This is a genomic window from Roseofilum reptotaenium CS-1145 (assembly GCF_028330985.1).
GTDB lineage: Bacteria > Cyanobacteriota > Cyanobacteriia > Cyanobacteriales > Desertifilaceae > Roseofilum > Roseofilum reptotaenium.
In genome coordinates this window covers 1-115,343 of sequence record NZ_JAQMUE010000079.1, presented here as the reverse complement: position 1 = coordinate 115,343, position 115,343 = coordinate 1, and the positions used below count along the sequence as shown (strand labels likewise).

Here is a 115,343-nt window from a genome sequence, read left to right as displayed (position 1 = left end):
TTCTAAGACCAGCACAAGCAGTGGTACAGTGCAACGGAAGACAGATAAGTGGAAAGATAAGAAAAATAAGCTGATTGTGGAAGATGATTCGGTCAGTAATGAGTTTGTTCTCAAAGCCAAATTGATGGATGAATCGGATGTTTTACCCAATTTGGGTCGGGACTTGGAGAAAAGGGCCCGTAAAGATAAAGACCCGGACAAAATCAGGCCAGTTTTACCCAAGTTGAAACAACAGTATGATTTAACCTCAATTGAATTGAATAATAAAACGGGGATTTTCGATCGCCTCGCCCGTGAGGTAGAGTATGAAATTGTCGCCCAGGTGCCCAAGGAAGAAACGGAAGCGAGTCGCAAAGCTGCCCCCGGAAAACTCCTCAATGCGCCCATTCAGGGGAATCTGGAACAGGCCATTCAGCGATCGCAAGGTCGGGGCGAACCCTTGAGCGAACCCGTGCGCCAACCCATGGAACACGCCTTTGGGGTAGACTTTAGTGGAGTCAGAATTCACCGCAACAGTGAAGGAGATCGACTCAGTCGCTCCCTCAACGCCCAAGCCTTCACCACTGGAAAAGACATCTATTTCCGTAAAAACACGTATCGTCCCGACACCCCCTCTGGAGGTCATTTACTCGCCCACGAACTCACCCACGTCGTTCAACAGTCGGGTGATAAACCCCAAGTCCAGCGTACTCCCTTCTTCCCCGACCGCCTCGTACAGCGCCAAGGAGACGGGCCACCCCCCAAACCCCTAGCCAGTCATGGGAATAACTTCACCCTTATCCAGCGCAAAAAAGATGATAGTGATGAGAGTGAAGAAGGCAGCTCGGACTTTCAACGCACAGCCACCGCTGTTGGAGTGGTTGCCGTCGGTACAGCCATAAAGCTCCACGAAGCTCGCTCTCGCACTAAAACTGATGTTGATGTTTACAAAGACATTGACAAAAAGAAAGGTCGCCTAGAAGTATTTGTGAGAGTCAAACGCACTACAATAAAAGCTAAAAAACAGAAAATGCAAGCCGTTGCAGCAGGCGAGGAACCGGGCATTCCCGAATTTACCCGCACCCTGATTGCCAAACATATCGAAACCATTGTCCGTCAAGACCCCAGCCCCGAAGTGGTGCAGAAAAAACTGGCCGAAGTGACCCTCAAATTTGACCTCGATCTGGTCAAAGTTGTTGGCTTCGCTGCCGTTGGTCAAAGCTTTGAATATAAAGTCCTGGCCCAAGGAAATCCTAGAGCCGTTGCCCAGAAAAAAATCGAAGACATGCTCAAAAAAATGGCTAAAATGAGCGGCCCCAAACAACAGCAAGAAACGGTTACTGAACAAGACACCCCCACAGAAATTCCCACAGAAACCCCAGCCCCAGATCCCACCCCTGACAAGACAAAAACCAAGAAAAAATCCTCTCAAGAGACTCAAGAAGGTCCCTCAGGAACGACCTCAGAGAGACCCCCAACGACCACTGCACCCGTAAAATCGCAAAAAGCTAAAACGACCAAAATGAAAGGCTCTGGGCAAGAAACCGATGAGGGTGGCCCCCAACAAACCTTGAGTGCTAAAACTCAAATCAAACCTGGAGGCGATCCTAAAACCCTCTTTGTCACGGTTCGCGTCGATCCCGAAGACAAAAAATAGGATACTTTCTATTGCCTATTGCCTATTCCCTATTACCCATTACAGCGCTTGGCGCTGTAATGGATTGGCATTGGGGACAAAAATGACTCGATCGCCCCCCCAACTTCACTCGCTCAATTACCGTGTCACAACGGCGACATAGCTGTCCCCTGCGACCATAGACCCACGCCACCCCAGCATAATTGCCATTCACCCCCTGCACATTGAGAAAATGGCTAAATGTCGTTCCCCCCTTCTGTAAGCTATCTTCGAGCACTTGAACCACCGCGCTCTTTAAGCTCTCCCATTGGGAAACCGACAGATCGCAACAGCGCGTTTCCGGATGCACCCCACAGAGAAACAACGCCTCATCCGCATAAATATTACCCAGTCCAGCAATAAAACTCTGATCCAGAAGAGCCGTTTTAATCGGTCGTTTTCGACGCTCTAAGGTGCGGCGCAAATATTCCACCGAAAACTCCTCAGACAGCGGCTCTGGCCCCAATTTCCCCAATCCCGTGATAATCTTCTCTGGAGCCACATCAGGCGGAACCCACCAAACCCGACCAAACCGCCGCTGATCGACAAAACGCAACTCTTTCTGGGATCTAAACTCCAATCTTATCCTCGTATGTTTCGCCAGAGGTTCCCCAGGAGCAACCCATAACAACTGTCCCGTCATCCGCAAATGTACCCCCAACCATCCAGCAGAGTTTCGTTTCCTGATCAGCTCTGCTAACAAATACTTTCCGCGACGGTGCCACTGCCTAATCTTCGCTCCTTGCACCGCCTGCAAAAACCGATCCACAGAAGGAGGGTGGGCAATGCTGTGACTCCAACCTGACGGCCGGCGATCGCACAACACTTCCCCACCCTCAATCTCCTGCTCTAGCGTCAGTTGATTGAGTCCTTTCCGGACAGTCTCAACCTCTGGTAGTTCAGGCACAACTCTTACTCATCCCAATAAGCTTTGCCAAGAAACGATTACACTTCTTCAAGTTCGCTTTCTGCAAAGTTATTGGTATTGACTCCAGAAGCGCTACCGCTGAAACCGGTATAGTTGACTTTGTCAAAGCGAACAATAACGGGGTATTTGATTCCGCTTTTGTCTACACTCGCTACCGTACCAACGTCGTTGTACCAATAGGACTCTTTGCGTTTAATACGGACTTTAGAACCACGCTTAACCATGATGACTGTTTCCTTTGAGTATTTGTTAACGGGCATTGTCTCTCAGGGTACTACTCAACGGTTCTCATCTGCACGCTTAGTTTTTTAAGTTTTGTTACTAATCCTGCCATCGGACGCGCACAAAATGGGCGGGTTTACCCCACATATCTTGACTTTCCTCAATTCTGACGATTTCCAGGTTAAAGGGAATAGCTGTAGTCACGTAGCGTTGAGCAATCGGCCCTAAATCAGGGGCCAACTGGGAAGCACTCATCGCAGCAACTCCCACCCCCAACAATTGTCCGAGGGGATCTTTGGGCATCAGCCAATTCACACCCAGGGTAAAACCAGCCGTGAGTAGCAACGCTACAGAAAGATTGGTTCCGCATCGAGGATGAACCGCTAGGTTCCATTCTCCGCTGGTAATACGGTTTAGGGCGCTATAAACGGCTTGCTGTAAGGTTTGAGGGTTAACGCTACCATACAGGTAAAATCCCTGTTCTGTAGACATGCCACCCAACAGTTCGCCCCTGCGATCGGACTCCGTCAAAACCCAGACGGTTGCATGTTCTAAGGCATGAACTTGGCGCACCATTAAGAATTCTTTGACACCAGGCAGAAAGCCCAATTGTTCTAGGATTTCTCGATCTTGAGTGGCTTGAGGCACAAAGTCAAAAGAAGAGGCTGTTTGTGTCATGGTTACCGGTTGCATGGATAAGATCTATTTAGAATGGTAGCGCGTTGGGCTAGAGGGAGGAGGTGATCACCTCAGCCATTCCCTATTCCCTAGCGCGAAGCACTATATCATGTGAAATCAAAAAATTGGGAATTGCTTTGCATCCACCCGCAATTGTGCAATTCCCAAACTACTCCCAAATCTGTAATCGTGAGGGTAAATACCCCCATCAAACTTATTTCCCTTTCATTTGTTTCGCTTGTTCCAGGGCAATTTCTTTGAGCGCCTCAGAAGATTTAAGATTTGAGGCTCCTTCAATGGCTTTGACAGCTAAATCTTGTACCTGTTTCAAGGCGGAATCCAATTGTTGGGAGAGATTTTGAATCCGGTTTTCTTGATTCTGAATGGTTTCGGATAAGCCTTGTAAGCGCAACTCATAGATTTTCTTCTGGCTTTCCATTTCTTGAGTGCGCAGATCGGCTTTAATTTTGACTTGATAGTGACCAATATTGCGACCGTTGTCCTTACCGCGTTTGGTGTTCTCTTGTAATTCTTCCGGAAAGGCTTCTACTTTGGCTTTTGCTTCAGTATAGGCTTTTTCCCGTTCGGCGATCGCCTTCTCTCGCTCTTGCCAGGTTTGCTCTTGGGTTTCCCGCAACTCCAAAAGCTCTTGCTCTAGCTGCTCTCGCGTTTGCTGATAGGTTTCTGTATTCAACTTGCGTTGGAGTTGCAAATTATAGTCATAGGTTTGTCCATCCCGGTCTTGGTGTGTCTGACTGGCGCGATCGCGCTCTTCAATGTCCCGTTGATGGGTTTGGCGTGCTTTGTCCCAAGCTTGTTGGGCTTCCGCTAAACTTTGCTCTAGGGTTTCTCGTTGCTCTTCCCATTCGAGTTCAAAGGTTTTTGCCTGGGTTTGATATTGTTCAATCAATTCGTCTAAGGTAGTTTCAGCCACTTCTAAATCATGTAACTGTTGCAATTGTTCTTGTTCTAAACGCACCTGTTCCTCAACTTCTTCGAGTTCACTCGCTTCTTTTAAAAGTTGATCGGAAAGCTCATTTAAGGCTCCGCCAAAGGTGGCTTGAATTTGTTCTAAATCTTGCAAGACTTTTTTCATAGGTTCTGTCACTCGGTGTACTGAGTTCTGGGCGCTGGGATGTTCAATCACGGGAGTCGGTTTTACCAAAGGTTGTGCTTGTTTTGGCTCGGCGGTTTGGGCGATTTTGTTTTCTAGATCTTTTTTCTCTTGCAGCAATTCTTGATAAGAGGCAAGAATTTCTGATTTTGTATTGCGACTTGTCGGTTTTTTAGCCATGGTTAAAATTCATCAATCGTGGGGACAGAGAAATTAATTATTATTGCCGGAACTAGAAAAGGCTCGCATCGCCAGTTCTTTAGCTTGATTAACGGCAGCTTGTAGTTGTTCAGAAAGAGCGGTGATTTGTTCCGTTTGCCGTTCAATGGTTGTTTCTAGGGATTGAACTTGCAATTCGTATCCCTGTTGAATGCCTGTCCATTCTTTTTCTAAAAGATCGGACTTGACTTTGCCTTCACGGTTGGCCTCTTGAATGGCTTCTTCTTTGGCTGTAGTGTAAGCTTGTTTGAGTTCTTCTTCGTAACCGGCAATTGTTTGACAAGATTTGGTGTATTCTGCTTCTTGATCGTTGAGGACTTTTTCGCGCTGTTGCCAGTCTTTATCGAGTTGTTGTTGACGCTGACGAAGTTCGTGTTCGAGTTGCCGTTTGCGCTCTTCATAGTCGTCTGATTCCATTTGCCGCAAGCGCTCTAATTCATATTGAAAATCGGTTTCTTCATGCTGGCGATCGCGGTTAATCTGTTCAGTTTTTTCCGAGAGAACACCCTCATATTCTTGTTGCTCTTTTGACCAGAATTTACGCACTGATTCCTGTTGCTTTTGTAAGGCTTCTTGCTGACTGGTAATTTGAGCCTCGAATGTATTCAGTTTGGCATTATGTTCTTGAGTCAAAAGATGCAGAGCATCGGCAACAATACGGACATTTTTGAGATCTTGTAATTGTTCCTGTTTAACGGCGATCGCTTGATTGATTTCCTTGAGCTTATCGGTTTCTGTGGATAACTTCTCGGTTAACTGCTCAATGGTATTGCCTAAATCTAAGTGGAGAGTGGCGAGTCCCGTAATCAGGCGATCGCGGCTATAACTCGAAACCTTAGCCAACACCTGCTGATTCTGTTCTCGTTGCGCTTCTTGTTCCTTCGTTTCTACCCGCGCATTCGGGGATTTCCTCTCATTGACAATCTTCTCAAACGCTTGCATTAAGTGACTTTTACTCGATGGTGTAGGGGTCATTACATCTGGCCTCACAGACTTGATATTTTCATCAACACCATCACTATAACCAGGATTGAATTTTAAGTCAACCCCATTTTGATAGATTATGAGGACACTGGGAATAGCTCGATCTGATGGAATGAACCTTCTGGCTCAGAACGTATTCCTTATAAGATTGTAGAGATCGCCTCTTCCAGGTCTGCTTGAGATAAAGTCGTTACAATAAACACCTCCTGCACCGTCTTCCCTTGGCGAGCAATCAGCTTAAACCCTCCCCGAATAGGAACCGAAACCTTTAACTTCATATGGGGCATATGGCTTTTCACCCGACCAATAACCCCTGGCGTAATCGTAGAAATGCCTTCATAGGTCGTCAACTTCTCCAAAATTGGAATCAACCCCTCCAAATGAGTTGAATGATTCCACACCAAACGACCCGATGATTCAGTAGACTTTGATGGAGCCTCAGAGCATTCTGACTTCTTTTTCTTCTTCTTGCCCATGCTCGTTGCTCCCTACCCCTTAAGCCTTTTCCAGGGGAGCCATCGTTAAACCCGCCCGACTTAACTGTTGATGATATAGTTCAGCCGGCTCTTGGGGGCCAACCCAAACCGTGGCTTGTCCTTCATAGTGAACTTGATTGGTTAACTCCCAAGCCAGATCGGTTGTCATGCCAGGAATATACTTCACCAGGCAATCATGAACATGCTGGAACGTATTGAAATCATCATTAAGAACAATGACTTTGTAATTCGGATAAGGCTTACGGATAACTTGGCCCGACTTTTCAGGGGCCTGGGTAGGAGCGGCTGCCATATTGCGAATCGGAGGCGAAAGTACCGGATGCATAAACCCTAATTTGCCAACTGATCGACAAAAGAGATCAAAATTTCTTGCACTATTTTATTATAGCAATTATAGGGTATCCAGGGCAAGAGTTGTAGAAGCAAATCCGATGTCCCTTCTCTTGTCCACCCTCACCCCTAACTCTTCCCTATTCCCCATTCTCTCACATGAAACCCTCCTCCTTTTTAATCAGTTTATTGGTCGTGATGACCGTTATTTTAGGCCTACTCTCATTGCCCAGTTTCGGACAGTCCGATCCACCCGAACCCCTTAATCGAGATATCCGTCCTAGTGAGGTACAAATATTGTCTCAAGAACTGCGTCTGCTCGATCAACAAGTCCGTCAGCTAGAATCCAAGGTACGATCTTTAGACTCGAAGGTGCGGTCTTTAGAATTTTCCATCCGTTAAAATTCTGATTTGCGATTATGAATACGCCCAGCCACGCCATTTTAAACTTGACTGCTTTGGGAAAATCGAATTTCCCAGAGTACAATCTCTTAATCCTGTTGTCTGGAATTGTGCCAGATGTGCCAATTTTCCTATTTTACGGTTGGGCAAAACTGATCCAAAAGCTCCCTGAAGCTACCATTTGGTCAGAAGCTTATTATGCTCAAGGGTGGCAAACGGCGATCGCCCTTTTCCATTCCATCCCCTTAGCAGCAATTCTTCTTCTCATAGGCTATTGGCTCAATTGGCAACCCTTAGAAATCTTTGCCCTCGGTTTAATCGGTCATTCTCTCCTCGATTTACCCGTCCATCATGACGATGCCCATCGTCATTTCTTCCCCTTCAGCAATTATCGCTTCATTAGTCCCTTTTCCTATTGGAATCCTACCCATTATGGAGTTTGGGTTTCAGCTCTAGAAATACTTTTAGTGATGGGAGGAACCGTGTATTGCTGGTCTTTTGTCCAATCGTGGCTCGGTAAAATCCTGATGGTTTTAGTTAATAGTGCCTATGTGATTTTGTGGTTTTTATTTTATTTTAGGTTAATTATTTTCTCGTAAACCTCTTATTATTGCAACGTTTGAGTTAAATGTGCCAAGCGATCGCCCGAATTGCTATCTTGTACAGCAACCCCCAAAGCGGTAGACTAAAATGAGGTTTTCCCGATTGCTAGAATGCCTATTGCCTTCCTCTAGCGCACAGCACTGTACTATGATGAGAGCCATGGTCACGCAAGGAAGAGAGAAGTTGCTATTTACTTGGTTAAAACAATCGCAGCGTTTCGGTCAATTTTTGGCGATCGCGCTAGTTTGTTGTTTCATAGCGATCGCCTGCAATCCCCAGTCGAATAATACCCAAACTCCGAAGGGAGAAAATGAACCAGTAATTCTAGGCACTACACTCAAACTCCGTACCCTCGATCCAGCCGATGCCTATGAAATTCCATCTCTCAACGTTCTCTACAATATCGGCGATCGCCTTTATACTTACCAGGATGGCACGTCAGACTTAAACCCACAGTTGGCAACCGAATTACCGATTATAGGCGGCGATCGGCTCACCTACACGATTCCCTTGCGTCAAGGAGTCATATTCCACGATGGCACACCCTTCAATGCTGAAGCCATGGTATTTTCCCTCAAGCGGTTTATGGAAAACCAGGGCAGACCCTCTTTTTTACTCTCCGATATCGTGGAATCCACTGAAGCGACTGGAGAATATGAAATCGCTATCAAACTCAACCAACCCTTTGCGGGCTTTACCTCTCTTCTAGCATTTGCAGGACTTTGCCCCATTTCACCCCAATCCTATCAGATCGGTAGTGGTCAATTTCAGCCCGATACCTTTGTGGGAACCGGCCCTTATAAAGTAGCTGAAGTCACTCCCGATGTCCTCCGATTAGAACCCTTTGCTGACTATTGGGGAGATGTAGCACAAAATGAAGGCATTGACATTCAAGTATTTTCTTCTCCCGCCAACTTATTTAACGCCTTTCGTACGGGAGCGATTGACGTAAGTCTCGGTGCATTAGACAGCAATCAAATTGATAGTTTAGAGAAAGAAATGGATAAAGAAGGATGGCAAGAAATTGCTGCTGAAGGGAACACATTGAACTATATTATTGTTAATGTTCAATCCGATCCGCTCAATCAACTTCCCGTTCGCCAAGCCTTAGCCGCAATCACCGATCGCCCCACCATTAACAATCGCGTTTTGCAAGGGCAAGCAGAAATTGCGTATACCTTAATACCCAAAACCTTTGCCGCTTCAGAACCGGTTTTTAAAACTCTCTATGGCGATGGAAACGTGGAACTGGCGAAAAAACTGTTAACCGAAGCCGGTTATTCCGTCGATAAACCGGCAGTTGTGGAGATTTGGTATCCCTCCAGCTCCACCAAACGGGGATTAATTGCGAGTACCCTGAAGGCGATCGCCGATACTCAACTGGAAGGGCTTTTAGATATACAACCCAACTCCGTCGAATCCGCCACCGCATTCCAAAACCTAGATAAAGGCGTTTATCCCACATTTATGCTCGATTGGTACGCCGATTTCCTCGATCCAGATAACTATATACAACCCTTTCTCGAATGTACTGAAGGCTCAGAAACCGATGGCTGTAAAGCTGGCGCAAGTCAATATCACGGCTCCTTTTACTATAATCCCCGCGTCAATGACTTAATTGCCCAACAACGGCAAGAACAAGATCCAGAAAAACGTCGCTTGCTCCTCGTCGAAATTCAAGAGCGATTAGCAGAAGAAGTCCCCTATATTCCCCTCTGGTTTGATAAAGATTATATATTCGCCCAGAAAAACATTGGAGGCGTGATTATTGAAGCCAATCAATCCATTCCCTATGGGAAAATTACGCGAGTTAAAAGTTAGAGCATATTTATAGCGCTTCGCGCTAGGGAATAGGGAATAAGGAATAGGATTGTCGTACAGGGCTTTGAGGATTCAACACTGTACTCCATAACATCGCCAAGCGCTGTATAAAGGATCAGAAACCCTAATTCTCAGTACAGTTTTTTTGTCCTGTACTGAGAATTAGGGCAGGAAAAGGGCGTTTCTAGTGTTAAAATAAATCCATTTTTAAGGTTTGGTGTTGAATAAAATTGGCTAAACAACGACTCGATATTTTACTGGTAGAACAGTCTCTGTGTGACTCTCGACAACTAGCCCAACGCTTGATCCGTGCGGGTGAGGTGATGGTGGATCGGGTGGTGATGGATAAACCCGGGACGTTGGTTTCTACGGAGGCAACCCTAACGGTTAAGGAGCGATCGCCCTTTGTCTCTAGAGGAGGAGAAAAGTTAGCCCATGCTCTTCACTATTTTCACTTAAATGTTGCTGGACGAATTGCCCTCGATGGCGGCATTTCCACCGGAGGGTTTACGGACTGTTTACTGCAAAATGGCGTAAAACAGGTTTACGGGGTGGATGTGGGATATGGCCAAGTAGATTGGCGTATTCGCACCGATCCGAGGGTGATTTTGAAAGAGAGAACCAATTTACGCTATTTGAGTCCCGAAGAGTTATATAGTGGGGAAGACCCCGCAACCCTATTAGTAGTTGATGTGTCTTTTATTTCTTTAACAAAAGTGTTACCGGCCTTATGGGCATTGTTAGCTCCTCCCAGGGAGTTAGTTGCATTGGTCAAACCCCAGTTTGAAGTTGGGCGATCGCGGGTTGGTAAAAAGGGAGTCGTCCGCGATCCCAAAGACCATAGTCAGGCGATCGCCACAGTTTACCAAAGCGCGTGTAGTCTGGGATGGTCCTATCGAGGCTTAACTCATTCTCCCATCACCGGGCCAGCGGGAAACATTGAATATCTGCTCTGGTTACACATGGCTTCAGAAGATCCCGATAGCTGTGGGGGACTAGATTTGTCTATGATTGATCAATGCACCCTAGCAGCAAAAAATGCTTTCTGAATCTTGAACTCCTTACCCCCACTCCCATGGATCGGTTAAAACTTCTTTTCCGAATTGTCCTTTATATCCTGATCGTTCCTTTAGTGATCAGTTTAGTCGTCTTAAGTAAATTACTGTTTATTTTTCTGGCCGATCAGCATATCTATTCCCTACCGATCATTGGCGATATTTTTCGCATGTTAGACTTGAGCGAACTGTCTAACTTGATTTCCTTTGCCATTTTAGGCTTGGGTTTTGGACTCTCCACCATTTTTTTACCCCCTCGTATTCGCAAACAAGTGAGTCTAGTCTTACTCATTCCCACTATTCCCTTTATTCTCAGCATTCCCACAGTAGTTCGCTATAACAACTGGCTCAATGATATTGCCGAAAATACCCAGTTATCGTCTGGGGAAATTGTGCAAAAAACGGATGCGTTTCTGGAAGAGAAAACTGGAAAAACAGGGATGTTAGGCTTTTATCTCTATACGGCTAAATTTCCCATTCTACCCACCCAAATCGATCGCCTTAACCAATTAGAAGCCGAAGATAGCCGCTTAAAGTCGCTTTTAGCCGGTTTCCTCGGCGATCGCGCCCAATGGCTCGATTGGGTCTTTGCCGTTCAAGGATGGTTGTTGCGCGGGGTTTATGGGGCGATCGCGATCGTGACGACCCTGATCCATTTCCAAGAAGGATCTCAGCAATTACAGCGGTTTTCTAGTCGTAATAAGCCCAAAAAAGGGAGTGGGGAGTAGGGAGCAGACGTTATTTATTCTGAAGAATTCATTTAAAACGACAACAGCACCCGGATGACTTACTTCCTGAGTGACTTCCCTGTATTATTTGAGCCTATTTGGAGTCCAACTTTCTTCACTAAAAGGGGCGTGAATACCGGTTGATTTCCCTCCCTGCTACTTCAGTTTAGGAAGTTTCAAGTTTTAGTGGGGGTGCTGCCGTACTCTCTTGAGACAGATAACAGTTAGTCAGCGATTTACCTCTTAACTTCTAATTGGGTTGTGTACAAAATGGCTGTTAATCTGCCAGCGAAGCTTTACTTGCTTCATGCTTTTACTATAAAGACTTCTTCAACTCAGATCAAGTGATTGTAACTAAACTTTACTCAATAAATTCCCGTTCAAAACTATTTCCTTTAAAACGACAACAGCACCCGGATGACTTACTTCCTGAGTAACTTCCTTTCATTATTTGAGCCTATCTGGAGTTCAACTCTCTTCACCAAAATGGGCGTGAATACCGGTTGATTTTTCTCCCTGCTATTTCAGTTTAGGAAGTTTCAAGTTTCAGTAGGGGTGCTGCCGTGCTATCTTGAGACAGACAACAGTTAATCAGCGATTTACCTCTTAACTTTTAATTGGGTTGTGTACAAAATGGCTGTTAATCTGCCAGCGAAGCTTTACTTGCTTCATGTTTTTACTATAAACATTTGTTGGGGTCAGATCAAGCTATTGCAACTAAACTTTACGCAAGAAAAAGTATCTGATTACAAATATAATGATTTACTGTTACATCAACCTCAATCTGAGGGCAACCGTTTATGGCTAAATTCACTGATATTACAAACCATTGGGCCCAAGCGGTCATTGAACAACTGGCGGATCAAAAGATTTTTAGCGGCTATCTCAATGGTCAATTTAAGCCCGATGCACCCATGAACCGGGCAGAATTTGCGGCTGTACTCTCCCGCGCCTTTCCCCATCATCCGAAAACGGGACAAACTGGAGTTGAATTCAGGGATGTACCTCCTTCCTATTGGGCATATGGGGTAATTCGCCGTGCCTATGCATCGGGATTTCTGCGCGGTTTTCCCAATCAACGCTTTCAGCCAACGGATCGGCTCTCCCGTCTGCAAGCCTTACTGGCTTTAAGTAATGGCTTAAACTATGAACCACAAAACTTGGTGGAGATGACCTTAAACGAAACCTTTGAGGATGCCGATCGCATTCCCGAATATGCTAGATTGGCGATCGCCGCTGCTGCGGAACATGAATTGGTCATCAACTATCCGGATGTGAACCAACTGCGTCCCGATGAGATCGCCACCCGCGCCGAAATTGCCGCTATGATTGCCCAAGCCCTACAAACGGGGAATAGTGTCTCTCCAGTTCCCGATCAATATATTGCTAAAGTCAACCTTGCGCCCCCAGTTCAGCTTACCGGAGAACTGCGGGGACTTTGGTTAACCCAACTGAGTCCCAACTCGCACTTCTTTCCCAACAATACGGAAACGGCGATCGACTATTTATCCCAATTTAATTTCAATACTTTCTATCCCAGTCTATGGAATCAGGGTCAAACGCCCTACCCCAGCCCCCTGCTGCAACAGCTTACAAGAGTTGCTCAACCCTCTGACGATCCCCTAACAGAATTACTCAAAGCCTCTGGGCGCAACCGGATCAGCATCATTGGCTGGTGGCAAGGAGGGCTGAAACTTCCCGCGAACTCTCCCTTACTCGAAAACCGTCGCCATTGGATCGCTACCCGTCAAGATGGAGTCCAATTTGGCACAGGAGAATCCAGTTATGTTTGGCTTAACCCCTTCCATCCCGAAGTACAAGCCTTTATCCTCAATTTAGTGGGAGAAATGGTCAGTCAGTATGAAATTGAAGGCATTCAACTCGACTCCTCCTTCTGTCCGCCCGTTGAATTAGGCTATGATGCCGTTACCAAGCAACTCTATCAGCAAGACCATTCCGGAAAACAGCCCCCTTCTAACCCCCAAGATCCAGCCTGGGTGAAATGGAGACGCGATTGCCTCACAGACTTCCTCAAACAGATTTCTGTCCGCATCAAAGCGCAAAAACCCTACTGTATTCTCAGCTTTGTCGCCGATCTTCACCGTACCGATACGCTCCAAGATCCCCAACTTTGGGCAACCGATAAGGTTATTGAAGAACTCATTGTTTACTCAGACTCTAAACCTTCCTTAGAGCATCCGGCGATCGCCCTAGCGAAACATAAAATTCCCGTCAGTCTCGGTCTATCGACTCAGAATACATCTCTACTGCAAATTAAACAGGAAGCTCAAGAAGTGCGCGATCGCAACTTAGCCGGAATCTGTTTCTTTTCCTATACCACTCTCATGACCTTACTCGCTCAAAAGCAAGCCGAACAAGAATTTAGCGCCCTCTTTCCTGAATTAGTCGAACGAGCGCAAATCATTCCTTCTCCATCATTATCATTTAATTAATCCCATACTCTGTTTTTTTACCGGAAATGCTAATTTAAGCGATCGCGTAAAGATTCTCAATATCAGAAGCCGATCTGTATCGCAAGTGCTTGGGAGATAACCATTAAACAAAGTCAGCAAAAATTGACATTGCCTATGACTGCTGCTGATTATATTCAGGAGAAAATTCAATGGGCGGATTTTGGTTTTAGCGAAACAAAAAAGGAAAAACTGACGAACAATAAATGAATAGAATAATTACAGAACAAAGTGCTGTTATGAAACACAAGCTTGAATCCTCTCTCTCCATGTACCACAATCCTATTCCCTATTCCCTATTCCCTAGCACAAAGCGCTATATTAATTATTTCGCCCGATCGCATCGGCCAAAGTATCCAAACCTTCCTCCTCCAACTTGTCCAACAACCCCTGTAAAATCCGCTTCACCATCCAGGGCCCTTCATAAACCCAACCCGTATAGACTTGAATTAAACTCGCGCCAGCGGTGATTTTCTCCCAAGCATCCTCTGGAGTGAAAATCCCTCCTACGCCAATAATGGGTAATTGACCTTGGGTGTGTTGCCAAATTAAGCGGATCACTTCCGTAGATCGATCGCCCAAGGGAACCCCACTAATTCCCCCCTGCTCTTCCTCCATCAGAGCGCCAGTTTTGGGATTCACTTTAGTTTTCAGGGAGCGTTTGTTAATCGTAGTATTAGTGGCAATAATCCCAGATAACTGGTAGGTCTGTGCCAAATTCACCACATCAGCGATCGCCCCATCCTCCAGATCCGGAGCAATTTTCACCAAGAGGGGTTTGTGCCCTTGGTTTTCCTGTTGAATAGCCTCTAAAATAATACTCAGTTGGCTGGCATCTTGGAGCGATCGCAAGCCAGGAGTATTGGGTGAAGAGACATTGACCACAAAATAATCTCCCCAATCCCTGAGTATACGGAAGCTCTGGCCATAATCGGCCGCCGCATTTTCTAGGGGTGTTATCTTTGACTTACCCAAATTAATTCCAATCGGAATTCGATGGGGGGTAGGGCAATGCTGGCCATCTTTCAACCGTTCTGCCATAGCTTCAGCGCCCTCGTTATTAAATCCCATACGGTTTAAAACCGCTCGATCTTGAGTTAAGCGAAATAAACGGGGACGGGGATTACCGGGTTGCGGATAGAAGGTGACTGTACCGAGTTCCACTGCTCCAAAGCCTAAACGATCCCACATGCCCACCGCCAGGCCATCTTTATCATATCCGGCAGCTAATCCCACTGGATTGGGGAAGGTTAATCCCCAGAGAGTTTGTCCGAGGCGATCGTCCGTTAATCCTAACGTCCGATCGATAAAGGTGGCATAGCTGACGATCCGTTGGTGACTTAACCAGCCTAAAGCGCCCATAACCCAGTGATGGAGATCTTCTGGATCGACTTTAAGTCCTGCAAAGATAAATTGCTCAAGCATGGGGAACAGTTCCAATTGAACGGGTGAATAATGGATATTTAATCGGTGTTTGTCCAGATTCAAGTTACCCATTATTCCCGATCGACACTAAGCTTGTCTATTATTGATTCGTCATTCGCCCTTATTTATTATCCCTAGAAGCCTCGGTCTATGCCTCAGCAGTCAATACCGAAACAAAGCGAAAAACAACTGGTTACCCTAGGTCGGACTCTTCAAACCTTACGAGAAGAGGAAAGCCTAGATGTGTTGGTTGACACGACTATTGAATATATTGAAACGGAATTTGAATATGATTTAATCTGGATCGGTTTGTATGACCGGCGAGAACATCGCTTATTTGGCAAAGGGGGGATTCTACCTTCGGGAGGCGATCGCTCCATCCTCAAACAGACGTTTGCCTTGAGTCCTGGAGATTTGTTCGAGCAAGTGGTGATTCAGCAAAAACCGGCAGGGGTTCCCGACTTGCGGGAAGAGCGACGAGCTGGGGAATGGCGGAAGTTAGCCGTAAAATTGAATATTCAAGGCACAATTGTATTTCCCCTGCGCTATCGGGCCCTGTGTTTTGGGGTGGTGATTTTGGGATCGAAATTGTGGGGAATTTCGCCCCGCTCGGATGAAAAGGCTCGTCTATCGATGATTTTTGGCGAATTGGCGGCCAGTTTAAATGAGATGGAAGCCAATTGGCGCAGGAATTTGGAGAAACGGCCGGATAAGCCGTTATTAGATATTTTGGATCGGTTGCGATCGCTCTCCGATTTTCGCCAGCGGTTAGATGCAGTCGTGGCCAAAACCCATGAGTTTTTAGGCCCGGATCGCACCAATATTTATTGGTTTGAGCGGGAGAGGCGCTATTTTTGGCGCAGAACGACCAATCTTCAGAAAACCCCCGCTCAAGGGGTGGGAAACCAAGCCTCCTCTGGCATTACGGTGCAGGAGGTGATTGGCTTTTATAAAGCCCTGGTGGCCGATCAGGTGGTGTCTGTGGGAGAAGCTCGCAGTTCCCTAAAAGCCGATACCACCAGTCGCCTCATGCAGCAAATTAAGGCTCGTTCCCTGTTAGCCGCTCCGATTATCTATCAAAATGAGTTACTGGGCTTTTTGGCGATTGAGGGGAATGGACCGCGCATTTGGGAGGATGCAGAACGGAAGTATGTGCGGGGTGTAGCTCAGTTAATTGCCATGATGGCTCCCCTAGAAGAGATGGAGGAAGCGGTGGAGCGCACCAAAAAAGACCAGGCATTGACGGCTGATTTGGTGCGATCGATCTATTCTGAGGATGATTGGCGACAGACCTTAGATCATTGTGCCCATTTGGTGTGCGATCGCCTAGGGGTAGAGCGGTTTTTGGTCTTACTCTACGATCGCGATAAGAATCATTTTGAGGTAGTTTGTCAAAGTCAACCCGCGAATCGCCGTCCCCTTCCTTCCCTCCTACCGGTTCCTGCGGATGACGAATGGCAGCAGCTTGAACAGTCGAGAGCGGCAATCCCGATTGAAAATTGGGAGCAAGATCAGGAACTAACCAGTTGGCGCTCCCTATTTACTCAGGTGGGAATTAAGAGTGTTTTACTCTGTAATACGGCAATTGGCCATGAGATGGAAGGGCTGCTCATGGTTGCCCATGATGTGGCTCGCACTTGGGAGGGTACGGAATTAGAATTGGTACGGGTAGTGGCGCAACAGTTGGGGTTAATTCTCCACCAATGGCAACTGCATAGCCAGCAACAACAACAGGAAAAGCTCCAATCTTTGATTCAATGGGGACAAACGGCCATTCAATCGGCGATCAACAATTCGGACATCCTAGAAGAGGAAACCCTCAAGCAAATTGTCCAGGTATTTAAGGTTCCTTTAGCGTTGAACATCAGTTGGTCTTTGGAGAAACCAGAGGTCGGTTATATTACCAGTGCCCAGGTCACTAGCCCTGAGTTTAATATACAGACGAAAGGCAAGATTGATGTGGCCCACGATCCCTTGATAGAAGGGGTTTTGGCTAGCTCAGGGGTTTATCAGCTCTCGAGCGAACACCTTTCTCCACTGACGCGCCAATGGTTGACTGGATCTGGAATTGGGGAAATTGTGGCGATCGCCTTTCGGGCCGATGAACAGGCAACGGCGACGGGAATCATTGTCTTAGCCGATGCTCCAGGACGGTTATGGGCCGATCCGTACCTGACGGCTTTAGGAATTATGGTTCGACAACTGGCTTGGTCTGAGCGGATGACGAAGGTGCAAAGTTACTTTGAACTCCAGCAGGATCGGGCGCAAAAGTTGAATTGGTATAAGCAACGTCGGAGTGAGATGGCCTATCGTAAGCTGACAATGGAACTGAAAAAATTGAGTAATTTGGGGACTCCCAAGGATGCTCTGACGGTTACCCGTTATCAGCAAGGATTGCGATCGATGAATTCTACCTTGGGTCATCTGGCGCAAATGCTCAAAGATGAGCAATGGGAATTGCAATGGTATCAGATGCACTTGCCTTTAGTCAGTTTAATTAAACGGGCGATCGAACGGGTGGATGTATTGGTGAAAAAGCGAGAACTCTTTATCCGTGTCCAAGGACAACCGGGAGCTATGAATTTGGTGGGTGATGTGATGAAGTTGGAGCTGATTTTCCATGAAATTTTAGGCATTGCCTGTAAGATGGCCCAGTCGAAAGCACAAGTGGATATTTGGTGTAATGGCCTCTCGAAAACAGAACTCCCCCCTGCTCAGGAGAAACTTGCCCAGTGCTTGCGCCAGAACCCCAATCCGTCGAGTCAATTTGAGCCTCTTTTATTATTTGATGTCTCCATTGTTTGTGCCACGTTATTAGAACCGAGTTTAATCATTGAACTCCAGCAAGGGCGATCGCCCGATCTCCTTGCTCCATCTTTGCTGGATAAACCCCCCGGTTTACATTTGCTCATTTGCCAATCTCTGATTCAAAGTGTTGGGGGATATTTTAATACTTACTCTCTGGAAAATAATCAGATTATGTTCCAGTTATTGTTACCCGTTGAATCGAGTCAAGATTAATCCTTCCGCGACTGAGGCCGATATTTCCAGAGCAAACGTAGCAGGCGAAAAGGATAATAAAAGAAAAACAACCCGGAGGGTAAGGGGAGTATTTCCCACTCTAGAGGGGTAGGGGTTGCTACATAGTCAAACCAATACCAGAGGCGATCGCGCCATGAATCCATAGTTTGCACATAAATCTGTCCCATTAACTTGAAACTATCTGTATCAGATCTGAGGTTAAACCATTGTTCCTCTACTAATCTGGCTATGTCCTGAATCTTGCGATTATTGGCTAAGTGAGTCCTCCACTGTTCAGGAATTGGAGCATCTAAATAGTGGTAGGCTAACCATAAGCCTAGCTCTAACATGGTTTGAGTACCCAAATGACCCATTTGGCGATCGATCCACTGCCAATCTAAATCCCGATATCGATTTAAGAGTTCCGCAATATCACAAACCCAAGATAAATGAGACCAATCATGTTTAGCCCCATGAACACATAAAAATAACAATAAGGCTTCTGGAGAGAGGGTAAGAAGGGTTTGATTCGCCAATTGCACTCGATCTTGATAGTTTTCATCTTCCCAAATCAATTGGGGATTTTCATGAAATGAGAGCGCCGAAGAGATCAAAGACCAATGCAAATCCAGATGCACCTCTTTTTGGGGGGAATAGAAATTATGCTCTGGGCGAATTTGGGTATACTGATGTTCTTGCCATCCCTTAAACTCAAATTGGGGTAAATACCCCTGTTTAATCAGGGTTTGTGAGGCTTGAGCTACCGCCTCTTCAGGAATTAGAATATCCAAATCCAAAAACTGCCTCAATCCCAAATTTTGATAAGCAATTTCAGCCAAAACCGGCCCCTTAAACGCCAAAACTGGGATATTTTGTCTCTCAAAAAGTCGAATGATTTTAATCAGTTCTTGTGTTAGGGATAAGTTGCGGCAGGCATTTTGCTTAAACTCGCTATGGATGACTTCAAAAAAAGCAATATCAACTCGATCTTTAAACTCTTTAATCGTCCAGTAAAATAGAGGGATTAATCCATGATAGCTAACTAAATAGAGAATATCATCCCAATTTAAATTCCTTGACAGTAGCTCTAGAATTTTCTCTTGATTTTCGCCAGAATGATACGTGCGAGCGCAGTTCAAGATGAGTTCATGTTCAAGACGCATGTTTAGGAAGAAGAAGCGTTATCGATAATAGTGAGCTTGAGTATTAAAAAGTGTTGCATAAATCCCAGATTTTTCCATTAATTGCCTGTGATTTCCTGTCTCCACAATTTTACCCTCTTTTAAAACTAGAATTCGGTCAGCAAATTTTACGGTTGAGAGACGATGACTAATGATAATAGACGTTCGTTTTTGCGTCAATTGATTCAACTGTTCTAAGATTTCTGCTTCTGCTTGCGGATCTAAGGCGCTAGTGGGTTCATCTAAGATTAAAATGGGGTGATTTTGACGCAGGAAAGACCGCGCGATCGCCACTTTCTGCCATTCACCAATACTCAGTTCTTCTCCATTAATCAATTGCTTGCCTAAAATCGTATCATATCCTTGGGGCAATTGCATAATAACATCCTGAATCTTAGCTAATTCAGCCGCTCGCTTAATTAGGGCTAAATTATCCCAGTGCTGAATATCTCCAACACCAATATTCTCTTGCACCGTTAAATGGTAATGGGCATAATCTTGAAAGACAATACTAATCTGCTTTCTTACCTGTGTGGGGGATAAATCGCGCAGATCAACCCCATCTAAGCGAATTGTGCCAGCAGTCGGATCGTACAGGCGACACAACAGTTTAATCAGCGTGGTTTTTCCTGCCCCATTTTCCCCCACAATAGCGATCGTTTCTCCGGGTTCAATCGTAAAGTGAACATCTTCTAGAACGGAGCGTTGACTCCGGGGATAGGAAAAACTGACCTGCTCAAATTCTATTTTGCCTTCAATCATAGCCGGCAGTCGAACGGGATGAGATGGCTCTCTAATAGTTGTTGTTAAGTCAAGAAATTGATAAAACGTGGAGAGAAATAGACTATTCTCATACAAAGAAGCTAAATAACTTAAGCTCTCCCTCAGTAAGGTTTGTCCTCGCTGAAACGCTTGATAGTACATTACTAAAGAGCCAATGGTAATTGCACCCGTTAATGCCCGATCTGCCATCAGGGCAAAGGCGGTAAAAACGGCTAGGGTTGCACTACTTTGGGTGATACTTTCGGCAAATGAACGACGCGCAGATAGGGAAATACGTTGCTGACGAATGCCTTGACGGAGCGTGTTAAAACGTCGTTGAAATAGTTTTCCTAAGTCAAATAAGCGAAGTTCTTTGGCATGATCGACTTGGGTGATTAGTGTACTATAATAATACGCCATGCGTTCTTGGGGAGTCCATTGTTGCCATTGATAATAAAGCTGTTGGGAAAATTTTAGCCGAACCAGAAAAACGGGGATAGCAGCTATTACGAGGATAAGGGCGATCGCCCAATCCAAAGAAAACAGTAGAATGCCGATACCTACCAGAGATAAACTACTATTGCCTAATTGGATGAGTCGGTTTAAAATTAAAGGTGGACGGTAAGATGCCTCGGTCTGTGCCTGATGAAGTACATCATAATATTGGGCATTTTCGTAGTATTCCAAATCTACTTCAATGGACTTGGCATGAAGCAGATTCTGCACGTAGTCAGTAACGATTTGAGATTGCGCTTCACTTACCCATCCGGCTAAGGATCTCAGTCCGTCAGCAAGAATCGCCACCAATGCAGCAATGGCAATTAGCACAAATACCGGTTTTAGCGAGGTTTGGGGAGTGGAAATGCCTTCGGTGATGCGATCGATAATTAGTTTGGTGAGGTATAGGGAAATGAGGGGTAAAACGGATTGGAGACCAACTAAGGCGATATTCGTTAGTGTTAACTTGGGAGTACTCTCCCAAACCAACTGTACCGCTTTTCTGAGATAGAGTAACCGTTGAAAGCGGGAGGCGATCGCAGCGATAATCGCCATTATTCTATTCACTGTACACTGTTGATAATTGCCCTACCCGCGTTAGAGCCTCTTTCGGCGTAGAAAATGCTCCTGGAAACTGCTCCATTAACATTTGTGCAATCTCGCTCACCGATTTTCCTTGCCCCATAGACTCTAAAACCAATTGCACTATCTTACCCTCTTGATTCAACTGGGGGACAAAAGTCCCTGCCTGCTTCCGTAACTGCTGAGGAGAAAGGGATTGGGCAAAAAAGGTAGATTGCTTAAACTGAGCCTTACACTGGCTTTCCTTTCCTTGTTCCCATACCTGGGTATCCCAACGGAAGATATAGCTATTGTTTACTAAATTGGCTTGTAAATTAACGGAAATTGTATCGCCTAAACGAATTTCAACCGGCTCTAAAAATGGGAAAAACCCTGTCCCATAAATCAATTCTGGCATTCCTGGAGCCGTCGAAAATCCAACTCCCTCAATCAACGTTGCATCAAACCATACACTCAATCCGTGGGCTGTCCCACTCCGAGAGGGTTCAAAAATCATTTGATTGCCCACATTAGGATTTTCAATGGTTCTATAATCTAACGTTGCCCAAAGTTGCGGTTGTACCAATAATTGAGAAGGCATAACCCAGCCTTTCCCCCAAATATTATTGACGTTTTTTTTCGCTGCATCCATGTTGAAACTATAACAATATTTATCCCAAGGATCGTTAATTGTGTTCCACCAATTGGGTGCTTCTACCACACTCACCCAAATGTTATCCTGTTGGGGAATTAACACACCTCCGGGACGCAACAACCGCGTTCTCGCATCAGCTAATGAGCCAATATGTTGCTGAAATAAAGGTAAAACTCCCCGCAAGTCAGAGATAATGACATCAGCTAATTCGGGTAATTTAACGTTAGTCGATAGGTCTTGGATGAACTCAATTTTATCCCTATAGCCATTAGCAACTGCGGCCTGTTTGCCGACTTCAATTGCTGGATTCGTTTCAATGGCGTAAACTTTTTTTGCGCCTAGCTGACACGCAAGGAGGGCAAAGATTCCGGTTCCCGTTCCTATATCGAGAACTACTGAATCCGGAGTAACCGATTGTTTCATAGCTCGATTATAAGCTTCCATGCGAGTGCGATCGCCAATCATGGAGCCATAACTCGATATACTATACATGGGATAAGTTCTCTAAAATCACAGGTGGAATGTTGAATAAATGCTCAGAATTAGGGTGAGCATTCAGTTGATACACGGGGATTTGATTAACCGTATGGCTGAGAAAGTGAAACTCCTGTTCGCGCATGGTCTTATCAAGGAGTAAGTTAGCATAGGTATTGGCAATCAGATCAATTAGAGCTTTATTTTTGGGGAGTTGTGTTAACTCAGGCATGGGAGAAGAACTGGTGCGATCGCCTAATATATAAATACCAACGAGAGGTAGAGGAGTATCTTGGAACTTGTACTGGTCTTGATTGAGGTCTAAATAGGTTTTATCCCAACTGGGGTTAGTGGGAACAAGGCGAGGAAGTGCATCAGGATTGTTATAGAGAATTTCTACAGAAGAGGGCCAAAGTCTGAGTCGGGGATAAGCTGGCTGAACTAGAATCTGATGGTCTTGGTCTACTAAAGCTACGATATCGTCAGAAAGGATAGGATATCCAAGTTCGGCAAATGCTGCTGCAGTGGTGGATTTTCCTGCACCAGAACGACCGACCAGTGCGATCGCGCAATTACCGACGGCGATCGCACTGGCATGAAGACAGGTTACTCCCCGCAAACGCAAAATCAATCCCATCACTGGGCCGAGCAAATAGGTCGCTGTATCCTCCAATGTTAACTCGTCCGGCCAAGTTCCCCATACCTCTGTACCCTTGCAGTCTAGGATAAACTGAGTGCGATCGGCATAGACCAATCTTAAGTAAGAACCATTAAGAAGCTGCTGAACTGTCCACAAGGGTTCTCCCGTATTAGTGGCGATCGAACTCACACTTTGAGTTGATGAAACGTTGAGTAAGGCTTGGCTTAACCATAGGGGTTCGATTCCCAGCCTTACTTCTACGTCACAACTTTTTGCTGGGGAAGGTAAAGGAACTAAACCAGATATGGGACAGTTACAGTTTAGTAAAAGACCAAATGCAGAAGAACAAAATGCCACAAGTCGGGATTTTTTTAGTCTTGATCGATCCATTCAGTTAGCAAGAGGAGAGTCTTGCCAACTGAATCTAAAATCCAGTTTTATTGTTTGGGGCCGCCGGCATACCAGTATAGTTGTCTAAAACATTGGAGTTAATACTTGAGGCCTTGGTTAACTGACTGACATCACCGTACCTGATCAGATTTGGACTGTGATAGTTTCTTTTGATAGTTTTCTTATTTTCCGAGTACATAGCGAGCCTCCTGAGTTGATTTTGAATCAATTTTAATTGATGATAGCTGATGCAGCCAGTAGTTCAAGCTTATTGGACGAAGGTCGATCAGAGCTTCACCGTTCTGAGCTGTCATTCCGCAAAGGCGTGGGATAACCGCCTTATTTACATAGTTAGACAGTCGAGGAGTTTCATCAAACTCATCAACCCATTGGTCCTCTAATTGTTGGAGTCTTAGTTTAATAGAATTACCCATTGCAGGAGCTTTTGGACGACACCTTACAGGTTCCGGTAGTTTTCCCACCATAGACACCCTTAATATTTCTTTGAACAAAATCCATGAAATCACTGGGATCGAAAATAAAAACTCTATTAATCGTAGATCAAAATATGGATATCTAACTTCAGTGGGGAACCCTGTCACACTTGAGTCATAACTCTCAAATAGATAAGAGCCAAATGGCTCTACTAACATGGCATAGGCTTCAGGACGAAAACTAACTATGGGCTTAAGTTTTCCTTGATGGTAAACATTTTTCCATCTTGCTTTTAAGTTTAGCTGTTTCTCTAGACTTGGATTCAGCCATGCCGGATAGGAAGGGGTCCATGATGATATTCCTAAAGCCTCTTTCAATCGAGCGCGTATACCGGGCTGAGGAATATGTTTATGAGATTGCCAATATTTCCATATCTCTAGTATCAGTGTTCCGATTTTCCCCTTTCTAATCATAGATACGCCATAATAATAAGACCCTTCTGAGTGAAATACTCCATCTCCACCTTCACCACTGAGAGTCACCCTACTATGGGAGGTCATTGCTTGGTAGTATTCTTTATTGCTTTTTACTAAAGGAATTAAGGTCGGTTCTGGCGCACATCCTTCTATATCTTCCCATCCTTTACACAACTCTAGGTCATCAGCGACTTGGTAGTGGATGGGAATATCCAGATGTTCGGCAACTAAACCGGAGTAGTAGCGCTCTTCGTCGGGGAGGAGACGATCGAAGACGGTGGTGTATGCTCTGAGGTCGTAGGAGGGGTAAGTTTGAGAGAGGAGTTCTTTGGCGATCGCCACTGCACTGGTAGAATCTAATCCTCCACTCATATAAACTGCAACTTTATTGGTTCTCAGTCGATCGCCAACTGCCAACCGCATTAAGTCCAAAAACTGCTCTACATACTCTTCGTCTCGTTTATACCGGATATAGCCATCGGTTGGCAATGTCCAGTATCTCTCAACTTTAAAGTTCTCTGGAGTCCAGATTAACCGATGAGCGGCAGGTAGCCGTTGGATATCCGCAAAGGCGCTGGTATCGATTTCTTGGTTGTACCCAGATAGGAGAAAATCGGCGATCGCCAAATCATTAAGCTTTTCCGATACAGACGGATACAGTCTCACACAATTGAGCGTATTGCTAAACACAAATTCTTTGCCCAAATGAGCGTAGAAAAACGGTTTTACCCCAAAATGATCTCTGGCGCAAAACAAACGCTGTTCTCGGCTATCCCAGATAGCGAAGGCAAAATCCCCAGTCAGGCGATCCAAACAATCTATACCCCAAATCTGATAGGCATGGAGGATTAGATTGGGATCGGGAGTATCTAAGTTAACCGATTCTCCTCGGTCTTGAAGACTTCGGATCAACTCTCTGCGACCATCCACCCGTGCATCCGCTACAATCCATACCCGCTGATCCACTGTTAGAGGCTGGGTTTCATTCGCAGATTCGTCAGTTGTCCTCAGCAGGGTATGCCCAAAACCGACAGAACCCTCTGCCCAGATTCTCTGGACATCCGGCCCCCGGAAGGTCATATATCCTGTCATCTGTGCCAATTGCTCCCGGTCAACGGGAGACTGATCGGCATTGACGATTCCTACGATTCCGCTCACTCTCTTCACCTCTATATGGTGTTTAGATGGAGTAATTAGCTGATTTTTAAATCAGTCTGGCCACTTAAAATGAGCTGATTATACTCCACCTATGCCTGAACTGTAAACCGATCTGCCTTGATTTTTCCAGAGTGTACTATAGCACAACTGAAGGATTTTCCGGAATTCTTCTTATGACACATTGAAAAGAAATTGGCGATCGCCCCCGATCCCTGAAGCCACTTTTACGCTGGACTCACAGTAACCAGGTCATGATCGACCATATTTTCAATCAGTTCAATTAAATCTTGGTGTAGTTTTTCCGGCTCTACCTCATACTCTTCCAATAGGCGATCGCTCGCTTCTTGAATTGAAGTAGAATCCGTCAACAGGGATAACATCCGTGAACCCACCTCATCCAAGCCGAAGTATTCCTCACTGTTTAGGTTTAGTAATACTGATTCTCCAGAGAGTTCCTGAACTAGGACATCTGGAGCTAGAGTAATGTTTTGTTGATTAGAAATAGAGATTTCCACCTTAGTTTTGGGTTAATTAATGAGTGATGGTTTAATTGAGCTATCGTGCGAATTGGATTCAGCTCATAGTATAGCGATTCCGTAAAACTTAGCAAGGCCTATTTATCTCGGCTTATGTATCTTGCCTTTAAGGGTTACACTGAAAGCATACACTCAAATTAATCCGATCTCCACACTTGCCCTCCATGCCAACGCTGACTGCTAGAACCGTTTCCCTAAGTGAACTCGAAGATCGTTTTCAACTGCACTTGACCGATGACCCTGATGCTTTCTCAGAATGGCACACAGCGCTACCTGAGTTGACCGATACAGAGAAAGATCGCTGCGATCGCATTAAAACCAGCTATACTTATCTCCTGCGCTATCCTCCACTGCTGGAAAACACGGTAAAAATGGTCGTTCTTTCTCCTCTGTTCGATATGGCAGGTTTCTTTTTACCTCCCTTCCGCATTCGCTCGGAAGTCTCTACAGAAATCACTGACCAAGATGGAGAATTGAAAGTTACGGGCAACTTAGATGTATTGGTTTTGGGTGAGAAGTTTTGGGTATTGGCGATCGAGTCTAAGCAAGCGGCTTTTTCCCTAGAAGTCGGCAGATCTCAACTACTTTCTTATCTCCTTGCTAGTCCTCATGCAGCCACATCTGCCACCTATGGACTCCTCACCAATGGAGCTAATTTTACCTTTGTGAAACTTATACCTGATGTGAACGGGTTTATTTATGATCTCTCAGATGAGTTCAATCTTCGTAACCGCCAGAATGGTTTATATCCCGTGCTGCAAATTCTCAAGCATCTGGCTAGTGTATTCACCCAAAGGGTCTAAAATTGCTGGGAGGTTCCGTGGGGGTTAAGTGCTGTTAACCCCTACAGGATTGTTCTGAATTATAATTCTCAAGGACAAAGGGAAAACCTGGTTTTCCCTATTGCCTGTTGCCCATTGCCTCCCTCTTTAATAATGGTTGCCCACCTTTCGATGGTGAACAGCGGTTAGAGCATCTACATTACTCACTCGTCCAGTATCAATGGTGGAATAGACTAACCAATGATCGGAAAGCTCCATCCGACTAGCCACTTCACATTCCAGATAAGCAAGAGCATCTGTCAAAATGGGGCTGCCATTGGCGGCTGTTTGGGTTTTTACCCCTTCAAAGCGGTCTGCACCAGGGCCAAAGCGCTTGAGGAAGTGGCGCATTAAGCCTTGATAGTTATCTTCACTGAGGATATTGAGAACAAAAGTATCGCCTACATGCATCAGGGATTCGATCGCCCGATCTTTGGCTACAGCAATGGTAATCCCTAGGGGCTTAAAACTTGCTTGAGTGACCCAAGACGCGAGCATAGCGCTTTTGAGTTCACCTTTTTGGGCGGTAATGATATAAAGTCCGCCACTTAAGCGACCCAAGGCTCGGTCTAGATCATTATCCAGGGACTTCATCTGTTTAATGGCATCTTTGAGTCCCAAAAGTTGCCCCATATCGGTTCCCGCTTCTTCACAGACTTGATAGGTGGCTTCTGTGGGAGCTTCTTTGATCAAAATAGCGGGAAAGGCTTCTTTAAGTCCCAGTTCTTGGAATTGGTTCCGCAGGGGATATATGGAGAGATCGTCCCCTCCACCAGACTCAAACAGACCGATCGCCTGTTTATCGTTGGCAGCGACTAAAATGGTACTCAAGGCCGCTTCTGCTTCTTTGCCGACATCTCCGGACTGGGGAGTCGCTCCAATGACGAGGGCTGATGCCATTTCCACCAGTTCCCGGACTTCCTGGGGATCGGACGCTCGCAAGTCCATCATTTCTACAGCGATCCCGGTTTTGGTGATTCCGTGGGAAATTGCTTGCGAGAGGCGATCGCTATAGCCATAATCTGAAGTATAGAAAACGGCAACGGTTTTTTCAGCTTTGGTTTTCTCCTTACTCCAGCGATCGTAACGGCCCGTGAGTTCCTCTAAGTTATGCCACAATAGGGGGCCATGGCCGGTGGCAATCAGGTTAATCTCTTGGAGTTTGGCCATCCGTTTCATGGCGTTAACAACAGAGCGGGCATTGGGAGCCATTAAGCATTCATAGTAAAAGCGAAAGTCTGCTTCGATATCGCTTAAGTTTTCATCATAGGTGCGATCGGAGCAATAGTGCATTCCGAAGGCATCGCAGGTATACAGAACAGAAGTTTTATGGTCGTAGGTAAAGATGGTATCGGGCCAATGGAGATTCGGAGCGCTAACGAATTCTAAAATATGGCCTTGACCCAAATCTAGGGTATCGCCATTTTTCACCAATTGGCTTTCAAAGGGTTTATGAATTAGGTTTTGGAGAAATTGAACGGCAATTTTAGCCCCAACCACGACTGCATGAGGCGCGAGTTCGAGGACATCTTTGACCAAGGCACTATGATCGGGTTCTGTATGACTGATAATAATGTAGTCAATGGTGGCGGGGTCGATTTGTCCTTTGAGGGTGTCGAGATAGAGTTGCTCAAATTTACGATGGGACGTATCGACCAGAGCGGTTTTTTCACCTTGGATAATGAAGGAGTTGTAGGTGGTGCCATTTTGTAGTCCGAACTCGATGTCAAAGCGATCGCGATCCCAGTCGAGGGAGCGGATCGTTGTTGTATTTTCGGCGATCGAAGCGGTTTCTATTGTTAGTCTTTTTTGAGGGCGATCGGTCAGTGCTACCATAGTTTTCTGTCCTGTATGGGAGGTGAGGGACGACGGCGATCGTCGTTATCTATATTGTTACAAAATCCTGGGATTTCGGGAAGGTCAGTGCAGTAAGAAGAATTAATCAAACGGGTTAATTACGGATATACCCCATGGAGAGCAGGTTTTTATCATGTCTGCCGACTCCCCACTCCCTGATAAACTGTAAACAGAATGTTAACCGTGTTTCTGCTATGCATACCCAATCTTCATCTCTGAGCGCCGAGCAACACCAGAAAAAAATGAAACGTCGCCAAGAGGTGCAAAAAGAGCGCGTTAGCAAAGCCGATAAGGAAAAGGGTTTGATTATTGTCCATACGGGAAATGGGAAAGGCAAAACTACAGCCGCGTTAGGGATAGTATTGCGATCGCTCGGTCAGGGCTATAAAGTGGCGATCGTGCAATTTATCAAAGGCGCATGGGAACCAGCAGAGAAAGCCGTTTTACAACCTTGGGTTCCCCAACAACTGGAATTTAAGGCTATGGGAGAAGGCTTTACTTGGGATACTCAAGATCGCGATCGCGACATCGCCAAAGCCACAGAAGCTTGGCAACAGGGATTAGCCTATTTGCAAAACCCGGAATTTCGCCTCGTATTACTCGATGAAATTAATGTGGCGCTTAAATTGGGATATTTGCAGGTTGAAGACATTATTGCCGGTTTAAGCACAAAACCCCAAGATTCCCACGTCATCCTCACGGGCAGAGGTGCGCCAGAAGCCCTAATTGAAGCGGCAGATTTGGTTACTGAAATGAAGTTACTTAAACATCCTTTCCGCGAGCAAGGAGTCAAAGCACAACCCGGAATTGAGTATTAGTATTCATTAGTAGACTTCTGGTAGACGTTAGAGAATAGGGAATAGGGAATAGGGAATAGGATTGTGGTACATGGCTTTGGGGATTCAATAGTGTACTCCGTAACAGCACAAAGTACTGTATGCAAGAGGTCTAATAATTAGACTTCTTCTGTCACTTTCTCAAAAAGTAGGAAGTAGACAGTCGAGAAAACTCGGTTTTCTCTATTACCTGTTGCCTATTGCCTATTGCCTTCCCTAATTGTTTTTCTCTGCAACTCTAGGTAAACGATCGCCTAAAAAACTCCATTGAGCGATTGCCTCATTGGTCCATAACCAATCGTCTTTTCCTAGAGATAGAGGTTGAAACGCCAAGGGAGCGCGATCCATTACAGCCTCATAAAATTCAAAGGCTTTTTGCTCTTGATTTTCCTGGGCAAAAACTAAGGCTAATCCAGCATAAGCCGTTAATAATTCTGGGGAAGTCTCACTCTCAGTATGCTGAGTTGCCAGCTCAAAATTCTTCTTGGCTTGATCTAAATCCTTGTAGGAATAATAAGCAAATCCTAAAGCATTGTAATATTTTGCTTGTTGAAACCCTTTTTTTATCGGAATTCCCCAATAGCGGATGGCATCATCCACACTATAATTGCGATTTCCCTGTTGTAGAGCTTGCCAAACTAAGCGTCCCCAAATATAACTCAACTCTGGCTCATTGTTCAACTCACGGGGAGCGGTTTCTAAGGCTTGCTTTGCATAGGAAATAACTCCACTGTCAAGCAAATCTTCTACATGGATAATTCCTTGCTCCACATTACCTTGATTAAACTCAGCGATCGCCTGAATGACCAAATTCTGATTGGCATTTTCTGTATTGGGCTGATCTGTAGGCAGAGGAGAAGGACGCACGACAACAGAATCTTCCCAAGGATTGACAAACGTAATATATCCCTGGGAAATACTAAATATTAATAGAACAACTCCCCCCAAAAGACTCGTCCCTATCATCCCAAAACGCCTAAGATCTAAGGGAAAAGACGAGAGTTTCACCCATCGCTTAGGCGATCGCCTCTTGTCCGGTAATGCCTTGTCTTCGCGTCTCTCTACAGGTAAAGAGGAAATCGCTTGAGTGTGCGCCAAAGCTTGATTCAAGGCGATATTCCCTTGGGGATGTTCTGGATCGAGATCGAGCAATTGACGATAGAGATCAATGGCTTCTTGGACTCGGCCTTGTTCATATAAAATACAGCCTAAATGGTAATAAGCGTCGGTATAATGGGCATCAGTTAATAAAGCCATCTGATGGGCAGAAATAGCATCTTCAATTTGACCTTCTTGATAAAAAATGACTCCTAAGCGATCGTAGGCTTCTACATCCTGGGCATTTTCTTGAATCCGTTGCTGATAGTAGGTTTTATCCTTCTTGATAGAAAGCTGAGGAACTTGTGGAGACGCAACAGCAGGCACAGGACGAGAGACAGAATGGGGGCGCTTCTCTGGAGGCAAAAATTGCTCAAATCCAGGTTGTAAATAGAGAATGGGCAAGGCAAAATAGAGAGCATCGGAACCATAGGCAGCAATCAGACCTTGACGAGTCCGATTTAAGCTTAAATCAATGGCATATTCTCGCTTCAGGTTGCGATAGAATAATTGACTAAAGGTGATGGCTACTTGATCGGGGATGCGATCGCCCATTGCCAAAACACTAGGAATCCCTCGTTTGAGCAAACTTTCGGCTAAACTGGTATCTCCGGTTCCGGCACTGGAACAGGAATTAAACAGGGCCATTAAAATCCCATTATTGACTAATAAACCGGCTAAATCTTCTCCATGAAGTTGTTCAGTTAAGCCCGTGTGTCGATTTTTGAGATAGATTTCGCCTCCCAAGGCATTGGCTTGACTGTGACCGGAATAATGGAAAATGTGATATTGTCCTTGTTCTAGGGTTCGGGTTAATTGTTCGCGATCGGGAAAGGTGAGAATATCCAGATGGACATCTAAACCTCTGCTTTCGTGATTTTGCAGTTCCCCTTGTAAGCGATACATTTCTTGATCGAGAGCTAATCCTTGTTGATCGCTGGGCGCTGAAAGCACCATCAAGATGTTCAACGGTTCTACAATTGGATCGGAGTTTAAAGGTCGGACTCTGGGATTGAGATGGTAGCGAGAAAAGAGAATTTCCGTATTTGTGGTGAGAGGGCGATCTCCAGCATGAAGAATCTCCCAAGGAAGTTGGGCGACTAGGGGATCTTTCAAGTGTAAGCGCAACCGTAGGGGTTCGGTGCGGTTATGGGCAATTCCTTGGGCAGTATGCCAACTTTGGGCGATCATTCCTTGAAAGAGGGAGCTATACAAGCTTTTGCCAAAACTGACTAAATCTACAGATTCGGAGGAAAGGGGAGTCGGAAATAGAGGATCGCCGATCAGATATTCTGTTAATTCTAGCCAATCGGCGATCGGCCATTCCACCTGTTCTTCCGCTAGAGGAACTCCAGGAGCGACTAATTCGGTTCGCACTAAGTAAGTTTTACGCAAGGGGAGATTCCCACTGGCACTTTCCCTGACATAACCCACTGGCGTGACGGACAAATGAAATTCTTGAGTCACCGCTTCACCTGCACCTTTTCCCGATTCGGACAAAAAGCCCTGCTGACTACTTGGCTCTGACTTTCTTTACAGGAGTTAGAGCCTCAAGTCAGGGAAGTTTCTAGATTGGGGAAGTCGGGAGTGGGAAGTTGAAAGAGAATCAAAACAATCAGAAATAATTGGCGATCGCCTTGTATCCTCTCTGCAATTGTTTTAAAATGAGGTTGCGGAAGGTAAGCTTTGTATACTAAAATACTTTTATATAAAATAGCTAAAAATGCTAAAACGATTGGGTTGGGTAAAAGAGGCTCAATCCAAGATCCCGATCGCAGCATCGCAGCACTGCAACAATGAAACCCTAAGAAACGGTAAGGGCACTCTAAGTTGAAGCACCACGGAACTTTAAGTTAACGTTAGATTATAACTATCTCCGATCAAAATTTATTTCTTATTTCTCAAGTCTGCTCAACTTAACTTATCCCTATCATCCAAAATCCGTGAGGCCAAACCTATGAAACTTAAGAAACACGCTATACAAGCAGCAAGCTTGTCTCTAGTGACGATCGTGACGCTCTCGATAGAAATAGAAACGGTTCAAGCTGCTATGTTTATCCCTCCTTCAGATAATAGTGCGCCCAGTCAATCCACAGGAGGAGCATCGAGGAGCAGTTTTCTACCTCCTTCAGACAATAGCGCACCCAATCAATCAACCGGAGGAGCATCAAGGAGCCATTTCTTACCTCCTTCAGACAATAGCGCGCCCAGTCAATCCACAGGAGGAGCATCGAGGAGTAGTTTTTTACCTCCTTCAGACAATAGCGCACCCAGTCAATCCACGGGAGGAGCATCAAGGAGTAGTTTCTTACCTCCTTCAGACAATAGCGCACCCAGTCAATCCACGGGAGGAGCATCTCGCCAGAGCTTTACTCCTCCTTCAGATAATAGCGCTCCAAGCCAGGCAGCAGGGGGTGCATCAAGAGGTAGTTTTATTCCTCCTTCAGATAATAGTTCTCCCAGTCAAGCAGCAGGGGGCGCAGCTCGCAGTGAGCAGAACTATCTTGAGCAATCAGCTATGGTGGCCGTGTTACCCGAGAATTTCTACGGTACGACTCTATCAAGCCATCCTATGATTTTGGTTTATGTGCCTGAGTCCCCAGGAGGAGAAGGAATCTTTTCTCTCAAAGATGAGGACAAAACTCTTCTGTACACTACGTCAATTCCGGTCTCTGGAAAAGGTGGAATTCTTGCCATTCAACTTCCTGAAGATGCACCTGGATTGGAAGTGGGTAAACTCTATCAGTGGTATTTTGCCCTTAAGTTGGAGCCAGGATTATCTCCCAACACTCCGTTTGTTGATGGTTTGGTGAAAAGAATTGCTCCAAGTTCTCAGTTGGCGCGATCGCTCGAAGGCAAAACCCGTTTACAGCAGTCCTCAATCCTCGCAGAGAATGGAGTCTGGTATGACTGTGCTGCTATCCTCGCAGCTTTACAAGTGGTTGATCCCACGAATCCTGAATTGGTGGCAGAATGGACAGAGTTGTTAGACTCAGTAAACTTATCCAAACTAACTAAAGCCTCTCTGATTCCAACAGCTTACTAAATCTAAATGCCCAGATTCAGGAGTTACAGTAAGAAGATTACGCCAGATCTGAATGCTCCTAAACCCTGAATAAAGAGCAAGACTCAAGCGACAGTTTGAGAAATATTTTCTTGTCTATAACACCACAATTAAATATTTACAGCAGCAAGAAAAAAGCGCATTAGTTGGCAATCAAAGGAGAAATCCTCAGAGGAAAGTGCCGACTAAAGGAAGCACTGTCCAAAAAATCAGTGAGGGTCAGGTAACCTTTGCTTAATTAATAATGAATTGAACTATGTTGCCAAGATTCCAAGCATCAATCAGACCTTACCTTTGCCTGATCATCATTGCTTCTAGTGTATCGGCGAGTGCGATCGCGATTAATCTCTTAGGCATGTTCAATCTGTTGGAATGGGGCATACGGGATCTGTTTTTTCGCTTGCGGCCGCAGGAATCTATGGAGGAGACTATTATTATTGTCACCATTGATGAAGAAGATATTAAATTTGCGGGCAACTGGCCGATTCCCGATCGCCTGTTAGCCCAAGCCATCCAACAAATTAGCTCCCAGGAACCGGCGATGATTGGGTTGGATATCTATCGCAATATTCCCGAAGAACCAGGACATGCGGAACTCAAAGAGGTTTTTGGTAGCACTCCCAACCTCATCGGAGTGGAAAAAATTATTGGAGATCGCGTCGAACCCCCTCCAATTTTACAAGCCCTAGATCGAGTTGCCCTTGCCGATCTGATGTTGGATGGAGATGGAAACATCCGCCGTGCGTTACTCTCTACAACTGATAACCAAGAAGAAGGGGCAATTAAAGATGGGTTGGCTGCCAATATTGCGATCCAATATCTGGAGCAACGGGACATTACCTTAAATATGCTTAATCCAGAACAGCTCAAATTCCAACTGGGTTTTACCACCTTTACTCCCCTGCAAAATCGAGAGGCCGGCTATTCCAAAAAAGCCCTCGGTGGCTATCAGATTTTACTCAATTGGCGAGGACCAACGACCATGTTTCCGACGATCACCTTGCGGGATGTGGTCCAAGGTCAGATGGCACCTGACTTAATGCACGATCGCATTGTTCTCATTGGATCAACCGCTCCAAGTACCAATGATTTCTTTGCTACGCCCTATAGTACCAGTTGGTTAGAAACCAAAGAACTGACTCCAGGCGTGGTGGTTCATGCCAATATTATCAGTCAAATCATTCGCAGCGCCTTAGAGGGTCGTCCCTCGATTAAGGGATGGACAGGGAGTATGCAAGCACTTTGGATCGGACTTTGGGCCTCGTTGGGAAGTGCGGGACTCTGGTTGGTGATCGTTTGGGGTGAGCAGAAAAACCGGACTCTTCCTGGAGGGAATGTCTTGTGGAGTGTCATTCTGTGGAGTGCAGGGTTGTTGGTGGGAGCCTATGGGGCCTTCTTGGTCGGCATCCTGATTCCGGTGATGCCTCCCCTGGCCGCTTTTGTACTCAGTTCAATCATAACGACGAATACTTATAAGCAGCAAAAACTGGCGATCGCTAATCAACAGCTCTTCATTGCCAACCAACATCTCTCCGACTACTCGAAAAACCTAGAAGCTAAAGTAGAGAAGCGCACTCAACAATTAGTACAGGCTAAAGAAGCGGCCGATGTTGCCAATCAAGCCAAAAGTGAATTCCTCGCCAACATGAGTCACGAGTTGCGAACTCCCCTCAATGGCATCTTGGGGTATGCCCAAATTCTCAAGCGCTCTGCGACTGTCCACTCCTTCGATAAAAAAAGTGTCTCTGTTATTCAACAAAGTGGAGAACACTTACTGAAATTAATTAATGATATTCTTGACCTTTCCAAAATTGAGGCTCGAAAACTCGACTTATTCCCCGAACCGATTCATTTTTCCACCCTACTCTTTGGGGTTACCGAAATTTGCCAGATCAAAGCCACAGAAAAGAATTTACCGTTTAAATGGAATTTCTCCAACGATCTCCCAGAAGAAGTTGTGGTTGATGAAAAGCGATTGCGCCAAGTTTTGCTCAATCTGCTCAATAATGCCATTAAGTTTACCGATCGCGGCTCTGTTACCCTGTCCGTCCAAAAGCAAGCAGAAAGCCACACTCAAAATAACGCTCAATCTGAGTCAACAGCAACTATCCGCTTTGAAGTAATCGATACGGGTGCAGGAATGACCCCTGAACAAATGGAAAAGATTTTCCAACCCTTTGAGCAAGTTGGAGAAGCGAAACGAAAGGCAAAAGGAACCGGACTAGGATTGGCTATTTCTCAACAATTAGTAGAGATGATGGGGTCTCAATTGCAAGTCGTATCGGTATATGGGGAAGGAAGTACATTCTGCTTTGACCTAGATCTGCTTTTAGGAGAAGGAGAAGGAACTGTACTCACGCCAAAAACCTCGGCTGACCACATTACTGGCTATTCTAATCACCAACCCGTGAGTATTTTGGTTGTTGACGATCACTTGGATAATCTGGATATTTTTACGAAATTGCTCGAACCTTTGGGCTTTAAGATCTTTGCAGCTCAACAGGGTGAAACAGCTCTGAGAAAAGCCCGTGAGCTACATCCTGATGTGATGATTGTTGACTTAATGATGCCGATTCTAGATGGATGGGCGGTCATTTCCCAGTTGCGACAAAACCCCGAGTTTCAAGAGATGATCGTGATTGCTACTTCAGCTAATGTATATGAGCAAAATCGCGATCGCGCAATGAAACTCGGCAGTAATGATTTTCTACCCCAACCGATTCAATTACCCCAGTTGTTGGAACAACTACAGCATCATTTGCAACTGGAGTGGGTGTATCAAGGGACAACAGAGCGAAAAAAATCTGAAGATGAGGAAATGATCTTTCCTACTTCAGAGGAGTTACAAGGGATCTTGAAAGCAGCAAGGATTGGTGATATTGAAGTAGTGGAACGAAAAGCAAAGCATTTAATGGAACGGCATCCTACATACAAGGTGTTTGCCGAAAAAGTTTTGACTCTCGCTGAGGAGTTTAATGATTTGGCGATCGTAAAACTGATTAAGTCGGGCAAGGAGAGTCAGGAGGAAAATAACGAATCATAAAGAATCATTCATTATCAAGGGAATAGGGCGTGGGCAATGGGCACTCAGGGACTACTGGTATAGCACTCTGCGCTCATGTGCTGGAAAAACCTGTAGGGGCGAACAGCCGTCCACCTCTACATGCCCCATTCATCCAAATGTAATGCCTAAACTCTCAGCCGTACTACGGCGTGTAAAAGGGTTCCAAGTACCTAATTCTTGAGCTTGTCGTCCACGCAGAAGGCTCTGAGCTTGTTCGGTTAAACCTTTGACCTGACTAAAGTCGGCTCCGGCAATATTCTGTACTTGGTCAAAACTGGCTCCCGTGAGATCGGCGCAGCGAAAGTCTACCCCTTGCAATTCTGTATTATTCAAGCGAGCGTTACGCAAATTAGCGCCGGTTAAAAAGGCTTTTTGTAAATTGGCTCCACTCAAGGCTGCATCTTCTAAATTGGCTTCGGTTAGGTCTGTTCCACTCAGATAAGCACCGCGCAAATTAGCACCCTGTAGATCGGCTCCTCGAAGATTAGCGGTATTTAGAAATACTCCAGCTAAACTTGCTTTTGGTCCGACTGCTCCTGATTTCCGATAGTCGAAACCTTCTGGCCAAAGGGTTTCACTGTTGTAGAGAGACAGTTTTAGCCTAGTCTCTTCTAAAACTGCGGCGGTTAAATTGGCACTTTGCAGTTGGGATCGATTTAAGTATGCTCCTTTGAGGTTCGCCCCCTGTAAGTTGGCTCCTCGTAGATCTGCCCCTCGTAGATCTGCCCCTTCTAGGTTGACTCCATTCAAGGAAGCTCTGCTCAGGTTTGTGCCAATCAAGTTAGCGGTGGCTAAATTAGCTTGATTTAAGTCTATGCCGGATAAATCCATTTGCATAGCGTCTATTCCAGGTCGATCTGCTCCGGGATGCAGTCCAAGTTGCTCTGGAGTGCGATCGCCATTTTCTGTATACACCATGTTGAATGAACGAATATGAACCAATTTGATTTATCCTAAAATTTTAGGGCACATGACTTAGAGTTTTGTTAACTTTTCTTAATTAAAAACCACATCTGCCGATTGATCTGACAACAGAAGGTTTGACTATTCATGTTACTTCAGCATCCTATGACGATGATGGACTTCTTTCGCAAAAGTGAAGGAGTTTGGTATTCGGAGCGCACTGTCCATCATTTTGACTCTACGATTAATGAGTCTGGACTTTCTAATCTCATTGTCCAAGTTTTTGGCCCCAATGATCCCAAAGTGGTAGAGCTTTGTGAGATCAATAAGACCGATCCGGCTACAGCGTCTGGGGGAGCAAGTTTTATGTGGCAAGACAACTTAGATACTGACCAAGAACCTAATCCCAATTATGCTGCGGTTTTGGTGGATATTCCTAATTCAGATAATCCTCGCCAAGGCTATTTTTTGCGAAATCGAGGGTATGTTGAGGGTATCCCGGTGATTGGACGATACCATTTTGCGACGGATGGGGTATTAACCATTGAGACGGAGTATGAGCGCAATCAAGGACAAGAAAGGGCTTGGTTTATTACGGATAATTTCCGCGTGCGTGTGAGTACCGTGAAAATGCTCAATGGGGTCAATTTAATGAGTTATGCCTCAGAACGCCGGTGTGTCCTTCCAACCCAGTTGGAAGAGATGGACAAGAAATATCAAGCGATCATTTAGCAGAATAGGGGCGAAAAATTTTTCGCCCCTACTGGCTTAAAAGCTATGAGTGCGCCACCGGTTTAGGTGATATTCACCGATCGCCGAAACTTGTTGCAAGCGATGTACTTTTTCCTCTAAGGATTGGATCGTTTCCTGCTGGAGATGCAATTGCGATCGCAATTGACTTTCCTTTGCATGGGGCGTTTTCACACTTTGTAATTGTGCCTGTAGACTCTCCACAATCTGGTACTGTTGTTGCAGTTTATATTCTAGAGCTTCATACTCTTGGTCGGAGATAGACTGATTCTGACTCTGATGGTCTTGCTGTTGTTGAGCTTCTAATAACTGGGCTTGAATCGCTTCGTAATGCTCTTTGGGAACCGTAGTATTTTTCAGGACATCATGGGTTTGCTGAAGTTGGTTAACTTGAGCTTGTAACTGCGCAATCGTTTGTCCTTGTTCAGTTATTTTTTGCTGCCAAGCGGCGATCGCTTCTTGATTTTCCTCTTCACTCCTGCTTTGATGAGCCTCCTGATCCTGAAGCTGTTTCACTTGAGCTTGCAATTCAGAAATCTGGTATTCTTTTTCAGCAATAGTTTGCTTGAGTACGGACTCCGTAGATTTGTGTTTCTGATAAGCGGTCAGCTTTTCCTGTAGGGTCGCAATGTTTTGCTCTTTTTCTGCCAAAGCTTGGTTCAGTTCGGCAACTTCGGCTGAAGTTGGAGGCGCTTCTGCTGATGAAACTTGACTAACGGCAATATTTTTCAGTGCCGGAAACTTGGACTCGTTTTTTGAACCATTGGCATCCCCTGATTTAGTCTCAAAGTCTAAAGTTAGAATCGTATTCGTCAGCTCACTTTTAATGCTGATATACCCCCTAGAAAGCCGCTCTACCAATTCCGAACGGGATAGTTTCGTGGTTTTAGCCATCTCGCTCAGTAGCTCTTTTCCAGTGGGGGTAATAGAAATTCCTAACTTCATTTTTGACTCTGAATATTGGGTACGATTGTTTGATGTATCTTTAGCCATTTTAGCAAATTTTGGATTAAGGTTTATTTTTTGTTACACTCGTTTATCCTTCATCATTTTCAAGAGGTTTACAGTCCTAAATTTTCGGTGGGGACTTCTTGGGCAAAACTGGTTATCTTTTCAAATTCCAAGGCTCCCTCTGTTGACCCCCAAATCTGTTCATGGGTCTTGACATCCATCCCCCGATCCAGACTTTTCCACGTGTTTTCTGTCAGTTCTACTTCACTAACCAAGTAGGTTTGGTGTCCCTTGCGATGAATGAGACATTGATTTCCGGGTTCTACCGATCCCCGATAGCACGTTCCATCCCATTGGAAAACCATGGAGCAGTTATAGCGCCGTTGGATGACCTGGGGGGTAATGGTCTGGAGAATGCTTAATTCTCGTGCTGAACCCGCATAAAGGATGGAGTCTTGTAAGCTATAGTTTTCGATATAAATGCGATCGCCTTGATCGACTAACCGATGTACGCCTTGACGGTATGGACTCCAGAGATCATAGTCATAGACTTGCTCCGAATAAAACCCAATACCTTGAAAAAATTCCCAGGGCAGGGGTCGCCACAAGACATGAATATGGGCATATAATGTGGGGTGGTTATAGGCTTGCTGATGATTGCTAAAATCTCCAGCTAACCAATGAGCGAATCTAATCAGTTCCTGAGAAGAGGATACAGATACACTAGAGGTCATGGAACAGTTTGCTATTCTAGGGGTTGGGGACAATTAGCCAGGGACAGAAATTGTGATTGGCTAGGGGTATACCTGGCAATTGATGACCATAACAAGTTTTTTACGATCCCCAAATTATATCTTAAATTGTGGTTTTTATCTATATGGGGATCGCGGATAAATTGACAGTTTGCGCAACAGTCTCAAGCTTTAGGAGGATAGAGACCGGATTTCAGAAGAAAAAGAAGCAGTGGTTACGCCTTGGCCATCACGGGTTTTAATTTGGGAAACCCGAAAACGTAAATTAGGGGTAGCAAACCAAATCCGCTCTTCGGCTGCTGCCCGATCGTATTCAGTGATTAAGGTAAAGATACCTTCAGTATTGAGAGAATAGTGACCGATCGCTGGAATGGTTTCGGCATAACCGCGATCGCGCAGGAGTTGGCCATTCTGGGGAGACTCCGGGTCAGGAATGGGGACTAAAATACACGATCCCTTGAGTTCCTGTTCTTCTTCTTCTTCCTCTTCTTTATCCCAATCATCTTCATCCCAATCCGATTCTCCTTCCCAAGTCATCCTAAATGGGGATTCCATGCTGGCTGGATCGATCTTATATAATTCACACACCTCTAGGACTCCCGGATCTTGGGGGTCTAGGGCCATAATGTCTATGGTCGATCGCACTTTTTCAAAATGGGCGAAGGCTAAATGATGGGCACTGCGTTGCGATCTCCATCGCCCAATTGACTGTTTTACAAATTGTTTCAGATCCATAATCTCAACTTAAAATATCACCCTTACCGTCACCGCCGTCTTTTCAAAGGTTGACAGCGGAAAAATCGCCGTCTTTGCTTTCCTGGAGATAAGGTTCGGTATAGCTGTTTACGCTTTAGAGAATTTTTCATGCGCTGACGACGCACAGGGGGTATCCTCGACCGGTCAACTTTTCGCTGCGGAAATAAGGAATAATAAATGGGAGAGAAAGGTTTCGGCTCTGCAACTGCACGTGCTTGAGGGTTAAAGGTTTGAGCGATTGGAGGATCGAGTTCGACTTCCACAGGTTCAGGATTTTGGGATGCTTCGCGATCTAAAATCCGATCTGTCTGGTCGCTTAATGATGCTTCTGTCCTCACGGACTCGAAAGATTGTGAGATCGCCTGATGCTCAGTTGTGGTCTCAGCCTTCTCTAGCTTTTGAGTGACCCGTTGAACCTCTAGGATTTTACCTCCTGAACGGTGAATCCGCTGTATCGCCTGAGATAATTGACTTTGGCGCACAGTTAACCCAGACCGGACGCGACGCTGATGGGGGGAGTTACCTCCCTCAATTTGCAGGCGCACCATTGGTTCATGTAAGGCTTTTCCCTCTAGTCCCATAAGATCCAATTATTTTTTCGTTTTTTAGGCGATCGCCCTATTGTCCCTATCTACTACCCTTGCACATTGTCGAAAGCATTTTCGTTGCCTAGGCTACTCCATAGAAAGCCGGCAGTAGAACGGTCTCTGTCCTACTGCCACCTATCGATCACACAAAGACAGGATTAATTGACAGCACTAATGCTGGCAATCTTACCTCCTTGTTTGTGGATTTGCTGATAGGTCTTAGAGAGTTCATCAAAGGAAACCAAGAACACTTTGTTGCTGCGACGGAATTTAGACACCCGATTAACTGCTCCTGGGGAACCATAACCCGTGACTTCAATCCGGTAAACTTTTCCACCTTCAGTCGCGCCTACTCCCAGACGAGTCCGAGCGCTAGAAGTAGAATCTTGGAAAGACCAACCTCCAACACCACCCGAAGGAGGAACAACGGCGGTTGGTGTTCCTTGAATCACCAGTTTATTCAACCGAGGACGATTGCCAGCCAAGCTACCTTTGAAGTCGCTGCTGCTGGGCCCGCGCATCAGTTGGAACATATGGGTAAAGCCCACCATGTTTTTACCGGTTTGGGTTTTGTAGCCCCGCACATAGGGGACAATATTTTCCCCAAATGTATCTTGATATTCGTCACTATCAATGTAGGAATCAATATCTGCTTCAAAACCTTCGCGATCCAAAATATCACTATGAGCTTTCATTTCTTCATAGCTATTAGGAGCGCGGCCTAAAAGATGTTTGAAGTTTAACTCCGTTGCACGATAGCGAGGGCAAGACTCGAAGAAACGAGTGCGATATAAGGCAGATTTTGCCACTTGACGTACGAATTCACGAACGCTGAGTTCTCCCCGCTTGAATTGAGATTCAGCGATACTCAAGCGTTCGCTCTCCATGACATAGGCATTGCCTAAGACTTGGCGGTAGACTGCGCAAATGACGGCTTCTACTTCCTCATCCGATCGTCCTGGCCAGACTTCAATGGGATCGGTTTCTTCGTATAAAGAAACTCCTAATTCCGACGCGGGTCCAAAAGGCATTTATTCTAATCTCCTTTCAAAAGAGGGTCTACAAAAGGGTGAATTCCTGGGAAGGACGTTTAAAAACGCTAAGAAACTTAACATTTCTGTGCAGAAAACGCTTACTCCTCGGACTAAGCTGATGTTCTGACTTTATGCCAATTTCTTCCAGTTTCTTTCCGGTTTCCATCTCCTCATTTATATCCTGAGGGTCGGCCCGGAAACTATGAAGAATTGTAAAGTTTCAGCCCCTTAATGTGACTAATCTGTTTGATTTTCTCAGAATATGAGTCATTTGACTATCCTATTCGGAGGACACTATTTTTTTTGTTCTACTCCAAACCCTACAAGAGCCAATTGATCGAGGGGGTGTCCTTCTGCCGGGCGATGGTAATTAAAAATGCGCCGAATTCTGAGAGTGGGGTTAATTAGGGCGATCGAATCTACGGAAATTATACGCGTATAATTTGTGGTCATTAATAATTCCAAGGTTTGGGGATCAAAGCGGAATTGGGCGACCTTGGGTGCGGCTTCTTCATAGGCGCGATCGCGCAAATAATCCCCTGTCAACACTCCAGAGGTCTCTTCCTGGGGAACAAACAGCATATTAAGTTTCTGGGAAACCCGTTCCCCTTTTTCCGAGACCGTATCAAATCCTAAATGAAACCCACATAAAGATTCGATATTATCCAGTTCTGGACGTTGATTATCTTTGAGAACTTGGGTTTTAGCTGCGGTTGATAGGGGAGCGATCGCGAATTCTGTGTGCGATCGTTCCACCTCCTGAACCGTTAAATAGTGATAGGTCCGCTCTGTCACCCATTCTCCCACACAACAATCAAAGAAATACCGAAATCGATCCATGGACACTGCCTTTCCTCCTTTACTTCCTATAACCATCAAATCCTTTAAGCCGATCGATCAAATGATCGAAATAGGGCAACAACTCAGTCTTCTTATCCCCACCACACTGTTCAATGCCAATTTGTTTCATCGATTCCAAACCCATCACCATGGCATCTAAAGGAACTGCTAACTCCTGATACAATAAATCCATATAGTGCAATCCCTCTGGATTAGTATACTGGGGCGATTGGCCAGCGATTCCATAATGAATACAGCGCAAAAAATGCCAAAAATCCCGCCAGCAATTTTCCGCCCGCTTTTCCGGATATAATGCCCCTCCTGGTTCCGTAATCTGGGGAAACTGCTCTAAAACCTCAGATCTAGCCCGATCGATAATCTCTGGTGCGCGATCGCGCAATTCCTTGGCTATATCCAACCATTCTCCCTTTTCCCCTGCTTGACTGGCTAAATACTTTAACTGATCGTCCGTTAAATATTGGCGCTCTTGATTAGCCTGTTCAAACACCTGAATCACATCCGGCTTTTCGGCCGAGATCCAACTCTCAAAACTAACAATTTGGGCTTTAGTAATTAATTCTTGAACAGCAGGACTTAACATGATCTCTTTCTGACAATTAAACGGGCAAACACTAAAGAGGGGAGTTTCGTTATTTATCCCCTCTAAATTCGATTAATTTTGATTCCCACGCAATTCCTGAAGTGCCCGATCGATTTTAAGGATTTCCTGATGATTAGCCAAATCGTCTAAAGCTTGCTTTTTAGAGAACTTAGCCTTGCGAGAAGCGCCCAAGAAATCATTGACCAGACGTTCACGATATTGCTCTAATTCACGAATCACTTCTTCAATTTCTTGAGGAGAGGCTTGAGTAGAGTTTGATTCAGACATAGGGATTCAATTAGGGTATTAACACTCAATTTGGCATTTTGTAACACCTATCATCTTCCCAAATATTGGAGTCTGTGGTTAAAATTTTAAGAAACGTAACACAAGACCTCGCCAACCCCCATGGAACTGCATCAAATCCAAACTGCCCTCAACAGCTCCAATTCCCAAGACCGACTCAAAGCCGTCACCGCCCTCAAAGACTATAGCAGTGAAGATGCAGTCCCCTTGCTGATGAGTAAAATCAACGACCCCGATTTTCTCGTCCGTTCCTTTGTTGCCATGGGACTAGGGCGCAAACAATCCCCCGACTCTTTTCCTGCCCTGCTGGAACTGCTCAAACGAGACCCAGACCCCAATGTGCGATCGGAAGCTGCCAACTCTCTCTCCTACGCCGGTCAAGTCGCCATCTCCCATTTGGTGATCGCCTTTCATCAAGATAACCATTGGTTGCTCCGTCGCAGCATCATTGCTGCTCTTGCTGACCTCGGTCATCCAGAAGCCTTATTAGAAGTTTGTCTGTGTGGCTTAGACGGCGAAGATATTACGGTTATTGAAGCTTCCATCGAAGGACTCGCTTGCTTAGTCAATACCCACAAACAACAAGCAGCCCTAGAAACCCTATTACCGGCGATCGCCTCACCCGAATGGCGCATCCGTCGCAAAGTCGCTTGGGCGCTACAACAGTTTGCTGACTCAGAAGCAGCTCAGGAAGCCCTACAAGCCCTCTCCCAAGATGAGGATCATCGCGTGGTGGCTGCTGTTTTGGAAAATCGGTTATAGCATGTTTTAACTTGCCGGTCTTACATTGAAGGGGCTATAATGTAAACAAGAGTCAAATAGTCTTTTATGGAAAGAGCATTCAACTATAGGTTTTATCCAACATCAGAGCAAGAGTCGCTATTGCGGCGAACTTTGGGTTGCGTAAGGCTGGTCTATAATAAAGCTCTCCACGAAAGGACTCAGGCTTGGTATGAACGGCAAGAAAGAGTAGGATATGAAGAAACCTCTTTATTGTTGACCGCCTGGAAAAAACGAGAAGAGTTAGATTTCTTAAATGACGTGAGTAGTGTCCCCTTGCAACAAGGGTTGAGGCATCTACAAAGCGCATTTACCAACTTTTTTGCCGGATGTGCTAAGTATCCCAACTTCAAGAAAAAACACCTTGGGGGTAGCGCTGAATTTACCAAATCGGCCTTTAAGTTCAAAGAAGGTCAAGTTTATTTAGCTAAATGTAAAGAACCCTTAGCCATTCGCTGGTCTCGTCAAATTCCATCGGGCTGTGTGCCCAGTTCGGTGACAGTAAAACTCCATCGGTCAGGACGTTGGCATATTTCCATTAGATTTGATGACCCCACCATTAAACCATTGCCTGTCAACGATAAAGCAATAGGTATTGATTTAGGAATTAGTAGCTTGTTAATTACCAGTGATGGGAATAAGGTGACTAATCCTAAACCTCTAAAGAAACACTACCGTAAGTTAAGGAGACTTCAAAAAAGCTTATCGAGAAAACAGAAAGGTTCTAACAATAGATATAAGGCCAGAGTAAAACTGGCTAGAGTTCACCAGAAAATAACCGATACCCGAGGCGACCATTTACATAAGCTGACCACTCAACTGGTGCGTGAAAACCAAACGGTAGTAGTTGAGGACTTAGCCGTTAAGAATATGGTCAAAAACCGGAAGCTGGCACAAGCGATATCTGATGCAAGTTGGGGAGAGATCACCCGACAATTGGAGTACAAATGCCAATGGTATGGCAGGAACTATATCGAGATAGACCGGTGGTTTCCGAGTTCAAAACGGTGTAGTAATTGTGGGCATGTGGTGGAAAAAATGCCGTTGAAGGTTCGGCAATGGGAATGCCCTAAGTGTGGAATACACCATGACCGAGATATCAATGCCAGTCGCAATATCTTGGCCGCAGGACTTGCGGTGTCAGTCTGTGGAGCGAGTGTAAGACCAGAGCAGAGTAAATCTGTGAAGGCAACTGCAAAGAAACAGAAACCTAAATCGTGAGGTTTAGGAATCCCCTCGGCTTTAGCCAGGGGAGGATGTCAACCGAGGATGCTCAAAGAGTCGGAGAGTAATGTATCAGTAAGGTCTCCGGTTCAGCAGAGCGATCGCTTTCTTGAGCAGACTAAAGCCTCTCCTGCTTGAGCGAGCGATCGTTTCAATCAGTTCTCATTTCAGACCGATCAATTATTCCTTTGGTTGCATCCCTAAAGAAAACAAAGACGAATGATTCTGAACCCGAAAGACGTGTTGAGGCACTCCAATACCAATTCCTTCTTGTTCAAAAACTAATTTCAGTCGCCGACGAAACTCACGAGCCACATCCCATTGTTTAATCGGTTGAGTTCGGATTAGGGCACGGATCAAAACCCCTTGGTGAGACAATTCATCCACCCCCAGCATTTGTAAATCCTCCGTCATGAGAGTATCCCACCCCGGTTCTTGTCTCATCGCTGCGGCAGTTTGTTCAATTAATTCCATCGCCCGATTTAAATCTGCATCATAGGCAATCACCACACTAAAATTGACCCGCGACCAATCCTTCGTCATATTGCGGACTATACCCACCGAGCCATTAGGAATCGTAATCGCTTCTCCATCCAAATTCCGCAACTGAGTTAGATACAAATTCAACTTTTCTACCAGTCCACCCACTCCGTTAATATCCACCACATCTCCAACTGCATAACGGTCATTCCAGAGAATCAGCGCACCATTGAGCAAATCTTGAAGTGTGTTTTGCGAAAACCAACTCAGCGCTACCGCAATCACCCCAAAACTAGCCAGTATGGCCGGAGAAAAACCTAATATCCGCAAAGTCATGAGCAAACCAATCGTCACAAACATAAAGGTGGTTAGTTGGGTGAGAGCTGTTGCATAAGTATTCGATCTTAAGGCATACCGCGAAGAAGAACTTGATTCCTGACGTGCCGAATATCTAGCCCATCGACTGAGAGACCATTCAATCAAAAAATCCCCCAGTTTATTGAGGATAATGATTGTAACCCATACCAGGGGCAAACTCAGACTCAATTGCACAAAGAAATGTTGATAGTTACGAGTTTGGGGATAGGTATTGACTAAGGCGGCTGCTCCCCAAGCCCAAATCAGAAATTGTGCGGCTAAGAGTAATTGCAAAATTAAGTTAAGGAAGTTACGTTGTTGTTTGAGTAATGTGCGGCGCTGAAGCAATAATTGAGGTAATGCGTACAACATGGATTCTAATTGGGTCGTGGTGGTATTGATTTGCTGCCAAAAGATAGGCAGTTTCATATCCTCTTTTAAAATCCATTCTAATTGCTCAGAGAACGGTGATTTCTGAGCGGTTCTATCGGTCTCAGTAGCCCCAGAGTTGATCGGTTCTGATGAGACCGATTTTGAATTCAATTGGAGGCTATGGTCGAGTTCTTCAAGGGTACGCCGCAGTTTGCGATCCCAAGCTTTCACTAATCGATAGATGGCATAAACAGAGATGCTGATAAAGATGATCCACAGCAGTCGTTGAGCTATTTTTTTGACCGGTTGAAAGGGGTTTTGTGATAATTTTTGACGTTCGTATATCGATTTTTTGAGTTGTTGCTCAATAATACTTTTCCATGCTTCTGCCAAGTCAGAGATTTGTTGCTCTGAGTAGCGAGCATCGAGTTCAGTTATGGTCACGATTTTTCGAGAAACCAAACCTTCTTGATCGGGTAGAAAAACAACAGTTTGACCAAACAAAAATCCGACTTCTATTTTAATCGGAGACGAAGTATAGCTTCTATCTTCTTTGGTCTGTTGTTGGTTATAGTCTTGTTTAGAGCGAATGATTTTATAGAGGGTGTTTTGAATATTTTTAGATCGTTCTTCTGCTGAAAGAATATATTGATCTCCACTCCTGAGCTGATTTTCTGGTAAAGAGGTTACAGCAAACAAGAATGCGCCGTCCAAGTATACTGGACTGCATAAAATATTACCACAGTCATACATTTGATTGATATTCCAGCCCAGAGTAGAGGGTGATTGTTCGGGATCTGATGTAGGGAAGATGGAGATCTGACTCAAGGCTGGAGAACTAAAGAGTCCAGATAAAATAATGGCAACAAGACAAACGCCTAGAATGCCCTTCCAGATTCTGAAAAAGGTTTGAATGGGAGAGAAGAGCCGGATAGGGCGCATGATCAAAACTCAATTGATGATCGACAGATAACTTTGATCATGGTACATAGATCGCTTTGGAGGGGCAAGGTATCTCCTGAGACACTCAGAAGTGTTAAGGATTGTGTCTTTGTGGATCGTAGGGGAGACAGAGTTGGTTAATTTGTTTTACGCTTAAGGTTTAACAGTTGTGTAATGAGTCCGGATCTTATGTATAAACCTTTTATGGATTTTTTAGAACAGGAGTTATTTGAGCGGTTTGATTTACAAAGTCAACCGATTCCCCCAGGTCTAGAACGTCAGGTGAGTACTCGTGGCAAGCATCCGGCAACGATTCAAAGTTGGTGTTATCAAAGCCCGGAACTGCGAAAAATTCGCTACACTTATATTGATGGGGGTGAAGCGTCTCAGGTTTTTAATAGTGTAATTTATCCCAGTTACGAGTATGATTTACCGCTGCTAGGAATTGATTTTCTCTCGTTTGGTAAATCTAAGAAAAATTTAGTGGTGATGGATTTTCAGCCCCTCTTTCGCAATCCGGACTACTTAAAAGAGTATATTGAACCGATGAAAGAAGTGCGCGATCGCTACAGTGATTTAGCACAAAATTTAGAGATGAAGTTTTATGATGCTAATCAATATTTCTCCCAATATCTCTTGTTTGCTAAAACGGATACTGAAACGGTAAAAACTGAGGTGTTTGAAGCCTATAAAGATTACTTAAATCTCTATTGGGAGTTACTCGGCAAGGCTAAACCGGCAACCGATCCGACAGAAATCGAAAGAATTCGCAGCGCCCAACGGGATTACGATCAGTATAGCGCCGATCGCGACCCTGCATCAGGCTTATTTAGTAGCTACTTTGGCCATGAATGGTCAGAGCAGTTTTTGTATGAGTTTTTGTTCTCTGAAGCAAAACCAAAGCCTTTAGCCGTAAGCGCCCAGTAAGCAGATAGGCAACCCAAACAAAAGAGTATGAAATCGAGAAAACTCCTATGGTGAGTACTTTATATCAACCATTTTTAGATCATGCGATCGCCTATCTCGAAGAACACCTAGACCTAGAACCCTATCCCATTCCCCAAGGATTTAAATCCAAACAAGCTACGGTGGGTAAAGGGCAGCGTCAATCCGAGGTACTGACCACCAGCAAGGCCTTTCAAACGGACAAACTGCGTCAAATTCGCGCCGCTCATGTCCAAGGAGGAGAAGCTCTACAGGTTCTCAATTTTGTCATTTTTCCCCATCTCAACTACGACTTACCGTTTTTTGGGGCGGATTTAGTCACCTTACCGGGAGGCCATCTGATTGCCCTGGACATGCAGCCCCTATTTCGGGATGACCCCTCCTATCAGGAAAAATACACTAAACCCATTTTGCCCGTCTTTAAAACTCATCAAGCGCATCTACCTTGGGGAGGAGACTTTCCGGAAGAAGCACAACCCTTTTTCTCCCCCGCTTTTTTATGGACTCGTCCCCAAAAAACAGAGGTGGTTGAAGAGCGAGTATTGGCTGCATTTGAGGATTACTTAGCTGCTTACGTGACCTTTGTGAAAGAGGCTAAACCTATCGATAGAGAAGAAGACTTGCTAAAAATTAAACAGGCTCAGTTGAGATACATTCGCTATCGAGCAGAAAAAGATCCTGCCAGGGGAATGTTTACCCGGTTTTATGGCCCGGAGTGGACGGAGGAGTATATCCATGGATTTTTGTTTGATTTAGAACGAAATTTACCCCATTAACCCCCAATTTCAGAAGAATAAAAATCCCAGCCAGGAGCATCAGATCGATTAGGTTTGTCTATGGAGACCCCAGGAATTGGGCGAAACCCAATTGTACAGGCATTCCTCGAAGGATCGGGTGCTAATTTTTTGTGTTTGATGGCCCAGATTAAAATCTTAATAATATGTAACAAATTAAGACCCAACAACATTGTATAAGAGTTAAGTGGAGGGCTAAAATAACAGGCCAACCAAAACCCAAGCATAGGTTTCCAGTGCTTTTTGACTTTCTCATCCAACGTCCAAACCTTCTCAGATTACTCAAAAAGGTCTGAGAGTGTGGACTGAAGCCTAAACTCAGGTAAACGGAAGCGAGAATCCCAAATTGCGGTTTTGGATCTGTTGTTCAAGTCTTTCCGGGTAGCTTGACCAGCTTGCACTTGTTGAACCGATTCTGTAACCAGAATCTAGACCTACTTAAATAGGAGATTTAGTCAATGTTCGATGCATTCACAAAGGTGGTTTCTCAGGCTGATGCTAGAGGCGAATACCTGACCGATGGCCAACTTGATGCCCTAAGCGCCATGGTTGCTGATGGTAACAAACGCATGGATGCCGTTAACCGGATTACCGGAAACGCTTCTACGATTGTTGCTAGTGCAGCTCGTTCCTTATTTGCTGAACAACCCCAGCTCATCGCTCCTGGTGGAAACGCTTACACCAGCCGTCGCATGGCTGCTTGCTTGCGCGATATGGAAATCATCCTGCGTTATGTAACCTACGCTGTCTTCACTGGAGATGCCAGCGTTCTCGAAGATCGTTGTCTCAATGGTCTGCGTGAAACCTACCAAGCTCTAGGAACTCCTGGTACTTCCGTAGCTGTAGGCGTAGGCAAAATGAAAGATGCTGCGATCGCTATTGTTAACGACCGCAATGGAATCACCCCTGGCGATTGCTCTGCCCTAGTATCCGAAATTGCTGGATACTTCGATAAAGCTGCTGGTTCAGTAGGCTAAATTTCACCATTGGGAATTTCATAGCTCCCATTCGGTCTTGATTCTGCTTCAAAATTTCTATTTTTGAAACTTTTGCAAAACAACTCGTAGGAAGATACATCAACCATGAAAACCCCTCTGACTGAAGCAGTTGCTGCTGCTGACTCCCAAGGTCGCTTTCTAAGCAACACCGAAATCCAAGCCGCCTTTGGTAGTTTCCAAAAAGCTGGTGATTTCATTGCTGCTGCTAAAGCCTTAACCCAAAAGAAAGATCAGCTCATCAACGGAGCCGCTCAAGCGGTGTATAACAAATTCCCTTATACCACCCAAATGCAAGGCCCTAATTATGCTGCCGATCAACGGGGTAAAGACAAGTGTGCCCGTGACATTGGTTACTACCTGCGGATGATTACTTACTGCTTAATCGCTAATGGTACTGGCCCCATGGATGAGTATCTGATTGCTGGTATCGATGAAATCAACCGGACTTTTGAATTGTCCCCCAGTTGGTACATCGAAGCTCTGAAATACATCAAAGCTAACCACGGTTTAACCGGAAATGGTGCTACTGCTGCTAACGGCTACATTGACTATGCCATCAATGCTTTAAGCTAATTATTGCTTGAGCGATAGGGCCCGGAACTTTAGACAGGTGAATGTCGAAAGCTGACATCTGTTTAGAGTTCCGGGCACAGTTGTGTTTAAATGTCTTGTGTTTCTACCCCTGGCCATGATTAACACCCCCTCATCAAGTTCTGGCGCACCTCAACTGACGGTAGACCAGGCCATTACCAATCTACTCCAGGGAGACCAAGGAGAACGATATTATGCGGCTTGGTGGCTGGGACGGTTTCGAGTCAAAGAACCAGAAGCCATTGATGCCCTCGTGGCGGCTTTAGAAGATGACAGCGATCGCACTCCAGAAGGGGGCTATGCTCTACGACGCAATGCCGCCCGTGCCCTGGGTAAACTGGCGGAACCGAAGGTCATTCCAGCATTGGTAGAGTGCCTCCGTTGTCCAGATTTCTATGTTCGAGAAACCGCAGCCCAAGCCCTAGGAGAACTGGGAGAACCTCTCGATCTGGGCCACTTTGAAGCGGCTATTCCGGAACTGTTAAACCTGCTCGAAGGTGGACTTGAGGCAGCTCAACCCATTCCCGGCTGTCCCCATCTGGCTCAACCCTACAATGCCACAATCGAAACCCTGGGAATTTTAGGGGTGAAAGCAGCCATTCCCTACATTGAACCCTTTCTCAATCATCCTTTAGAAATTGAACAATACGGAGCTGCCCGTGCCCTCTATCAGTTAACGGGAGACCGGAAATATGGCGATCGCCTGGTGGCTGCCCTGCAAGGAGATAAACTCCAACTGCGCCGCGCAGTTCTGTCCGATCTAGGTGCGATCGGCTATTTACCCGCTGCTGAGGCGATCGCCCAAACCCTAGCCGAAAATAGTCTCAAACTCATTTCCCTCAAAGGACTCTTAGAGCATCATCTCCAAGCAAACGATTCTCAAGAGTCTCCGAGCCAAACGGCAATCGACCTCATGACCCTCATGGACTCACTCCTCTAACCCATTCCCTATTCCCTAGCACGAAGCGTTCAATTTGAAATGTCTCCCCTATCCAGCCTTCTAGAAGCCGTTGACCAAGCCGACTCTTCCGATACCCTCGTTGATGCTGTAGAACAGTTAGCTGCCGCCCAAATCACCGAAGCCGCCCCTACCCTCATTCAAGTTCTCAGTTTCAACAACCCTGGAGCCGCCGTTGCTGCCGTTGATGGCTTAATTGCCCTCGGAGATTTAGCCGTCAATGACCTGTTGGAACTTCTCGATGACTATAACTATGGAGGGCGAGCTTGGGCCATTCGTGCCCTGGCTGGAATTGGTCATCCTCAAGCCTTAGAAACCCTGCTCGATGCTGCTGTGAACGACTTCTCGATGAGTGTCCGTCGTGGAGCTGCCAGGGGACTCGGTACGATCCAATGGCAAAAAATGCCTTCTGCTGAAGTGGCTGCTGCTCAACAGCAAGTTATGGACACCCTATTTCAAGTTACCGAAGATCCGGAATGGGTCGTGCGCTATGCCGCCGTTGTCGGGTTAGGCTCTCTCAGTGAAACAGCCGATCCGAACTTCCACGAGCCAATCTTCCATCACCTCCAGCAGCTTACCCACCAGGAAGAAGAGCCAAGCATTCGCGCACGCATTCATTGGGCTATGGAGTCGAGGAAAAATCCGAAATAATCCTTTCTTTTGCTTTGAACTTTCTTTCTCTTTTTCGGATTTTAATATCAAATCCTTATCATCTCTTGCTTGTTTCTAAGTCTTGAATGGCTTGGCCCCAATTGCCGGAGAGACTGTAGTTTAAACTTAAAATCTTTAACCATAACCCCGGATAGCGATCGCCCATCCACCCCGCACACCATTGACTAAACTGGGGAAACCAGGGACGCAATAGGGCGTGAATAAAGGCTTTGGTGGTAAAACTGGTGTACGTGGATAACCATCGCAACATATCCTTTGCTCCAGCTAATTCCCAGATCCACAGCAATAAGGCAGGGTTTTTGACGGCTGCTTTTAAGGCTAATCGATTAAATAAGAGCCAAGTCGTGCGATCTTTAATGAAAGTATCGGCTACTTCTGGGGGTTCATCGGCTAATAACCCGAAAAACGTATTCAACATGGAGTTAATAAGCTGGGGTTGAATATGGCGATGGGTGGGAACCATCATCCCCTTAGAAAAAAGCCAGGTGACAGCAGTATTATCTTGATAAGCGCGAATGGCAGCTAGGTCTTTGCTGGTGAGTCGATCGTACTTGAGCGCCACATCCAGAAGTGCAGTTAAGCGGGGCAGATTGCGTACCAAAGAGCCAAACCCGGTGAAGACCAGGGGAGACTGGAGCGAGGCCGCATCGCCGATTGCCAATACGCGATTGCCGGCCACCTTGCGATCGCTATTTCCTAAACTAAAATGACCGGGAATATAGCCAAATGTCGGCTTTTTCCACACTAATTTCTCCAGATCGCAGCGTCGATATTCAGGCAAAATGGTGAAAAAGTCCTCATACATTTCCAGCAACGAACCGGGATTATCCGGATGCACTTGATGGTAATGAAACAGATAAAACGTTAACTCCTGACCTGCACCAGGGAATAACTCCCAAATCAACTGTCTTCCCCGAGAAACATCTCCATGGCTATTCAAAACATCCCCATAATCTGAATCCCAAACCCCTGGTTCAAACCCCCCATCAATCATCGCGCCCACGGTGGGACAGACGCTATCAAACGCCCGATTTCCATTCAACTGCCAGGCAATGGGAGAAGCCGTCCCCATGGCATCAATCAGCAGGCGACCTTGTACTTGGGATGTTTCCCCAGTTCCCAAATGCTTTAAGGTTAACCTGACTCCATTATCTGCCACTTCTGCATATTGAAATTCAGTTTCATCCCGAATTTCACCGCCAGCTTTGAGAAACTTCTCGCCACAACTGCCCAACAGCTTATCGGAGGCCATAGCAATATTCAAGACCTTGGGGGTGTGCAAAACTTTGGCTTTCAGATTCTCCGGATTATTACTATCAAAAAACTTATTAAACCCGTCTACATATTCCCGGGCAATTAAGTCTTCAAATTCCTCTTGAGTAAACAACCCTAACTCAATTAACTGGGCGAATTCATCCCTAGAAATATTCCATTCCCGATTCATCCGACCATAGGGCAAACGTTCGACCAATAACACCCGATAGCCTCGTGCTGCCATGAGTGCAGAATGAATGGCTCCCAATGCACCGCCAATATAAATTAAATCGTAGGTATTCTCCTCAGATAAAGGAGTTTCTAGGGGGCGAATGACAGGAGTCGGAATCTGGGGGTTGCGCACATTTTCTCGCCATCGTTTTTCCCACCAATACACCCGGTTGAGGTCATATTCTCCCCTGGGCATTTTCTGGAAATAATGCACCGTTTGTGGATAGTAGGGCGCTAAAGCTTCAAAAATAGACTGTTTGGATAAATCGATTTCTGGGGGTTCGGGGTATTCATGGGGGAATTGTCTCTGAAGCTGGTTTTTTAGGTGATTCATCACTCGCCCTTCTTGGGGAATGGGAGTGTTTGACCAACGGAAGAGTTTGAGGTATGTGGTGCGCTGAACTGACCAAACGAATATCGACAGAGGGTCTCGTTGAGGGAAATGGAGTCTAAAACCATCTGGAGTCAGGAACTTCTCGCCGATGGGGGGGTCGTACTGCTGCTGTAACCAAGTCAGTACGCTAGAGGTATTGGGTTGGGGAATTTCTAAATAAAGGAGTTCTTGCATCGGTGCATCACTAAAAATATCTTGACAAAATCAAAAAGTATGTTATTATCGCGATTACGTGATTAAAATAATGTTACAAAAGTTTACATCATTCTCACGCTCTCTTCAACTGATTAAAACGGATTCAGATAACGATGAACTACAAGATTCCACAGCATTCCCAAGATATCATAGCCTTGCGCCACAAGCCTGTAGATGAGGAAGTAGTGGCAGCGGCGATCGCCGGAGTCATTAATATTTCCCGTTCCCAAGGTCAATCCTTAGACGATCTCAAGGAAGAAATTTTAGCAGATGATGGCTTTTTGGATGCCTCGCAACGCAGTTGGTTAAGTCATGTACTGGCAGAGGCCTGGCATTGTTCAGAATTGGGGACATTATATTAGAACCCCGTATTTAGATAAACTAATAACAGGGAAAAGTAAGGGAGGGCGTTGCAGATCGAGGGAACTCGGTCTGAGGAAAGTCCGGACTCCCGAAAGACCAAACTTGCTGGGTAACGCCCAGTGCGAGCGATCGTGAGGAGAGTGCCACAGAAACATACCGCCGATGGTGCATTAAGCATACAGGCAAGGGTGCAAGGGTGCGGTAAGAGCGCACCAGCAGTATCGAGAGGTACTGGCTCGGTAAACCCCGGTTGGGAGCAAGGCAGATGGAACAACGGTTGGTCTTTTACCTGTTCCAGGATTATGAACCGCTTGAGGCATTTGGCAACAAATGTCCCAGATAGATAACTCCCCCCAAGATCTCTGTCGGGATCTTGGAGAACAGAATCCGGCTTATGACTTACTTTTCCCCCTTTTTTGGGGTAAGTTTTGAAGGGATAACTGATGCCACGGAAATCTAAAGGATTGTAATTATTAATTGATCCATGAGCTACTGTCTCAACCCAGAGTGTTCCCAACCCCAAAATCCACTATCTACCCAATTTTGCCTCAATTGTGGGTCAGCACTGCGGTTGCTGAAAGGGCGCTATCAGGTGATGCAATTAATCTCGAATACCAGTGGATGCGCTCGCACGTACTTAGGTCTGGATCGGGAACGGGGGGAGGCAAAATGTGCGATTAAACACTTGGTTTCCCTGCCGAAAGTACAAGGGAATGCAGTTTTGTATGAAAAGGCGATCGCCCTGTTTGAACAGGAAGCCCAACGGCTTACCAATCTCGATGCCCATCCCCAAATCCCCAGTTTATGGGACTTTTTCCAAGAAGAGAACCAACGCTATTTAGTCCAAGAGTTTATCCCTGGACAGAATTTAGCCCAATGTTTGCAGCAAAATGGCCCGTTTACAGAGGCTCAAATTAGGAATCTACTCCAAGGACTCTTACCGGTACTGCAATTTATCCATAATCGTCAGATTATACACCGGGATATTAAACCGGCAAATCTGATGCTCCGACAGGGGCTAGAATCAGCTCCGGAAGGCTTTGTCCTGATTGATTTTGGTATTTCTAAGCAATTGGCCCAAACGGCGATCGCCCAAACGGGAACCGTAGGGATTGGCACACAAGGCTACGCCCCCTTGGAACAGATGCTCACAGGTAAAACCTATCCAGCCAGTGACTTATATAGTTTAGGGGTAACCGGTTTATGTCTGTTAACGGGAGTGGAACCGGATCGCCTCTACGACCCCAGTCAAGGACGTTGGTTATGGCGCGAAACCCAATTACAGGGCAATCCTATCAGTGAAAACCTGGGGGGAGTTTTGGATAAACTGACTCAGGTGGCGATCGGCGATCGCTATCAATCAGCCCAAGAAGCGCTCAATGACCTCAATAGTAGCCCCTATAACCTGCCCACGATTACTCAACCTTCAGAAGACGATCCCGAATTCCTGGACGCACCGCCCCTAGTCGTGGCTAAACTGGGGCCAGCTAACTATCGCACTCTGAATGAAGCGATTAAAAATGCCCTTCCCTATACGATCATTAAAGTCCGTGCCGGTTTTTATGCTGAAAGTTTACGAATTGACAAACCCTTACAAATTATGGGTGAAGGAAATAAGGAAGATATTATTATCGAGAGTCAATTGGCCCCTTGCGTGCGAATGGAAGGCGATCGCGCCCTGATTCGGGGTGTAACCTTTCACTACCGCAACTGGACACAAATTCACCGCGCCGATCTCCTCGGTCGCTTCATGGGTCAACGTCTCCATAGTCCCTACGCTATCTCTATCACCCATGGCAACCTGACCCTGGAAGAGTGTACTATTCACGGAACCGGACTGGCTAATATTTACATCAAAGGCAAAAATACGAACGCCACCCTACGTCGATGTGAAGTGGCTGGAGATTCCCAATATGGAGTTTGGATGACACAAGATAGCCGCTCTAGCCTAGAATTTTGTCAGATTTATGGCCAGACGATTGGTGTTAAAAGCGATCGTCATGCTGAAGCAAATTTAGAACATTGCCAAATTTCTCAAATGACTGGCGAGGGGATTTTAGTTTCTGAAGCCGGTCACGCTAGTGCGTCCTTCTGTGATATTTTCCAAAATGGCGGCCGAGGTGTACATATCAAAAAACAAAGTAACCTGAGTTTGAAACAATGCCGGTTATATGGCAACCAAAAACAAGGGATTTATGTTGCGTCTAATGGTGCAGGGCCCATCGAACAATGCGACTTGAGAGGGAATGAAGGCGGCCCATGGTGGATTGCTCCCCGGTGTACGGTAGCTCGTCGGGGTAATATTGAAACCTAATCAGAACGCCAGACCACACTGGCGATTACCTGAAAGCGTAGTTTAAGATATTCACAGAAAATCCATCAGTTGACTTGATGTTTCATGCTTAACTCTTTAGCTACCCCAGGTAGCGGTATTCGTTTCGTCTTCAGTCTGTTGATGGCGATCGGTCTTCAGACAGCAGCTCAGGCCCAATCAGAAATTTATAATCCCAAGCCATTACTTACGAGCAATGAAATTACTGATACCCTCTCGCAAAAGGATATTCCCACTGGTCAAGGAGGGTTTGCACGGGATTACATGGTCAACTTGAATGAGGGGGATAATGTAGTAGTTGACCTGCATTCCGATCAGTTTGATACCATTGTCACCTTGCTGGGTGATGATGGTACCACCGTTGCTGAAAATGATGATGGTCCTGATGGCAGTACCAATTCCCTGCTCTTTGCCCGGATTACTAAGTCAGGGACGTATATTGTACGGGTGCGTGCCTTTGGTGAAACGGCTGGAGGTCAGTTCAATTTGAAGTTAACTCGCTTACGTCCAATTTAGGGCAGAAGGGAAAGGCGATCGCCTTTCCCTCAGAAATTTTTCTTCAGGGTATTGACAACTAAATTCTTTTAGTGTTACCTTAGTAAAGGATTCAAAATAAGCCGGGATAGCTCAGTCGGTAGAGCAGAGGACTGAAAATCCTCGTGTCGGCGGTTCAAGTCCGCCTCCTGGCATTTGAAAAGATATAAGCATAGTGTCCTTTCATCAACAGCACTAGTTTTTTTATTCTCTAATCGCACATATTCAATAACAAGAAACTCTAACATATCCCATAGGGTTAGAGTGACTTAGAGTCAAAATAGACTTTTCTACTCAGAGAGTGACAGCAGAAGAATCGCATCAGGAGGGGAGATGGAGAAGTTGCCTAAAATATAAGATAGTCAAAAGGTGTTGCAAAATCAAAAGATAGGTTATAATAACAAAGTTATATACTAGGGCGGATGGCGAAATTGGTAGACGCACCACACTCAAAATGTGGCACCTCCGGGTATGAGAGTTCGAGTCTCTCTCCGCCCATAACCCAAAAATCTCTTTATTCTTTTAGACAAGCCAACTCTTTGTCAGTGGTGTAGTCCATTTTTTTCTTAATTGGATAATCTAATATTTTTCTGAATTAGACGAAGATAAATGTCAGCTAGTTTTTCTGCAATGGCTGGCCAAGAATAGCAGTGTTTCACTAAAGTCTGACCCTTCTGATCGAGTTGCTGGTTATCTGAGTCCAGTAACTGAGTAATTGCACTCGCGACAGATTCTCTATTGCCTTCGACAACTAACCCAGCATTTGCTTGCTCAATCTCTGGAGCAATTTGTACTTCTGGGGTAACGATCGCGGGCAAACCAGCAGCCAAGGCTTCGACTACGGCAATACCGAAATTTTCCGAAAAGGAAGGAAGGACAAAAATATCAGAGCCTTGAAGGACTAAATCTTTATCTTTGCCCGTAACAAAACCAGTAAACCGGGTGCATTTTTGTAAGTCTAATTGATGGAGTAATTGATTTAATTCTTGGATATATTCAGGATCTCCAGAACCAGCAAGCAAAAGGTAAATGTTAGGATGTTTAGATTTAACTTGGTGAAGGGCTTCGATTAAAAGATCCGGGCGTTTTTTATAATGCAGGCGAGAGAGAAATAAAATAATCGGCGCGTCTAAAGGAATATCATATTTTTTCCGTAGTTCAGCTTTAGCATCAGGTTGGATTTCTGGGATTTCAACTCCTAGGGAAATAGTTACGGTAGGGGCGGTAATGCCATAATTGCGAACATCTAAGGCTTCTCCGTCGGAGGTACAGTGAATGGCGGCAGCTTGATTGAGGTTGTGCCGTTCGATAAGAAGGCTATAGAGTTGTTTTTTGCCACGACTTTGAGCTAAAGCCCAAGGGGAGAGTTGACCAATCGTGCGCCGAATATAGGGAGTTTTGTGGTATTTGGCAATAACAGCGGCACAAGTGGAAGCGTAAGAAAACAGATAATGGGTATGAATCAAATCATAATCTTGGATATGCTTCCATAACCATTGGGTGAGGGGCCAAGAAAAGAGAAAGCCTCTATCTTGAGTTAAGCTGGCACCTGACGAACTTCCGGCAGGAAAAAAGTAAATGGGAACGCCTTGATAGTCTGTTCGTTTTCCTAAAGGAACATCTAGGGGTTGTCCTGTTGCTCCGTTATCATCGGTGGTGGCAATTTCGGCGTTGATTCCCTGTTTCCGTAAGGCTTTAACCATGTTGATGACAGCATAACTGGGGCCGCCCCGTAGAGGGGAGACGCTGGGAATGACATGGAGAATGTTTAGAGATTGATTGTTCACGGGAGGGAAATACCAAGATTGCATAACCATTTCTGGAGAATAACGAGACTCCAGCGACGATACCAGGGAGTAAGGGAGAGTTGAGGAATGGAGTTAAGCTGAAAGAGTTCATTCCATTCTGGATCGTTGAGCCAGCGATCGAAGGGAAAGAGAAATCCTTGTTTGGGTTTGTTAATGACCCAATCTGGCAGTTCGGGGACAGCTTGAATCAGGAGTTGTTTGCCTTGAGAGAGTCTAAGGGAATGGGGAATGGTGTCAATGGTGTCTAGAATAACGCGATCGAGGAAGGGAACGCGAACTTCTAACCCCCATGCCATGCTCATGACATCGCTATCGCGGAGAAGTTGGTTTCTCATATAGCGGTTGATTTCTAAGAAGCTGACTTCATCTTCTGGGGAGGGACAAGGGGGAATTTCTAAAGTGGGTCTGAGAGTAGAGGTGTCTTGCTGAGGGCAGAAGTGATTGAGAATTTGTAAGGTTTCTGGATGGGTAAAGATGCCGCGATAGCTGAGATAGGCGTTGAAGCTGTTGGGGGGATGTTGGAGAAAGTCGCTAATTCGTTGCAGTTTAGGATTTTTTGTCCATTGACTGAGGAGTCTTCCAAGGTTGAGGGGTTGGAGGAACTGGAGGCGTTTTCCCCAAGCTACCATTTTGGGGACTTGTTGAAAGGAGCTGTAACCGCCAAAGAGTTCGTCACCACCGAGTCCGGATAGGGCGACTTTTGTACCGTGTTCTCTGGCGATCTTGGAGACGCAATAGGTGTTGAAACCGTCGATGCTGGGTTGATCGATCGCCCCAATAAACTGATTCATCAGTTGCCGAGCGACTTTTGAAGTGAGGATATACTCGGTATGGTCGGTTTCAAAAGTCTCGGCGATCCGTTGAGCAATGGGGCCTTCGTTCCATTGATTTTCTTCAAAGGCGATGGAGTAGGTTCGCAGTTGACCGAGTTGGGTTTGACGAGCGAGGGCGACGAGGGAGGTGGAGTCTATGCCCCCACTGAGAAATACACCTACGGGAACGTCGCTGACAAAGTGATATTTGATGGAGTCAATCAGGGCTTGGCGAACTTGTTCTTTGGCTTCTGTGGGGGGAATGGGTTGGGGATTGAACTGGATTTGCCAGTATTGTTGTTGCGTTGTTTGCCCTGCTTTCCATTGCAGCCAATGACCGGCAGGAAGAGCATTAATATCTTGAATTAGGGTATCGGGTTCAGAAACGGAGCCACTGATGAGATAGGTATACAGTCCTTTGGGGTTGAGGATTTTCGGGGGTAAACCGGAGGCGATGAGCGTTCGCAGTTCGGAGGCAAAGAGGAGGGTTGACCCGGATTGCCAGTAGTATAGGGGTTTGATGCCGAGGGGATCGCGGGCGAGAAAGGCGGTTTTTTCTTGGTCGTCCCAGATGGCGAAGGCGAACATGCCTCGAAGGTGGTTGACGCAGTTGGAGCCGTGTTTTTGGTAGAGTTTGAGGATAACTTCGGTATCGGTTTGGGAGTGGAAGATTTCGCCTTGGGCGATCAGGGTTTCTCGGAGTTGACGAAAGTTGTAGATTTCGCCGTTGAAGGTGATCCAGTAGCGCCCATGATCGGTAGACATGGGTTGATGGCCGGCAGGACTAAGGTCAAGAATGGAGAGACGAGTATGGGCTAAACCGGCTTGGCGATCGCCAGAAATGTAGAGTCCCTGGTCATCGGGACCTCGATGTTTGAGGGCATTCTGCATTTTGGCGATAATGCTCCGCATCGCTGACGCGATCGCTGTTTCTAGGCGATCACGTTCTGGATAACCGATACAACCGGCAATTCCACACATAATTGATTAATGAACTCTGATTTATATCTTAATGATTGCCTACTTGAGTGTAGCACAACTATCATTCTTGATAGTTCCAGTTGGTTTAATTGCTTCAATACAGATTGAACCCACATGAACTTCTTCTACTTCAACTAATGCAAATCTTGAATCTAACCAATCTCCATACTGGCATTGACGAATTTGAGTAAAACCTTGATTAGCAAATGCTGTTTTTAATGAGGGAATATCCCACATCCATTGATGTCTGTAATTGGAGAATATTTCCTTGATTCGCTGATAAATATGACTACGGCTTCCCTGATGTCCTATAAAGGAATGGTACATAAATTCAAAAGCTGCTTGATGTTCTCGTTGATTATCCGAGCGATTTTTTATGTAAGTTTGTATATATTTTTCTAGATCTGGCACTATAATACGGACAATTCCTCCAGGCTTTAAATAGTTATAAACATTATCTAATGCTTGAGAAAAGTCGATATAACTCAAGTGTTCAAAAACATGAGCAGCATAAATCAAATCACAGCTACTGTTAGGAATATTTATCCCTTTTAAAACATCTCCACACTGGGCGATTTCTGGCCAATTTGGAGCGCCTATTAAACGACAAATACTAGAGCCAACAAAGGGGAATTTAGACAACCGTAAACTAGGAGAACTATCTATATTTTTCCATCTTTCTACAACTTTGATTCCACAACCTATGTGTAAACAAATTCCTTCCTGAGATTGATTTTTATTGAGATTCATATTATTTCTGTGAAAGGTGGCACTATCCATCTTTACCACCCTGTTTCAGATAATCCGGAATAATTAGCTTACTGGCTTCACTTTTGCTCAAGCCATTGAAGGCAATGATTAGATTGTCAACTTCTGTTGGGTGTGTTTCCTGTTTGCTGCCAAAATTCCGATAGATGCTGGTTGAGTGTTTGTTTGAAGCGTTCAAACCCGTAAATTTCTATAACTTTTTGCCGTAATACCTCGGGTTGGTACATGAGAGGATTAGGATAGGTTTTCTGGAGGATTTGAGTTAGGTTTCGGGCAATTTCTTCTATATTATCCGGGTTAACTAAGGCTCCCAGTTCGCCATGACACAGGGCATCAATTGCCCCATCTTGATTTCCACCCAAGGTGGGTTTTCCACAGGCTAGGGCTTCTAGATACACGATACCAAATCCTTCTCCTTTACTAGGCATGGCAAAGACATCACATAGATTATAGTGGTCGCAGAGTTCTTCGTCAGGAATAAAGCCAGTGAGAGTGACGTGATGGATCAGATCGAGAGAGTGAATGACTTGCTCGACTCTGGCGCGATCGCCGCCTTTGCCTACGAGGAGGTAATGAGCATCGGGACAGTGTGATAATACGGTGGGGAGTGCCTGCAAGATGCGATCGTAGCCTTTGTATTGTTCGTTGGGATCGAGACGAGCGACGGTGAGAATGATGGGTTGATTAGGCTGGAGGTTATAGCGTTCTAGAAGGTAGGAGGGTTTTGGGGTAATATGGAACGTCTCTTGGTCGAAGGTGTTGGGTAGAACTTTAAGGGTTGTGGGGTTAAGGTTTTGGTCTTGAATGAGGCGATCGCGGGTATAGTGACTAACGGCAAGAATGCGATCGGCGTGTTGGAGGGCGGTTTTTAGGCTGGGGCGATCGATATTCCAAACTTCTATACCATGGGCAATAATCCAGTAGGGAATCCCGAAGAACCTTTTCAACCAGTAAGCAACTATGGCAAAATTACAATGGGTGGCGATCGCCAATCCAGGATTTTGCCATATTCCATATCCTAGTAATTGAGCAGCAAATACTATAGTGCGAACCCTCTTTGGTAAAACCCCAGAACAGTAAAATACAGTATTCTCTGAACCCATATACCTGGGTATATAGTACCTATCGTTTTTTAGGAAAATATGATAGCTAATATCTGGGAATAAGTTCTCTAGAGCCTTTAATAAGAAGGCAGAATATGTCTGAATTCCACCTTTTGATTCAAATAAGTTAGGGAACCACAAGTGCAAAAACACTGATTTCAACTGTTTTGTTTTTTGGCGATTCACTTACGATCTTATCCCCTATAAAATTCTTAATATCTTCTTTTTAACAAATCTTTTTGTCGATTCAGGTAATAAGATTGACAATTTCCGCCTAACGGCTAGTTCTATCTCGTTCCAATATCGATCAATCTGATTTACTTCCTCATCATTGATAGTTATCAGTTTTTTATGCTTAACAATGGAGTATAGAAGGTGATCTGTTAAGTCTTTTTCTTGGAAGTTCTCTGGCTTTCTTGCCTTGATAAAAACACCAGGCTGATCTGGATCTTTCTCCAAAACTTCTATAGAAAAATCAGAAAATATTATCTCCATATCTGAAATTTGATAGCGCCAGTAATCCGCTGGAGCACTATGGTAAGGAAAGCCTTTTGATCTTGTGGTCAGTAGCAAAATCCCATGTGGTTTCAAAACATTTTTCAGATTGCTAATCACCGTACGCCAGTCTTGTACGTGCTCAACCACTTCTGTACAAATCAATAGATCGAATTGTTCAGCACCGTAATGCTTCACCAAATCCTCAGCATTAGATACCTCGTCAACTCCCGGCCCCATAGCAATATCCACACCTTTATAGCTCAACGGTTCTAAAGCTTCAACCATAGACCTTAAAGAACCATTAATGTCATACGCACCCACTTCAATTACTGATTTTCCTCGAACATCTTCAGACTTTAAAATTTTATTCGCGAATTCGATACAAGATTGATCACACATCTTTATTTTCACCTCATTCAATGGTTATTTCTTTTAAGTAGAGCGGGTACACTCTTGTTAAGATGATAGCAAAAAAAAGAATTTATGACAACACAACACTCACTTGACTTTGGAGTGTTTTTCGATATTGACTCCACGTTGAATTTTCAGCTTTTATACGAGCAGCTTTTCCCATGGCTTTTAATGATACAGGATTATCAATACACCATTCAATTTTTTCTTGCAACGCGTCACTATCACGAATAGGAATAATAAATCCTTCAACTCCATCAGTAATGATATCTGGACCGGCTGTATTCGGGGTGGTAATTACGGGAATACCACAAGCCATAGCTTCTAGAATCACTAAACCAAATCCTTCAACTAAAGAAGGAAAAATAAAGACGCTAGCACTGCTATAATACTGATTGAGAGTATAGTGAGGAACCGGAGGAATATATCTAAACATATCTTGATATTTATTGAGCCATCCAGATGGAAATTCATTAACACCAATTAAACAGAGCTCTGCATCCAACCTCCTTAAATTTTTCCAAGCTTTCAACAAATAGTGAATCCCTTTTCGAGGTTCAACACGACCGACATAGAGAGCACGAAAGATATCGTCAGGTTTTGGTTGGGGACGGAAATAGTCTAGAGGCGCACCATAGGGAATAACACTGATCTTTTCTGACTTTACACCAAAATTGAGTAAGGATTGACGAGTGATAGAGGAGGCAACAAAAATGCGATCGGCCAACTCAACTTCTTCTTCTTTACGCCTGAGTTTCCACTCAGGCTCTTTCGTAGCTTGTAGGGCTGGAGCTAGGTCGGGGAATCGTTCAGCTTCTTGTGCTTGAATATCTCGACTCATTTGATAAAAGAGAATCGGAAGATCGTATAGGCATATTATCCCTCGCTTTTTTGCTTCTTGAAATGTAGTAGCTGCTCCATCTTCATAGGCGTAAATAGCATGGAGTCCATCCAGATGAGATTGGGAAACTTGGCGATCGATAGAAGTATAAATCCAGTCAGTTAATTGCTGATTATTAAGACCGAAGCGACGGGGTAAACCTGTACGAACTAAGGCGACTCGAAGAATTTCCCACCCTGGGTAGCAGTGCATCGTAATCCCTTCTGGGGGTATCCAGGTACGCCGGCTGAGTTCTTGAGAGATCTTCTCTCTGAGGTTTGTTGGCAGTCGATTGAGAAGGTCAGCAATGCTAGAACTAGGATTGTAGGCGATCGTGGTAATAATTTCATGCAAAAAACCACCTTCTGCTAGAGCCAAAGCAGCTTCACGAGAGTTAGGGTTACCGGTAGGATGAATCAGGGAAATACGGTAGCTGTTCATAAGAATGGACGATCTGATATTGTTGATATTGTTTTCGCCAATTTTCCATTTTTTCTAAATGAGGTAGGAGATAGATAAAGCCAGTCATCCACCAGTAGTAAACGTTATAAGTAATGTGGAAAACATGCTGATTCGGTAACCAAATAATTTGCATAAGAAAGGCAATCAATGCCAGATTTCGCAAAAAAGGACGCTTCAGTTTCCAGTACAAAGAAAACAGTGCAGCCATAACTGCTATTTTTAATGCATACCAAAGGATAAAACCAATTGGCCCTATTTCTAATACAATTCTCCCCATTTCCGATTCATAGCCTATGGGAATAATTTCACCCATCGGTAAATTTAAAATATTTCTCAATATAGGTGTTGCTTGGTGAGTGGAGCCAATACCAAAACTATCGAAGTGTTTAAATTGCAAGTTATTAATGGGTTCAATTACAAATAAAAGTAGGCGAATTCTTAAGTCAGAAGTTAATAATATCCGCTCGAATACCGTTTCAACTTCTGATGCAAATATAACAGGAGTTAGTCCTACTAAAATTAGAGTTGGAGGTAGAGTCCATTGAAGGATACGCCAAACTTTATTGAACTGTCCAATACTCTTGATGGAAAAATAACCAATCAACAGCAATCCTACCGCAAATATGATGGTTCGAGAACCGGTCATGAAGGAGTTTAAAATGAGTAATATGCCACTGGATATGACAATGAGTGTCTCCTTTTGCTGTAACTTTTCTTCTAAAAAAATCAGGGCTATACTTATGTTAAATAACAAGTAAGGGATATAGGTGTTAACATAGGAAAAAGCGCCTGTAATCCTAACATTCCCTCCACCTCCAAATAGGGCAGTATTTCCTCCAGATTGCTCCAATCCTGGCGCATAAGAGTTTATGGGGCTAGATGCTGGACTAAAAAATTGGATAATTCCTAAAATACCTACCGGGATAACAAATATCAATTGTTGTTTTAGAAACTCCTTGAATTCTGCTTCTGATTCGAATAGATTAGGTAACATCCAGATGATAGGTACATAATAAAAGTAGTTTTTCAGTCCCCAAATCCCCACAACAAAAGATCCCAAACTAGGGTTAAAAACTTGAAATAAACACCATAGAAATGACAAAAGAAGGAAAATATTAAAAAACTCAATTTTGAATTGGGGTAACTTATTTTTAGCCAGACCATAATATTGAAAATATGCCCCGAATAATACAATATCTTTTAGGAAATAAATCAATTCGCTCGCTTGAGGCAAAATCCATTTTCTCAACACACCTTCTAGAAGAATCAGGAGTAATAGGGATTTAACTGATCGCCGCCAGTCCAGACAAGATAGATAAAAGATAACACTAACAACAACTAAGGCAATCAGGAGTTTCATGGGTCAATCAATTTAGACTAATGAGGTAACTTTTGTAATGGCTTGTACTAAACCTTCAACATTTTCACGAGGTGACCAGGTTTCCATTCGAGTTTTTGCTGCTATACCCATAGCTCGAAGCTTGTCAGGTTGGGTCAGAGTTTGTTTAAAGATAGCTGTTAAGGCATCAATGTCACCACAGGGGTAGGTAAAGCCAGTTTTACCTTCTTCTACAAGATCGTAACCTGCACCGATACGATCGCTGACGACTACGGGTATACCACAAATCATGGCTTCATTAACAGGTAACCCATAAGGTTCATATTCTGAGGAAAAAGCAAGAATATTACTGGAAGCATAAACCTCGGGAAGGTTGGAATATTTGACTAAACCCAGAAAACAAACTTGGTCTTTAATTCCTAACTCTTTTGTTTGAGCTTTTAGGTGATCTGCTAAGGGGCCATCTCCAACCATCAGTAAATAGCTATTAGAAATATTCGCCTTGGCAAAGGCTTCGATAACGTCTTGAGGTCGTTTTCGAGGAATAAATTTTGCACAGAAGACAACTACAGTGGCATCTTCTGGAATATTCCATTGTGATCGCATAGTACCCTGAGAACAATTCCTCGCTGTTTCAGCGATCACGTCATTATCGACAACATAGGGAGTAATAAAAATTCGGTCTTCAGGAACACCTAATGAATGAATGAATCGTTTGGAGGCTGTAGAAAGTACAAGCACAGCATCAGCAATTTGATTATAGAGAAAGGGTAAAACTTTTTTCTTAATCGGAATTTTCCAGTTCCCTCCAGAAATGGGTTCTATATAGGTGGCATCTGTAGAGAGAATCAAAGTTTTCTTCGCTAGTTTGGCTGCAGCAATCGCCATCCAAAACGTGACATAGTTATGGCCATAAACTACACAGCAATCAAAGTCGTGGACTAATTTAACCAAATCAGGGTTGATTAGACCAAAAGCACGGTCCAAATTAGGGACAGGAGATCGATTGGGAATATAAACCCAGGGATAACCTTCTAGGAGGGGGATATCAAAAACGGATTTGGTAATATATTCAGGGTTATTTTGTAGTGAATCAGTATGTAATTTTTCTTCCGGCAAAGTGCAGTAAGCGACCAAGATATCCAATTTAGGATGTTTGGCCATTAAGCGTAGGGATGCTGGATTTTGAATGGGTTGAGAAGAAACTAATAATACCCGTTTTTTCTCTGAAATCATGGTTTTAAGGTTTCCATAAAACGCTGTGCAATTACATCCCAAGCAAAATGGCTTTGGTAAATGTGGAGACTCCTTTGATGGAGATCTAGCCATAGTTTGTCATTTTGAAGGACTTGTGTCAATGCAGAGGCTAAACCTTGGAGATCGCCTGTAGGTACGAGTAAAACTCCTGCTTCAGGAATGGGATGAGCGGTTTCTGTGCCTTGATAAGCCACAATAGGAAGTCCACAGCTTAATCCGGCGATCGCCGTGGTTTTACGAGAGCAAATTTCACCCCGTACAAATAACATCACATCTGCTTCCATGAGCGCTTGAGTAATTTCTTCTGGCTTGAGTAACCCTAGAACGGAAATCTCCACGTTAGTATCCTTTAAAGCTTCTCTAAGTTCTGGTTCAGCTTCTTTTGAACCTCTTCCTAGAGTCACCAGACATAATGAATCAATATGTTTCGCAGTTTGGGACATCGCAGCAGCGATCGCCTCAACTTCATCTCCTGTAATGTCTACACTAGTCATCCCAAATACTACCACCGTCTTTGTATACCTCTGAGAAGGGACTGCCTTAGACTTCAGTGTCATCAAGCCCGGTTCCGGCATATTGGAACCTACAGGGATAAATGTACATTGAGATGAAGCAACGGGGAGCCAGGTTAATTGCTCTAGATCGATATTAAAAATTGAGTGATCGCTCATTTCCATGGCAGTGCGAATTGTCCAAACTTGGATCGCACTCCTAATTTTGGCTTTTAAATTATTTCCAGGATACCCCTGGACTTCATGAAACATAATAGCAACTCTAATCTGACGAATTCGTAGAAGTTGTAAAACAACTATGAATAGGATAGGTAATGCTAATTTAGACCAAGCAGCCGCTGTATACTGAACGATTACCCATTGTCCATACCAACTCTCACTTTCTTGCCATAGCCAGGTTAGCGCTCTCAACCATCCTTGTTCTTTCCAAGGCACCCATTGCCGTGTTAACTGTACATTTTCTCCTTCCATTGCCTGCTTCAATTTTGTACAATAGTCTACTACTCCATCCGCTAAGGCTTGTTGCTGTCCAAGTAAAGCTATTAGCTGATTTTTTATTTCTTTTTCAGTCATTTAATACTTTCCTTTCGAACTTCTTCTAACCAACTTATATACTGAGCTTCCAGTTGCTTCACTGCCCAATCCCAATGTAAGTATTGAACCCGTTGATATCCATTTTTGGCAATCTCCTGGCGCAATGATTCGTTTAATAAAAGTTGTTTTACTCCCTCATATAGAAATGGAGAACAAGGCTGTTCGAGAACAACCGCTTCTTGATTATTCTTGAGACTAACAACAAAACCAGTTTTAGCTGCGACAATTGCACAACCACAAGCCATTGCTTCAGGCATGACTAATCCAAAGCTCTCATATATGGAGGGGACAACTAGAATCGATAGACTTTTATATATTTCTTTCAGTTCTTCTTTATTGGCAACAAAAGGTATGACTTCTATTCGAGAGCATAATTCTAGAGGAAAGTATTCTTCTTTATTAAACGATTTTCCAACTCCAATTAATTGGAAAACACAGTCTGGAAAATCCACCAGCAACCGAGGGATATCACTACTAATAACTTTAGTTCCCTTCCGTGCGATCCAAGAACCACAATATCCTATAATTTTTTTTCTTTCAAATTCAACTGTTAATCCTAAATAATCTTTCAATAGGCACGGTTCTATCGCCATAACTCTATCTTCATTCTGGTATTGATGCTTAACGGCATAATTGCGTTCATTCTCACTTACCGTTACGATAGCATCCACACTGGTAAAAGCATATTTGAACCAAGCACTTTGATTGAATTGATACCATTTTGCCAACGGATTTTCAACCCAACCGTACTGAGAACCTTCAATTAAGGTTTGATAAAAATATGTTTCCAATCCATTTGAGTGACTAACGAGTAACTTATTTTTGTTTCTACTTCTACTCAATAGTCTGGCAATTAACCAAGATTCTCCACCATAAAATTCAACTATATCATAATTTTTCTTGGTTAATTGTCGTTTTGTAAATAAAAACATACCAATCGTTTGTCGATAATGAGTAGCTCTACCTTTAAAAAACTTTAGAACTTCGTAAGAATCTGGTCCAAACAAATCTACATCATGGCCTCGTTGTTGCAAGCCATAACAAAAGTTTGTAATCACATATCCTGAACCAGAGTTTTCAGCCAAGGGACAGTTGCTTATTGACAATATTTTCATAAACTAATTTATTGAATAAATCAAAATTTTTCTTGAGAATTATATATATTTTAAAATATTTGGTTGTATTTTCCTGTTTGAAATAGTTTTCCATACTTTTGACCCAGTTCTCTCGTTTTCTGGTAATCAACAAAAGTAAAACCAGCTTTTCGGATATTTATAGAACCTAGAAATGCAATCCACCAAAAATAAATTAAACACTCAGATTTTTTCAAAAAATTTGGCAAATAGAAAGCGTAAGTGAGATACGATAAAAGGAAGTGACCTTTACACAGCATTTTAGGATCTCGGATAATGATAGGTGTTTGGTGAATGACGTGAGTTTCTGAACAGTACCTGATTCTGTACCCTAACGCTTTTAGCCTGGGGCCAAACTCTAAATCACAAACATATCCAAAAGCTTCTAAAAAGTGGTGGTACTCAAATATTTTCCTAGGATAAATAGAAGCTCCACCGCTAATCCCCATACAGTCATCAAAATTCTCTATGGGTTTGTGAAAGCCACGAGGTTGAATTTCTCCTGGTAACTGGAAGAGAGATTGAGTTCCAGGAATTTCACAATATTCACCTAAAGTCCAAATGCTATTAGGATCGGACTCTAATAGATTTTGGATGATTTTAAAATGATTTTCAGGAAATGTATGATCGTCATTAACTATACGAACATGGGTTCCGTGACAAGCGTCAACTGCATTATTAAGATTAGCTTGTAAACCTCGACGAGGGCCGGTAATATATTGACAGTTCCAACCCTTTGCTATCGCTTCTATTTCCGGTGCAATTTCCAGATCGGAATCATCGGAAACGATTACTTCAAAAGGCTGAATGCTTTGCGATCGCAAACTTTCTAAACATTGACTTAAGAGTTCTGGGCGGTTCCGAGTGACTAAAGCGACACTTAGGGTGATTTTTTCTGAGTGATTAGACATGATCGCACCATAGAAAACTATACTAACCAAGCTTTCTCCTGGGGAGTATTCCGAATATTGCTTGCCCAAAATTCACCAGCTTTACCATCTGGAAATGGAGTCCAATTATCTATCACAAATCCACGTTCTTTAAGCAGTTCTAGCCCTAATTCTGGATATCCACTTTGACACGTATGAAATTCTCCTACAACATATTTTACTTTTTCCAAGGAAATAGATTTCAGTATTTCATATTCAGATCCTTCACAGTCCAGCTTGAGCAAGCCAATACTTCCTCCTAATTGAGCAGTAACTTCATCAAAAGCAATCATCTGGCACTGAGATTTTTGAGATGAATCTTCTCCTGTCATTAAGATAGAAGAAGCGGTCAAATCTTCTTGGAAAGTGAGGTTTACTTTTTTAGTAGTTCGTCCCACAGCATAAGAAGAGATTTCCACATTCAAGTCCTGTAAATTTTTCTCTAAGTCAGGCAGTACTTGCGAACAAGGTTCATAAGCGTAAATTTTAGTTTGAGGGAAGAGAGTAGCCGCATGAACTGAAAAAACACCAATATTGGCTCCAATATCAACAATATTATCTATGGACTTAAACCGTTTAAGTCCATAGCAATCATTTAGCACAATTGCCATTAGCATAGTAAGAGCATATTGACCACAAATAGTTCTCTGAACCCCATTAATATAGTAATTACAAGTTTCTGGTACCTGACTTGGGCGAAAGTACCTTCTTGTCAATTGCATAACAGCATAACTACGCGAGATTTTACCTAACATAAAAACTCTCCACCACTTGGTCTTGGTAAAACGTTAATTTTTCCCCGATTCAAATTCTTTAACCCCGATTGTAATTGTATCGATAGAGTAAGGAATTGGCCACCCTAATAATCTCTTCACGACACTTTTATAGATAGGTTGTGGGATAAATGATGTTGCTGGAACCATTCGTCTACTGGCCGTTGATGTGACTTCTAACGTTTCCGATATACTCAGTTCAACGTTAAGCCCTGCATGTTCATAAAGAGCTTTCATCCCTTCTGGATGAATTCTCCAGCAATCAACAGGGGCTTCGTGATAAGGCCAGCTTACAGGACCAATTGTAATGACTTTACCTCCTACTTTAGAGATCCTAGATAACTCTTCGACCCAAAGCCAAACTTTTCTAATATGTTCTATTACCTGACCTGAGATAATGATATCAAAGGTCTCACTGGCAATCGGATAAGCATACTCACTATCTACTCTATAGGTTAATTCTTCATTCGATATCATATCTAGGGTTTCCCAAGTGATTGTGTCATTTCCCACTATTTCTTGGTAAGTTGATGGATGTCCCTCCGGTCCAATTTCTAGAACTCTCATATTATCCTTGAATAAGGACTTGGCATATTTTTGAAAAAGTAGTTTGCTGTTTGGGTGCATTGAAAATAGACTCCTCAAGTTTTTGGACTAAGTTTTACTGAATCAGCGACAGGTATAAGTTTGGGAAATTCTCAATTTTTCTGAATAGATTGTAGATATTGTGAATAAAGTTGCAAGTGGTCTTTAGCGATTTTTGGCCAAGAAAAAATGGATGAAACTTTATGGCAATTTTGAGATAACTGATTGTATTTTTTTTCATCTAACTGAAGCAATTCAATCAATTTCGCCGTAAATTTCCCTAGGTCTCCAACAGGAATCATCAGAGAAGGATCTAAAGGGCGTAACATATCGCGAGGACCTGGGATATCGTAGGCAATCGTAGGCAAACCGCAAGCAAGCTTTTCTAATACAGCGAATCCAAAACCCTCCATATAACTAGGAAAAGCACCTATGGTTGCCTCAGATAGGAGTTGTGGCAGCATATTGCTTTCATAACTCGGGATTATTTCTATCCAATCATAAGCTGGCATGTTGAGATCCTGCAATACTTCTTGAGGGCTTAAACCAGTTCCTAAAAATAGAAAGCGTACATCAGGTACTTGAGCTTTTGTCCTCATAATAATCTCTGGCCAATCTTTAGATCCTTTACGAGGTGTCCAGTAGCCGATAAATGCGACTTGTTTATTAAGGAGCCTGATCCCACCCGGTTGGGTAGCTTGAAAAAAAGCCCTCTGCCGCTGCTCAGAGAGTCCAAAGGGAAAAAAGACAGATTTGTAACCAAGTCCTAGAATATCTCGTACATAGTTTAGTTCATCCCCATTGGGGAGATTAATTAAGTCACAGGTTTTTAAGCTGCTTAAGTAGTAGGGAAACTCTCTCTGTTTCCTCCAAGAACGCAGAACTTTTGTAATTGGGTTTCCTTTTTTTTTCTGTGGCCACTTGACTTCTTCGAGTTTAAAATAGTCCTCGCAAAAGGCATACAAGCCTACGGATCGTGCAACTAGTAATCCCTGAAAGTTCAATTCTGCTTTAGAGAACGGCACATTTCCTTGATGAGCATCAATGACATCGAAGGACTTACCATTAGCTTGGATGAATTCTTTAGCTTTAGTTGAAAAACTAGGACGAATCAACTCAGATATTCGTGATGATTGAGCATCGGGAAACGCATCATTAACATCAAATTTCTCAACCTGATGTCCCATTTTACAAAACTCATCTGCTAATTCTAACTGAACTCTTGAACCGCCTAAATTTCGGTCCCAAGGTACATGGAGTACCATTAAAATTCTTAAGGACTGATTCATAGGGAGTTTGCAATACCTTGGTAAAGTTCTAAATGCTTTTTCACAACGATTGACCAACTAAAATTATTGGCAATCCATTCTATAGAGTGTTTTTGATATTCTTGATAGTCTTGGGATGATAATTGAATAAGGTGCTGTAGAGCCTTGGCGATTGCCTGGCCGGAATTTTGCTTTACAACTAGTCCTGTCCTACCATGATCGACAAACTCATGCATAGCGCCTGCATCGGTACATATAACCGGTGTACCACATGCTTGAGATTCCAACAGCGTAAACCCCATCAATTCTGGAACGGAAGTATAGTCACCATAGCAGTTGGTGTGGACAGAGGGCAACACTGTTACAATAGCACTGCGATATTCGTGTAACAAGCGGCAATCATCAGCATCTTGAATAAATTCAACTGGCAGTCCTTCCGCGATTTTCCTTAGATATCTATAAAATCTTTGGCTTATATCTCCCTTAATGCGGCCAACAATGGTCAATTTATAATCTGAAAATGCTAAAAGTTTAAAACCTTCAATTAAATAATTAATGCCTTTATGGGGAATGATTCTACCGACAAATAGAATCTTTTTTTCTTTCTTAACTGTAGATGTTGGATAAAACCAGTTAGTATCAACTCCACCTTTAATCGTGACTGCTTTTTGACTAAGTTGATCATTAATAGAACCGAGAGTGTACTCAGATTGAGCCACAAGGTTTGTATAGCAGCGGAATACAGGTAGCTTATGATTAATGACTAGAGATCCCCCTCCACCATGATCGGTGACAAAGACTCGTTTACCAAGAAAATGTCCTATTAAACAACTTACATCAGAAACGAGGGTGTAGATGTGATGAATGTGGATAATGGTTGCATTAAGTAACGAACTGATATAGCCAATGTGAATGGCATTCATCATATTTCCGTGGATAGGAGTTTTGACCGGAAAAATCTCAATATTCAGGTTATCTTCCTCATAACTTTGGCGATGTGGGCCAAAACTGACCAATGTTGTATCGACATGCTCGGCCATCAGGCAAGCTAGAGTACTCGCATATCGCTCTGCTCCACCAATCAGAGAGCGATCGCTAAAGTACGTGGGAGTAATGTAAACAACCTTCATAATATGCTATTTGCCCCTATCTATTCGATTAGAGTTTCCACTAAAACGACCACATCTGCGCCGAAAGAACGAAGTTGCTCTTGGGGATCGCGATCGCTATTGATGGCTTCCACACTAGTTTCTTGCCATCCCATCGTGCTTTTCTTCATCAAAGTGAGCTTAACCTGGCGATTAAACTGAGCAGCAAGGGTATGAAATTCTGCTAACTCCTCTATTCCTAGGCGATATTCTCCCTTTTGCCATACCCCTTGTTTTTCAGAGCCACAAGGCATCGTGACTAACAGCAGTCCATCGGGCTTGATGAGTTTGAGTAAAGCCGTAAAAGCCGGTTTCCACAGCCCTTGGCGATCTAAAGGATCGCTCTCTAAAGTGATTTCTGCCGATCCATTGGCGGAAAAGTCATTGTATTTATTATCGCCTCCCACATGCTCTAGGGTGGAAATACAAGTAATGCAGTCAAATGAGTTATCGGGAAGATCGCAGGAGCGGATATCTTGAGAATGAAACGAAATCCGGCCCTGCATCGCTAAGGGTTCGCTGACCAAATTCAACAAATGAATATCAGCAAATTGATACATCAATTTACTCAAGGTATATGGGGTATTCATGACGCAACCCACATCCAAAAAGCGATCGCTATTACCAAGCCGAGTTATTTGTTTCATTGCCCAGGAATATTCAACTAATCGCTCATCGTAAAATTGGAAATGAGATTTGTATATCAGATCGTTCCAACTATCGAGTGTACATAGAGTCGCTTCACAAAGTTGCGAAACCAATTCTTGTCTAGTCCACCAATATCGGGGAGAGTAGGGCTGAACTCTATACTTCCCAATAGAATTTTGCACATCCCACCACTTCAAATGCACATGAGTTAATGAAGTCTCTGTAAAAGTCAATAGTTTTTTCAATGGATTCATCGGATTAGAATATGTTATTGCTGTCAAGAATTCAAGGATTTTTGAGACAAAACTGTATCTAAAACATTTGCAAACTGGCCTGCTCGGTTAGCATAACTTAATTCTGGATGAATGGAAGTGCGATCGCAAATCCGAGGATTTCCAGCAAATTTTTCGCTGACTAACTGAGTGATAACTTCTGTCATCCCCGATACATCTTTCGGATGAACAATCCAAACCCCGTTCTTACCTTGTAAATAATCGTAATTTTCACCAGGAGAAACACCCGCCAGAATGGGCCTGTCAGTCATTAAATACTCATAGGTTTTCGCCGATATCCGTCCTCCCGATTCCGCACCATCCGGACGTGCAGGTAGCGTCATAAATAATAGATCGCAGGAACAAGCAATTTGCATGGCTTCTTTATTAGGGACAGCATCGTGGATAAAAACAATATCACTTAAGTTTTGGTTCTCTAGAGCGCGGTCTGTGACATATTTGGGATAGAGACTACCATAGAGATCTATTTTAATCCGCTTATCCCATTCTGGATGATCGGTGATTGCCTGCTTCACTGCTTGACCTAAAAACATTGGACTTGAAGTCTTTAAATCCAATTCTAGTAGCCTATATTCTCCAATGTTTTGCAAAAACCGAGAGATTTTTCTCCATAATTTCTGTTTTTCATCGTCACTATGATAGAACTCAAACCAGCCACCCATAAAACCGATATAGGCAATTTTAAAATGTTCATCATCTGTATGAATTTGGGAATATTTAAAATCTTCTGGATCGGCCCCGTATCGAACTAAGTGAAGCTTGTTTTGATCCGCTAGGGGCTGTTTTTTCTTAACTCGATCTAGATTGCGTTGAGAAACATAAATCGTGGCATCAGAATTGCGAATGTAAAAATTTTCCATCCATACTGCCATTTTATAATGGAACAAGCTATGAAAAGAATTCCCACTCATATCGGTACAAGTAGGAGAATCATCAAAGTTGAAAACTACTGGTATACCAGTCAACCATTTCAAGACTAAGCCAATCCATCCTACAGAATAAGGCATCATAAAGACCACAACTAGATCTGGCCTTTCATCCTGAATTAACTGATGTGCTTTGAGAATTGCAGGAATCACCCAAAAAAACGCTTGTTCTCCATTGAATGGGACCCCAAAATTCCATATTTTCGTCAACCTCAGTTTATGAAACACTTCTACCAGAGTTCTAGGATACCAATCCTGAATTGAATGAGTAATAATTGAGCGCCCTACACAACTCGATTCTGCTCTAGTAATTACCTCAATTGTCCAACTCCCTTCCAGGTGCTGCATAATTTTACTCGCCCGTATTGTTGTTGGCGTAATTTCTGGAACAAAGTTATAGCAAACCGAAAGGATTTTAGGCATTACTTTTATTTAAAACTCTCGATCAATAAAAACAGATTTATGATTTAATGACTGCTTCAGCCATCGATAAATACGAATGGTATATTCTGAATACTTAGAGGGTCGCGTCAGAGCATTATAGAATCTAAATACAAGTCTAAAGTTAGCCATAAACAGGACTCGGTTGTACTCAAAATCCTTGAGATAATGATATGATCCCAATATATGCAATAAAATACGGATCGCGGCAAAAATATTCCCTTGCTTCAGATATCTAAATAAGATCTGCTTCAATCTCTCAATAGCACGTGTTTCATTCAAGAGATAGTGTTCGTTCGGTTTCGACTTGAGAGTCTCTGGAGAGCTACACCAAAGCTCTAAATCAATGATGTCATGTTCTCTTTCAAATTTCAGATAGTTCTGAAAATCCTCAATGATTTTATTCCCTTCCGCAACATTTTGGTAATATTCGGCATTTTTTTCAGGATAAATTACTCTTCTTAGCTGTTCGGCTTGTTCTACTCGCTCCATCAAGGTATCATTGAAGAACCTCTTCCAAAATAACCAGTTCCTTAATCGAGCTGTTTTGCCTTTGCCACCTTGTAAATCTATTTTAATATCTAGTTGAATGTTCCTCCCTATCATAGAAGCTATCTGATTTATCCATAAATCACCTCCCCAAGCAGGAAAATATTCCGTTAAAAACTCTCCCGTCTGATTTAGCCATTCTGCACTCAGGAACCCATAAGCACCAAAGTGTTCTCCATGATGGGAGTCAGTGACAGACACAAATGCAATTCTATCAGGATATTTATTAAACTCTTCTCTAATCAACTTATCCCATCCAGGAGTGATAAATAATAGCTTATCGCCTCCAATTCCATATATACCAGGATGGATCGTACATTTCTCGCGGAGAATATTGCTCATTTCTCCTTGGCTAACTGTACGATCACCAACAACATAGTGAATCGCAAAGCTATACTTCTCTTTAACTCCAGACTCCAAGTAATCTATGGTTACGAGATCATCATGATCGACATAGATCCATATATCTACAAGTTCTTTTTTTCCTGTATTTTCCTCTAATGAATCAAAAAGATTGTCCAGGTAATGAGTTCGATTTCTAGTCGGAAATAGAATACTAATGTGCTGGGGGTTATCGATTGGTTTATAAATATACAAAGACATGTTCTTTACCAGAATGGTATTAATTAAGTATGAGCATAATCTTCCATTATTATTGGGCAGTTATTAAATGAGGATAAATAGATAAATTGGTTGCTAACGCGATCGCCATCACCGCTCCCATAACCATAAGCTCCCCTTGGTGAATTGCTGCCACTAACTCATCAGGTGACATCAACACTAGTTGCATCTCTTCCAGATCTCCAGAATCCGGTTCGGCCACTTGCCTGATATTGCGAGCAACAAACAGGTGTATCTTACCACAACCATAGTTAGCATTAGCCACGAAATTCCCTAGACTTTCCCACCGCTCAGTTGTATAGCCTGTTTCTTCTAACAGTTCTCGTTTAGCTGCTTCTAGAGGCTGTTCATCTCCTTCGATCAATCCCCCTGGTAAGATTAGACTAACTTTACCTACCCCATGTTTATATTGCCGTTCCATCAGGATTTTGCCTTCATCAGTATGGGCAACAATTGCTACGTGGTCTCCCAGTTGGATCTGGTGGTAGTCGTCAACAACTTTCCCATTGGGGAGCTTAACCTGCTGTACGGAAAGTCTAATCCAAGGGTGAGCGACAAATGCTTCTTTACTGTGAAGCGTCTCCCATTCTAATAGAGGTTCGGTTCGATCCATCGATTTCTCACTTAAATACATCATACCGTTGACCAGAAAAATCTCTGTTTTGTTTGTACCACTCCATAACTTCTTTGACTCCTTCCTCTATAGAGATAGTTTGTTCAAAACCAAGAGATTTAGCGCGAGCCATATCTAAAACTCGTTTACGATCGCCTTTCGGCTTAGATGTATCCCAAATAATTTCTGGTTTTTTGTCAAGATAACTAAGAATAATCTCAACTAATTGCTTAATTGAAACTCCTACACCGCTACCTAGGTTAATTGGTTGGCAATTCGCATTTTCCATCGCTAAGAGCATTCCCCGAGCCACATCTCTAGCGTGCATAAAATCCCTTTCTGTTGAACCATCTCCCCAGACTACCATGGGATTTTCGCCATCGATTGCTCGCTTGATCAGAGAAGGAACGACCATGGCATTCTCTAGGTCAAAGTTATCGTAAGAGCCGTAAATATTAGTCGGTCGAACGATCGCAATTTTATCCCAACCGTACTGGATTTTGTAAGCTTCAGCTTGCAGTTCTCCCATCCGTTTGGCCCATCCTGCGAAGCGATCGTTCGGTGATGGAAAGGTTTGCCAAACATCATCTTCATAGAGTACCTCTGCGGGAGAATAGACACCAACAGAGCTAGTAAATAGAAATCGCTCCACCTCACATTGTCGTGCCGCTTCCATCATATTCGTGTCCATGGTGATGGTGGGAACGAAAAAGCTTGCTGGCTTAGTTCTCGTTACTGCTGGCGATCCTTTTACTCCCAAAAGGTTAAAGACATAATCCATTCCCTGGCAAACTTTTAAACAATTCTCAAATGGCATGAGGTTGAGTTGCATAAACTCGGCTTCTGGATGCGCTCTGGATGGATCGTCTAAAGAGGCAATTCTGACTTTAGCTCCACGCTCAATTAGCATTTCTACTAGGGGAATACCTATCATTCCTGTGCCGCCAGCCACTAGAATATTCTTTCCTGCAAACATGTGTTACTCTGTCTCTCCTAAACTTTTAAGTCAATGGCTGGATCGTGTCGAATTCGAGAAACAATTCAGCCTAGATTTTTAACTTCATTCAACTAGCATTGGGTAAATCAGTTCTCTCTGGGGATGATTCTTGGACTGTCGCTGTTACATTTTTGTACAGGTAAGCTCCTTTTTTATTTCCCCACCAAACCACTTCTCGATACCAATCTTCCCAAGATTGCTTTGTACCGGCCACCCGTTCGATATGATAAGTCCGAGTTTGTTGTTCCAAGGGGATTTTGACCCCTCGGCGAGCCGCTTGATACACTTCCCAAATGTTGTGCCATAACTCCAATTCTATATCTTCGGTCTGGAAGGGTTGATTGATTAGACTTCGATTCAATCGGATACTCTCGTGTAAAATCAAAGGCATGTTAATAAATTTCTCTTCCATAAACCGCGTTAGCAGTAGCTTTGCTTCTTTATAAAACTCATCCCATTTCTTTTCCACACTCAGTTTGATAAAAATGTATTCATCAGCCGGCCACCACACATTTAACCATTCCTTAGATTGACAATATTCTTCGCCTCCATTCTGAATATCTTGTGCGGTTTTCCTAAAGAAAGCGTTAATTTCTTCAAAAATCGGGAATTCTTCCAAAGAACGTTCGGTGAATACTTCAAATAATTCCCGGAAACTGAAGGAGCAGATTTCATGCAACAACAATAGGGGAATTTGCAGTATTTTGTCGAAGTAAAGCAATGCTACCATCCAGCAGAGCGATCGCGTTTTGCACCATTCCTCTTTCGCCATGGTATTAGTCGCAATCACCAGTTGTTGAGTCTCACAGATATCATCATCGGATTCTATTAAGGAACCATGCATGTTAACGATATTAGATTCTACCGTTACCATCCCATATTTTTTCTGATATTCCGGATCGCCCATTTCCGCATTGGGTAAGATAGAGAGATTATTAAATTGAATCCGATTATGTTGCCCATTGGCGATCGCCTCAGAAATGCCATCAAAGAAGGTCTCATAGGTTTCTCCTGGAAGAGCTAGGATTAGATCGGAATAGGTTTCTACTCTATCCTGGGTGAAACGCCGTTGCAGCTCTTGGAACGAATCCAGGGAAATATTATGGCGTTTAATATTTTTCAATGCCCCTTTATCCATGGACTGCATGGCGAGCGCCACCCCTTTATTCAACCCCGAATCTGAGAGCAGTTTCTGCACTTTGTAAGACCGTTCAGTCGCATTTTTGGTATTCTGAACCGACAGGGCATGGGGATAGCCATACTTAGCTTTGGTTTCTGCTACATATTGAGTCAGTTCTAAATCTCTGGGCAAAATGCCATAATTCGCATCGCAGCAGAAGATATACTCAATCTTATTTTCAGCAAACCAGTCTACCTCTCTGAACAACCTTTCCATATCGAAGCGGAACACTTTACTCTGAGTTGACGATCCCCAATCACAGTAGGTGCAAGAGAACGGACAGCCTCGATTAGTTTCCCATAACGCAATCCAGCGCTCTTGGGGATTGGCTTTCATGATTGGCTCGAATACCCCTTCCAGAAATGGGGAAGGAACGATCGAGATATCTTGAATTCTCGATCCTTTGGGATGATGGATGAACTCCCCTGTTTTATCGATAAAACTAATTGAAGGAATCTCCCCCCAGTTGCATTCTGGATAACTTTCCAGAAGTTCTAGAAATACAACCTCTCCTTCTCCATGACAAGCCACATCAATGAATGGATTTTGTCTGAGAAAGGCTTCACAGCGATCGGGAACTTGGGGACCACCAAACACAATCAGGGTTTCTGGATAATCCTGCTTAATTCGTCTAGCAATTTCCAGAGAAATCTTTATATTCCAGACATAAGTACTAAAGGCAACAATTGATGCGTCTTGGAGATTTTCTACCGCTTCTCTGACCGGAACTCTTGAGTAAACAGGTAGCATAAACTCATATCGTTCTGGTTTTTGAGCGTATTTCTGAGCATAAGCTTGTAATATCCCAACAGCGTAAGGTAAGTAATTTTGCCCCGAAAAGCTATTGTTAATCTGAACTAACCCAACTTTGATGTTATTCATGACTTTTATATCCTCCTTAAAATTTATTACTTAAAACCTACTATTTTACTTTATTTTTAGATCTATCAATTGTGTCCAGAATATGCTGACGATTTTCAGTAAACCAACTAATGGTATCCGAAAGTCCTGATTCTAAGTCAATTTCAGAGACAAATCCAAGTTTTTCTTTCGCTTTACTAACATCAACTAGTCGCACGGGGATAGTGGAAGGTTTAGAAGGGGCAAGAGTCAGAGATATATCATGACCAGATAGTTTGAGGATTTTCTCTGCCAGTTCCGCAATAGATACACTGCGGCCTGATCCTAGATTTATTCCACTATAATCAGGATACTTTTCCAAGGCTAACAAGCAGCCCCTTGCTACATCTTTCACATGCAGAAAATCGCGAATATCTTTACCCGTTCCCCACACTTCAAAGGGGTCTTGTTTTTCTACCGCTTTACGAATAAGGGAGGGAATGACGTGACAGGTTTCAAAATCAAAATTATCATAGGGACCATAGAAGGGCACAGGGCGCACTATAGCAATGTCCATGCCATATTGGTCGTGGTAAAATTTAGCTAAAGTTTCTAAATAACGTTTCATATTTCCCACCCCTTGATATGCCGGATGGGGTTGTTCGAGAAAAACTTCTGCTTCTTTAACGGGTCTAGAGTAAGCAGGATAGGTTGTTGTGCTGCTGACCAAAAGAACCCGTTTTATTCCAGCCAAACATGCTGCTTGTAGAGAACACGCGCCGACAATTAAATTAGATGTAACCGCCAGTATTGGATTTTTAATGGCTTGAGCTGCTCCTACAGTTACAGAAGCAGACAAACAAGCAATATCCATACCTTCCATGACAAGATCGCAATCTTCCTGCTGCGTCAGATCTGCTTTAACTACTTCTACTCTGGGATCATCTATGGGAAAAGGACGTTTGTGAATAACTGCTCTCACTGAAGCTCCAGCCTCTAGTAAGTCCGGAATTAAATGCCGTCCTAGTAATCCGCTAGCGCCGGTAATGACCACTTTCTTATTCTTGTAAAAGTCAGTCGATTGATTCATCAAACTCCTCCTCTCCCATTTACTTGGTTATACTACACTTGATTCAGAATTGCACAGAGTTCACTGATCTTCTGTTTCTCCAGATCGGGGTAGTTACCAATATAGAAGCCATAAAAATGCACGTGGTCTACCTTAGGATACTTTTCCCATTCTTTTTCCCCTAAGAAACCTCTTAAATAAGGTTGGCGCGTTTGGTTCCCACCCCCTGCGGTTCCTCGGCGAAATTCCACACCCAACTGACGCATGGTTTGTTGTACTCTTGCCGATAATTCTGGGTCAGGGTCTTTCAAAATCAGGGTAAAGGCATAATTACAACTGCCTTCCGTATCAAAGTCAGTTTGATATTTATTCGAGTCCAGATTATCCAAGAATAAATGCAAATTTTCAGTACGAATCTTATTATTATCATCGAGTCGCTTCAATTGCGATCGCCCAATCACTGCATTCAACTCTGTACTCCGGACATTATAGGCAGGAAAGGCAAAAATAAAGTCTGGATTTAGATCGGGGTAATTCTGATAATACTCTTGCTTAAGGGACTCTGAGGTTGCTTCTCGTACCATTCCATGGGAGCGAAACATGCGTAACTTCTGATAGAGGTCAGGGTCGTTGGTGGAAACCATCCCTCCTTCGATGGTACTCATATGGTGAGCGTAATAGAAGGAAAAATTAGAGACCCAGCCAAAACTGCCTAATTTCTGTCCGTTGAATGTTGCTCCATAGGATTCGCAAACATCTTCAATCAAGGGAATATTCCGCGCTGCTAACTCATCAAGCAATTTTTGGCTTAACCCGTTGTATCCAAGAACATGAGTCATAAATACAGCTTTCGTTTGGGGCGTGATTTTTTGCAGTACTTGCTCGCAGTCCATCCCCAAGGTTCGTGGGTTGATATCGACAAATACAGGCTTAAATCCTGCTTGGATCGTTGAGGCAATATCAGACACCCAAGTCAAAGTCGGGACGATGACTTCTCCTAGTCCCTGGGTTTCTCTCAGAGCTGCTATGGTAATTTGATTGGCTGAGGAGCCAGAGTTAACGAAGACGCTATACTTAACTCCCAACCAATCCGACCATTCTTGCTCGAAGGCCTTAACCTGTTTAGATTGGGTCAAAATCGGATCGTCCTGCTGGAGAAAGGCGATCGCTGCATCTAAGTCTGCCCTGGTAATATTATTTTTCATCAAGGGCCAATTAAGTTTTTTCTCAGTCATCGTTGTTTCTACCATTATTCTCTTTAGAAAGGCCCTTTAAATTCAATATCTTTGAGGTCATCTCGCTCTTCTGGGAACCAACCGGTGGCATCACCTTTAACCAAATCAAAGGCAGTCGCCGCAATTTTGCGCCCATTAGGATAAAACTCAGCTTCCAAATTGGGAGTAGTCGGACAAGTTACGGGGGCAAAACCCATCCGCTTTACTCTAATATCACCCTCGCCTTGCAAACGCTCGGTAACTTGAGCGATAATCTCGGCACTGGCACCACAGCTTGTCCAACCATTATCTACAACACATAACCGTCTGGTTTTACGGACAGATTGGACAATGGTATCGATATCCAGAGGACTTAACCAAATTGGATCGATTACTTCTGCTTGGATGCCAATATCTTCAAGATAGCGCTGGGCCCGCAAACACTCCACTTGCATGTAAGAAATGCCAACTAGGGTCACGTCTTCCCCAGGGGCTGTAATTCTGGCTTTGCCTGGTTCTACAGTATAAGCAGATTCCGGTACCGGGCCTTTTTGATAGTGGAGAATTCGGTGTTCAACGAACATTACCGGATCGTCATCCCGAATGGCTGCAATCAGACAGCCCTTAGCATCGTAAGGGGTGGTTGGAGCTACCACTTTCAAGCCAGGAACATGCATGAAGTAGGAGTACAATCCTTGCGAATGCTGCGCCCCCTGGCCCCAACTTTTGCCAATCAGAGACCTTACGACCAGTGGAACCGAGACTAGATCAGCATACATATACCGGCTCTTAGCAGCGATATTAACCAACTGGTTCATGGCCAGCATTAAAAAATCCATACGAATATGGACGTGAATGGGTCGCACTCCAGCGAGAGCCATACCAATGGCTGCGCCGGTCATCGCATCTTCAGATAAGGGTGTACCAAACACTCGCTCTGGTCCATATTTGTCTACTAGACCTTTGGTGGTTCCTAAGATGGCTTTGGGATCATCAACATCAAGCCCAAAGAGAATGACAGAAGGATCGCGACCCATTTCTTGGTCGGTTGCTTCGCACACGGCTTCTGTATAGCTCAGGGTACGTTCCATCATTAGCCCTCCTTAAATACATGAGCGTACAGTTCGCTGGTGTCGGGGAAGGGAGAGTCTTCAGCAAAAGCGAAGGCTTCCTGAATCCGAGCTTCAACTTCAGTTTCAATTTGCTGACGTTGCTGGACCTCTAGCTTTTCTCCTAGTCGTTTTATAGGGTCATTTTCGATCCAAGGTTGAGCTTCAGCTTGGGTTCTATACCCTAAGTGGAAATCCTCATTGGGCCCAACATGTTCTTTCCAGCGGTAGGTCATGCACTCGAAGAAGAACGGCCCAGGCTGACCCTTGCGTAAGGCTTCTACGGTTTGGCTAACTTTTTTGTGTAGGGCGATCGCATCGTTATCTTCAATGCGTTCTGCCGGGATTCCGTAGCTGCGAACGCGATCGCATATATTTGATATGGGTTGTCGCTGCTGTTGATGGGTATGGATAGCGTAGAGGTTATTCTCACAGATAAAGATAATGGGCAACTTTTTCAGAGCGGCGAAGTTGATACTTTCTGCAAACACGCCTTCTTCTACAGCACCATCACCAAAAAAGCTGACCACAATGGAATCTTTCTTCTGGTATTTCAAGGCATAGGCATAGCCAACCGCTTGGGGAATTGTAGTGCCCACGACAGCAGAGGTTCCCATCATCCCAACCGAGGTTTCGATCAGATGCATCGACCCACCTTTTCCTCGCGCACATCCAGTAGCTTTACCATACAGCTCGGCAATCATTTGTTTAAGATCGCCACCTTTAGCCAGATACAGGGCATGACCGCGATAGGTTCCAAAGACAATATCATCAGGTCTCAAGGCTTGACAAACACCGACGCTCACGGCTTCTTGACCAATAGAGAGATGAACAGGACTCTTAATTTTATCAGTAGGGTAGATACGAGCAATTTCTTCTTCTACTCGGCGGATTTCGTATAGCGATCGGTAAAATTCTTCATCCATTAGTGACTCCTCTCATTAGCTCATTCGGCAATTTATCATAACTGTTTTGCACTTTTTTCAAAGAAAACATCTCCTCGGGCAAATTTACGACCGCTCCGTCCTTGGCTTCGATATTCTCTAGTCATTTTCTCATAACTCTCTAGGGGAATGATACGAAAATCCATACTGACTCTTGTCCGTTCTTCCTGGTTTTCTGCCGGGCCGTGAATGCATCGGGGATCGAACAATAGCAATTCACCATATTGCATGGCCACTGGATGGCAGCTATTGATGACCAACTGGCGATACTCATCTTCCTTTATGAGTTTTTGATAGAATAAATTTCTACCCTGCTTATGATAAGTATCAGCATCATATGCAATGTCTTGACATAAACTCTCAAGAATGGACTTTTCATCCTCTAACGAAGAGAGTTGCAAGGCGTTAGTTTGCGAGCATTCAGTCAATGGAAACCAGCAGTTGATTTCTGCAAACGGGTGACCCAGCATTGTATCGCTGTGATGGCCAAGATATACTCCTTCTGAAGAACGATAAGCCTCAATTAAAGGCACCGGGAAATGAAACCGAACAGTGGGAATTTCTTGGCAAATGAAATCAAAGCCTAAAACCTCTTCTGCTAAGTATTTTTGCAGTTCAAAATGGAGGTTTCTCAGGAGAACGCTAGTTTCGTAGAAAGTCTTCCCCACTTCACAAAGTAGGTTTTGGTCTACAACCTGCTGTTGATAAGGAATATGGGTATTTAGCTCTTCTAGAGGAACTGCCTTGTCTATGAACCCTTTTTGAATTAGGAGTCTAGTAATTTCTCCTCGAAAATCAAATCGATTTAGCGGATAGGATATTTTTTGGACTCCTTCACTTAACAGACTGCGTTGACTCAAATCTATTTTGTCCCGAGTGTCCTCGATCGCACTGGCTATTTTATTGTCAGTTTTCCCTACCATTGCTTTATTGTTCTCCATTTAGTTAACTACGTCTAAGCTCGATAAACTAGATATATCTTCTGCTTTTATCCGGTTTTATGATAGTGCTGCTTTATCAGCCTCCTTCCTCCAATAACTGAGTAAGTCTTGTAAACTTTCTTCAAAAGTGTATTGAGGTTGCCAACCCGTTTCCTCAATGAACTTATCGACAGAAGGAATTTGCAAGGTGACATCAGCAGGTCGCAGTAAATTAGGGTCAGTTCTCCTGGGAATTTTTACATCGCTCAAGCCAATGAGTCGTTCTAGAAATTCCCCTACTTTCATGTTAGTAATACCACCGATGTTATACACCTCTCCTGGTTTACATCTCTGAATCGCAACCCAATAAGCACCCATCGCGTCACGAACATCAATAATCGTCCGAACGGAATCGAGATTGCCATGAACCATTTCTTTTTGTAGTCCTCGCTCGATCCATGCCACTTGCTTGGCAAATGCTGTAGCAAATAAATCTGTGCGTCGGGGATTGAGATAGGTAAACATCCGAGTCCGTATAATCGGCATTTTGTAGCTAGTGAAATAAGTGAAGCCTAGCATATCTTGAGCAACTTTAGAAACAGCATAAGGGCTGGCTGGCCGCATCGGTGTTTCTTCTGTAATCGGCACGTATTTAGGATCGACTTGACCGTAGACCTCTGAGGTACTGCACAGTTGAATGATGGGATTTATTTCCGCTAGTCGAATCGCTTCAAAAAGATTGCTAGTTCCGATAATATTATTCGTTAAAACTGCATTAGGAGTCGTAAAAGAAGCCCTGACATTAGCATGAGCTGCTAAGTGAAAAACAGCATCCGGCTTGACTTTTTGTAGAGCAGAAAAAACCGAGCCAAAGTCAGTTAGATCGGTTTCGTGAACGATTACTTTATCTCGAATAGCTGCTAAATTATCTTGGGTGGTTGTACTATGCCATCGGGACATTCCATGAATTTCTACATGGGGGTGATGGTTAACAATATATTCGGCCAGATAAGAGCCTCCAGAACCAGAAATTCCGGTAATGAGTACGCGATTAATCTCTTGAGGGTTGGTCATAGGTACTGATTGGGTAGGCTAGACTAAATTGACAGATAATGACTAACAATACGATGACTAAACCGATGTACTTTCTAAAGTTTTAACTCCATTCTCTAGAGTGTCTAGTTCCTGGAAAACGGCAACTGAGTCATTCTGGCGATTGGTAGCTTCAACCGAATAATCTACTTCTCGGTCAAAAAAGATAATTTGGCTTCCAGAAAATTCAAGTTTGAATGGGACATGAATCAGATGGTTTAAATTTGCTTGAACCTCTTTTTGCTTATCAGGCGGAACAAACAAGAGTAAAAAACCACCACCGCCTGCACCGGTCAGCTTACCACCAATTGCACCGGCTGCGCGAGCTTGTGCGTAAAGTCCATCAATGTGAGAATTAGAAACTTTCTCACTCAAACTGCGTTTTACTTGCCAAGCTTCATGTAGTAATTCTCCAAAATTAGCTAAGTCTTGACCACTGTTAATAATAGACAAACCTTCTTCGACTAAATCTTTGAGAATACGCAGTTGTCTTTTGCGACTGTCTATACCATTCACATAGCTATTAGCAACATCAGAAGCTGTTCGTTTAATACCACTGTAGAAAAGCATGAGATAGGAATTGAACTCCTCAAAACGTTGTTGAGAAATTGTAATGGGTCTGACAGAGATTTCGCCATTGGGTAGAAAGGTAATGTGGTTAAACCCTCCATACGCTGCTGACACCTGATCCTGAGAACCAACAGTTTCTTGGAGAATTTCTTGCTCAATATAAATACTTTCTTTCACTAATTGATGTTTGCTAGATATATTGCCCTTGAGAGCATAAAGAGCATTAAGCAATCCTACAGTGAAGGCAGAACTTGAACCCATACCACTGCGCGCTGGTAAATCTCCGTCGTGGTGAATTTCTACCCCTCGGGTAATATCCAAATATTTCAATACTTCGCGAACAGATGGATGGGTGATTTCTTCAAGTGTTTGGCAACTCTCAATCTTTGACCATACAACCCTATTTCGGTGTTCAAAAAAGGGAGGTAGGTAACGACAGCTCAAATAGCAGTATTTATCAATGGTTGATGCTAATACTGCACCCCCATGCTGTCGATACCAACCGGGGTAGTCGGTTCCACCGCCGAGAAAGGATATTCTAAAGGGAGTTCTACTAATGATCATGAAAATTGTTCCTGGTGTTTATAAATATGTTACTCTCTACCTAGCCAAATAATTGCTGTTCGACTAGGTCGCAGAGGATATGTTCGATCGCCAGATGAGATTCTTGAATATATTGGGTATCTGTGCTGGGGACTACAATGGATTGCCGGGCAATTCCTAAAAGTTGTCCACCTTTATTACCGGTTAAGGCAATGGTTAGGATCTCTCGCTCATTGGCTTTTGTAATAGCCCTAATAATGTTTGGGGAATTGCCACTGGTACTAATTCCGATGAGGGTATCTTGGGGTTTCCCTAATGCTTGAACTTGCCGCTCAAACACGCCTTCATAACCGCAATCGTTTGTAAAAGCGGTTAAGTAGGAGGTATCGGTTGTTAAGGCGATCGCTGGCAGTCCAGGGCGCTCAAAGGCTTTGGTTAAGCGACTCACCAGTTCTGATGCCATGTGTTGGCAATCCGCCGCACTCCCTCCATTACCACATAGTAATAACTTGCCACCTAGTCTAAAGGTATGAGTGATTAGATCGGCTGCAATTAAAATCGAGTCCAGGCATTGTTCAACAACTTGTTGTTTGACCCAAATACTACCGAGCAGATGGTTTCGTATTCGTTCCTTTTGCTCTTCAACTTCTAGGGGCATCGACCATTTTCCTCTTCTCTAGGATAAGTTTTTCTTCAATTATTGTTGCCGCTTCTAACAAGTTGTCCACCACATAATTACAGTTAACCATTCCATCTCTAGCAAATTTAGAGCCGTAACCAGTACGGACGAGAAACGTGGTAGCGCCTATATTATTTCCTAATTCGATATCGCAAGGTTTATCACCGATAACATAACTCGATGGAAGATCAAAATTCAGCTCTTCTGCTGCTCGTTCTACCATACCCGTTTTGGGTTTGCGACATTGACAGGTTTCATCCGGCCGGTGGGGACAAAAGTAGATACCATCTAAGTGGACCCCTTCTGCTGCTAATAGTGCAGATAATCGTTGATGAATTTCTGCCAAACGGCTTAGATTGAAGTACCCTCGACCAATTGCTGATTGATTAGTGATGGCTGCTATCCCCAATCCCATTTCTTGCATTTTCCGCATTCCTTCGGCTGCACTAGGAAGTAATTCTACTAAATTGGGGTCAGAAAGGTAGTGACACTCCCTGATTATTGTTCCATCCCGGTCTAGCAAGACAAAAGGTTTTGGTTTCATCGCTACGGTTCCTCCCCCAAAAATGACTGTGCTAGAGCATAACTAGTTGGGGTTCCAATATCGATAAACTTCCCCTGAGTTGGGTAGCTATAGACTGATTTATGCTCGATCCAGTTGGGTAAGATTTCCTGTTCTAAAGAAATAACCTGATCCCTCGGAATCTCTGATATTAATTCTCGCTTGATCAAATAAATACCAGCATTAATCCAACCTACACTCGTGCTATTCCCTTTTTCGGCAAAATTGAGGATTTTTCCCGCACTATCAACTTCAACGCGACCGTAGCGACTGGTGTCTGAGACCTGAGTTAACGCAATTGTGACATCGGTTTGGCGATCGGCATGAGAGAGCCAAAACTCGCCAATACTAATCTCGCAAAAAGAATCACCATTCATCACTAACACCGAATCAGATTGGATATAGTCCAGGGCCAGTCTCAATGCTCCTCCCGTTCCCAATGGGGAGAGTTCCTGAGAATAGATCAGATCGAGCTGATGAGAGCTGGTTTCAAAGGTGGTTTGTACCTGATCGCCTAAGTATCCAGTACATAATATAACTTTCTGAACTCCAGCCGCACTCAACTGCTCCAATAGGTAGACCATGAAAGGCCGATCTCCAACTTTAGCCAGGACTTTGGGGCGATCTGAAACGACAGATCGTAAACGCGTTCCTAAGCCTCCAGCCAATATAACTGCTTGAGTTTCTGCAAGTTCAGGTACTGTCATCAGTGAGAAGTTTAAATATTCTTGAACGGCATTCGGCCCATCATGCGATAGCCTTTGAGCAATTCTTGGATACCTTCATCAAGCGATCGCTTCGCCTCAAAACCAGCCTCACGCAATCGTTGATTGGACACAATATAGTTACGCTTGTCTGGGTCGGTACCAATGGGAGCAAAATGAAGGTAAAAGTTTGGCACATACTCTTTAACCTTCAGCGCCAACTCTTCCTTCGATAGGTTAGCTGCATCCAGTCCTGCATTGTAGGGACGGCCAACCATCTTCTCTGAATTGTTGATGCAGTGAATCATGCAATCCGCTACATCTCGGATATGGATATAGTTCCGCTTGAAGTCTTTTTCAAAAAGGACAATATAGCCATCGGTCACCGCTGCATAGGTAAAGTGGTTTACAAGTAAATCCAAACGCATTCGGGGAGACATGCCAAATACTGTAGCAAGGCGTAAAGTAATTGCATTGGGACTATCAAGCACTTCCTGTTCCGCTTGCACTTTCGTTTGCCCATACAGAGATATCGGTTCCAGAGGAGTCTCTTCGGTGCAATACGTTTCGCCAGATTGGGTTCCATAACCGCTGTTGGTAGTTGGATACACAACTAACTGCTCGGGACTCCGCAAGCGGTTAATTAATTGTATGGCTTCCAGATTAGTTGATTTGGCTAGCCAGGGATCGCGCTTGCACGCGGGGGCTCCGACGACGGCAGCTAGGGGGATGATGACATCTGCTTCTTTAATCAGACCCTGCATAACTTCTTCATCTCGTGCATCGCCTCGAACAAAATCAAAGTCCGGATTAGCACAAAGATGAAAAAGAGAATTTTTTCCATAAGCCAAGTTATCAATTGCGCTTACTTTGTAGCCAGCATCTAGCAGATGTTCGCAGATGACAGAACCCAAATAACCTGCTGCTCCTGTAACAATTACTTGTCTTTTCATTTTCTCCCAACCCGTATTCTTTACTTTTTCTTATCACAAAGTACCATGTTTTTCGATTCTTTCATACCTCTTAGCAACCCTCTTGATTTTTCATCCATTTCCTTTATCCCTACTCCCGTTCTATTCAAGCTTATTCCAGATAAGACTTAATATCTTTATAAATCTGCTCCGCTATTATCAGGTTACCATTGGGAGACACATGGCAAAAATCAATGTAGATGTACTCATCACGGGAAAACATCTCTGTGTAATCTACTATCCACTTATGTCCACGCTTTTGCATGATCTCTTTAATCAGGGGATACACTGTTCTGTACTGCAATGCCTCTTCCTGCTGCAATTCATTAAAGGTTATCTGAGTTAAATTTGCGCTGCCAACGTGAGCAACTGGCTGCAAGATCGCCAAAAAATCGATGTCGTAGTCCTCTGCTATCTTCTGGGCTATTTCCCAATGATTAACTAGTGACTCCGCAACCCTTTGAGCCCGCTCCGAAGAGTTATCACACACATAGAAATCATCAACAGAACTTTCCACTGTTGACCGATTAAATATCTTTTGATTAATTTTTGCCGCTAAGTTTCTAGTGCCAAAGAACAAAGCCCAATCTAGAGCTTGCACAAATTCACTACCGTTTAAATATAGCTTTAAAGTATCATTTTTCAGGGATTTTCTTCCCTTTTCTATTCGTTCCCTATAGATTGAAGCATTATAATGATCGTTTGCTCTTAGTCCAGCCAGACAAGCAGCAGCAACATCATTAACTCCATCATAAAAGATAGCAAAATCTATTTTTTCACCTTGAGATAAAAGATTAATTAATCTAGCCACTCCTTGACGACTATTCAAGCCTAGATCTCCTTTGTTGTAGGAGGGGAATCCTGAAATCAAACTAAACAGAGCCGGAATTGTCTCACTATCTGGTGCACCCTCACCCCAAAGTGTTGATCCTCCAAAAAAATAAACAGATTTATTACTCTTATCGACACTAATGCCCTCATGTATCCTATCTCCGTTATTGTCTATATTTATCGTTTTTCCTTTAAAAGGTTTCAGGCTCCAGCCAATATATGATTGATATAGTGGTTTTTGTTGCCGATATTCTCGAAAATGAAGTTCGATCAATTCTCGGTTATGGTCGTCATAATTAGGTAAATTTGCTCTCATTTGGTCCCATTTCTCGTCCGCCTGCTCTCTGGAAGGCAATCCTTTTATCTCTCCACTCACAAATAGTACGATAATACTCAATAAATTCAGACTCATAATGATTATATGAGTCACGAACAAATTTATCAATACTAAACGAATTTTATCCTTCATTTTCTCATCTATCCTAACTTTTTTTACACTTTTTCGTTATGTTTAGTTTGAGACTCTCCCTTTCAAGAAACACTGGAGAATACGCAATATTCTTTATTTTATGGAGGAAGTAATTCTAGCTGTTTCCCCCTCCAATACAGACAATTTTGCCCATACATTAAGTTATCAATTGCTGTTACCTGATGTTCAGAATCTAGTAGATGCTCACAGATTATAGAACCCAAATAACCGGCTGCACCAGCAATCAGTATTTTACGGCCAATCGAATTTCATCCTCGAAAAACGAATTACGAACAATTTTGAATTTTGACAATCGCTAAATAGCATAAATTGGGATACTTTGATGATTTTAGGAGACGGAGATTTTCAATTAATAATGACCCTATTTTTTATAGATAGTAGTATATATTCTACATCACTTCAATACACTATAAATCTTCTACCCTCATTCCAGTCCACGGCAAAACTGGTCTAACTAATCCAGACCATTTATTCCCACGGAAGTTACCGCGCCCTTTGTGGTGTTCTACTTCTACCATATGAAATAAAACTACTTCTTTCATTTCTATGTAAGCAAACCCAGTTGTATCCTCTGAGATGTACAGCGTAACATGATGTCTTCCTTCATTTAAAAAGTTGCCTGGAATAACGCATCCACATTTGTATAGACCTGGAGTGTACTCTCTTTGCCCCCATACATCGTGCATATTAGTAGTCACAAATATTAAGATTCCATCTTGGCTATAGATATGAAAGTGACAAGACAATCTCGTTTTTTTGAGACACCAAAACTCCATCTCTAGGATAACTTCTTCTGCAATTGAAATTTCATGTGCTAATTGGTGTTTTTGGTTTAAGACTCGAACAGCATGAAGTTTAACTAATTCGTGACTAGGAGATTCATCAAAATTCCATAAAACTTCACCTGCATGATTTAATCCTGATAGCAAATATTTTTCAATAATATCTTTTGTATACCCTTGGCATACTATCTGTCCTTGCTTCAAAAAAATAGCTTGATTGCACAATGAAGATACGGTGTGCATATTATGAGAGACAAATAACAAAGTTCTACCTTCTTTGCTAACATCTTCCATTTTTCCTAAACATTTTTTCTGAAATTGCATATCTCCTACTGCTAACACCTCATCTACAATTAATATTTCTGGCTCCAGATGCGCGGCTACTGCAAAAGCTAATCTAACATACATCCCAGAGGAGTATCTTTTTACAGGTGTATCTAAAAATTTTTCTACTTCTGCAAATGCTACAATTTCATCGAACTTTTTCTTGATTTCTACCTTGCTCATGCCTAAAATGGCACCATTGAGATAAATATTCTCTCGCCCAGTTAGTTCGGGATGAAATCCAGTGCCGACTTCTAACAAACTAGCCACTCTGCCTTTAATATTAATTTTTCCTTTTGTGGGTTCAGTGATACGGCTTAAAATTTTTAGTAAAGTTGATTTCCCTGCACCGTTTCGGCCAATTATTCCAACGCGATCCCCTCTTTGAATCTCAAACGATACATCTTTTAAAGCCCAGAATTCCTCACGTAAGGGATTATCTAGCCTCTGAGTCTGTCCTTTGACCAGATTACCCGCAAAGGACTTTACCCCATTGGTAATCACATCTCTGAGAGCAGTATAGGGTTCCTTTTGCTGGTGGCGAATTATATATGTTTTCCCTAAATTCTCTACTCGGATTATCCTATCAGACACGCTTTTCAATCCCTCCCTCATTAAATGACATCAGCAAAAGTACGTTCCATTTTGCGGAAATACCAGATCCCTCCTATACAAAGGTAGCCGACTAGAATTACAGACAAGACGAAGCCAGGCAAGTAAAGCTGAGATTCATTGCCTAAAATAGCCCAGCGAAATCCGTCGATGACTCCGACCATTGGGTTTAATGAATAGATCAAACGCCATTGATCGGGAACAATATTGCTACTAAAACCAACAGGAGAGATGTATAACCCGAATTGGACAAGAAAGGGAACTACATAGCGAAAATCTCTATACTGAACGTTTAAAGAGGCTAACCATAAGCCTGCGCCCATAGCAGCAGCGAAGGCAATTAATATAAAAAATGGTAAGAGTAGGATTTTCCAGGAAGGAACAAAACTGTACCAGGCCATTAGTCCTAGTAAAATTATTCCAGAAACTAAGAAATCCACAAAGCTAACAATGACTGCGCTAGTGGGAACAATGAGGCGAGGGAAATAAATTTTGGAGATCAAGTTGGCATTTCCAATAAGGCTATTGCTGCATTCAGCTAGGGCGCTTGCAAAGAATTGCCAGGGGAGCATGGCTGCAAATACAAGGATGGGGTAAGGCGCTCCATCTGAAGGTAATCCGGCTAGTTTACCAAAGACTATGGTAAACACAACCATAGTTAAAAAAGGGCGAATTAATGCCCACGAAATACCGATCGCCGTTTGCTTGTACCGAACCAGGATATCTCGCCATGCCAAAAAGTAGAATAACTCGCGGTAGCGCCACAGGTCTTTCCAATATTCCCGCTCTGTCCTTCCGGCTTCTATTACAATTTCCGTTTGACTGGAATAACTCATACGATCGCCTATGGCTCTAGAAAAGTTTAACCTTGGAAGATAAAACAGTAATCAACCGTAGACAGTAGCACAACTTTAGAAAAATTTCCAAAGGTTCTGATCCTGTCTCCTCTGTATACAGTGGTCGAATCTCTATTTCCAGATTACGCTCAAAAAAACTTGAGCAGACTTATACTGATGCAAATCCGGATTACCCCTTTCACAGTCCATAAACGCTTTGCCCTGAACATTAGTCGGGGGAGCCATACCAAAAACACCAATATCTGGGTGAGCCTCGAACATGATGGAATTACGGGATGGGGAGAAGCCACTCCGTTTTCCACAGGAGGCAAGAGTCAGAAGACTGGAGAGATCATAGCAGCTTTGGAGGAAATTGTACCGATTCTCCAACCCTTCAATCCCCTAGAGCGGCAGAAAATCCGAGTCACTCTAGCTAAATCTGGACTTTCTCTACCTTCTGCGGTGCAAGCGGCTCTAGATATGGCGTTTTATGATTGGCTCGGAAAATCAGTAGGGTGTCCCCTGTGGCAACTGTGGGGATTGGATCGCCAGCACATGCCTGCTACCTCGGTTACGGTTGGCATTAGCAGTCCAGAAGCGGCTCAAGAACGACTGCGCCATTGGTTAGAACTTACCTCTGTGCAATGTCTGAAGGTTAAACTGGGTAGTCCGGAAGGGATAGACGCAGATCGCGCCATGTTGAACGCCCTTCTAAAGGTGGTTCCTGAAGGCTGTAAGGTCTACGTGGACGCGAATGGGGGATGGAACTTAAGGGAAGCGATTACCATGGCTCAAACCCTGAAAGAATGGGGGATTGAGTACATAGAACAACCCCTACCTCCGGGTCAGGAACAAGATTTAGCTCAACTCTATGAAAAATCGCCCCTACCCATCTTCGTAGATGAAAGCTGTTACACCCGCCTTGATATTCCCCTCTTGGCCGATCGCATTCACGGCATTAACATCAAACTGATGAAAGCTGGGGGACTCAGTGAAGCTATGGCCATGATCCACACGGCCCGCGCTTGTGGCTTACAAGTGATGTTAGGGTGTTACTCAGACAGCAGTTTGTCGAATACAGCGGCCGCTCATTTGGGCCCCCTAGTAGATTATCTGGACTTAGATAGCCATCTGAACTTGATTGATGACCCCTTTATGGGAGCTACTCTAGAAAATTCTCGCCTGATGCTCAATACTCAACCTGGTTTAGGAGTAATTCGTCATGATGGTTGATTTCCCTAATTTACTCGCCCCAAACCGTCGCGTGGCGATTTTACTCCATGGTGGACTTCAAGGAACCGCTGGTAAAACGGGACAGTCCCTGATTCGCTATAGTGAAGCGAATATTGTGGTTTTGATTGATGAAGAGAGTGGGGGACGATCGCCAGAAGAATTTGGCATAAGCTGTAATATCCCCATTGTGGCCAATATAAGCGAAGCACTCCCCTATGAACCCGAAGTATTAGCGATCGGTATAGCTCCCTCTGGTGGTGCTTTGCCAGAACCTTGGGTGAACGACATTCAGCAAGCGGTTGAAGCTGGACTTTCTGTAGTCAATGGACTCCATACTCCCCTTGCGCCCCAATTTCAATCTTTTCTGAAATTGGGGCAAATGATTTGGGATATTCGTCAAGAACCGAAAAATTTAACCATTGGCAGAGCTAAAGCACGAGAGTTAACCAATACCCGGGTGCTGACAGTGGGTACAGATATGTCCATTGGTAAAATGTCCACGAGCTTAGAATTGCATCGAGCCTCCCAACAGCGTGGGTTGAAGTCCCATTTTATCGGCACAGGACAGGCGGGAATTATGATTGCGGGTAAGGGAGTGCCTTTGGATGCGGTACGAGTGGATTTTGCGGCGGGAGCTATTGAACAGCAGGTGTTAACCTATGGCGCTGAGGCTGATATTCTCCATATTGAGGGTCAAGGGTCATTGTTGCATCCCAGTTCTACCGCTACCTTGCCCTTAATTCGAGGGTCTCAACCGACGGGTCTAATTTTGGTACATCGTTGGGGACAAACCCATATCCGTCATGCTCCCCAGGTGGCTATTCCACCGCTTCCTGATGTGATTGATCTTTATGAGCGGGTGGCGAGTGTAGCGGGAGCAACTGAACCGGTACAGGTAAAGGCGATCGCTCTCAATACCCATAAATTTAGCAAAGAAGAAGCCGATCGCGCGATCGTCGAGATCCAAAACCTTACCGGACTTCCCTGTACAGACCCCATCCGCTATAGTGCTGATTGCCTCCTAGATACCCTTCTCAACCCTAACTCAACCTCTGGATGATTGATCCCTTTATCCTTCCCAACTCCAATCTCATTCTAGGAGCTATCCTGCTTGCCCTCTGTGCCGTTGGCTATTGGGCCGAACAAACTCGCCGAGGAACGCCCCCCCTAGCTGCTCTGCTGGTTCTGTGTCTGGCGAGTCTCTGTAGTCATCTGGGAGTGACTCCCACCAGTGCCCCCATTTATACCGTCATTGCGACTTACGGCATCACGCTAGCCATTCCCCTCATTCTCTCCCAAATTAATTTACGGGAACTAGCCACCCATGCCAAAGCTACTCTCCTGGTGTTTGCTTGTGGCATGGGTGGCACAATCTTAGGCTCTATCCTGGGCTTAATCCTCTTACCCTTAGGAGACGAAAGGGGAAAACTGGCCGCTATTTTTGTTGCTCAGTATATCGGTAACTCCCTCAATGCCGCCGATGTTGCTTCTGCCCTAGACTTTCAAGGATCTATTCCCCTGGAAACGATTAACACGATCGATCGCCTGATTGCCAGTCTCTTTATTCTCTTCTGGCTCCTTATCTCTATCATCCCTGGTATCCGTCGCTTCTTTAGCCCCCATCAAGAGGATTGGGGAATTCGCTTTGGCAGCGCTCCCGTCCCCACCATTCTCAAACAAACAGCTCCCACCCGTTTTGATTTAGCCCTAGCCTTAGCCGCTAGTGGGATGTCTGCTCTACTCGGCTATGCGATCGCTGCTTTTATTCGCTTACCCGGTAGTGAACTATTTTTCACCGCCATTATCGTGATTATTTTAACTCAGGTTTTTTCTACAACGAGCGATCGCCTCGCTGGAATCGAAGAATTTGGCGCACTCGCGATCCTTCTCTTTTTCTCTACCCTAGGAGCCACCACCAGCATCCCAGAACTTCTGGCACTTAACCCCATACTGCTGCAATTTGCTGGTATTATCCTCCTCACTCACCTCGCGATTATCCTCCTTGCTGGAAAACTCCTCAACATTGAATGGGCGGATATTCTCATTGCCTCCAATGCCAGTATTGGCAGCGCCACCCTAGGCGTTGCCATGGCCGTCGCTCAACGTTGGGAAACCCTGATTATCCCCGCCATTATTTGTGGCACAGTTGGCTCTGTTTTGGCTAATCCCATTAGTCTCATTTTGGGACATTTACTCTCCTAATCATTAAGCCTTAATAATTAATAATTTGGTAAGCTATTCCTGTTGATTTCCACCCCCATTTCTATGTCTCCTGAACTCATGCAAACCACCCTTAAGGGTTACTTCACCCAAATGAGTGCCATGAACCCCGAAGGGTGGTCTGAACTCTTTACCCCCGATGCCACCATTGCCGATCCAGTGGGCAAACCACCAGTCATCGCCCATGAAAAAGCGACTGCATTTTTCCAATTTCTAGCCCAATTTTATGACCGTCTAGAAATCACGCCTGAAACTCCGTTTATTTCCGGTACAGGTGCAGCCGTCAAATGGCAAATGAACGTCATTGCTAAAACTGGGAAAACAGCCCAAGCGGAAGGAATCAGTGTATTTGAATTCAATGAAGCGGGTAAAATAACAGCGTTAGCTTCCTATTGGGATGAACCCGGACTTATTGCCCAACTCAAAGGGAGTTAATTGCGACTCAGGAACCCAGTTTCTGCTCGAAACCGGGTTTCTGTTTATCCATCTAAGAACGAGTCGCTTCTAAAATACGAGAGTAATAAAACCGAGTTTTCGTCATCGCATTTCGTTGCACCTTAAAGCCATATTTCTCTAAACTGGCAATCACATCCTTTTCCTTATGCATATAAGCACGAGTCGTCTTAGAAGGGCCAGGGAAAAAGCTACCAATTTTCTTCAGAATTGCCAAAGCACAAGTTTTCGGCGCAAAACTGAGAATCACCCGTGATTTAGCCAAAGAGCAGAGATGACCAATCATTTCATCCGCTTTCTCATGGGGATAATGAATCAGCACATCCAGGCAAATGACGCTATGATATTCGCCGTCCAGTTGCTCCAAATCTTGGGTCTTAAACTGAATATTATTCAGATTGTCTAAAGTATCTTGAGCGCGAGTTTGGGCTTCACCCACCATTTTTTCCGAGATATCACTGGCAAAAACCTGAGCGCCAGCTTCAACCAAGGGAATGCTGAGGCTCCCGACTCCACATCCAGCATCACAGATGGACAGTTCACTGAGGTTATTATCAGCTTTTAGCCAGTCTAAAACTGTGTCTACCGTTTGCTGATGGCCTTTACGGATATCGAGTTGAACGCGGTTCACCTCATCTGTACCGTAAATTTTCCGCCATCGGTCAAAACCAGTTTGGTTAAAGTAGTCTTTGACAATGGTCTTATCGTCTACTAGGTTTTTCTCTTCTGCCAGGGTCATAGGAATTACAGGAAGTTGTACACAGGATGGGAAAGTCTCCAACTGTTTAGGATACCACGATCGAGTTACGGTTTCTCAGAGCAAAAATTAGTCTTTTTAAATCTGGCACTGAATTCTAAGCTGAGATTGAAGAATTTTGTATTTGCCAAAATTGAGCGACTCGTGCTTGCCATTGATGCCAAAAATAGCTCATTTTTTGAGGTTCAAATAATGTGATATCGGCTAGATCGGGAGTGGAGCGAATCAGTAAAGCATGAGTGATTTGTAAGTTGTGTTTTAAGCCATATTGACGATTTACTGCACCACAATAGGCCGCTAATTGTAAACACTGATCAGGGTAAATGGGTTTTAGACGATCGCAGAATTTGAAATCAATCACACAAGGGATATTACCCCAACTGGCGACACAATCTACACGACCTGCATAGCCTTCATAAAAGTGAAATAGGTTGCCTTCAATTAGCCTAACCTGCTGAATCTGCTCTAAATAGGGCAATAAATGATCCCAATGCTCAGTAATGAGTGGAGGACAGACAACAGGTTGACCCTGCCAGTAGTGCTTGAGGTGTTGGTGTCCTAAAATTCCCCGTTGCCGAGAAATAGCACAAATGCGACTGGCTTCAGCTTGTCCAATGCGTCGCCGCCACTGAAACAGACGTGCCTTATCAGCAGCAGATTGAGTCGCTCGCACAATAGAAGTATAGCTAGGAAGCGGATTACCATAGCGATCGATCATATAACTAATGCCATTTTCGCATTGAGATTGGGCGGTATAAGGAGGAAGGGGAGCATCAGACCACACTTGAGATTTAGTCATGATTTTTATTACCTTTGAAATCAATAACCCTATCTTCTCCCTGATGCCCAGATTTGTCTGTAAGGGAATGTGGGAAGATATACTTTAGGTTGTGTAAGATTTTGTGGGAAAATGTGAGAAAAGGATCGACTTTACCTCATTTTCCCTACTACAGTTACCAAAATTAGCTATGATGACTCCAGAAGAAGCCTTTACTCGTCTACAAGATGATTTGATGAAAATTGGCTCAGATTTTACAGATGTTGAGCAACAAGTTTTTTATGGTATGTGGAATGGTCATACCTATCCAGAGATAAAAGATACGATTTGCTATCGCTATCAGGATGATTCTATTCGTGCAATAGGGAGTGGAATTTGTAAAAAGTGTAGTAAAGTTATTGGGAAAAAAGTTGAGAAAAAAAATCTCAAGTCATCTCTGGATCATTTTTACAAACCGTATCAATTATCATGGGTTGGAGAGCCTCAAATACAAATGAGTAGCGTTCATCCATCAGGTAATCCTTTTACTCCTCTAACAGGTGCAATTAACGATCCCAGACATTTTTTCAATCGAGAGCGAGATACCAGAGATATATTTGAAAAATTACATGCTAGTGGGGGTGTAGCGTTAATTGGAGAACGACAAATTGGCAAGTCCTCACTACTCAAGCAAATGAGCCGAGAGACGGAACAATTAACACAACTGCAAACCCAACCCATTTACTTAAACTTACAGGATCTAGAAAACGAAGATGAATTCTACTGCAATTTATGTGACGAGTTACAAATTGAACAAGTTAGAGGCTATCAATTGAAGCGTGTGTTAAAGAAACATCGACTACTGCTACTGATTGATGAAGTTGAGAAAATGAGAAGCGATGGATTTACCTGGGAAATTCGCGATAAATTACGAGGATTTGCAGAACATGGATTAATCAAATTAGTTTTCGCAGCGAGTCAATCGTTGGATATCATCTTTGCCGATGAAGATTCAGAAGTGGGAACTTCACCCTTAGCAAATATTTGTTTACCCCAAAAGCTAGAACGATGGAATGAATCAACATCTCGTTCATTTATTGAATCGCGCTTAGAGCCAACACAATTTAGGTTTACAGAAGAGGAGATTGTGCAAATCATTGCCGAAACGAAAGGACATCCTCAGCGTTTGATGCAAAAGTGCTACGAAATGTATGATTTCTGGAAAAGCATTCCTTTTTGATTGAGTGGAGGAGAAAAATATGACTGATTCAAAACCAATTCTTTGTTTAGATTTAGAACCAAAACTGAATCGACCTCTACAGCTTTGGAATCCTTTAGATTACTTGCGCTTGTTGTACTGGATTTTCTATTTTCCTCAAGCATTGATATGGTACAAGAGGAAGTTTTGCAATCCACAATCTAATATCAGGACACCTCGATTAATTCAAATCCTCAAGCCTGTAAGAAGTTATCTTCGCCGTTTCAGACTTTTTCAATCGCTGAAACGGCAATTAAGCAAGGTACCGAATAGGCTTATTTTGCAGCTTAATATACAGATCGTGATTACATCTTTTTGGATATTGTTTTGTTTATGTTTTATATTATTAAATTTAAATATTTCTTTCAATTATGCATATATTGAATTCAATGAAATACTAAAGACACTATCATACCCAATTATAGCAACCGTAGTATTTAGGGTTACATTTTTACTGTATTTTCTGTTTGTCTATTTATTTTTAAATAAATTTTTATATGCACCAGAATTTGGCTTTTTGTCTAACATTATTATTCTAATGACCAGTGTTTTGGGTGGGATTGTGGCTATGTCATCAATAGTTTTTTTTACTTGGTCAGTTTTGTATCTATTTGTAGCAACAATACTTGTATATAAGTGGATATCAAATAGAGAAGAACCTTCTAGTAAATCACTTTATTCTGACATTACAGTGAAATTAATTGAAGATCACAAAAGTCCGATATATGATAAGCCTAGTCCTAGTCAAATATCTCGTCTGAAGTCTCTAGCATTGGCTATCAAGTTAGGTAGATTTTTAGGCACTGTTACATCTTGGTTAATAGTCATATTTATTATTAGATTTTTTATGCCACATGATTATCATATTTTTCTATTATTCATAGGCTTACATTTGGATGAATGGATTGTCAGTGTATTTATTAATAAAAAAAAACTTCGATGGATTCCTCATGTTACACAAATTACCATGCCATTTTTGTCTTCTAAGTTAATTAATTCACTAAGACAAGACTGGTATATTGGATTAATGAACTTAGAGCAAATAGCAACTTATACTCTTCAGTTCCCTACTTTAGAAAGAACAATTAGAATATTCTTAGATGGCAAAGATCCTGATGAAATTATTGAATTTATTTCCCAATTATCAATCTATTGTCCAAATGTATTATTAAGAATAGGTTCAAATCTTTTAAATAATCCTAAATCCAATTACCGTACATCTTTAGTTATGAGTGCTTTCTGGTGTTTGTACACCAAAAACGCCAACCTAGCTAGAGAGTGTTTTGGCATTGTACAAGATTCGTATTATGGGCAACAGATGTTTTACTTTGCTGATAAATTGGCAATCTTTAGTGAAGTAAAAGACGTTTATAGTCTAAGCGAATGTGCATTATCTACTATTCCGCCAGAACCACTATTACGTCCTACTAGCTGGGACGCAATTGAACGTCTCCATCGTACTATTGAAGATATACACTTAGTCCAACGTAGTCCATCTAGATCAACCCGTTCTTCGGCATTAAATCGTGCTTTAGCAGAAGTAACGACCATTATCAATCAACAGGACTGCTTGCCAGAAGTTGAACGGGGATTAATTGTTCAGATTAGTGAAAATTGGCAAGATATTCTCCTTCAGGAAACAGCCAAGATAGGCGATTTTAGTATTACGGAACCGGTTCATAATCCCTATAGTATCGGTAGTCCAGTTATCGGTAAACGGTTTGTGGGACGGGAAGATATTATGCGAAAACTGGAAGAACATTGGATAATGGGAGAAAAGTTAGAGTCGGTTGTTCTATTTGGCCATCGACGTATGGGTAAGACTTCCATTTTACGCAATGTTTCTACTGCTCTTGGCTCAAGGGTAAAGCTGGCTTATATTAATTTACAAGCATTAGAGAAGAATTTAGCAGAAATTTTGATTGGGATTAGTGATGAAATTTCTGAAGTCCTTGAAATTGCTCCTCCTAATGAGGAGCAATTATCAAAGCATCCTTATCGCACCTTCAGACGCTACTTACGAAAGGTTGAAAAACAGCTAGGACAGAACAGACTGATTATTGCTCTAGATGAGTTTGAATCTATTGAATACTTAATTAATGATGGAAAAATTGATCCAGACTTTATGGAGTTCTTGCGTAGCAGTATTCAACAAAGTCAAAACATCACATTTGCTTTAGCTGGATTACATACTTTAGACGAAATGACAGCAGATTATTTTCAACCTTTCTTTGCCAGTGTGATCCCCATTCGAGTTAGCTTTATGACAAGGGGAGCAACTGCGGTTATTCTTGCTAACCCAGAAGATGAAGATTTTCCCTTAGACTACCAACCCGAAACGATTGATGAAATTTATAACTTGACTGCGGGACAACCCTATTTAGTCAACGTAATTGGGTTTCAATTAGTAGGACGCTATAACGATCAAGTATTTGAACAGGGATATTCCCGCGATCCTCAGTTTACCTTAGCGGATCTGAATGGGGTGATTGACAATGTTTTAGAACAAGGACGTTACTATTTCGATGGAGTTTGGAAGCAAGCCGCTCAAGGAGAACCTGGACAACAAGAAATTTTACGCGCTCTTGCTCCCTATCCCACTGGACTGGATCGAGAAACCCTTAGCCAAACCACAAACCTTGATGTAGAAACATTAGAAGTAGCTCTCACTTGCTTAGAAAAGCATGATGTAGTTATCGAAGAAAATGGCAAAATCAAGATTATTGTTGAGTTATTTCGTCGTTGGGTTGAAACTGAGAAAACCTAGGGAATTTTAAGTTGGAGTGAGCAAGCGTAGATTGGGAATATCTAAAAAATCTTTCACATTGTGAGTAACTAAGGGCAGATCGTGGCGTAACGCAGTGGCTGCAACCCAGACATCTTGGGGCGAAATGGGCTTTCCTATTCTTTGGCGACTTCCCCGAATTTTTGCCCACTGAAGACACAGGGGTTGATCGGTGGGAATGACCAAGTAATTCGATAAATAAGATTCTAATTGTAGCTGTCGGAGATCGCCCCACTGACGAAGTATGGCCCATTGAAACAGTTCAGCTACAGTCATAAAAGAAAGAGCTAATTGATGACCAATCAAAAGCGGCATATAGGGTTGGGCATAATCACTACCCTTGAAGATAAAAGAACTGATATCTGTATCAATTAAAATCACCGCCATACGATACCTTTTCAACTCTGTGTGTTTCTGGGATTAACTATCCGAATTTCTTTCCCTTTGTTCCCTAAGAAACCTTAAAAAATCTTCAACTGTATCTTCTTCTGGCCAAAACTCAGCTACCCATTCCTGGGCATCCTGAAATGTTCTCGGATGTTGATGTTTCATTAACTGAGATAGAGATACTCCTTGCCAAAACTCAGCATTCTTGTTTTCCAGATCGCTGATCTCATCAGAAGACCTGTAATGAGTTTGTAACCGGCTTAGAAGCTGCTCTTGTTCTTGCAATGATAACCGATTAATCGCTTGCATAACTGCTTCTATTTTTGGACTCATTTTAATAAAAAAATAACCTAATTTTCTTCATTATAACTCAAAAGGATTGATAAGACTGCTGTAGGATGTTATCCAGTTGGCTTGGGTCAACCCTAATTGAGTTGGAGTTTATGTCTTCTTTGATCAAAAAATCTACTGATCGCCCGATCGCGACCTCCCTTACTCAGCAATCAGCACCCTTTGCCAGCAGAGAGCCAGACCGTTGTGGTACTCCAGAAGGGTTAAAATTGCTGAAAAGGTCGTATTCACGTTACCCTAACGAGTTATGGTTAAAAAAAATGACCCATTCCCCAGATAATGGGGTAATAGAGTAGGGGTATCTTACAATATCTATTTGGTGTCTCCCGCCCCAGAGCGGATACGGGAAACCTCCCCCCTAGTCGGAATCATATTCATGTCGGCGGTAGCCGAAATACATACCAAAGGGAATAAGGATCGTAGAGGAACCTCCAATATGTACACCCAGGTTAAATCCAACATTCGTCGTGTCACCGTACCAGAAACAGAGCCAGCTAATGGCATAGATAGGGAAACCCTGAAGGCGATCGCCGCAGAACTGGTCACCCAAGAGATGGATTCTCCAGACCTATCGTCTGCTCCCCCAGTCATTGAGAAGGTGGTCGAGGGGCGGAAAATTATCAAAATTGTGTACATCGTCATGGAGGCACAATACCAAAGTGCCCTTACCCAAGCGGCTCAAACGATTAACCGCAGTGCGGCCAAACATCAAAATCAAGTTGGTATAGAACTGAGCGGGTACTTGATTGAAGAGCTACGTAACCCGGAAAACTATGCTGAGTTTGAGCGGGATATGGAGACGGCTAATATCTTTATTGGCTCCTTGATTTTCATTGAAGACCTGGCCGATCGCATTGTCGCCACGGTTGCCCCCCATCGCGATCGACTGGATGCGGCGGTGATCTTCCCTTCCATGCCCCAAGTGATGCGCTTGAATAAGCTCGGTAGCTTTAGTATGGCGCAATTGGGGCAATCGAAGAGTGCGATCGCCTCGTTCATGAAAAAACGTAAGGAGTCGAGCGGTTCCTCTTTCCAAGACGGAATGCTCAAACTGCTGCGTACCCTGCCCAAAGTCCTGAAGTACATGCCGATCGAAAAGGCTCAGGATGCCCGAAATTTCATGCTCTCGTTCCAATATTGGCTGGGTGGATCTCCCGAAAACTTGACCAACTTCGTGCTGATGTTGGCGGATAAGTATGTTCTCGATAGCGAGCAGAAACTGAGCTACTCTGACCCGGTGGTCTATCCAGATATGGGTATCTGGCATCCCATGGCCCCGAAAATGTTTGAAGACCAACAGGAATATTGGGATTGGTACAGCAGTCGGGATGACATCAACGATGACATTAAAGACCCCCTTGCTCCCTGTGTAGGTCTGGTGTTGCAGCGCAGCCATTTGGTTACGGGTGATGATGCCCATTATGTGGCCATTGTCCAAGAACTCGAATGCCGAGGAGCCAGAGTTATCAGCACATTTGCTGGGGGTTTAGACTTCTCCAAACCCGTGGATGCCTATTTCTGGAATCAACGCACGGAAAAACCCATCGTCGATACGGTAATTTCCTTAACTGGGTTTGCCCTCGTAGGCGGGCCAGCTCGGCAAGACCATCCTAAAGCGGTAGAGAGTCTCAAGCGCCTCAACCGCCCTTATATGGTGGCTCTGCCTTTGGTTTTCCAAACGACGGAAGAGTGGGAAGCCTCCGAGCTGGGACTGCACCCGGTACAGGTGGCGCTTCAGATTGCCATTCCTGAATTGGATGGAGCCATTGAACCGATTATTTTATCGGGAAGAGATGCAGCCACTGGAAAGGCGATCGCCCTTCAAGATAGGATCGAGTCGGTTGCTGCTCGTGCCCTCAAATGGGCTAATCTGCGGCGCAAACCCAAACTGGATAAGAAAATCGCGATCACCGTCTTTAGCTTCCCCCCCGATAAGGGGAATGTGGGAACAGCAGCTTATTTAGATGTATTTGGCAGCATCTACGAAGTGGTTCGTGCCCTGCGAGATAATGGCTATGATATTGGCGAACTGCCCGAATCGCCCAAAGATCTGATGGAAGCAGTGATCCACGATGCCAGCGCTCAATATGCTTCCCCAGAGTTGAATATTGCCCATCGCATGTCCGTGGCAGAATACGAGCGCCTGACTCCCTATTCCGAGCGTCTAGAGGAAAACTGGGGCCCCCCTCCGGGACATCTGAACAGCGACGGTCAAAATCTGTTGGTGTACGGGAAACATTTCGGCAACCTGTTTATCGGGGTACAGCCCACATTTGGTTATGAAGGTGACCCCATGCGGCTGTTGTTCTCGCGATCGGCTTCTCCCCACCATGGGTTTGCGGCTTACTACACCTATCTAGAGAGAATTTGGGGCGCGGATGCCGTTCTGCACTTCGGAACCCATGGCTCCCTAGAATTCATGCCCGGGAAACAGATGGGGATGTCGGGCGAATGCTACCCGGATAATCTGATTGGTTCGATTCCGAACTTGTACTACTACGCGGCGAATAACCCTTCGGAGGCGACGATCGCCAAACGCCGAGGTTATGCAGCCACTATTTCCTATCTGACTCCCCCAGCCGAAAATGCGGGCTTGTATAGAGGTTTAGCTGAACTGAGCGAGTTAATCGGCTCCTATCAGCAGCTCAAGGAGACCCCCAGGGGCGAACAAATTGTACTGACAATTATCGAGAAATGCCGCCAGGTGAATCTGGAGCAGGATATTGCTCTACCCGATGATGGGACGACCTTATCGGCTGAAGAACGGGATAATCTCGTCGGTCAGGTGTACAACAAACTGATGGAAATTGAGTCGCGGTTGTTACCCTGTGGCTTGCATGTGGTCGGGAAACCACCGACGGCGACCGAGGCGATCGCCACTTTAGTCAACATCGCCAACATCGATCGCCCCGAAGATGGCATCGAAAGCCTGCCCCGGATCGTCGCTCGCAGTATCGACCGCGACATCGACCAAATCTATGAAAGCAGCGATTTAGGAGTTCTCGAAGACGTAGAACTCTATAACCAAATCGTCCAAGCCACCCGTGCCGCCGTTACTGCCCTCGTCGAAGAACAAACCAACGCCGAAGGTCGGGTCTCCTTGGTGTCCAAGTTGAACTTCTTCAACATGGGTAAAAAAGCACCCTGGATCGCCAAACTCCATGAATTGGGCTACACCAACGTCGATGAAGCCAGCTTGAAAACCCTGATGGAATATCTAGAATTCTGTCTCGAACAGGTCTGTGCCGATAACGAGTTGGGCGGTCTATTGTCCGCTCTCGAAGGTCAATATATCCTTCCCGGGCCCGGTGGCGACCCCATCCGTAACCCCGATGTATTGCCCACGGGTAAAAATATTCACGCCCTCGATCCCCAGTCCATTCCCACGGAAGCAGCTATCAAGTCTGCTAAACGGGTGGTGGATCAACTTCTGGAGCGCCATAAAGCCACCAATAACGGCCAACTCCCGGAAACTATTGCTACGGTTCTCTGGGGAACCGACAACATTAAAACCTTTGGCGAATCTTTGGCTCAAATCCTCTGGTTTGTCGGGGCGAAACCCGTTCCCGATGCCTTGGGACGGGTGAATAAACTGGAATTGATTCCCCTAGAAGAATTGGGACGGCCCCGGATTGATGTCGTCGTCAACTGCTCTGGAGTCTTCCGAGATCTGTTTGTCAATCAAATGGCACTGATGGATAAAGCCGTGAAAATGGCTGCGGAAGCAGACGAACCGGCAGAGATGAACTTTGTCCGCAAACATGCCATGCAGCAAGCGGAAGAGTTAGGCATTAACCTCCGTCAAGCCGCCAGTCGGGTGTATTCCAACGCCAGTGGTTCCTATTCTTCTAACGTTAACCTGGCAGTGGAAAATTCCTCTTGGGAAGAAGAAACTGAACTTCAGGAAATGTATCTGAACCGCAAATCCTTCGCCTTTGATGCCGATAATCCTGGCATCATGAAGGAAAGCCGTCAGGTGTTCGAGTCTTCCCTCAAGAGTGCGGAAGTCACGTTCCAGAACTTAGACTCTTCTGAAATTAGCTTGACCGATGTTTCCCACTATTTCGACAGCGACCCCACCAAAGTGGTGAGTTCCCTGCGGAAAGATGGTAAGCAACCGGCTGCCTATATTGCCGATACCACCACCGCTAAAGGTCAGGTGCGCTCCTTGTCGGAAACCGTACGCCTGGATGCGCGGACAAAACTGCTCAATCCCAAATGGTACGAGGGAATGCTCTCCCACGGCTATGAAGGGGTGCGCGAGTTGTCCAAGCGCCTGGTGAACACTTCCGGATGGAGTGCCACTGCGGGAGCGGTGGACAACTGGGTGTATGAGGAAACCAACGACACCTTCATCAAGGATGAAGCCATGTGTAAGCGGTTGCTCAACCTCAATCCCCATTCCTTTCGCAAAGTGGTTAGCACTCTCCTAGAGGTGAATGGTCGCGGATACTGGGAAACCAGTGAGGAAAACCTCGACCGTCTGCGCCAGTTGTATCAGGAGGCAGAAGACCGCATTGAAGGGATTGATGATTAGATTGGGTTTCATAGTCCTTTGACATAACAAAGAGACTCCAGTTGTAGGGGCGTTTCATCTCGTAAAGCACCCCTACACTGGCCGGAGTCAGGAAAAAAAGAAACTTGTCTTGAGGTAGACCCAATGGAAAAATGATACTCAAAAAATTTCTTATCGATTCCCTACTTTTCTCTCTTTTAGCGATTCCCTTCCAATACTTGTTCTTTATTCTGAGTGGTTGGAGAGGATTAGCAAAACACTATAAAGCACGAAAACCAGATTCAATGGTTTTATCAAGATGGGAAGATGGCTCTGTGGGTTCTATGAGTCTGTATAGCATCTTAAATGTTGGTATCTGCGACGAAGGTTTATTTCTTTCCCTAACTCCTCCTATTTATCCTTCTTTGTTCATTCCTTGGGAGGATATTACTGAAGTATCTAGTAGTAGCTTTGGAGATCCTAGGCTTGATAAATATAAGCTTTATATCGGGAATCCACACATCACAATAATATCATTACGCAAAGAAACATTAAAGCCAGCAAGGAAAATTCTTTTAACTAAGTTTTCAAACTATGAGACCTGGTGGGAGTATCTTCTTTGATTTTGCAAAAGAAATATTAAATCCATTGGTTAAAGAAAGACAAGAAGATAAGAAAAATTTGTAAAGTGAAGCTAATAATAGGAGGAAAGGGCAGTATGTGAGGAAGAACTCGAATCTAATGATTCTGGCTCAGAAACTGTATCGGGAGTAAGGTAGCCCGGATATTGTGGTAAAATTTGAATCATATGGCTTATGCTCCTGCCCACCCTACCACTGTTGTAATTGAGAGATCGCTTGAATATCTGGGCTGAGATCTGGGAGATCGCCTCTGAAAGCTCGACTAAACCTGGACATGCTGCTTCATCCAAGATTCCCAGAGTGCCGATAACAGGAATTTTGCGATCGCTCGCTATGCGTCTCCCCAAGCGTTCATCGATAATCAGTAGGTCTGCTGGTAGGGTTTGGGCTAGACTAATCGCAGCTTGTTCGCCGCGATCGAGAGAATTGAGGGTTTCGTCGAGCCTGGAAACAACTTGAATGGTAAGCCAGGAAGGAGGATTGGCACTCCATTGACGTACAACTGCTGGTGCGGAGGCATCCTGCATTTCATCCCGAACCACATCAGGAATAATAATTTGCTCAAACAAGTTGGGGAGCAGGTCAATCTGGCCAATCAGGAGTAAATAGTTGATCGGCGAAGTATCAGAAACGACGATCATAACGGAGTTGGCGAAGGGTTTCCCTATCCTGCTGCAAATCAGCCTCGTCATAATGCAAATCAGCCTTATGCTGCTTCAAAAAAGCATCAACATCCCAACGAGAAGGCAAACCTAAAATGCGACCGACTTCCGCACTGGTAATTTTTTCGGCCTGATAGGCTTGCACGACTAAAGCTTCCAAAATCTCACGAGTCAAATGGTTGAGGTTAAAATGCTGAATAAGTTCATCAGGAAGGTCAAGCGTAATTTTCACCATTTCATATCCTTAGAATCTAGGGGTTATCGTATTAGCTTTAGTAGGGTGTGGCAAGCTACAGCTAGAGAAGGTAATTGGCACCTGATAGGCTTGCCCACCCTACAACTCAGCAGAGTATCAAATTACAGCTTATCTAGGAACTTGCAGAAGATTCATTCTTCAGTAGGGTAAAGAATAGCCCTGAAGGAGAATAAACTGGAGAGCCGTAAGTATCATAGATAGCCAGGGCTTTTTGCAACTGGTTTTCTGATGTACGACCGATCAAGTTCACTAAATCAGGAGTAAGCTGGATTCCACGCTGTTCTACCGCATGGCGCTTTTCAGAGAAACTCTGTTGTTCTACCGCATAACCCTTTTGAGAGAAGCTCTCTTTCGGAGTGAAAATTGATTGTACAAGCAACTCCACAGATTCCGCTTTAAGGGGTTCATCGGTAACTTGTGCGATAGTTTCCATACAGTTGACAAAAAGTTCAACCTTGGGGGTTTGATCTGGCTGACCAGATCGGTTATGATAGACCATATGAAATTGCTTCGGCGATCTGCCGAAGAATAGAGTTTTCAGAAGAAGCGGGCTGTTGGCGCAGCCTGCTTCTTTTTTCTATCTTAATGGGATGCACGGACTTTGGTAAGTCTGAATTTTATGCACCCTAAGTAAATAACGTTAAAAGTATTAATGAAGCTTTCATCTAATATATAATTTAATTTCTATTGAATATATCTCAGATTTTGGATATACTTTATATGCACAAAGTGCAGCATATAATATGCACAAGATGCAGAAGTAATCATGAACACTAAAACTCAATCATCAAATTCAATCATGTTTGTCCATGCGGATTTGGATTTATACGGATTAAAACCTTACGAATTCCGTATTTACGCTCATATTGCTCGGCGAGGCACATGCTATTCCACTGTGAAGAAGATTGCTGAAATTTGTAAAATGAGTGTCCGTAAGACACAATACGCCCTCAGATATCTAGAAAAGCAAGGAATGATTGAACAATCAACGGAAAATCGAAAAGGTAAAACTTATACTTATACGCTTGCCCCAAGAGAGCAATGGAAACCCCCTGAACCGAGTAGTGAAGGGATTGAAAAAGAACGGCAAAAAGTAGATCAAAGCCTGAAGCGCATCAAAGAGAAAGAACTCGAATCTAATGATTCTGGCTCAGAGAGTGCATAGGGAGTAAGGTGGCAGGATATTGTCGTAGGGTGTCCTGCGCTTAACTAACACACCTACAGGATCTCTGTTCTACTTCCATCCCTCTATCTCCTTATCCCACCACCTTAACCAATCATCAAACTCAAACAAACCATGATTAGCCTAAACATAGATGAAATTCAACAAAATTTATCTGGATTTATCCAATTAATTCAAGAGGGTAATCGCTTAATCATTACTCAGGAAGATCGGCCGATTGCTGAAATTCAACCGATATCAACCAACTCACCTCAGAAAGAACCTCGTCCTATTGGTTTGTGTGAGGGTAAATTTGTTGTGCCTGATGATTTTAACGATCCTCTTCCTGAAGAAATTATTAACTTGTTTGAAAATCCATGAAAATCCTCTTGGATACTCATATTTTTCTCTGGCTGATTACGAACAATCGCCAACTGGATGACAGATGTCGTAATGCGATTAGCAATCAAGATAACGACGTTTATCTCAGCGTAGTTTCGGTTTGGGAAGCGATGATTAAATATCAACTCGGAAAATTGTCCTTACCAGCATCGCCGGAAATTTACCTTCCCGAACAGCGCGAAAGACACGAGATTCGTAGTTTATCTATTAGACATCTCCTAAAACCATTAAAACCTTTGAGCATAAGGTTTTTACCCCATCATCAACTCGGAAGCTCCCAATGCAACTTTAACGAATTTATAGGACTTTAAGCTATTTCACAATAGCCACTTTCAAAAAACATAGGATA

104 protein-coding genes, 2 tRNA genes, 1 other RNA gene and 1 pseudogene (1 of these 108 running past the window's edge) are annotated in these 115,343 nt (G+C 43.9%); 38 read left to right on the top strand and 70 right to left on the bottom strand.

Going from position 1 to position 115,343, the window contains the following annotated elements:
• A protein-coding gene (locus PN466_RS15405) for an eCIS core domain-containing protein (protein ID WP_271940593.1) crosses the window boundary here: on the top strand, positions 1 to 1,636 show its 3' portion. 5,432 nt of this gene lie to the left of the window's left edge; the window shows 1,636 of its 7,068 coding nt (coding positions 5,433-7,068); its start codon lies beyond the left edge, outside the window; its stop codon occupies positions 1,634 to 1,636.
• A 22-nt stretch (positions 1,637 to 1,658) separates the two neighbouring features.
• Here the strand turns inward: PN466_RS15405 and PN466_RS15400 are convergent, their stop codons facing one another.
• The 7 genes from PN466_RS15400 to clpS all read right to left on the bottom strand — a co-directional run bounded on the left by PN466_RS15400 (position 1,659) and on the right by clpS (position 6,621).
• Positions 1,659 to 2,561, bottom strand: coding sequence for a DNA-formamidopyrimidine glycosylase (locus tag PN466_RS15400; protein WP_271940590.1), 903 nt, complete (start codon positions 2,559 to 2,561; stop codon positions 1,659 to 1,661).
• A gap of 38 nt (positions 2,562 to 2,599) precedes the next feature.
• Positions 2,600 to 2,806, bottom strand: coding sequence for a photosystem I reaction center subunit IV (locus PN466_RS15395; RefSeq protein WP_271940587.1), 207 nt, complete (start codon positions 2,804 to 2,806; stop codon positions 2,600 to 2,602).
• Positions 2,807 to 2,903: 97 nt separating this feature from the next.
• The gene (locus PN466_RS15390; protein ID WP_271940583.1) at positions 2,904 to 3,482 is read right to left on the bottom strand and encodes a DUF6391 domain-containing protein; all 579 of its coding nucleotides are present in this window, start codon (positions 3,480 to 3,482) and stop codon (positions 2,904 to 2,906) included.
• A 214-nt stretch (positions 3,483 to 3,696) separates the two neighbouring features.
• Positions 3,697 to 4,776, bottom strand: a complete 1,080-nt coding sequence (locus PN466_RS15385; protein ID WP_271940581.1) for a hypothetical protein — start codon at positions 4,774 to 4,776, stop codon at positions 3,697 to 3,699.
• Between the two features lie 33 nt (positions 4,777 to 4,809).
• Complete coding sequence (locus PN466_RS15380; protein ID WP_271940577.1) at positions 4,810 to 5,790, bottom strand: hypothetical protein; 981 nt, start codon at positions 5,788 to 5,790, stop codon at positions 4,810 to 4,812.
• A gap of 149 nt (positions 5,791 to 5,939) precedes the next feature.
• Positions 5,940 to 6,275 carry a DUF2103 domain-containing protein gene (locus tag PN466_RS15375; protein WP_271940574.1) on the bottom strand — a complete coding sequence of 112 codons (336 nt, stop codon included), beginning with the start codon at positions 6,273 to 6,275 and terminating at the stop codon, positions 5,940 to 5,942.
• Between the two features lie 19 nt (positions 6,276 to 6,294).
• On the bottom strand, positions 6,295 to 6,621 hold the full coding sequence (gene clpS / locus PN466_RS15370; RefSeq protein ID WP_278003107.1) for an ATP-dependent Clp protease adapter ClpS: 327 nt from the start codon (positions 6,619 to 6,621) through the stop codon (positions 6,295 to 6,297).
• 164 nt (positions 6,622 to 6,785) lie between these two features.
• Here clpS and PN466_RS15365 point away from each other — a divergent pair, with 164 nt between their 5' ends.
• From PN466_RS15365 to PN466_RS15340, 6 genes are all read left to right on the top strand, one after another.
• On the top strand, positions 6,786 to 7,028 hold the full coding sequence (locus PN466_RS15365) for a hypothetical protein (protein ID WP_271940571.1): 243 nt from the start codon (positions 6,786 to 6,788) through the stop codon (positions 7,026 to 7,028).
• Positions 7,029 to 7,045: 17 nt separating this feature from the next.
• Positions 7,046 to 7,627, top strand: a complete 582-nt coding sequence (locus tag PN466_RS15360; RefSeq protein ID WP_271940568.1) for a hypothetical protein — start codon at positions 7,046 to 7,048, stop codon at positions 7,625 to 7,627.
• Between the two features lie 163 nt (positions 7,628 to 7,790).
• A complete protein-coding gene (locus PN466_RS15355) occupies positions 7,791 to 9,452 on the top strand; it encodes an ABC transporter substrate-binding protein (protein ID WP_271940566.1) in 1,662 nt (553 codons plus the stop codon).
• Positions 9,453 to 9,682: 230 nt separating this feature from the next.
• Entirely contained in the window at positions 9,683 to 10,501 is an 819-nt protein-coding gene (locus PN466_RS15350; RefSeq protein ID WP_271940564.1) for a TlyA family RNA methyltransferase, read from the top strand.
• Complete coding sequence (locus PN466_RS15345; protein WP_271940561.1) at positions 10,471 to 11,235, top strand: hypothetical protein; 765 nt, start codon at positions 10,471 to 10,473, stop codon at positions 11,233 to 11,235. Before PN466_RS15350 ends, PN466_RS15345 begins: the two co-directional genes overlap by 31 nt.
• An 800-nt stretch (positions 11,236 to 12,035) precedes the next feature.
• Positions 12,036 to 13,688 carry a glycoside hydrolase family 10 protein gene (locus PN466_RS15340; protein ID WP_271940558.1) on the top strand — a complete coding sequence of 551 codons (1,653 nt, stop codon included), beginning with the start codon at positions 12,036 to 12,038 and terminating at the stop codon, positions 13,686 to 13,688.
• 339 nt (positions 13,689 to 14,027) lie between these two features.
• Here PN466_RS15340 and PN466_RS15335 read toward each other — a convergent pair whose 3' ends face one another.
• Positions 14,028 to 15,131: a quinone-dependent dihydroorotate dehydrogenase gene (locus tag PN466_RS15335; RefSeq protein WP_390890016.1), complete on the bottom strand. Its 1,104-nt coding sequence runs from the start codon at positions 15,129 to 15,131 to the stop codon at positions 14,028 to 14,030.
• A 150-nt stretch (positions 15,132 to 15,281) separates the two neighbouring features.
• Between PN466_RS15335 and PN466_RS15330 the strand changes: the two genes are divergently transcribed.
• Positions 15,282 to 18,152 carry a GAF domain-containing protein gene (locus PN466_RS15330; protein ID WP_271940551.1) on the top strand — a complete coding sequence of 957 codons (2,871 nt, stop codon included), beginning with the start codon at positions 15,282 to 15,284 and terminating at the stop codon, positions 18,150 to 18,152.
• Here PN466_RS15330 and PN466_RS15325 read toward each other — a convergent pair.
• The 6 genes from PN466_RS15325 to PN466_RS15300 form a co-directional block, all read right to left on the bottom strand.
• Positions 18,149 to 19,315, bottom strand: coding sequence for a nucleotidyltransferase domain-containing protein (locus PN466_RS15325; protein WP_271940547.1), 1,167 nt, complete (start codon positions 19,313 to 19,315; stop codon positions 18,149 to 18,151). The two genes, PN466_RS15330 and PN466_RS15325, sit on opposite strands and share 4 nt — an antisense overlap.
• An 18-nt stretch (positions 19,316 to 19,333) precedes the next feature.
• Entirely contained in the window at positions 19,334 to 21,148 is a 1,815-nt protein-coding gene (locus tag PN466_RS15320; RefSeq protein ID WP_271940544.1) for an ABC transporter ATP-binding protein, read from the bottom strand.
• 4 nt (positions 21,149 to 21,152) lie between these two features.
• A complete protein-coding gene (locus PN466_RS15315; RefSeq protein WP_271940543.1) occupies positions 21,153 to 22,301 on the bottom strand; it encodes a 50S ribosomal protein L11 methyltransferase in 1,149 nt (382 codons plus the stop codon).
• Entirely contained in the window at positions 22,294 to 23,280 is a 987-nt protein-coding gene (locus tag PN466_RS15310) for a hypothetical protein (protein WP_271940540.1), read from the bottom strand. Before PN466_RS15310 ends, PN466_RS15315 begins: the two co-directional genes overlap by 8 nt.
• Before the next feature lie 215 nt (positions 23,281 to 23,495).
• The gene (locus PN466_RS15305; RefSeq protein ID WP_271940538.1) at positions 23,496 to 25,382 is read right to left on the bottom strand and encodes an asparagine synthetase B family protein; all 1,887 of its coding nucleotides are present in this window, start codon (positions 25,380 to 25,382) and stop codon (positions 23,496 to 23,498) included.
• Between the two features lie 224 nt (positions 25,383 to 25,606).
• On the bottom strand, positions 25,607 to 25,897 hold the full coding sequence (locus PN466_RS15300; protein ID WP_271940535.1) for a PqqD family protein: 291 nt from the start codon (positions 25,895 to 25,897) through the stop codon (positions 25,607 to 25,609).
• Between the two features lie 185 nt (positions 25,898 to 26,082).
• Between PN466_RS15300 and PN466_RS15295 the strand changes: the two genes are divergently transcribed.
• A complete protein-coding gene (locus PN466_RS15295; protein ID WP_271940533.1) occupies positions 26,083 to 26,721 on the top strand; it encodes a restriction endonuclease subunit R in 639 nt (212 codons plus the stop codon).
• Between the two features lie 126 nt (positions 26,722 to 26,847).
• On the opposite strand, the gene PN466_RS15290 is transcribed toward PN466_RS15295, so the two are convergent.
• Complete coding sequence (locus tag PN466_RS15290) at positions 26,848 to 28,575, bottom strand: diflavin flavoprotein (RefSeq protein WP_271940529.1); 1,728 nt, start codon at positions 28,573 to 28,575, stop codon at positions 26,848 to 26,850.
• A gap of 215 nt (positions 28,576 to 28,790) precedes the next feature.
• Between PN466_RS15290 and cobO the strand changes: the two genes are divergently transcribed.
• A complete protein-coding gene (cobO, locus tag PN466_RS15285; RefSeq protein WP_271940527.1) occupies positions 28,791 to 29,414 on the top strand; it encodes a cob(I)yrinic acid a,c-diamide adenosyltransferase in 624 nt (207 codons plus the stop codon).
• 234 nt (positions 29,415 to 29,648) lie between these two features.
• On the opposite strand, the gene PN466_RS15280 is transcribed toward cobO, so the two are convergent.
• On the bottom strand, positions 29,649 to 32,030 hold the full coding sequence (locus PN466_RS15280) for a CHAT domain-containing tetratricopeptide repeat protein (RefSeq protein WP_271940524.1): 2,382 nt from the start codon (positions 32,028 to 32,030) through the stop codon (positions 29,649 to 29,651).
• A 457-nt stretch (positions 32,031 to 32,487) separates the two neighbouring features.
• Between PN466_RS15280 and PN466_RS15275 the strand changes: the two genes are divergently transcribed.
• The gene (locus tag PN466_RS15275; RefSeq protein ID WP_271940523.1) at positions 32,488 to 33,576 is read left to right on the top strand and encodes a DUF928 domain-containing protein; all 1,089 of its coding nucleotides are present in this window, start codon (positions 32,488 to 32,490) and stop codon (positions 33,574 to 33,576) included.
• Positions 33,577 to 33,850: 274 nt separating this feature from the next.
• Positions 33,851 to 36,637 carry a CHASE2 domain-containing protein gene (locus tag PN466_RS15270; protein WP_271940521.1) on the top strand — a complete coding sequence of 929 codons (2,787 nt, stop codon included), beginning with the start codon at positions 33,851 to 33,853 and terminating at the stop codon, positions 36,635 to 36,637.
• A gap of 129 nt (positions 36,638 to 36,766) precedes the next feature.
• Here the strand turns inward: PN466_RS15270 and PN466_RS15265 are convergent, their stop codons facing one another.
• A complete protein-coding gene (locus PN466_RS15265; RefSeq protein ID WP_271940519.1) occupies positions 36,767 to 37,576 on the bottom strand; it encodes a pentapeptide repeat-containing protein in 810 nt (269 codons plus the stop codon).
• Between the two features lie 132 nt (positions 37,577 to 37,708).
• On the opposite strand from PN466_RS15265, the gene PN466_RS15260 reads away from it, so the two are divergent.
• The gene (locus tag PN466_RS15260; protein WP_271940517.1) at positions 37,709 to 38,293 is read left to right on the top strand and encodes a phycobiliprotein lyase; all 585 of its coding nucleotides are present in this window, start codon (positions 37,709 to 37,711) and stop codon (positions 38,291 to 38,293) included.
• Positions 38,294 to 38,329: 36 nt separating this feature from the next.
• Here the strand turns inward: PN466_RS15260 and PN466_RS15255 are convergent, their stop codons facing one another.
• The 8 genes from PN466_RS15255 to PN466_RS15220 all read right to left on the bottom strand — a co-directional run bounded on the left by PN466_RS15255 (position 38,330) and on the right by PN466_RS15220 (position 44,120).
• Positions 38,330 to 39,304, bottom strand: coding sequence for a hypothetical protein (locus tag PN466_RS15255; protein WP_271940515.1), 975 nt, complete (start codon positions 39,302 to 39,304; stop codon positions 38,330 to 38,332).
• Positions 39,305 to 39,372: 68 nt separating this feature from the next.
• Positions 39,373 to 39,996, bottom strand: a complete 624-nt coding sequence (locus PN466_RS15250) for a chromophore lyase CpcT/CpeT (RefSeq protein ID WP_271940513.1) — start codon at positions 39,994 to 39,996, stop codon at positions 39,373 to 39,375.
• A 189-nt stretch (positions 39,997 to 40,185) separates the two neighbouring features.
• Complete coding sequence (locus tag PN466_RS15245) at positions 40,186 to 40,749, bottom strand: phycobiliprotein lyase (protein ID WP_271940512.1); 564 nt, start codon at positions 40,747 to 40,749, stop codon at positions 40,186 to 40,188.
• A gap of 29 nt (positions 40,750 to 40,778) precedes the next feature.
• Positions 40,779 to 41,351, bottom strand: a complete 573-nt coding sequence (locus tag PN466_RS15240) for a phycobilisome linker polypeptide (RefSeq protein WP_271940509.1) — start codon at positions 41,349 to 41,351, stop codon at positions 40,779 to 40,781.
• Positions 41,352 to 41,515: 164 nt separating this feature from the next.
• Complete coding sequence (locus tag PN466_RS15235; protein WP_271940507.1) at positions 41,516 to 42,388, bottom strand: phycobilisome linker polypeptide; 873 nt, start codon at positions 42,386 to 42,388, stop codon at positions 41,516 to 41,518.
• A 297-nt stretch (positions 42,389 to 42,685) separates the two neighbouring features.
• Positions 42,686 to 43,231: a phycobiliprotein lyase gene (locus PN466_RS15230; protein WP_271940506.1), complete on the bottom strand. Its 546-nt coding sequence runs from the start codon at positions 43,229 to 43,231 to the stop codon at positions 42,686 to 42,688.
• Positions 43,232 to 43,250: 19 nt separating this feature from the next.
• Positions 43,251 to 43,832 carry a phycobilisome protein gene (locus tag PN466_RS15225; protein WP_271940505.1) on the bottom strand — a complete coding sequence of 194 codons (582 nt, stop codon included), beginning with the start codon at positions 43,830 to 43,832 and terminating at the stop codon, positions 43,251 to 43,253.
• 72 nt (positions 43,833 to 43,904) lie between these two features.
• A complete protein-coding gene (locus PN466_RS15220; RefSeq protein ID WP_271940504.1) occupies positions 43,905 to 44,120 on the bottom strand; it encodes an acetyltransferase in 216 nt (71 codons plus the stop codon).
• A 120-nt stretch (positions 44,121 to 44,240) separates the two neighbouring features.
• On the opposite strand from PN466_RS15220, the gene PN466_RS15215 reads away from it, so the two are divergent.
• Both PN466_RS15215 and PN466_RS15210 read left to right on the top strand, forming a co-directional pair.
• Complete coding sequence (locus PN466_RS15215; RefSeq protein ID WP_271940503.1) at positions 44,241 to 44,900, top strand: HEAT repeat domain-containing protein; 660 nt, start codon at positions 44,241 to 44,243, stop codon at positions 44,898 to 44,900.
• A gap of 66 nt (positions 44,901 to 44,966) precedes the next feature.
• Complete coding sequence (locus tag PN466_RS15210) at positions 44,967 to 46,139, top strand: RNA-guided endonuclease InsQ/TnpB family protein (RefSeq protein ID WP_271940502.1); 1,173 nt, start codon at positions 44,967 to 44,969, stop codon at positions 46,137 to 46,139.
• A 183-nt stretch (positions 46,140 to 46,322) separates the two neighbouring features.
• Here the strand turns inward: PN466_RS15210 and PN466_RS15205 are convergent, their stop codons facing one another.
• Positions 46,323 to 48,293, bottom strand: coding sequence for a mechanosensitive ion channel family protein (locus tag PN466_RS15205; protein WP_271940501.1), 1,971 nt, complete (start codon positions 48,291 to 48,293; stop codon positions 46,323 to 46,325).
• Positions 48,294 to 48,482: 189 nt separating this feature from the next.
• On the opposite strand from PN466_RS15205, the gene PN466_RS15200 reads away from it, so the two are divergent.
• From PN466_RS15200 to PN466_RS15175, 6 genes are all read left to right on the top strand, one after another.
• Positions 48,483 to 49,220: a 15,16-dihydrobiliverdin:ferredoxin oxidoreductase gene (locus PN466_RS15200; RefSeq protein ID WP_271940500.1), complete on the top strand. Its 738-nt coding sequence runs from the start codon at positions 48,483 to 48,485 to the stop codon at positions 49,218 to 49,220.
• A gap of 32 nt (positions 49,221 to 49,252) precedes the next feature.
• A complete protein-coding gene (locus PN466_RS15195; RefSeq protein WP_313898621.1) occupies positions 49,253 to 50,014 on the top strand; it encodes a phycoerythrobilin:ferredoxin oxidoreductase in 762 nt (253 codons plus the stop codon).
• Between the two features lie 476 nt (positions 50,015 to 50,490).
• Positions 50,491 to 51,009: a phycocyanin subunit beta gene (locus tag PN466_RS15190; protein ID WP_271940498.1), complete on the top strand. Its 519-nt coding sequence runs from the start codon at positions 50,491 to 50,493 to the stop codon at positions 51,007 to 51,009.
• Between the two features lie 105 nt (positions 51,010 to 51,114).
• Entirely contained in the window at positions 51,115 to 51,603 is a 489-nt protein-coding gene (gene cpcA / locus PN466_RS15185) for a phycocyanin subunit alpha (protein ID WP_271940497.1), read from the top strand.
• A 115-nt stretch (positions 51,604 to 51,718) separates the two neighbouring features.
• Positions 51,719 to 52,561, top strand: a complete 843-nt coding sequence (locus tag PN466_RS15180) for a HEAT repeat domain-containing protein (protein ID WP_271940878.1) — start codon at positions 51,719 to 51,721, stop codon at positions 52,559 to 52,561.
• Positions 52,562 to 52,600: 39 nt separating this feature from the next.
• Complete coding sequence (locus PN466_RS15175) at positions 52,601 to 53,230, top strand: HEAT repeat domain-containing protein (RefSeq protein WP_271940496.1); 630 nt, start codon at positions 52,601 to 52,603, stop codon at positions 53,228 to 53,230.
• Positions 53,231 to 53,288: 58 nt separating this feature from the next.
• Here PN466_RS15175 and PN466_RS15170 read toward each other — a convergent pair whose 3' ends face one another.
• Positions 53,289 to 55,304 carry an NAD(P)/FAD-dependent oxidoreductase gene (locus tag PN466_RS15170; protein ID WP_271940494.1) on the bottom strand — a complete coding sequence of 672 codons (2,016 nt, stop codon included), beginning with the start codon at positions 55,302 to 55,304 and terminating at the stop codon, positions 53,289 to 53,291.
• A gap of 134 nt (positions 55,305 to 55,438) precedes the next feature.
• Between PN466_RS15170 and PN466_RS15165 the strand changes: the two genes are divergently transcribed.
• The 6 genes from PN466_RS15165 (at position 55,439) to PN466_RS15140 (ending at position 59,052) form a co-directional block, all read left to right on the top strand.
• The gene (locus PN466_RS15165; RefSeq protein ID WP_271940492.1) at positions 55,439 to 55,687 is read left to right on the top strand and encodes a hypothetical protein; all 249 of its coding nucleotides are present in this window, start codon (positions 55,439 to 55,441) and stop codon (positions 55,685 to 55,687) included.
• A gap of 32 nt (positions 55,688 to 55,719) precedes the next feature.
• Positions 55,720 to 56,098: RNase P RNA component class A (gene rnpB / locus PN466_RS15160), an RNA gene on the top strand.
• A gap of 74 nt (positions 56,099 to 56,172) precedes the next feature.
• Positions 56,173 to 58,002 carry a protein kinase domain-containing protein gene (locus PN466_RS15155; protein ID WP_271940489.1) on the top strand — a complete coding sequence of 610 codons (1,830 nt, stop codon included), beginning with the start codon at positions 56,173 to 56,175 and terminating at the stop codon, positions 58,000 to 58,002.
• A 141-nt stretch (positions 58,003 to 58,143) separates the two neighbouring features.
• A complete protein-coding gene (locus PN466_RS15150; protein ID WP_390890015.1) occupies positions 58,144 to 58,536 on the top strand; it encodes a PPC domain-containing protein in 393 nt (130 codons plus the stop codon).
• Positions 58,537 to 58,636: 100 nt separating this feature from the next.
• Positions 58,637 to 58,709, top strand: a tRNA-Phe gene (locus PN466_RS15145).
• Positions 58,710 to 58,970: 261 nt separating this feature from the next.
• A tRNA-Leu gene (locus tag PN466_RS15140) sits at positions 58,971 to 59,052 on the top strand.
• A 68-nt stretch (positions 59,053 to 59,120) separates the two neighbouring features.
• On the opposite strand, the gene PN466_RS15135 is transcribed toward PN466_RS15140, so the two are convergent.
• The 36 genes from PN466_RS15135 to PN466_RS14965 form a co-directional block, all read right to left on the bottom strand.
• Complete coding sequence (locus PN466_RS15135) at positions 59,121 to 60,365, bottom strand: glycosyltransferase (protein ID WP_271940484.1); 1,245 nt, start codon at positions 60,363 to 60,365, stop codon at positions 59,121 to 59,123.
• Positions 60,338 to 62,155: an asparagine synthase (glutamine-hydrolyzing) gene (gene asnB, locus PN466_RS15130; protein ID WP_271940481.1), complete on the bottom strand. Its 1,818-nt coding sequence runs from the start codon at positions 62,153 to 62,155 to the stop codon at positions 60,338 to 60,340. The genes PN466_RS15135 and asnB overlap by 28 nt, the downstream gene beginning before the upstream one ends.
• Before the next feature lie 39 nt (positions 62,156 to 62,194).
• Entirely contained in the window at positions 62,195 to 62,935 is a 741-nt protein-coding gene (locus tag PN466_RS15125; RefSeq protein ID WP_271940479.1) for a class I SAM-dependent methyltransferase, read from the bottom strand.
• Between the two features lie 86 nt (positions 62,936 to 63,021).
• On the bottom strand, positions 63,022 to 64,026 hold the full coding sequence (locus PN466_RS15120) for a glycosyltransferase (RefSeq protein ID WP_271940477.1): 1,005 nt from the start codon (positions 64,024 to 64,026) through the stop codon (positions 63,022 to 63,024).
• 201 nt (positions 64,027 to 64,227) lie between these two features.
• A complete protein-coding gene (locus tag PN466_RS15115; RefSeq protein WP_271940476.1) occupies positions 64,228 to 64,923 on the bottom strand; it encodes a class I SAM-dependent methyltransferase in 696 nt (231 codons plus the stop codon).
• 82 nt (positions 64,924 to 65,005) lie between these two features.
• On the bottom strand, positions 65,006 to 66,256 hold the full coding sequence (locus PN466_RS15110) for a glycosyltransferase family 4 protein (protein ID WP_271940475.1): 1,251 nt from the start codon (positions 66,254 to 66,256) through the stop codon (positions 65,006 to 65,008).
• Positions 66,216 to 67,637: a hypothetical protein gene (locus tag PN466_RS15105; protein ID WP_271940474.1), complete on the bottom strand. Its 1,422-nt coding sequence runs from the start codon at positions 67,635 to 67,637 to the stop codon at positions 66,216 to 66,218. The genes PN466_RS15110 and PN466_RS15105 overlap by 41 nt, the downstream gene beginning before the upstream one ends.
• 12 nt (positions 67,638 to 67,649) lie before the next feature.
• Positions 67,650 to 68,852: a glycosyltransferase family 4 protein gene (locus PN466_RS15100; RefSeq protein WP_271940473.1), complete on the bottom strand. Its 1,203-nt coding sequence runs from the start codon at positions 68,850 to 68,852 to the stop codon at positions 67,650 to 67,652.
• Complete coding sequence (locus PN466_RS15095; protein ID WP_271940472.1) at positions 68,849 to 69,958, bottom strand: glycosyltransferase; 1,110 nt, start codon at positions 69,956 to 69,958, stop codon at positions 68,849 to 68,851. Before PN466_RS15095 ends, PN466_RS15100 begins: the two co-directional genes overlap by 4 nt.
• The gene (locus PN466_RS15090) at positions 69,955 to 71,064 is read right to left on the bottom strand and encodes a glycosyltransferase family 4 protein (RefSeq protein ID WP_271940471.1); all 1,110 of its coding nucleotides are present in this window, start codon (positions 71,062 to 71,064) and stop codon (positions 69,955 to 69,957) included. The genes PN466_RS15095 and PN466_RS15090 overlap by 4 nt, the downstream gene beginning before the upstream one ends.
• An 80-nt stretch (positions 71,065 to 71,144) precedes the next feature.
• Positions 71,145 to 72,023 carry a glycosyltransferase family 2 protein gene (locus PN466_RS15085; RefSeq protein ID WP_271940470.1) on the bottom strand — a complete coding sequence of 293 codons (879 nt, stop codon included), beginning with the start codon at positions 72,021 to 72,023 and terminating at the stop codon, positions 71,145 to 71,147.
• A gap of 17 nt (positions 72,024 to 72,040) precedes the next feature.
• Positions 72,041 to 72,796, bottom strand: a complete 756-nt coding sequence (locus PN466_RS15080) for an FkbM family methyltransferase (RefSeq protein ID WP_271940469.1) — start codon at positions 72,794 to 72,796, stop codon at positions 72,041 to 72,043.
• Positions 72,797 to 72,829: 33 nt separating this feature from the next.
• On the bottom strand, positions 72,830 to 73,441 hold the full coding sequence (locus tag PN466_RS15075; protein WP_271940468.1) for a methyltransferase domain-containing protein: 612 nt from the start codon (positions 73,439 to 73,441) through the stop codon (positions 72,830 to 72,832).
• A gap of 71 nt (positions 73,442 to 73,512) precedes the next feature.
• Positions 73,513 to 74,688, bottom strand: a complete 1,176-nt coding sequence (locus PN466_RS15070; protein ID WP_271940467.1) for a glycosyltransferase family 4 protein — start codon at positions 74,686 to 74,688, stop codon at positions 73,513 to 73,515.
• Positions 74,685 to 75,797, bottom strand: coding sequence for a glycosyltransferase family 4 protein (locus PN466_RS15065; protein ID WP_271940466.1), 1,113 nt, complete (start codon positions 75,795 to 75,797; stop codon positions 74,685 to 74,687). Before PN466_RS15065 ends, PN466_RS15070 begins: the two co-directional genes overlap by 4 nt.
• 20 nt (positions 75,798 to 75,817) lie before the next feature.
• The gene (locus PN466_RS15060; protein ID WP_271940465.1) at positions 75,818 to 76,462 is read right to left on the bottom strand and encodes a class I SAM-dependent methyltransferase; all 645 of its coding nucleotides are present in this window, start codon (positions 76,460 to 76,462) and stop codon (positions 75,818 to 75,820) included.
• Between the two features lie 278 nt (positions 76,463 to 76,740).
• Entirely contained in the window at positions 76,741 to 78,105 is a 1,365-nt protein-coding gene (locus tag PN466_RS15055) for a glycosyltransferase (RefSeq protein ID WP_271940464.1), read from the bottom strand.
• Positions 78,106 to 78,114: 9 nt separating this feature from the next.
• The gene (locus PN466_RS15050) at positions 78,115 to 79,275 is read right to left on the bottom strand and encodes a hypothetical protein (RefSeq protein WP_271940463.1); all 1,161 of its coding nucleotides are present in this window, start codon (positions 79,273 to 79,275) and stop codon (positions 78,115 to 78,117) included.
• Positions 79,276 to 79,324: 49 nt separating this feature from the next.
• Positions 79,325 to 79,906 (bottom strand): NUDIX hydrolase, encoded by a 582-nt coding sequence (locus tag PN466_RS15045; protein ID WP_271940462.1) that lies wholly within the window; start codon positions 79,904 to 79,906, stop codon positions 79,325 to 79,327.
• A gap of 7 nt (positions 79,907 to 79,913) precedes the next feature.
• Positions 79,914 to 80,882, bottom strand: a complete 969-nt coding sequence (locus tag PN466_RS15040) for an NAD-dependent epimerase/dehydratase family protein (protein WP_271940461.1) — start codon at positions 80,880 to 80,882, stop codon at positions 79,914 to 79,916.
• A gap of 88 nt (positions 80,883 to 80,970) precedes the next feature.
• Positions 80,971 to 82,965 (bottom strand): B12-binding domain-containing radical SAM protein, encoded by a 1,995-nt coding sequence (locus tag PN466_RS15035; RefSeq protein ID WP_271940460.1) that lies wholly within the window; start codon positions 82,963 to 82,965, stop codon positions 80,971 to 80,973.
• Between the two features lie 40 nt (positions 82,966 to 83,005).
• The gene (locus PN466_RS15030; protein WP_271940876.1) at positions 83,006 to 84,013 is read right to left on the bottom strand and encodes an NAD-dependent epimerase/dehydratase family protein; all 1,008 of its coding nucleotides are present in this window, start codon (positions 84,011 to 84,013) and stop codon (positions 83,006 to 83,008) included.
• A gap of 32 nt (positions 84,014 to 84,045) precedes the next feature.
• Positions 84,046 to 85,227 (bottom strand): DegT/DnrJ/EryC1/StrS family aminotransferase, encoded by a 1,182-nt coding sequence (locus PN466_RS15025; RefSeq protein WP_271940459.1) that lies wholly within the window; start codon positions 85,225 to 85,227, stop codon positions 84,046 to 84,048.
• A 23-nt stretch (positions 85,228 to 85,250) separates the two neighbouring features.
• The gene (locus PN466_RS15020; protein ID WP_271940458.1) at positions 85,251 to 86,300 is read right to left on the bottom strand and encodes an alpha-ketoacid dehydrogenase subunit beta; all 1,050 of its coding nucleotides are present in this window, start codon (positions 86,298 to 86,300) and stop codon (positions 85,251 to 85,253) included.
• The gene (locus PN466_RS15015) at positions 86,300 to 87,241 is read right to left on the bottom strand and encodes a thiamine pyrophosphate-dependent dehydrogenase E1 component subunit alpha (protein WP_271940457.1); all 942 of its coding nucleotides are present in this window, start codon (positions 87,239 to 87,241) and stop codon (positions 86,300 to 86,302) included. The genes PN466_RS15020 and PN466_RS15015 overlap by 1 nt, the downstream gene beginning before the upstream one ends.
• A 35-nt stretch (positions 87,242 to 87,276) precedes the next feature.
• Positions 87,277 to 88,182, bottom strand: a complete 906-nt coding sequence (locus tag PN466_RS15010; RefSeq protein ID WP_271940456.1) for a hypothetical protein — start codon at positions 88,180 to 88,182, stop codon at positions 87,277 to 87,279.
• A 75-nt stretch (positions 88,183 to 88,257) separates the two neighbouring features.
• Positions 88,258 to 89,253 (bottom strand): GDP-mannose 4,6-dehydratase, encoded by a 996-nt coding sequence (locus tag PN466_RS15005; protein ID WP_271940455.1) that lies wholly within the window; start codon positions 89,251 to 89,253, stop codon positions 88,258 to 88,260.
• 57 nt (positions 89,254 to 89,310) lie between these two features.
• Positions 89,311 to 90,405 carry a GHMP family kinase ATP-binding protein gene (locus PN466_RS15000; RefSeq protein WP_271940454.1) on the bottom strand — a complete coding sequence of 365 codons (1,095 nt, stop codon included), beginning with the start codon at positions 90,403 to 90,405 and terminating at the stop codon, positions 89,311 to 89,313.
• A gap of 40 nt (positions 90,406 to 90,445) precedes the next feature.
• Positions 90,446 to 91,042, bottom strand: a complete 597-nt coding sequence (locus PN466_RS14995; protein ID WP_271940453.1) for a D-sedoheptulose-7-phosphate isomerase — start codon at positions 91,040 to 91,042, stop codon at positions 90,446 to 90,448.
• Positions 91,026 to 91,607: a D-glycero-alpha-D-manno-heptose-1,7-bisphosphate 7-phosphatase gene (locus tag PN466_RS14990; RefSeq protein WP_271940452.1), complete on the bottom strand. Its 582-nt coding sequence runs from the start codon at positions 91,605 to 91,607 to the stop codon at positions 91,026 to 91,028. The genes PN466_RS14995 and PN466_RS14990 overlap by 17 nt, the downstream gene beginning before the upstream one ends.
• Before the next feature lie 2 nt (positions 91,608 to 91,609).
• Entirely contained in the window at positions 91,610 to 92,332 is a 723-nt protein-coding gene (locus PN466_RS14985) for a nucleotidyltransferase family protein (RefSeq protein WP_271940451.1), read from the bottom strand.
• Between the two features lie 11 nt (positions 92,333 to 92,343).
• A complete protein-coding gene (locus PN466_RS14980; RefSeq protein ID WP_271940450.1) occupies positions 92,344 to 93,282 on the bottom strand; it encodes an NAD-dependent epimerase/dehydratase family protein in 939 nt (312 codons plus the stop codon).
• 130 nt (positions 93,283 to 93,412) lie between these two features.
• Positions 93,413 to 94,600 carry a hypothetical protein gene (locus PN466_RS14975; protein WP_271940449.1) on the bottom strand — a complete coding sequence of 396 codons (1,188 nt, stop codon included), beginning with the start codon at positions 94,598 to 94,600 and terminating at the stop codon, positions 93,413 to 93,415.
• Positions 94,601 to 94,698: 98 nt separating this feature from the next.
• Positions 94,699 to 94,845: an NAD-dependent epimerase/dehydratase family protein gene (locus PN466_RS26375; RefSeq protein ID WP_390890014.1), complete on the bottom strand. Its 147-nt coding sequence runs from the start codon at positions 94,843 to 94,845 to the stop codon at positions 94,699 to 94,701.
• Between the two features lie 183 nt (positions 94,846 to 95,028).
• Positions 95,029 to 96,321 (bottom strand): ABC transporter ATP-binding protein, encoded by a 1,293-nt coding sequence (locus tag PN466_RS14970; RefSeq protein ID WP_271940874.1) that lies wholly within the window; start codon positions 96,319 to 96,321, stop codon positions 95,029 to 95,031.
• A gap of 20 nt (positions 96,322 to 96,341) precedes the next feature.
• Positions 96,342 to 97,175 (bottom strand): ABC transporter permease, encoded by an 834-nt coding sequence (locus PN466_RS14965; RefSeq protein WP_271940448.1) that lies wholly within the window; start codon positions 97,173 to 97,175, stop codon positions 96,342 to 96,344.
• A 177-nt stretch (positions 97,176 to 97,352) separates the two neighbouring features.
• Here PN466_RS14965 and PN466_RS14960 point away from each other — a divergent pair, with 177 nt between their 5' ends.
• The 4 genes from PN466_RS14960 to PN466_RS14945 all read left to right on the top strand — a co-directional run bounded on the left by PN466_RS14960 (position 97,353) and on the right by PN466_RS14945 (position 101,063).
• Positions 97,353 to 98,408 (top strand): dipeptide epimerase, encoded by a 1,056-nt coding sequence (locus PN466_RS14960; RefSeq protein ID WP_271940447.1) that lies wholly within the window; start codon positions 97,353 to 97,355, stop codon positions 98,406 to 98,408.
• The gene (locus tag PN466_RS14955) at positions 98,398 to 99,468 is read left to right on the top strand and encodes a DUF1611 domain-containing protein (RefSeq protein ID WP_271940446.1); all 1,071 of its coding nucleotides are present in this window, start codon (positions 98,398 to 98,400) and stop codon (positions 99,466 to 99,468) included. Before PN466_RS14960 ends, PN466_RS14955 begins: the two co-directional genes overlap by 11 nt.
• Positions 99,465 to 100,610 (top strand): DUF819 family protein, encoded by a 1,146-nt coding sequence (locus PN466_RS14950; RefSeq protein ID WP_271940445.1) that lies wholly within the window; start codon positions 99,465 to 99,467, stop codon positions 100,608 to 100,610. The genes PN466_RS14955 and PN466_RS14950 overlap by 4 nt, the downstream gene beginning before the upstream one ends.
• A gap of 63 nt (positions 100,611 to 100,673) precedes the next feature.
• The gene (locus PN466_RS14945) at positions 100,674 to 101,063 is read left to right on the top strand and encodes a nuclear transport factor 2 family protein (protein WP_271940444.1); all 390 of its coding nucleotides are present in this window, start codon (positions 100,674 to 100,676) and stop codon (positions 101,061 to 101,063) included.
• Positions 101,064 to 101,115: 52 nt separating this feature from the next.
• Here PN466_RS14945 and bchM read toward each other — a convergent pair whose 3' ends face one another.
• Together bchM and PN466_RS14935 are read right to left on the bottom strand one after the other, a co-directional pair.
• Positions 101,116 to 101,820 (bottom strand): magnesium protoporphyrin IX methyltransferase, encoded by a 705-nt coding sequence (bchM, locus tag PN466_RS14940; RefSeq protein WP_271940443.1) that lies wholly within the window; start codon positions 101,818 to 101,820, stop codon positions 101,116 to 101,118.
• A 115-nt stretch (positions 101,821 to 101,935) separates the two neighbouring features.
• Entirely contained in the window at positions 101,936 to 102,637 is a 702-nt protein-coding gene (locus tag PN466_RS14935; RefSeq protein WP_271940442.1) for an exonuclease, read from the bottom strand.
• A gap of 169 nt (positions 102,638 to 102,806) precedes the next feature.
• On the opposite strand from PN466_RS14935, the gene PN466_RS14930 reads away from it, so the two are divergent.
• Together PN466_RS14930 and PN466_RS14925 are read left to right on the top strand one after the other, a co-directional pair.
• On the top strand, positions 102,807 to 103,835 hold the full coding sequence (locus tag PN466_RS14930; RefSeq protein WP_271940441.1) for an AAA family ATPase: 1,029 nt from the start codon (positions 102,807 to 102,809) through the stop codon (positions 103,833 to 103,835).
• A gap of 19 nt (positions 103,836 to 103,854) precedes the next feature.
• Positions 103,855 to 106,620 (top strand): AAA family ATPase, encoded by a 2,766-nt coding sequence (locus PN466_RS14925; protein ID WP_271940440.1) that lies wholly within the window; start codon positions 103,855 to 103,857, stop codon positions 106,618 to 106,620.
• Between the two features lie 6 nt (positions 106,621 to 106,626).
• Here the strand turns inward: PN466_RS14925 and PN466_RS14920 are convergent, their stop codons facing one another.
• Together PN466_RS14920 and PN466_RS14915 are read right to left on the bottom strand one after the other, a co-directional pair.
• On the bottom strand, positions 106,627 to 107,025 hold the full coding sequence (locus PN466_RS14920) for a type II toxin-antitoxin system VapC family toxin (protein WP_271940439.1): 399 nt from the start codon (positions 107,023 to 107,025) through the stop codon (positions 106,627 to 106,629).
• A gap of 33 nt (positions 107,026 to 107,058) precedes the next feature.
• Positions 107,059 to 107,358 (bottom strand): hypothetical protein, encoded by a 300-nt coding sequence (locus PN466_RS14915; RefSeq protein WP_271940438.1) that lies wholly within the window; start codon positions 107,356 to 107,358, stop codon positions 107,059 to 107,061.
• Positions 107,359 to 107,929: 571 nt separating this feature from the next.
• On the opposite strand from PN466_RS14915, the gene PN466_RS14910 reads away from it, so the two are divergent.
• Both PN466_RS14910 and PN466_RS14905 read left to right on the top strand, forming a co-directional pair.
• On the top strand, positions 107,930 to 111,913 hold the full coding sequence (locus tag PN466_RS14910) for a magnesium chelatase subunit H (protein ID WP_271940872.1): 3,984 nt from the start codon (positions 107,930 to 107,932) through the stop codon (positions 111,911 to 111,913).
• 131 nt (positions 111,914 to 112,044) lie between these two features.
• Complete coding sequence (locus PN466_RS14905; protein ID WP_271940437.1) at positions 112,045 to 112,494, top strand: hypothetical protein; 450 nt, start codon at positions 112,045 to 112,047, stop codon at positions 112,492 to 112,494.
• A gap of 71 nt (positions 112,495 to 112,565) precedes the next feature.
• Here the strand turns inward: PN466_RS14905 and PN466_RS14900 are convergent, their stop codons facing one another.
• The 3 genes from PN466_RS14900 to PN466_RS14890 all read right to left on the bottom strand — a co-directional run bounded on the left by PN466_RS14900 (position 112,566) and on the right by PN466_RS14890 (position 113,863).
• A complete protein-coding gene (locus PN466_RS14900) occupies positions 112,566 to 113,153 on the bottom strand; it encodes a DUF3368 domain-containing protein (protein ID WP_271940436.1) in 588 nt (195 codons plus the stop codon).
• Positions 113,137 to 113,406, bottom strand: a complete 270-nt coding sequence (locus PN466_RS14895) for a UPF0175 family protein (protein ID WP_390890013.1) — start codon at positions 113,404 to 113,406, stop codon at positions 113,137 to 113,139. Before PN466_RS14895 ends, PN466_RS14900 begins: the two co-directional genes overlap by 17 nt.
• Positions 113,407 to 113,542: 136 nt before the next feature.
• The gene (locus PN466_RS14890) at positions 113,543 to 113,863 is read right to left on the bottom strand and encodes a hypothetical protein (protein WP_271940434.1); all 321 of its coding nucleotides are present in this window, start codon (positions 113,861 to 113,863) and stop codon (positions 113,543 to 113,545) included.
• A 333-nt stretch (positions 113,864 to 114,196) separates the two neighbouring features.
• Here PN466_RS14890 and PN466_RS14885 point away from each other — a divergent pair, with 333 nt between their 5' ends.
• The 3 genes and pseudogenes from PN466_RS14885 to PN466_RS26370 all read left to right on the top strand — a co-directional run.
• Positions 114,197 to 114,595, top strand: a complete 399-nt coding sequence (locus PN466_RS14885; protein ID WP_271940433.1) for a helix-turn-helix domain-containing protein — start codon at positions 114,197 to 114,199, stop codon at positions 114,593 to 114,595.
• 132 nt (positions 114,596 to 114,727) lie between these two features.
• Positions 114,728 to 114,973: a type II toxin-antitoxin system Phd/YefM family antitoxin gene (locus PN466_RS14880; RefSeq protein ID WP_271940432.1), complete on the top strand. Its 246-nt coding sequence runs from the start codon at positions 114,728 to 114,730 to the stop codon at positions 114,971 to 114,973.
• Positions 114,970 to 115,203 (top strand): annotated as a pseudogene (locus PN466_RS26370) (type II toxin-antitoxin system VapC family toxin); the annotation flags it as partial. The gene PN466_RS14880 and the pseudogene PN466_RS26370, both read left to right, overlap by 4 nt.
• Between the last annotated feature and the right edge of the window lie 140 nt (positions 115,204 to 115,343).

What these genes read in the sequence shown, in the direction of transcription:
- PN466_RS15395 (WP_271940587.1), bottom strand. Translation starts at nt 2,806, where the DNA reads ATGGTTAAGCGTGGTTCTAAAGTCCGTATTAAACGCAAAGAGTCCTAT.
- PN466_RS15390 (WP_271940583.1), bottom strand. Translation starts at nt 3,482, where the DNA reads ATGACACAAACAGCCTCTTCTTTTGACTTTGTGCCTCAAGCCACTCAA.
- PN466_RS15385 (WP_271940581.1), bottom strand. Translation starts at nt 4,776, where the DNA reads ATGGCTAAAAAACCGACAAGTCGCAATACAAAATCAGAAATTCTTGCC.
- PN466_RS15380 (WP_271940577.1), bottom strand. Translation starts at nt 5,790, where the DNA reads ATGACCCCTACACCATCGAGTAAAAGTCACTTAATGCAAGCGTTTGAG.
- PN466_RS15375 (WP_271940574.1), bottom strand. Translation starts at nt 6,275, where the DNA reads ATGGGCAAGAAGAAGAAAAAGAAGTCAGAATGCTCTGAGGCTCCATCA.
- clpS (WP_278003107.1), bottom strand. Translation starts at nt 6,621, where the DNA reads ATGCATCCGGTACTTTCGCCTCCGATTCGCAATATGGCAGCCGCTCCT.
- PN466_RS15365 (WP_271940571.1), top strand. Translation starts at nt 6,786, where the DNA reads ATGAAACCCTCCTCCTTTTTAATCAGTTTATTGGTCGTGATGACCGTT.
- PN466_RS15360 (WP_271940568.1), top strand. Translation starts at nt 7,046, where the DNA reads ATGAATACGCCCAGCCACGCCATTTTAAACTTGACTGCTTTGGGAAAA.
- PN466_RS15355 (WP_271940566.1), top strand. Translation starts at nt 7,791, where the DNA reads ATGGTCACGCAAGGAAGAGAGAAGTTGCTATTTACTTGGTTAAAACAA.
- PN466_RS15345 (WP_271940561.1), top strand. Translation starts at nt 10,471, where the DNA reads ATGCACCCTAGCAGCAAAAAATGCTTTCTGAATCTTGAACTCCTTACC.
- PN466_RS15340 (WP_271940558.1), top strand. Translation starts at nt 12,036, where the DNA reads ATGGCTAAATTCACTGATATTACAAACCATTGGGCCCAAGCGGTCATT.
- PN466_RS15335 (WP_390890016.1), bottom strand. Translation starts at nt 15,131, where the DNA reads ATGCTTGAGCAATTTATCTTTGCAGGACTTAAAGTCGATCCAGAAGAT.
- PN466_RS15330 (WP_271940551.1), top strand. Translation starts at nt 15,282, where the DNA reads ATGCCTCAGCAGTCAATACCGAAACAAAGCGAAAAACAACTGGTTACC.
- PN466_RS15325 (WP_271940547.1), bottom strand. Translation starts at nt 19,315, where the DNA reads ATGCGTCTTGAACATGAACTCATCTTGAACTGCGCTCGCACGTATCAT.
- PN466_RS15320 (WP_271940544.1), bottom strand. Translation starts at nt 21,148, where the DNA reads ATGGCGATTATCGCTGCGATCGCCTCCCGCTTTCAACGGTTACTCTAT.
- PN466_RS15315 (WP_271940543.1), bottom strand. Translation starts at nt 22,301, where the DNA reads ATGTATAGTATATCGAGTTATGGCTCCATGATTGGCGATCGCACTCGC.
- PN466_RS15295 (WP_271940533.1), top strand. Translation starts at nt 26,083, where the DNA reads ATGCCAACGCTGACTGCTAGAACCGTTTCCCTAAGTGAACTCGAAGAT.
- PN466_RS15290 (WP_271940529.1), bottom strand. Translation starts at nt 28,575, where the DNA reads ATGGTAGCACTGACCGATCGCCCTCAAAAAAGACTAACAATAGAAACC.
- cobO (WP_271940527.1), top strand. Translation starts at nt 28,791, where the DNA reads ATGCATACCCAATCTTCATCTCTGAGCGCCGAGCAACACCAGAAAAAA.
- PN466_RS15275 (WP_271940523.1), top strand. Translation starts at nt 32,488, where the DNA reads ATGAAACTTAAGAAACACGCTATACAAGCAGCAAGCTTGTCTCTAGTG.
- PN466_RS15270 (WP_271940521.1), top strand. Translation starts at nt 33,851, where the DNA reads ATGTTGCCAAGATTCCAAGCATCAATCAGACCTTACCTTTGCCTGATC.
- PN466_RS15265 (WP_271940519.1), bottom strand. Translation starts at nt 37,576, where the DNA reads ATGGTGTATACAGAAAATGGCGATCGCACTCCAGAGCAACTTGGACTG.
- PN466_RS15260 (WP_271940517.1), top strand. Translation starts at nt 37,709, where the DNA reads ATGTTACTTCAGCATCCTATGACGATGATGGACTTCTTTCGCAAAAGT.
- PN466_RS15255 (WP_271940515.1), bottom strand. Translation starts at nt 39,304, where the DNA reads ATGGCTAAAGATACATCAAACAATCGTACCCAATATTCAGAGTCAAAA.
- PN466_RS15250 (WP_271940513.1), bottom strand. Translation starts at nt 39,996, where the DNA reads ATGACCTCTAGTGTATCTGTATCCTCTTCTCAGGAACTGATTAGATTC.
- PN466_RS15245 (WP_271940512.1), bottom strand. Translation starts at nt 40,749, where the DNA reads ATGGATCTGAAACAATTTGTAAAACAGTCAATTGGGCGATGGAGATCG.
- PN466_RS15240 (WP_271940509.1), bottom strand. Translation starts at nt 41,351, where the DNA reads ATGGGACTAGAGGGAAAAGCCTTACATGAACCAATGGTGCGCCTGCAA.
- PN466_RS15235 (WP_271940507.1), bottom strand. Translation starts at nt 42,388, where the DNA reads ATGCCTTTTGGACCCGCGTCGGAATTAGGAGTTTCTTTATACGAAGAA.
- PN466_RS15230 (WP_271940506.1), bottom strand. Translation starts at nt 43,231, where the DNA reads ATGGATCGATTTCGGTATTTCTTTGATTGTTGTGTGGGAGAATGGGTG.
- PN466_RS15225 (WP_271940505.1), bottom strand. Translation starts at nt 43,832, where the DNA reads ATGTTAAGTCCTGCTGTTCAAGAATTAATTACTAAAGCCCAAATTGTT.
- PN466_RS15220 (WP_271940504.1), bottom strand. Translation starts at nt 44,120, where the DNA reads ATGTCTGAATCAAACTCTACTCAAGCCTCTCCTCAAGAAATTGAAGAA.
- PN466_RS15215 (WP_271940503.1), top strand. Translation starts at nt 44,241, where the DNA reads ATGGAACTGCATCAAATCCAAACTGCCCTCAACAGCTCCAATTCCCAA.
- PN466_RS15210 (WP_271940502.1), top strand. Translation starts at nt 44,967, where the DNA reads ATGGAAAGAGCATTCAACTATAGGTTTTATCCAACATCAGAGCAAGAG.
- PN466_RS15205 (WP_271940501.1), bottom strand. Translation starts at nt 48,293, where the DNA reads ATGCGCCCTATCCGGCTCTTCTCTCCCATTCAAACCTTTTTCAGAATC.
- PN466_RS15200 (WP_271940500.1), top strand. Translation starts at nt 48,483, where the DNA reads ATGTATAAACCTTTTATGGATTTTTTAGAACAGGAGTTATTTGAGCGG.
- PN466_RS15190 (WP_271940498.1), top strand. Translation starts at nt 50,491, where the DNA reads ATGTTCGATGCATTCACAAAGGTGGTTTCTCAGGCTGATGCTAGAGGC.
- cpcA (WP_271940497.1), top strand. Translation starts at nt 51,115, where the DNA reads ATGAAAACCCCTCTGACTGAAGCAGTTGCTGCTGCTGACTCCCAAGGT.
- PN466_RS15180 (WP_271940878.1), top strand. Translation starts at nt 51,719, where the DNA reads ATGATTAACACCCCCTCATCAAGTTCTGGCGCACCTCAACTGACGGTA.
- PN466_RS15175 (WP_271940496.1), top strand. Translation starts at nt 52,601, where the DNA reads ATGTCTCCCCTATCCAGCCTTCTAGAAGCCGTTGACCAAGCCGACTCT.
- PN466_RS15170 (WP_271940494.1), bottom strand. Translation starts at nt 55,304, where the DNA reads ATGCAAGAACTCCTTTATTTAGAAATTCCCCAACCCAATACCTCTAGC.
- PN466_RS15165 (WP_271940492.1), top strand. Translation starts at nt 55,439, where the DNA reads ATGAACTACAAGATTCCACAGCATTCCCAAGATATCATAGCCTTGCGC.
- PN466_RS15155 (WP_271940489.1), top strand. Translation starts at nt 56,173, where the DNA reads ATGAGCTACTGTCTCAACCCAGAGTGTTCCCAACCCCAAAATCCACTA.
- PN466_RS15150 (WP_390890015.1), top strand. Translation starts at nt 58,144, where the DNA reads ATGGCGATCGGTCTTCAGACAGCAGCTCAGGCCCAATCAGAAATTTAT.
- PN466_RS15135 (WP_271940484.1), bottom strand. Translation starts at nt 60,365, where the DNA reads ATGCAATCTTGGTATTTCCCTCCCGTGAACAATCAATCTCTAAACATT.
- asnB (WP_271940481.1), bottom strand. Translation starts at nt 62,155, where the DNA reads ATGTGTGGAATTGCCGGTTGTATCGGTTATCCAGAACGTGATCGCCTA.
- PN466_RS15125 (WP_271940479.1), bottom strand. Translation starts at nt 62,935, where the DNA reads ATGGATAGTGCCACCTTTCACAGAAATAATATGAATCTCAATAAAAAT.
- PN466_RS15120 (WP_271940477.1), bottom strand. Translation starts at nt 64,026, where the DNA reads ATGGGTTCAGAGAATACTGTATTTTACTGTTCTGGGGTTTTACCAAAG.
- PN466_RS15115 (WP_271940476.1), bottom strand. Translation starts at nt 64,923, where the DNA reads ATGTGTGATCAATCTTGTATCGAATTCGCGAATAAAATTTTAAAGTCT.
- PN466_RS15110 (WP_271940475.1), bottom strand. Translation starts at nt 66,256, where the DNA reads ATGAACAGCTACCGTATTTCCCTGATTCATCCTACCGGTAACCCTAAC.
- PN466_RS15105 (WP_271940474.1), bottom strand. Translation starts at nt 67,637, where the DNA reads ATGAAACTCCTGATTGCCTTAGTTGTTGTTAGTGTTATCTTTTATCTA.
- PN466_RS15100 (WP_271940473.1), bottom strand. Translation starts at nt 68,852, where the DNA reads ATGATTTCAGAGAAAAAACGGGTATTATTAGTTTCTTCTCAACCCATT.
- PN466_RS15095 (WP_271940472.1), bottom strand. Translation starts at nt 69,958, where the DNA reads ATGACTGAAAAAGAAATAAAAAATCAGCTAATAGCTTTACTTGGACAG.
- PN466_RS15085 (WP_271940470.1), bottom strand. Translation starts at nt 72,023, where the DNA reads ATGTCTAATCACTCAGAAAAAATCACCCTAAGTGTCGCTTTAGTCACT.
- PN466_RS15080 (WP_271940469.1), bottom strand. Translation starts at nt 72,796, where the DNA reads ATGTTAGGTAAAATCTCGCGTAGTTATGCTGTTATGCAATTGACAAGA.
- PN466_RS15075 (WP_271940468.1), bottom strand. Translation starts at nt 73,441, where the DNA reads ATGCACCCAAACAGCAAACTACTTTTTCAAAAATATGCCAAGTCCTTA.
- PN466_RS15070 (WP_271940467.1), bottom strand. Translation starts at nt 74,688, where the DNA reads ATGAATCAGTCCTTAAGAATTTTAATGGTACTCCATGTACCTTGGGAC.
- PN466_RS15065 (WP_271940466.1), bottom strand. Translation starts at nt 75,797, where the DNA reads ATGAAGGTTGTTTACATTACTCCCACGTACTTTAGCGATCGCTCTCTG.
- PN466_RS15060 (WP_271940465.1), bottom strand. Translation starts at nt 76,462, where the DNA reads ATGAAACAAATAACTCGGCTTGGTAATAGCGATCGCTTTTTGGATGTG.
- PN466_RS15055 (WP_271940464.1), bottom strand. Translation starts at nt 78,105, where the DNA reads ATGCCTAAAATCCTTTCGGTTTGCTATAACTTTGTTCCAGAAATTACG.
- PN466_RS15050 (WP_271940463.1), bottom strand. Translation starts at nt 79,275, where the DNA reads ATGTCTTTGTATATTTATAAACCAATCGATAACCCCCAGCACATTAGT.
- PN466_RS15045 (WP_271940462.1), bottom strand. Translation starts at nt 79,906, where the DNA reads ATGGATCGAACCGAACCTCTATTAGAATGGGAGACGCTTCACAGTAAA.
- PN466_RS15040 (WP_271940461.1), bottom strand. Translation starts at nt 80,882, where the DNA reads ATGTTTGCAGGAAAGAATATTCTAGTGGCTGGCGGCACAGGAATGATA.
- PN466_RS15035 (WP_271940460.1), bottom strand. Translation starts at nt 82,965, where the DNA reads ATGAATAACATCAAAGTTGGGTTAGTTCAGATTAACAATAGCTTTTCG.
- PN466_RS15030 (WP_271940876.1), bottom strand. Translation starts at nt 84,013, where the DNA reads ATGAATCAATCGACTGACTTTTACAAGAATAAGAAAGTGGTCATTACC.
- PN466_RS15025 (WP_271940459.1), bottom strand. Translation starts at nt 85,227, where the DNA reads ATGACTGAGAAAAAACTTAATTGGCCCTTGATGAAAAATAATATTACC.
- PN466_RS15020 (WP_271940458.1), bottom strand. Translation starts at nt 86,300, where the DNA reads ATGATGGAACGTACCCTGAGCTATACAGAAGCCGTGTGCGAAGCAACC.
- PN466_RS15015 (WP_271940457.1), bottom strand. Translation starts at nt 87,241, where the DNA reads ATGGATGAAGAATTTTACCGATCGCTATACGAAATCCGCCGAGTAGAA.
- PN466_RS15010 (WP_271940456.1), bottom strand. Translation starts at nt 88,182, where the DNA reads ATGGTAGGGAAAACTGACAATAAAATAGCCAGTGCGATCGAGGACACT.
- PN466_RS15005 (WP_271940455.1), bottom strand. Translation starts at nt 89,253, where the DNA reads ATGACCAACCCTCAAGAGATTAATCGCGTACTCATTACCGGAATTTCT.
- PN466_RS15000 (WP_271940454.1), bottom strand. Translation starts at nt 90,405, where the DNA reads ATGATCATTAGTAGAACTCCCTTTAGAATATCCTTTCTCGGCGGTGGA.
- PN466_RS14995 (WP_271940453.1), bottom strand. Translation starts at nt 91,042, where the DNA reads ATGCCCCTAGAAGTTGAAGAGCAAAAGGAACGAATACGAAACCATCTG.
- PN466_RS14990 (WP_271940452.1), bottom strand. Translation starts at nt 91,607, where the DNA reads ATGAAACCAAAACCTTTTGTCTTGCTAGACCGGGATGGAACAATAATC.
- PN466_RS14985 (WP_271940451.1), bottom strand. Translation starts at nt 92,332, where the DNA reads ATGACAGTACCTGAACTTGCAGAAACTCAAGCAGTTATATTGGCTGGA.
- PN466_RS14980 (WP_271940450.1), bottom strand. Translation starts at nt 93,282, where the DNA reads ATGAAAAGACAAGTAATTGTTACAGGAGCAGCAGGTTATTTGGGTTCT.
- PN466_RS14975 (WP_271940449.1), bottom strand. Translation starts at nt 94,600, where the DNA reads ATGAAGGATAAAATTCGTTTAGTATTGATAAATTTGTTCGTGACTCAT.
- PN466_RS14965 (WP_271940448.1), bottom strand. Translation starts at nt 97,175, where the DNA reads ATGAGTTATTCCAGTCAAACGGAAATTGTAATAGAAGCCGGAAGGACA.
- PN466_RS14960 (WP_271940447.1), top strand. Translation starts at nt 97,353, where the DNA reads ATGCAAATCCGGATTACCCCTTTCACAGTCCATAAACGCTTTGCCCTG.
- PN466_RS14955 (WP_271940446.1), top strand. Translation starts at nt 98,398, where the DNA reads ATGATGGTTGATTTCCCTAATTTACTCGCCCCAAACCGTCGCGTGGCG.
- PN466_RS14950 (WP_271940445.1), top strand. Translation starts at nt 99,465, where the DNA reads ATGATTGATCCCTTTATCCTTCCCAACTCCAATCTCATTCTAGGAGCT.
- PN466_RS14945 (WP_271940444.1), top strand. Translation starts at nt 100,674, where the DNA reads ATGTCTCCTGAACTCATGCAAACCACCCTTAAGGGTTACTTCACCCAA.
- bchM (WP_271940443.1), bottom strand. Translation starts at nt 101,820, where the DNA reads ATGACCCTGGCAGAAGAGAAAAACCTAGTAGACGATAAGACCATTGTC.
- PN466_RS14935 (WP_271940442.1), bottom strand. Translation starts at nt 102,637, where the DNA reads ATGACTAAATCTCAAGTGTGGTCTGATGCTCCCCTTCCTCCTTATACC.
- PN466_RS14930 (WP_271940441.1), top strand. Translation starts at nt 102,807, where the DNA reads ATGATGACTCCAGAAGAAGCCTTTACTCGTCTACAAGATGATTTGATG.
- PN466_RS14925 (WP_271940440.1), top strand. Translation starts at nt 103,855, where the DNA reads ATGACTGATTCAAAACCAATTCTTTGTTTAGATTTAGAACCAAAACTG.
- PN466_RS14920 (WP_271940439.1), bottom strand. Translation starts at nt 107,025, where the DNA reads ATGGCGGTGATTTTAATTGATACAGATATCAGTTCTTTTATCTTCAAG.
- PN466_RS14915 (WP_271940438.1), bottom strand. Translation starts at nt 107,358, where the DNA reads ATGAGTCCAAAAATAGAAGCAGTTATGCAAGCGATTAATCGGTTATCA.
- PN466_RS14910 (WP_271940872.1), top strand. Translation starts at nt 107,930, where the DNA reads ATGGATTCTCCAGACCTATCGTCTGCTCCCCCAGTCATTGAGAAGGTG.
- PN466_RS14905 (WP_271940437.1), top strand. Translation starts at nt 112,045, where the DNA reads ATGATACTCAAAAAATTTCTTATCGATTCCCTACTTTTCTCTCTTTTA.
- PN466_RS14900 (WP_271940436.1), bottom strand. Translation starts at nt 113,153, where the DNA reads ATGATCGTCGTTTCTGATACTTCGCCGATCAACTATTTACTCCTGATT.
- PN466_RS14890 (WP_271940434.1), bottom strand. Translation starts at nt 113,863, where the DNA reads ATGGAAACTATCGCACAAGTTACCGATGAACCCCTTAAAGCGGAATCT.
- PN466_RS14885 (WP_271940433.1), top strand. Translation starts at nt 114,197, where the DNA reads ATGAACACTAAAACTCAATCATCAAATTCAATCATGTTTGTCCATGCG.
- PN466_RS14880 (WP_271940432.1), top strand. Translation starts at nt 114,728, where the DNA reads ATGATTAGCCTAAACATAGATGAAATTCAACAAAATTTATCTGGATTT.